The sequence below is a fragment of the Natrinema thermotolerans genome (assembly GCF_031165565.1).
Classification (GTDB): domain Archaea; phylum Halobacteriota; class Halobacteria; order Halobacteriales; family Natrialbaceae; genus Natrinema; species Natrinema thermotolerans.
This window is the reverse complement of record NZ_CP101873.1, coordinates 391,538-500,367: the sequence shown is the minus strand read 5'-3', so window position 1 is coordinate 500,367 and position 108,830 is coordinate 391,538. Positions and strand designations below refer to the sequence as shown.

General features: G+C 65.4%; 124 protein-coding genes (2 of these 124 running past the window's edge). 48 read left to right on the top strand and 76 right to left on the bottom strand.

Annotated elements, in window-relative coordinates:
- A protein-coding gene (locus NP511_RS02670) for a BtpA/SgcQ family protein (protein ID WP_049964296.1) crosses the window boundary here: on the bottom strand, nt 1-783 show its 5' portion. The gene continues 69 nt to the left of window position 1, outside the view; only the first 783 of its 852 coding nucleotides appear in the window; the start codon lies at nt 781-783; its stop codon lies off the left edge, out of view.
- Nucleotides 784-899: 116 nt separating this feature from the next.
- On the opposite strand from NP511_RS02670, the gene NP511_RS02665 reads away from it, so the two are divergent.
- Nucleotides 900-2,018: an NADH:flavin oxidoreductase/NADH oxidase gene (locus tag NP511_RS02665; RefSeq protein ID WP_049964295.1), complete on the top strand. Its 1,119-nt coding sequence runs from the start codon at nt 900-902 to the stop codon at nt 2,016-2,018.
- Nucleotides 2,019-2,045: 27 nt separating this feature from the next.
- Here NP511_RS02665 and NP511_RS02660 read toward each other — a convergent pair whose 3' ends face one another.
- The 3 genes from NP511_RS02660 to NP511_RS02650 all read right to left on the bottom strand — a co-directional run bounded on the left by NP511_RS02660 (nt 2,046) and on the right by NP511_RS02650 (nt 3,788).
- On the bottom strand, nt 2,046-2,834 hold the full coding sequence (locus NP511_RS02660) for an HpcH/HpaI aldolase family protein (RefSeq protein ID WP_049964294.1): 789 nt from the start codon (nt 2,832-2,834) through the stop codon (nt 2,046-2,048).
- Nucleotides 2,835-2,913: 79 nt separating this feature from the next.
- A complete protein-coding gene (locus NP511_RS02655) occupies nt 2,914-3,477 on the bottom strand; it encodes a thioredoxin family protein (RefSeq protein WP_049964293.1) in 564 nt (187 codons plus the stop codon).
- Between the two features lie 86 nt (nt 3,478-3,563).
- A complete protein-coding gene (locus tag NP511_RS02650; RefSeq protein ID WP_006648778.1) occupies nt 3,564-3,788 on the bottom strand; it encodes a hypothetical protein in 225 nt (74 codons plus the stop codon).
- 117 nt (nt 3,789-3,905) lie between these two features.
- Between NP511_RS02650 and NP511_RS02645 the strand changes: the two genes are divergently transcribed.
- The 3 genes from NP511_RS02645 to NP511_RS02635 all read left to right on the top strand — a co-directional run bounded on the left by NP511_RS02645 (nt 3,906) and on the right by NP511_RS02635 (nt 6,281).
- Entirely contained in the window at nt 3,906-4,565 is a 660-nt protein-coding gene (locus NP511_RS02645; protein ID WP_049964292.1) for a hypothetical protein, read from the top strand.
- Between the two features lie 70 nt (nt 4,566-4,635).
- Nucleotides 4,636-5,121, top strand: coding sequence for an Lrp/AsnC family transcriptional regulator (locus NP511_RS02640; protein WP_049964291.1), 486 nt, complete (start codon nt 4,636-4,638; stop codon nt 5,119-5,121).
- A gap of 2 nt (nt 5,122-5,123) precedes the next feature.
- Nucleotides 5,124-6,281 (top strand): pyridoxal phosphate-dependent aminotransferase, encoded by a 1,158-nt coding sequence (locus tag NP511_RS02635; protein WP_006648775.1) that lies wholly within the window; start codon nt 5,124-5,126, stop codon nt 6,279-6,281.
- Between the two features lie 83 nt (nt 6,282-6,364).
- On the opposite strand, the gene NP511_RS02630 is transcribed toward NP511_RS02635, so the two are convergent.
- Nucleotides 6,365-6,571 (bottom strand): hypothetical protein, encoded by a 207-nt coding sequence (locus NP511_RS02630; RefSeq protein ID WP_049964290.1) that lies wholly within the window; start codon nt 6,569-6,571, stop codon nt 6,365-6,367.
- Between the two features lie 245 nt (nt 6,572-6,816).
- On the opposite strand from NP511_RS02630, the gene NP511_RS02625 reads away from it, so the two are divergent.
- Complete coding sequence (locus tag NP511_RS02625) at nt 6,817-8,673, top strand: sensor histidine kinase (protein WP_049964557.1); 1,857 nt, start codon at nt 6,817-6,819, stop codon at nt 8,671-8,673.
- Nucleotides 8,674-8,676: 3 nt separating this feature from the next.
- On the opposite strand, the gene NP511_RS02620 is transcribed toward NP511_RS02625, so the two are convergent.
- Together NP511_RS02620 and purL are read right to left on the bottom strand one after the other, a co-directional pair.
- On the bottom strand, nt 8,677-9,261 hold the full coding sequence (locus NP511_RS02620; protein ID WP_049964289.1) for a response regulator: 585 nt from the start codon (nt 9,259-9,261) through the stop codon (nt 8,677-8,679).
- Nucleotides 9,262-9,384: 123 nt separating this feature from the next.
- Complete coding sequence (gene purL, locus NP511_RS02615; RefSeq protein ID WP_049964288.1) at nt 9,385-11,529, bottom strand: phosphoribosylformylglycinamidine synthase subunit PurL; 2,145 nt, start codon at nt 11,527-11,529, stop codon at nt 9,385-9,387.
- A 130-nt stretch (nt 11,530-11,659) separates the two neighbouring features.
- Between purL and NP511_RS02610 the strand changes: the two genes are divergently transcribed.
- Complete coding sequence (locus NP511_RS02610) at nt 11,660-12,343, top strand: PHP domain-containing protein (protein ID WP_006648771.1); 684 nt, start codon at nt 11,660-11,662, stop codon at nt 12,341-12,343.
- On the top strand, nt 12,340-13,464 hold the full coding sequence (locus NP511_RS02605) for an asparagine synthase C-terminal domain-containing protein (RefSeq protein WP_049964287.1): 1,125 nt from the start codon (nt 12,340-12,342) through the stop codon (nt 13,462-13,464). Before NP511_RS02610 ends, NP511_RS02605 begins: the two co-directional genes overlap by 4 nt.
- Before the next feature lie 3 nt (nt 13,465-13,467).
- Here the strand turns inward: NP511_RS02605 and NP511_RS02600 are convergent, their stop codons facing one another.
- From NP511_RS02600 to NP511_RS02570, 7 genes are all read right to left on the bottom strand, one after another.
- Nucleotides 13,468-13,794 (bottom strand): cupin domain-containing protein, encoded by a 327-nt coding sequence (locus tag NP511_RS02600; protein ID WP_049964286.1) that lies wholly within the window; start codon nt 13,792-13,794, stop codon nt 13,468-13,470.
- A 96-nt stretch (nt 13,795-13,890) separates the two neighbouring features.
- A complete protein-coding gene (locus NP511_RS02595) occupies nt 13,891-15,846 on the bottom strand; it encodes a COG1361 family protein (RefSeq protein ID WP_136396847.1) in 1,956 nt (651 codons plus the stop codon).
- A 60-nt stretch (nt 15,847-15,906) separates the two neighbouring features.
- The gene (locus NP511_RS02590; RefSeq protein WP_006648768.1) at nt 15,907-16,998 is read right to left on the bottom strand and encodes an Mrp/NBP35 family ATP-binding protein; all 1,092 of its coding nucleotides are present in this window, start codon (nt 16,996-16,998) and stop codon (nt 15,907-15,909) included.
- A 137-nt stretch (nt 16,999-17,135) separates the two neighbouring features.
- Nucleotides 17,136-17,444: a hypothetical protein gene (locus NP511_RS02585; RefSeq protein ID WP_006648767.1), complete on the bottom strand. Its 309-nt coding sequence runs from the start codon at nt 17,442-17,444 to the stop codon at nt 17,136-17,138.
- Complete coding sequence (gene nrfD, locus NP511_RS02580; protein ID WP_006648766.1) at nt 17,441-18,793, bottom strand: NrfD/PsrC family molybdoenzyme membrane anchor subunit; 1,353 nt, start codon at nt 18,791-18,793, stop codon at nt 17,441-17,443. Before nrfD ends, NP511_RS02585 begins: the two co-directional genes overlap by 4 nt.
- Entirely contained in the window at nt 18,790-20,454 is a 1,665-nt protein-coding gene (locus tag NP511_RS02575; RefSeq protein ID WP_049964284.1) for a 4Fe-4S ferredoxin N-terminal domain-containing protein, read from the bottom strand. The genes nrfD and NP511_RS02575 overlap by 4 nt, the downstream gene beginning before the upstream one ends.
- 259 nt (nt 20,455-20,713) lie before the next feature.
- Nucleotides 20,714-21,388, bottom strand: a complete 675-nt coding sequence (locus tag NP511_RS02570; RefSeq protein WP_006181575.1) for a helix-turn-helix domain-containing protein — start codon at nt 21,386-21,388, stop codon at nt 20,714-20,716.
- Nucleotides 21,389-21,523: 135 nt separating this feature from the next.
- Here NP511_RS02570 and NP511_RS02565 point away from each other — a divergent pair, with 135 nt between their 5' ends.
- From NP511_RS02565 to NP511_RS02515, 11 genes are all read left to right on the top strand, one after another.
- A complete protein-coding gene (locus NP511_RS02565; protein WP_006648764.1) occupies nt 21,524-21,751 on the top strand; it encodes a DUF2249 domain-containing protein in 228 nt (75 codons plus the stop codon).
- An 81-nt stretch (nt 21,752-21,832) separates the two neighbouring features.
- Nucleotides 21,833-22,066: a DUF2249 domain-containing protein gene (locus tag NP511_RS02560; RefSeq protein ID WP_006181573.1), complete on the top strand. Its 234-nt coding sequence runs from the start codon at nt 21,833-21,835 to the stop codon at nt 22,064-22,066.
- Between the two features lie 67 nt (nt 22,067-22,133).
- Nucleotides 22,134-22,397, top strand: coding sequence for a DUF2249 domain-containing protein (locus NP511_RS02555; RefSeq protein WP_006648763.1), 264 nt, complete (start codon nt 22,134-22,136; stop codon nt 22,395-22,397).
- Between the two features lie 87 nt (nt 22,398-22,484).
- A complete protein-coding gene (gene cyoE, locus NP511_RS02550; protein ID WP_049964283.1) occupies nt 22,485-23,915 on the top strand; it encodes a heme o synthase in 1,431 nt (476 codons plus the stop codon).
- A gap of 224 nt (nt 23,916-24,139) precedes the next feature.
- Complete coding sequence (locus NP511_RS02545; RefSeq protein WP_049964282.1) at nt 24,140-24,718, top strand: plastocyanin/azurin family copper-binding protein; 579 nt, start codon at nt 24,140-24,142, stop codon at nt 24,716-24,718.
- A 148-nt stretch (nt 24,719-24,866) separates the two neighbouring features.
- Nucleotides 24,867-25,616 carry an SCO family protein gene (locus NP511_RS02540; protein WP_049964281.1) on the top strand — a complete coding sequence of 250 codons (750 nt, stop codon included), beginning with the start codon at nt 24,867-24,869 and terminating at the stop codon, nt 25,614-25,616.
- Nucleotides 25,617-25,619: 3 nt separating this feature from the next.
- Complete coding sequence (locus tag NP511_RS02535; protein WP_006648759.1) at nt 25,620-26,150, top strand: TlpA family protein disulfide reductase; 531 nt, start codon at nt 25,620-25,622, stop codon at nt 26,148-26,150.
- A 1-nt stretch (nt 26,151) separates the two neighbouring features.
- Nucleotides 26,152-26,814 carry a cytochrome c biogenesis protein CcdA gene (locus tag NP511_RS02530; RefSeq protein WP_049964280.1) on the top strand — a complete coding sequence of 221 codons (663 nt, stop codon included), beginning with the start codon at nt 26,152-26,154 and terminating at the stop codon, nt 26,812-26,814.
- 298 nt (nt 26,815-27,112) lie between these two features.
- The gene (locus tag NP511_RS02525) at nt 27,113-27,655 is read left to right on the top strand and encodes a cupredoxin domain-containing protein (protein ID WP_006181565.1); all 543 of its coding nucleotides are present in this window, start codon (nt 27,113-27,115) and stop codon (nt 27,653-27,655) included.
- A 2-nt stretch (nt 27,656-27,657) separates the two neighbouring features.
- A complete protein-coding gene (locus NP511_RS02520) occupies nt 27,658-29,400 on the top strand; it encodes a cytochrome c oxidase subunit I (RefSeq protein ID WP_049964278.1) in 1,743 nt (580 codons plus the stop codon).
- 80 nt (nt 29,401-29,480) lie between these two features.
- Nucleotides 29,481-30,200 (top strand): hypothetical protein, encoded by a 720-nt coding sequence (locus NP511_RS02515; protein WP_049964277.1) that lies wholly within the window; start codon nt 29,481-29,483, stop codon nt 30,198-30,200.
- Between the two features lie 24 nt (nt 30,201-30,224).
- Here NP511_RS02515 and NP511_RS02510 read toward each other — a convergent pair whose 3' ends face one another.
- The 4 genes from NP511_RS02510 to NP511_RS02495 all read right to left on the bottom strand — a co-directional run bounded on the left by NP511_RS02510 (nt 30,225) and on the right by NP511_RS02495 (nt 35,148).
- Nucleotides 30,225-30,917 carry a hypothetical protein gene (locus NP511_RS02510; RefSeq protein ID WP_233274292.1) on the bottom strand — a complete coding sequence of 231 codons (693 nt, stop codon included), beginning with the start codon at nt 30,915-30,917 and terminating at the stop codon, nt 30,225-30,227.
- 128 nt (nt 30,918-31,045) lie between these two features.
- Nucleotides 31,046-33,556, bottom strand: coding sequence for a heavy metal translocating P-type ATPase (locus NP511_RS02505; protein ID WP_049964275.1), 2,511 nt, complete (start codon nt 33,554-33,556; stop codon nt 31,046-31,048).
- 82 nt (nt 33,557-33,638) lie between these two features.
- Nucleotides 33,639-34,082: a DUF3054 domain-containing protein gene (locus tag NP511_RS02500; RefSeq protein ID WP_006648753.1), complete on the bottom strand. Its 444-nt coding sequence runs from the start codon at nt 34,080-34,082 to the stop codon at nt 33,639-33,641.
- A gap of 157 nt (nt 34,083-34,239) precedes the next feature.
- Nucleotides 34,240-35,148 carry an alpha/beta fold hydrolase gene (locus NP511_RS02495; protein WP_049964274.1) on the bottom strand — a complete coding sequence of 303 codons (909 nt, stop codon included), beginning with the start codon at nt 35,146-35,148 and terminating at the stop codon, nt 34,240-34,242.
- A gap of 266 nt (nt 35,149-35,414) precedes the next feature.
- On the opposite strand from NP511_RS02495, the gene nirK reads away from it, so the two are divergent.
- A complete protein-coding gene (nirK, locus tag NP511_RS02490; protein WP_211249082.1) occupies nt 35,415-36,473 on the top strand; it encodes a copper-containing nitrite reductase in 1,059 nt (352 codons plus the stop codon).
- 94 nt (nt 36,474-36,567) lie between these two features.
- Here nirK and NP511_RS02485 read toward each other — a convergent pair whose 3' ends face one another.
- Together NP511_RS02485 and NP511_RS02480 are read right to left on the bottom strand one after the other, a co-directional pair.
- Nucleotides 36,568-36,693, bottom strand: a complete 126-nt coding sequence (locus NP511_RS02485) for a hypothetical protein (RefSeq protein ID WP_006180829.1) — start codon at nt 36,691-36,693, stop codon at nt 36,568-36,570.
- Between the two features lie 126 nt (nt 36,694-36,819).
- Nucleotides 36,820-37,797: a transcription initiation factor IIB gene (locus tag NP511_RS02480; protein WP_049964556.1), complete on the bottom strand. Its 978-nt coding sequence runs from the start codon at nt 37,795-37,797 to the stop codon at nt 36,820-36,822.
- A gap of 172 nt (nt 37,798-37,969) precedes the next feature.
- Here NP511_RS02480 and gatC point away from each other — a divergent pair, with 172 nt between their 5' ends.
- From gatC to NP511_RS02460, 4 genes are all read left to right on the top strand, one after another.
- Complete coding sequence (gene gatC, locus NP511_RS02475; protein ID WP_006180831.1) at nt 37,970-38,248, top strand: Asp-tRNA(Asn)/Glu-tRNA(Gln) amidotransferase subunit GatC; 279 nt, start codon at nt 37,970-37,972, stop codon at nt 38,246-38,248.
- A 2-nt stretch (nt 38,249-38,250) separates the two neighbouring features.
- The gene (gene gatA / locus NP511_RS02470) at nt 38,251-39,525 is read left to right on the top strand and encodes an Asp-tRNA(Asn)/Glu-tRNA(Gln) amidotransferase subunit GatA (RefSeq protein ID WP_049964272.1); all 1,275 of its coding nucleotides are present in this window, start codon (nt 38,251-38,253) and stop codon (nt 39,523-39,525) included.
- A 151-nt stretch (nt 39,526-39,676) separates the two neighbouring features.
- Nucleotides 39,677-40,090: a DUF8048 family protein gene (locus NP511_RS02465; RefSeq protein WP_049964271.1), complete on the top strand. Its 414-nt coding sequence runs from the start codon at nt 39,677-39,679 to the stop codon at nt 40,088-40,090.
- Between the two features lie 107 nt (nt 40,091-40,197).
- On the top strand, nt 40,198-40,986 hold the full coding sequence (locus tag NP511_RS02460; protein ID WP_049964270.1) for a formate/nitrite transporter family protein: 789 nt from the start codon (nt 40,198-40,200) through the stop codon (nt 40,984-40,986).
- Nucleotides 40,987-41,073: 87 nt separating this feature from the next.
- Here NP511_RS02460 and NP511_RS02455 read toward each other — a convergent pair whose 3' ends face one another.
- The gene (locus tag NP511_RS02455; protein WP_006180834.1) at nt 41,074-41,424 is read right to left on the bottom strand and encodes a helix-turn-helix transcriptional regulator; all 351 of its coding nucleotides are present in this window, start codon (nt 41,422-41,424) and stop codon (nt 41,074-41,076) included.
- 72 nt (nt 41,425-41,496) lie between these two features.
- Nucleotides 41,497-42,300 carry an NRDE family protein gene (locus NP511_RS02450; RefSeq protein WP_049964269.1) on the bottom strand — a complete coding sequence of 268 codons (804 nt, stop codon included), beginning with the start codon at nt 42,298-42,300 and terminating at the stop codon, nt 41,497-41,499.
- A 236-nt stretch (nt 42,301-42,536) separates the two neighbouring features.
- Between NP511_RS02450 and NP511_RS02445 the strand changes: the two genes are divergently transcribed.
- Nucleotides 42,537-44,126 (top strand): BCCT family transporter, encoded by a 1,590-nt coding sequence (locus tag NP511_RS02445; protein WP_049964268.1) that lies wholly within the window; start codon nt 42,537-42,539, stop codon nt 44,124-44,126.
- A gap of 16 nt (nt 44,127-44,142) precedes the next feature.
- Here the strand turns inward: NP511_RS02445 and menE are convergent, their stop codons facing one another.
- The 6 genes from menE to NP511_RS02415 form a co-directional block, all read right to left on the bottom strand.
- Complete coding sequence (gene menE, locus NP511_RS02440; protein WP_049964267.1) at nt 44,143-45,669, bottom strand: o-succinylbenzoate--CoA ligase; 1,527 nt, start codon at nt 45,667-45,669, stop codon at nt 44,143-44,145.
- Nucleotides 45,666-46,763 (bottom strand): mandelate racemase/muconate lactonizing enzyme family protein, encoded by a 1,098-nt coding sequence (locus NP511_RS02435; protein ID WP_049964266.1) that lies wholly within the window; start codon nt 46,761-46,763, stop codon nt 45,666-45,668. The genes menE and NP511_RS02435 overlap by 4 nt, the downstream gene beginning before the upstream one ends.
- Entirely contained in the window at nt 46,760-47,704 is a 945-nt protein-coding gene (locus NP511_RS02430; RefSeq protein ID WP_049964265.1) for a 1,4-dihydroxy-2-naphthoate polyprenyltransferase, read from the bottom strand. The genes NP511_RS02435 and NP511_RS02430 overlap by 4 nt, the downstream gene beginning before the upstream one ends.
- Nucleotides 47,705-47,804: 100 nt before the next feature.
- A complete protein-coding gene (locus NP511_RS02425; RefSeq protein WP_049964264.1) occupies nt 47,805-49,076 on the bottom strand; it encodes a DUF7350 domain-containing protein in 1,272 nt (423 codons plus the stop codon).
- 23 nt (nt 49,077-49,099) lie between these two features.
- Nucleotides 49,100-50,041, bottom strand: a complete 942-nt coding sequence (locus tag NP511_RS02420) for a 1,4-dihydroxy-2-naphthoyl-CoA synthase (RefSeq protein ID WP_049964263.1) — start codon at nt 50,039-50,041, stop codon at nt 49,100-49,102.
- A 91-nt stretch (nt 50,042-50,132) separates the two neighbouring features.
- Nucleotides 50,133-52,727, bottom strand: a complete 2,595-nt coding sequence (locus tag NP511_RS02415; RefSeq protein ID WP_049964262.1) for an efflux RND transporter permease subunit — start codon at nt 52,725-52,727, stop codon at nt 50,133-50,135.
- 124 nt (nt 52,728-52,851) lie between these two features.
- On the opposite strand from NP511_RS02415, the gene NP511_RS02410 reads away from it, so the two are divergent.
- Together NP511_RS02410 and NP511_RS02405 are read left to right on the top strand one after the other, a co-directional pair.
- Nucleotides 52,852-53,610, top strand: a complete 759-nt coding sequence (locus NP511_RS02410) for a TrmB family transcriptional regulator (protein ID WP_049964261.1) — start codon at nt 52,852-52,854, stop codon at nt 53,608-53,610.
- Between the two features lie 275 nt (nt 53,611-53,885).
- Nucleotides 53,886-54,863, top strand: coding sequence for a DnaJ domain-containing protein (locus NP511_RS02405; protein WP_049964260.1), 978 nt, complete (start codon nt 53,886-53,888; stop codon nt 54,861-54,863).
- Between the two features lie 27 nt (nt 54,864-54,890).
- On the opposite strand, the gene menD is transcribed toward NP511_RS02405, so the two are convergent.
- Genes menD through NP511_RS02390 form a run of 3 tightly spaced genes read right to left on the bottom strand, consistent with a single transcriptional unit; the run spans nt 54,891 to nt 58,704 of the window.
- A complete protein-coding gene (gene menD, locus NP511_RS02400; protein WP_049964259.1) occupies nt 54,891-56,708 on the bottom strand; it encodes a 2-succinyl-5-enolpyruvyl-6-hydroxy-3-cyclohexene-1-carboxylic-acid synthase in 1,818 nt (605 codons plus the stop codon).
- A 4-nt stretch (nt 56,709-56,712) separates the two neighbouring features.
- On the bottom strand, nt 56,713-58,056 hold the full coding sequence (locus NP511_RS02395) for an isochorismate synthase (protein WP_049964258.1): 1,344 nt from the start codon (nt 58,054-58,056) through the stop codon (nt 56,713-56,715).
- 51 nt (nt 58,057-58,107) lie between these two features.
- The gene (locus NP511_RS02390) at nt 58,108-58,704 is read right to left on the bottom strand and encodes a sulfite oxidase-like oxidoreductase (RefSeq protein WP_049964555.1); all 597 of its coding nucleotides are present in this window, start codon (nt 58,702-58,704) and stop codon (nt 58,108-58,110) included.
- 299 nt (nt 58,705-59,003) lie between these two features.
- Here NP511_RS02390 and NP511_RS02385 point away from each other — a divergent pair, with 299 nt between their 5' ends.
- On the top strand, nt 59,004-59,303 hold the full coding sequence (locus NP511_RS02385; protein ID WP_049905537.1) for a hypothetical protein: 300 nt from the start codon (nt 59,004-59,006) through the stop codon (nt 59,301-59,303).
- Nucleotides 59,304-59,566: 263 nt separating this feature from the next.
- Nucleotides 59,567-59,797 (top strand): ribbon-helix-helix domain-containing protein, encoded by a 231-nt coding sequence (locus NP511_RS02380; RefSeq protein ID WP_006180851.1) that lies wholly within the window; start codon nt 59,567-59,569, stop codon nt 59,795-59,797.
- A gap of 1 nt (nt 59,798) precedes the next feature.
- Here NP511_RS02380 and NP511_RS02375 read toward each other — a convergent pair whose 3' ends face one another.
- A complete protein-coding gene (locus tag NP511_RS02375) occupies nt 59,799-59,987 on the bottom strand; it encodes a DUF7550 family protein (RefSeq protein WP_006648732.1) in 189 nt (62 codons plus the stop codon).
- A gap of 143 nt (nt 59,988-60,130) precedes the next feature.
- Here NP511_RS02375 and hisF point away from each other — a divergent pair, with 143 nt between their 5' ends.
- From hisF to NP511_RS02360, 3 genes are all read left to right on the top strand, one after another.
- The gene (hisF, locus tag NP511_RS02370; RefSeq protein WP_049964257.1) at nt 60,131-60,946 is read left to right on the top strand and encodes an imidazole glycerol phosphate synthase subunit HisF; all 816 of its coding nucleotides are present in this window, start codon (nt 60,131-60,133) and stop codon (nt 60,944-60,946) included.
- Nucleotides 60,947-61,030: 84 nt separating this feature from the next.
- On the top strand, nt 61,031-61,855 hold the full coding sequence (locus tag NP511_RS02365) for a hypothetical protein (protein WP_049964256.1): 825 nt from the start codon (nt 61,031-61,033) through the stop codon (nt 61,853-61,855).
- A 156-nt stretch (nt 61,856-62,011) separates the two neighbouring features.
- Nucleotides 62,012-62,884: a hypothetical protein gene (locus tag NP511_RS02360; protein WP_049964255.1), complete on the top strand. Its 873-nt coding sequence runs from the start codon at nt 62,012-62,014 to the stop codon at nt 62,882-62,884.
- Nucleotides 62,885-62,965: 81 nt separating this feature from the next.
- Here NP511_RS02360 and NP511_RS02355 read toward each other — a convergent pair whose 3' ends face one another.
- A complete protein-coding gene (locus NP511_RS02355; RefSeq protein WP_006648728.1) occupies nt 62,966-63,250 on the bottom strand; it encodes a DNA-directed RNA polymerase subunit L in 285 nt (94 codons plus the stop codon).
- Nucleotides 63,251-63,411: 161 nt separating this feature from the next.
- Here NP511_RS02355 and NP511_RS02350 point away from each other — a divergent pair, with 161 nt between their 5' ends.
- Nucleotides 63,412-65,265, top strand: coding sequence for a rhomboid family intramembrane serine protease (locus tag NP511_RS02350; protein ID WP_049964554.1), 1,854 nt, complete (start codon nt 63,412-63,414; stop codon nt 65,263-65,265).
- 235 nt (nt 65,266-65,500) lie between these two features.
- Here the strand turns inward: NP511_RS02350 and NP511_RS02345 are convergent, their stop codons facing one another.
- Nucleotides 65,501-66,157, bottom strand: a complete 657-nt coding sequence (locus NP511_RS02345) for an METTL5 family protein (protein ID WP_049964254.1) — start codon at nt 66,155-66,157, stop codon at nt 65,501-65,503.
- Nucleotides 66,158-66,550: a DUF7961 family protein gene (locus tag NP511_RS02340; protein WP_049964253.1), complete on the bottom strand. Its 393-nt coding sequence runs from the start codon at nt 66,548-66,550 to the stop codon at nt 66,158-66,160.
- Between the two features lie 189 nt (nt 66,551-66,739).
- Between NP511_RS02340 and NP511_RS02335 the strand changes: the two genes are divergently transcribed.
- Nucleotides 66,740-66,910, top strand: a complete 171-nt coding sequence (locus NP511_RS02335) for a zinc finger domain-containing protein (protein WP_006180859.1) — start codon at nt 66,740-66,742, stop codon at nt 66,908-66,910.
- Nucleotides 66,911-66,967: 57 nt separating this feature from the next.
- Here NP511_RS02335 and NP511_RS02330 read toward each other — a convergent pair whose 3' ends face one another.
- Nucleotides 66,968-68,002 carry a disk-shape morphogenesis protein volactin gene (locus tag NP511_RS02330; RefSeq protein ID WP_049964252.1) on the bottom strand — a complete coding sequence of 345 codons (1,035 nt, stop codon included), beginning with the start codon at nt 68,000-68,002 and terminating at the stop codon, nt 66,968-66,970.
- 97 nt (nt 68,003-68,099) lie between these two features.
- On the bottom strand, nt 68,100-69,023 hold the full coding sequence (locus tag NP511_RS02325) for a cell division protein CdpA domain-containing protein (RefSeq protein WP_049964251.1): 924 nt from the start codon (nt 69,021-69,023) through the stop codon (nt 68,100-68,102).
- Between the two features lie 562 nt (nt 69,024-69,585).
- Here NP511_RS02325 and NP511_RS02320 point away from each other — a divergent pair.
- The 6 genes from NP511_RS02320 (at nt 69,586) to NP511_RS02295 (ending at nt 76,079) form a co-directional block, all read left to right on the top strand.
- Complete coding sequence (locus NP511_RS02320; protein ID WP_233274291.1) at nt 69,586-69,792, top strand: hypothetical protein; 207 nt, start codon at nt 69,586-69,588, stop codon at nt 69,790-69,792.
- Nucleotides 69,793-69,845: 53 nt separating this feature from the next.
- Nucleotides 69,846-70,895 (top strand): diphthamide biosynthesis enzyme Dph2, encoded by a 1,050-nt coding sequence (gene dph2 / locus NP511_RS02315; protein WP_006648721.1) that lies wholly within the window; start codon nt 69,846-69,848, stop codon nt 70,893-70,895.
- A 219-nt stretch (nt 70,896-71,114) separates the two neighbouring features.
- Nucleotides 71,115-71,864 carry a DUF7344 domain-containing protein gene (locus NP511_RS02310; protein ID WP_084158213.1) on the top strand — a complete coding sequence of 250 codons (750 nt, stop codon included), beginning with the start codon at nt 71,115-71,117 and terminating at the stop codon, nt 71,862-71,864.
- Between the two features lie 140 nt (nt 71,865-72,004).
- The gene (locus tag NP511_RS02305) at nt 72,005-72,838 is read left to right on the top strand and encodes an MBL fold metallo-hydrolase (RefSeq protein ID WP_049964250.1); all 834 of its coding nucleotides are present in this window, start codon (nt 72,005-72,007) and stop codon (nt 72,836-72,838) included.
- 67 nt (nt 72,839-72,905) lie between these two features.
- A complete protein-coding gene (locus tag NP511_RS02300; protein ID WP_049964249.1) occupies nt 72,906-75,095 on the top strand; it encodes a midas domain-containing protein in 2,190 nt (729 codons plus the stop codon).
- Nucleotides 75,096-75,152: 57 nt separating this feature from the next.
- A complete protein-coding gene (locus NP511_RS02295; RefSeq protein WP_006648718.1) occupies nt 75,153-76,079 on the top strand; it encodes a phosphoribosyltransferase HisG-related protein in 927 nt (308 codons plus the stop codon).
- Nucleotides 76,080-76,372: 293 nt separating this feature from the next.
- Here the strand turns inward: NP511_RS02295 and NP511_RS02290 are convergent, their stop codons facing one another.
- The 4 genes from NP511_RS02290 to NP511_RS02275 all read right to left on the bottom strand — a co-directional run bounded on the left by NP511_RS02290 (nt 76,373) and on the right by NP511_RS02275 (nt 78,812).
- Complete coding sequence (locus NP511_RS02290; protein ID WP_049964553.1) at nt 76,373-77,419, bottom strand: tyrosine-type recombinase/integrase; 1,047 nt, start codon at nt 77,417-77,419, stop codon at nt 76,373-76,375.
- Entirely contained in the window at nt 77,409-77,813 is a 405-nt protein-coding gene (locus NP511_RS02285; protein WP_049964248.1) for a DUF5805 domain-containing protein, read from the bottom strand. Before NP511_RS02285 ends, NP511_RS02290 begins: the two co-directional genes overlap by 11 nt.
- 223 nt (nt 77,814-78,036) lie before the next feature.
- On the bottom strand, nt 78,037-78,204 hold the full coding sequence (locus NP511_RS02280) for a hypothetical protein (protein WP_158413744.1): 168 nt from the start codon (nt 78,202-78,204) through the stop codon (nt 78,037-78,039).
- A complete protein-coding gene (locus NP511_RS02275) occupies nt 78,201-78,812 on the bottom strand; it encodes a zinc ribbon domain-containing protein (protein WP_049964247.1) in 612 nt (203 codons plus the stop codon). The genes NP511_RS02280 and NP511_RS02275 overlap by 4 nt, the downstream gene beginning before the upstream one ends.
- 45 nt (nt 78,813-78,857) lie before the next feature.
- Here NP511_RS02275 and NP511_RS02270 point away from each other — a divergent pair, with 45 nt between their 5' ends.
- Entirely contained in the window at nt 78,858-79,076 is a 219-nt protein-coding gene (locus NP511_RS02270; protein ID WP_049964246.1) for a hypothetical protein, read from the top strand.
- A gap of 34 nt (nt 79,077-79,110) precedes the next feature.
- Here the strand turns inward: NP511_RS02270 and NP511_RS02265 are convergent, their stop codons facing one another.
- The 8 genes from NP511_RS02265 to NP511_RS02230 are packed head-to-tail and all read right to left on the bottom strand — an operon-like array spanning nt 79,111 to nt 83,112.
- Nucleotides 79,111-79,428 carry a hypothetical protein gene (locus NP511_RS02265; RefSeq protein ID WP_049964245.1) on the bottom strand — a complete coding sequence of 106 codons (318 nt, stop codon included), beginning with the start codon at nt 79,426-79,428 and terminating at the stop codon, nt 79,111-79,113.
- Entirely contained in the window at nt 79,425-80,258 is an 834-nt protein-coding gene (locus NP511_RS02260) for a C2H2-type zinc finger protein (protein ID WP_049964244.1), read from the bottom strand. The genes NP511_RS02265 and NP511_RS02260 overlap by 4 nt, the downstream gene beginning before the upstream one ends.
- Nucleotides 80,251-80,703 carry a zinc ribbon domain-containing protein gene (locus NP511_RS02255; RefSeq protein ID WP_049964243.1) on the bottom strand — a complete coding sequence of 151 codons (453 nt, stop codon included), beginning with the start codon at nt 80,701-80,703 and terminating at the stop codon, nt 80,251-80,253. The genes NP511_RS02260 and NP511_RS02255 overlap by 8 nt, the downstream gene beginning before the upstream one ends.
- Entirely contained in the window at nt 80,700-81,422 is a 723-nt protein-coding gene (locus NP511_RS02250; RefSeq protein ID WP_136396926.1) for a hypothetical protein, read from the bottom strand. Before NP511_RS02250 ends, NP511_RS02255 begins: the two co-directional genes overlap by 4 nt.
- The gene (locus tag NP511_RS02245) at nt 81,415-81,555 is read right to left on the bottom strand and encodes a hypothetical protein (RefSeq protein WP_158413743.1); all 141 of its coding nucleotides are present in this window, start codon (nt 81,553-81,555) and stop codon (nt 81,415-81,417) included. Before NP511_RS02245 ends, NP511_RS02250 begins: the two co-directional genes overlap by 8 nt.
- Nucleotides 81,552-82,295 carry a hypothetical protein gene (locus NP511_RS02240; RefSeq protein ID WP_049964241.1) on the bottom strand — a complete coding sequence of 248 codons (744 nt, stop codon included), beginning with the start codon at nt 82,293-82,295 and terminating at the stop codon, nt 81,552-81,554. Before NP511_RS02240 ends, NP511_RS02245 begins: the two co-directional genes overlap by 4 nt.
- Complete coding sequence (locus tag NP511_RS02235) at nt 82,292-82,804, bottom strand: hypothetical protein (protein WP_049964240.1); 513 nt, start codon at nt 82,802-82,804, stop codon at nt 82,292-82,294. Before NP511_RS02235 ends, NP511_RS02240 begins: the two co-directional genes overlap by 4 nt.
- Nucleotides 82,801-83,112, bottom strand: a complete 312-nt coding sequence (locus NP511_RS02230) for a hypothetical protein (protein ID WP_049964239.1) — start codon at nt 83,110-83,112, stop codon at nt 82,801-82,803. The genes NP511_RS02235 and NP511_RS02230 overlap by 4 nt, the downstream gene beginning before the upstream one ends.
- Nucleotides 83,113-83,716: 604 nt before the next feature.
- Between NP511_RS02230 and NP511_RS02225 the strand changes: the two genes are divergently transcribed.
- Nucleotides 83,717-83,911 carry a hypothetical protein gene (locus NP511_RS02225; protein ID WP_049964238.1) on the top strand — a complete coding sequence of 65 codons (195 nt, stop codon included), beginning with the start codon at nt 83,717-83,719 and terminating at the stop codon, nt 83,909-83,911.
- Here the strand turns inward: NP511_RS02225 and NP511_RS02220 are convergent.
- A complete protein-coding gene (locus NP511_RS02220) occupies nt 83,908-84,984 on the bottom strand; it encodes a Cdc6/Cdc18 family protein (RefSeq protein ID WP_049964237.1) in 1,077 nt (358 codons plus the stop codon). The two genes, NP511_RS02225 and NP511_RS02220, sit on opposite strands and share 4 nt — an antisense overlap.
- Before the next feature lie 99 nt (nt 84,985-85,083).
- Here NP511_RS02220 and NP511_RS02215 point away from each other — a divergent pair, with 99 nt between their 5' ends.
- Nucleotides 85,084-85,767 carry a hypothetical protein gene (locus NP511_RS02215; protein ID WP_049964236.1) on the top strand — a complete coding sequence of 228 codons (684 nt, stop codon included), beginning with the start codon at nt 85,084-85,086 and terminating at the stop codon, nt 85,765-85,767.
- Between the two features lie 20 nt (nt 85,768-85,787).
- Here NP511_RS02215 and NP511_RS02210 read toward each other — a convergent pair whose 3' ends face one another.
- The 4 genes from NP511_RS02210 to NP511_RS02195 are packed head-to-tail and all read right to left on the bottom strand — an operon-like array spanning nt 85,788 to nt 87,817.
- On the bottom strand, nt 85,788-86,027 hold the full coding sequence (locus NP511_RS02210) for a hypothetical protein (protein WP_049964235.1): 240 nt from the start codon (nt 86,025-86,027) through the stop codon (nt 85,788-85,790).
- Nucleotides 86,024-86,635: a hypothetical protein gene (locus NP511_RS02205; protein ID WP_049964234.1), complete on the bottom strand. Its 612-nt coding sequence runs from the start codon at nt 86,633-86,635 to the stop codon at nt 86,024-86,026. The genes NP511_RS02210 and NP511_RS02205 overlap by 4 nt, the downstream gene beginning before the upstream one ends.
- Nucleotides 86,635-87,417 carry a hypothetical protein gene (locus tag NP511_RS02200; RefSeq protein WP_308986950.1) on the bottom strand — a complete coding sequence of 261 codons (783 nt, stop codon included), beginning with the start codon at nt 87,415-87,417 and terminating at the stop codon, nt 86,635-86,637. The genes NP511_RS02205 and NP511_RS02200 overlap by 1 nt, the downstream gene beginning before the upstream one ends.
- A gap of 1 nt (nt 87,418) precedes the next feature.
- Nucleotides 87,419-87,817 (bottom strand): hypothetical protein, encoded by a 399-nt coding sequence (locus NP511_RS02195; protein WP_049964233.1) that lies wholly within the window; start codon nt 87,815-87,817, stop codon nt 87,419-87,421.
- A 199-nt stretch (nt 87,818-88,016) separates the two neighbouring features.
- Between NP511_RS02195 and NP511_RS02190 the strand changes: the two genes are divergently transcribed.
- Nucleotides 88,017-88,298, top strand: coding sequence for a MarR family transcriptional regulator (locus NP511_RS02190; RefSeq protein WP_049964232.1), 282 nt, complete (start codon nt 88,017-88,019; stop codon nt 88,296-88,298).
- Between the two features lie 238 nt (nt 88,299-88,536).
- Here the strand turns inward: NP511_RS02190 and NP511_RS02185 are convergent, their stop codons facing one another.
- The gene (locus tag NP511_RS02185) at nt 88,537-89,115 is read right to left on the bottom strand and encodes a type II toxin-antitoxin system RelE family toxin (protein WP_049964231.1); all 579 of its coding nucleotides are present in this window, start codon (nt 89,113-89,115) and stop codon (nt 88,537-88,539) included.
- The gene (locus NP511_RS02180; protein ID WP_084158212.1) at nt 89,115-89,684 is read right to left on the bottom strand and encodes a Panacea domain-containing protein; all 570 of its coding nucleotides are present in this window, start codon (nt 89,682-89,684) and stop codon (nt 89,115-89,117) included. The genes NP511_RS02185 and NP511_RS02180 overlap by 1 nt, the downstream gene beginning before the upstream one ends.
- Nucleotides 89,685-90,451: 767 nt before the next feature.
- Between NP511_RS02180 and NP511_RS02175 the strand changes: the two genes are divergently transcribed.
- Nucleotides 90,452-90,634, top strand: coding sequence for a hypothetical protein (locus tag NP511_RS02175; RefSeq protein ID WP_049964229.1), 183 nt, complete (start codon nt 90,452-90,454; stop codon nt 90,632-90,634).
- 40 nt (nt 90,635-90,674) lie between these two features.
- On the top strand, nt 90,675-91,337 hold the full coding sequence (locus NP511_RS02170) for a hypothetical protein (RefSeq protein WP_136396925.1): 663 nt from the start codon (nt 90,675-90,677) through the stop codon (nt 91,335-91,337).
- Between the two features lie 49 nt (nt 91,338-91,386).
- Here the strand turns inward: NP511_RS02170 and NP511_RS02165 are convergent, their stop codons facing one another.
- From NP511_RS02165 to NP511_RS02135, 7 genes are all read right to left on the bottom strand, one after another.
- Nucleotides 91,387-94,956, bottom strand: a complete 3,570-nt coding sequence (locus NP511_RS02165) for a fibronectin type III domain-containing protein (protein WP_049964227.1) — start codon at nt 94,954-94,956, stop codon at nt 91,387-91,389.
- Nucleotides 94,953-95,813, bottom strand: a complete 861-nt coding sequence (locus NP511_RS02160; RefSeq protein WP_049964226.1) for a carboxypeptidase-like regulatory domain-containing protein — start codon at nt 95,811-95,813, stop codon at nt 94,953-94,955. Before NP511_RS02160 ends, NP511_RS02165 begins: the two co-directional genes overlap by 4 nt.
- The gene (locus tag NP511_RS02155; RefSeq protein WP_049964225.1) at nt 95,814-96,938 is read right to left on the bottom strand and encodes a hypothetical protein; all 1,125 of its coding nucleotides are present in this window, start codon (nt 96,936-96,938) and stop codon (nt 95,814-95,816) included.
- Nucleotides 96,939-96,940: 2 nt separating this feature from the next.
- Nucleotides 96,941-99,292, bottom strand: coding sequence for a phage tail tape measure protein (locus NP511_RS02150; protein WP_084158211.1), 2,352 nt, complete (start codon nt 99,290-99,292; stop codon nt 96,941-96,943).
- A 38-nt stretch (nt 99,293-99,330) separates the two neighbouring features.
- Nucleotides 99,331-99,600 carry a hypothetical protein gene (locus NP511_RS02145; protein ID WP_136396924.1) on the bottom strand — a complete coding sequence of 90 codons (270 nt, stop codon included), beginning with the start codon at nt 99,598-99,600 and terminating at the stop codon, nt 99,331-99,333.
- A 74-nt stretch (nt 99,601-99,674) separates the two neighbouring features.
- Entirely contained in the window at nt 99,675-100,139 is a 465-nt protein-coding gene (locus NP511_RS02140) for an HNH endonuclease (RefSeq protein WP_158413742.1), read from the bottom strand.
- An 895-nt stretch (nt 100,140-101,034) separates the two neighbouring features.
- A complete protein-coding gene (locus NP511_RS02135; protein WP_371827944.1) occupies nt 101,035-101,262 on the bottom strand; it encodes a hypothetical protein in 228 nt (75 codons plus the stop codon).
- A gap of 182 nt (nt 101,263-101,444) precedes the next feature.
- Here NP511_RS02135 and NP511_RS02130 point away from each other — a divergent pair, with 182 nt between their 5' ends.
- The 3 genes from NP511_RS02130 to NP511_RS02120 are packed head-to-tail and all read left to right on the top strand — an operon-like array spanning nt 101,445 to nt 102,190.
- Nucleotides 101,445-101,633, top strand: a complete 189-nt coding sequence (locus NP511_RS02130; RefSeq protein ID WP_049964220.1) for a DUF8118 domain-containing protein — start codon at nt 101,445-101,447, stop codon at nt 101,631-101,633.
- The gene (locus NP511_RS02125; protein ID WP_049964219.1) at nt 101,630-101,824 is read left to right on the top strand and encodes a hypothetical protein; all 195 of its coding nucleotides are present in this window, start codon (nt 101,630-101,632) and stop codon (nt 101,822-101,824) included. The genes NP511_RS02130 and NP511_RS02125 overlap by 4 nt, the downstream gene beginning before the upstream one ends.
- Nucleotides 101,825-102,190, top strand: a complete 366-nt coding sequence (locus tag NP511_RS02120; protein WP_049964218.1) for a hypothetical protein — start codon at nt 101,825-101,827, stop codon at nt 102,188-102,190.
- Between the two features lie 153 nt (nt 102,191-102,343).
- On the opposite strand, the gene NP511_RS02115 is transcribed toward NP511_RS02120, so the two are convergent.
- The 13 genes from NP511_RS02115 to NP511_RS02055 all read right to left on the bottom strand — a co-directional run.
- Nucleotides 102,344-102,841 carry a hypothetical protein gene (locus NP511_RS02115; RefSeq protein WP_049964217.1) on the bottom strand — a complete coding sequence of 166 codons (498 nt, stop codon included), beginning with the start codon at nt 102,839-102,841 and terminating at the stop codon, nt 102,344-102,346.
- Nucleotides 102,842-102,855: 14 nt separating this feature from the next.
- Nucleotides 102,856-103,383: a hypothetical protein gene (locus NP511_RS02110; RefSeq protein WP_049964216.1), complete on the bottom strand. Its 528-nt coding sequence runs from the start codon at nt 103,381-103,383 to the stop codon at nt 102,856-102,858.
- Between the two features lie 3 nt (nt 103,384-103,386).
- Nucleotides 103,387-103,698 (bottom strand): flagellar hook assembly protein FlgD, encoded by a 312-nt coding sequence (locus NP511_RS02105; RefSeq protein WP_049964215.1) that lies wholly within the window; start codon nt 103,696-103,698, stop codon nt 103,387-103,389.
- Nucleotides 103,699-103,846: 148 nt separating this feature from the next.
- Nucleotides 103,847-104,278, bottom strand: a complete 432-nt coding sequence (locus NP511_RS02100) for a hypothetical protein (RefSeq protein WP_049964214.1) — start codon at nt 104,276-104,278, stop codon at nt 103,847-103,849.
- The gene (locus NP511_RS02095) at nt 104,275-104,403 is read right to left on the bottom strand and encodes a hypothetical protein (protein ID WP_257720300.1); all 129 of its coding nucleotides are present in this window, start codon (nt 104,401-104,403) and stop codon (nt 104,275-104,277) included. The genes NP511_RS02100 and NP511_RS02095 overlap by 4 nt, the downstream gene beginning before the upstream one ends.
- Nucleotides 104,400-104,786 (bottom strand): HK97-gp10 family putative phage morphogenesis protein, encoded by a 387-nt coding sequence (locus tag NP511_RS02090; RefSeq protein ID WP_049964213.1) that lies wholly within the window; start codon nt 104,784-104,786, stop codon nt 104,400-104,402. The genes NP511_RS02095 and NP511_RS02090 overlap by 4 nt, the downstream gene beginning before the upstream one ends.
- A gap of 2 nt (nt 104,787-104,788) precedes the next feature.
- A complete protein-coding gene (locus NP511_RS02085) occupies nt 104,789-105,235 on the bottom strand; it encodes a hypothetical protein (RefSeq protein WP_049964212.1) in 447 nt (148 codons plus the stop codon).
- 8 nt (nt 105,236-105,243) lie between these two features.
- Nucleotides 105,244-105,603, bottom strand: a complete 360-nt coding sequence (locus NP511_RS02080; RefSeq protein WP_049964211.1) for a hypothetical protein — start codon at nt 105,601-105,603, stop codon at nt 105,244-105,246.
- A gap of 3 nt (nt 105,604-105,606) precedes the next feature.
- Nucleotides 105,607-105,978: a hypothetical protein gene (locus NP511_RS02075; protein WP_049964210.1), complete on the bottom strand. Its 372-nt coding sequence runs from the start codon at nt 105,976-105,978 to the stop codon at nt 105,607-105,609.
- Nucleotides 105,978-106,166 (bottom strand): hypothetical protein, encoded by a 189-nt coding sequence (locus NP511_RS02070; RefSeq protein WP_049964209.1) that lies wholly within the window; start codon nt 106,164-106,166, stop codon nt 105,978-105,980. Before NP511_RS02070 ends, NP511_RS02075 begins: the two co-directional genes overlap by 1 nt.
- Nucleotides 106,167-106,200: 34 nt before the next feature.
- Nucleotides 106,201-107,151, bottom strand: coding sequence for a helix-turn-helix domain-containing protein (locus NP511_RS02065; RefSeq protein ID WP_049964208.1), 951 nt, complete (start codon nt 107,149-107,151; stop codon nt 106,201-106,203).
- 56 nt (nt 107,152-107,207) lie between these two features.
- On the bottom strand, nt 107,208-108,359 hold the full coding sequence (locus NP511_RS02060; RefSeq protein ID WP_233274290.1) for a DUF2184 domain-containing protein: 1,152 nt from the start codon (nt 108,357-108,359) through the stop codon (nt 107,208-107,210).
- An 11-nt stretch (nt 108,360-108,370) separates the two neighbouring features.
- On the bottom strand, nt 108,371-108,830 hold the 3' portion of the coding sequence (locus NP511_RS02055; RefSeq protein WP_049964206.1) for a hypothetical protein. It continues 32 nt past the right edge of the window; only the last 460 of its 492 coding nucleotides appear in the window; the start codon falls outside the window, past its right edge; its stop codon occupies nt 108,371-108,373.

Below are 108,830 nucleotides of genomic sequence, written 5' to 3'. Positions count from 1 at the left end.
ATTCGTCGTCTCGCCGCCGCGTTTGAGCGCGGTGCCGACGATGACGCCGTCGGCACCCGACTCGAGACAGTCGTCGACCGTGTCGCTCGTGACGCCGCTGCCGACGAACACCGGGGTCTCGCCCGCGGCATCGCCGAGTGCGTCGGCGACGCGCTCGAGATCCGCGAGCGACGTTTCGGCTCCGGTTCCGGGTCCGGAGACGATCACACCGTCGGCCCGCCCGCGCTCGACGGTCTCGATCGCGGCACGTTCGATGTCCCGGTCGCCGATCGGGCTCGCGTGCTTGACGTGGACGTCGGCGAGGATCGACACGTCGGTCGCGAGCCGGTCGCGCAGCCGGAGCGTCTCGTGGGCCCGGCCCTCGAGGACGCCCTGGTCGGTCGCGGCGCTACCGATATGAACGTTGATGCGAACGAACGCGGCGTCGGCGGCCGCGGCGACCGACAGCGCGGCCGCGGCATCGTTTCGGAGGACGTTGATCCCGACCGGAACGTCGACGGCGTCGGTGACGGCCGTCGCGATCGCGGTCAGTTCCGCGACGACGTGTTTCGGTACGTCGTCGGGATAGAACGGGGCGTCCCCGAAGTTCTCGACGATGATTCCGTCGACCCCGCCGGCCTCGAGCCGGCGGGCGTCCGCGAGCGCGCGGCGACGGATAGCCTCACGGTCGTTCTCGTCTCCGTCGCCGAACCCCGGCGCGCCGGGCAGCGGCGGGAGATGGACCATGCCGATCACCGGGTGGGACGCGTCGAATCGGTCCATGATGGCGGATACCGTTTCCATATCGGCGTTGGAACCGCGACGACCATACCGGTACCGCGTTCGGTCGGGCCGACGCGAGCCGGCAAGCCCCGCTCCCTCCGCGGCCGTTTTCCTCCTGCCGCGGATACGAGCGGTCGATGACTGACTTGCTTGCCGGACTGTCGTTGCGGGACCTCGAGACGCGGAACCGAATCGCCGTCTCGCCGATGTGTCAGTACTCCTGTGACCCGGACGGGCTCGCGACCGAGTGGCATCGCGTCCACCTCGGGAGCCGAGCCGTCGGCGGGGCCGGCATCGTCATGACCGAGGCGACCGCGGTCTCCCCCGAGGGCCGGATCACGCCCCACGATCTGGGCATCTGGAGCGACGACCATGCCGAGGCCCTCGAGCCGATCACGGAGTTCATCCGGGATCAGGGCGGCGTGCCGGCGATCCAGCTCGCCCACGCGGGCCACAAAGCGAGCAAGGAACGTCCGTGGGAGGGCCACGTCCCGATCCAGCCCGACGAAACGGGGCCCTCGGGGGCGGCCGGCTGGGAGGTACTCTCGCCGTCGCCCGACGCCTATCCGCCCTTCGACGGCGATCGGCCGGCGATGCGGAAGGCCGACGCCGAGGACATCGAGGGCGTAATCGACGCCTACCGCGCGGCGGCCGAACGATCGCTCGAGGCCGGGTTCGAGATCGCCGAGGTCCACGCGGCCCACGGCTACCTGCTCCACGAGTTCCTCTCGCCGGTCACGAACCGTCGCGAGGACGACTACGGCGGGAACTTCGAGAACCGAACCCGACTGGTCCGCGAAGTGGTCGGCGCCGTCCGCGAGGTCTGGCCCGACGACAAGCCGGTCTTCGTCAGGATTTCGGGGACCGACTGGCTCGACGATCGGGAGTCGTGGGACATCGAGCAGTCGGTGCGGCTGGCCGACGACCTCGCCGATCTCGGTGTCGATCTGGTCGACGTGAGTTCCGGCGGGCTCCACCCCGACCAGTCGATTTCGGGCGGTCCGAACTTTCAGGTGCCGCTGGCCGAGCAGGTCCGGGAGGGCGCGGACGTCGCCGTCGGCACCGTCGGTGGCGTCACCGAGCCCGAACAGGCCGACGCCCTGATCCGAAACGAGCGAGCCGACCTCGTCCTCGTCGGTCGGGAGTTCCTGCGGGACCCGTACTTCGGGCTCCGCGCGACCGGCGACCTCGAGCGCGACCCCGACGCGGTTGCCGAGGCGTGGCCGGTCCAGTACCGACGCGCAACCCAGCGATAACGGGTCCGCAAGCAGGTACCCCGACGGTCACTCTCCGTCGTAGCCGTCGAGCCAGCCCGTGACCGCCGACTGCAACGCGCCGGTCGTCGTCCCGACGTTCAGCAGTTGATAGCCGTTCTCCGCCTTTTCGTTGACGTCGTCCATCCCGAAGCCGAGGCCACCGACCGGGACGTCCGCCTCGATGGCGGCCGATCGGATCCGTTCGACGGCCTCCTCGACCTCCGGATGGTCGAATTCGCCCGGATGACCCAGCGAGACCGAGAGATCGAGCGGGCCGATGAAGACGAAGCCGAGTTCGGGGACGGCGAGGATGTCCTCGAGTTCGTCGAGCGCGGACTGCGTCTCGATCGTGACCCCGACGACGACCGACTCGTCCTCGCTGGTCACGTAGTCGTCGGTCAGCCCCCAGCGGCTCGCTCGAGGGTTGGCCATGCCCCGGCGACCGGGTTCGCCGTCGTACTCGAACCGACCGGCCCGGACCGCCGCCTCGAGTTCCTCGCTGCTTCCGACTCTGGGGAGGAAGACGTTCCGCACGCCGGCGTCGAGGGCCTTCCGCACGAGCGCGGGATCGGTATCGGGGAGCCGAACGAGCAGCTCGGTATCCGTGCCGTCGGCCGCCCGGAGCAGTTCCTCCAGCCGGCCGCCGTCGACGGGACTGGGGCCGCCGTGTTCGAGGTCGATCCAGACGAAGTCGACGCCGAGGGCGGCGTAGAGTTCGACGACCGTCGGGCTGTACGTGTTCTCGAGGACGCCCAGCGCCACGTCGCCGGACTCGAGCGTCTCCCGAAGCGCGTTGGTTCGCGGATGCTGACTCACACGTCCGACTATACCGGCCACGGACTAAAGACCGGGGACGAACGGGCGGCGGCGGGCGGCGTTCGGGGGTCGAACCGACTCAGTCCTCTTTCCACTTGATCGAACAGCCCCGGGAGGGCTGCCACTCGAGATCGACGTCCGCGCCGGCCAGCACGGCGTCGATCGCCTCGCGGATCTGATACCGGCTCGGTTCGTCGTCGGGGTTGGGCGCGTCGTCGAGTCGGCCGTGGTAGGCCAGCCGGAACTCCCCGTTCTCGCGTTCGAACAGGAACGGGTCGGGGGTACAGACCGCGCCGTAGGCTCGCGCAACCGCCTGACTCTCGTCGCGGAGATAGGCATCGTAGTCGATCCGTCCCTCCTCGACGAACGCTTGCATCGTCTCGAACGAATCGTCGGGATACTCCGCGGCGTCGTTGGGGTTGATCCCGACGACCGAGACGTCGTCGTACTCGGCGGCCAGTTCGTTCAGCAGGTCGAACTTCGCTTGCGCGTACGGGCAGTGGTTGCACGTGAACACGACCAGCAGCGCCTCGTCGTCGGCGAAGGAGTCGAGCGAATACGTCTCGCCGTCGACGCCCTCGAGGTCGAACTCAGGGGCGGGGTCGCCGGCCTCGAGTTCCGACTCGGACTCTGTGAGAACCATGGTCGTCGATTCGGCTCGTTCGGCCTTAGGTCTCACGTTCGGGGCGGTCGGTTCGCGTCCCGTCGACTCGCGACTGCCACAGCGGCCTAGCCGAACAGCTCCGCGAACTCGAGGAGCAAGCCGGGGACGACCAGCAGGGCGATTCCGCCGGCGATCAGGGCGAGCGGAACGATCAGGCCGATGTCGGTCAGCAGCCAGAGCCCGAGCCCGCCCAGGATCGCCAGCAGGCCGACCAGTCGGAGCAGCCAGACGACAGCACCCTCGAGTTCCGAATCGGCGACGACGTCGGCGAGTTCGAGTACCTCGTCCATAGCCGTTCGGGGCTGGCTCCCGGAGCCACTTAATTCCGGCGCCGTTCCGGCCGATCCGATTCCTCGAGTTCCACGCAACGACTTACATATTTGTACCCCGGGCCGCATCGACTGGGTATGAAGACGCTCGAGGTCACCGACGAACAGTACGCGTTCATCCAGCACCTCCGGGAGGAGATCTCCGAATCGGTCGTCGGCAAGTACGGCTTCGTCCGCGAGCAGGACGCGGTGCAGTTCCTGATCGACAACTTGGACGAGGAGATCGAACTCGAGGCCGACGGCGAGTTCGACTCCTCGGCGACCGACGACGTCGCGGCCTCGGTCGGGGCCGCCATCGACGGCGAGGCCGATCCCCACGACCTCGAGGAAGTCTCTTATATCGAGGGCGAGGCGCCGGGAACCGACGGGGTCGTGGACGACGCGGACGGGGACGAGGACCTCGAGTCCGAGTCGGACGATCCCGCGGAACCGGTCGACGACGATGCGAGCGACGCGGACGAAGGAGCCGATGACGACGGCGAGGACGGGGGAGGTGACGAGAGCGACGCGGACGACGAGAGCGACACCGACGGCGACGACGGATCCGACGATGACGGCTCCGCTGACGACGACGACATGTTAGACGAGATGATGAGCCTGCTCGAGACCCACGACGACAAGTGGGAGGAGGCGGCTTCGGCGGACTACCGGTATAGCGTCGATCTGCCGGACGGCTCGACCGAGCAGGTCCAGACGAAAGACGACGTGCGGGCGCTGTTGTTCAAGAACTACCGGTAGTCGGATCCCGAACGATCGTTCACGAACGAACAACGTTAGACCTTTACTCGCGCTCGCGCTTGCAGGCAGTATGAGCGAACGCGAGGTGCTCGAGTTGCTTCGTGAGAACGCGCGATACTCCGCGGCCGATATCGCGCGAATGACCGACCTCGACGAGAACGAGGTCGCAGCCACCATCGAGGAACTCGAGGCAGCAGGCGTCGTCCGCGGGTACCAAGCGGTCGTCGACTGGGACAAGCTCGCCGACGAGCGCGTCCGAGCCGAGGTCGAGTTGAACGTCACGCTCGACCGCGAGACCGGCTACGACGACATCGCCCAGCGCCTCGCACAGTTCCCGGAGGTCAAAGCCCTCCGACTGATCAGCGGCGACTACGACTTCGATATGGAGGTCGAAGGCGACTCCATCCGCGAGGTCTCACAGTTCATCAGCGAGAAGGTCGCGCCCGTCCCCGAGATCACCCAGACGGTCACCCACTACGTGATGACCTCCTACAAGGAGAACGGGATCGAACTCGGCGACGGCGAGGACGACGACCGGCTTTCCTTCTCGCCCTGACCATGAGCTTCGAACTGTCAGACCGGGTGCAGACGGTGCCGCCGTCGGGCATCCGCCGGTTCTTCGAGATCGCCGACGAGCGCGACGATGTCATCTCGCTGGGCGTGGGCGAACCCGACTTCGCGACGCCGTGGGCGGCCCGCGACGCCGCCATCGCCTCGCTCGAGCAGGGCAAGACCTCCTACACCGCCAACCGCGGCAAGAGCGACCTCCGCGAGGCGATCGCCGACTACGTCGCCGATCGGTTCGATCTGGGCTACGACCCCGACGAGGAGATCATCGTCACCGCCGGGGCCAGCGAGGCCGTCGATCTCGCCTTCCGGGCGTTCGTCGATCCCGGCGACACGGTCGCGATCGCCCAGCCCTCCTACATCTCCTACGAGCCCGGTGTGATCTTCGCCGGCGGCGAAGTGCTGCCGGTCCCCACGAAAGAGGAAGACGACTTCCGGCTCACCGTCGAGGGCCTCGAGAAAGCGGGTGCCGACGAGGCCGACGTCCTCGTCCTCTGTTATCCGAACAACCCGACCGGCGCGATCATGCCCGCCGAGGACCTCGAGCCGATCGCCGAGTTCGCCCGCGAACACGACCTGATGGTCCTCTCGGACGAGATCTACGCAGAGCTGACCTACGACGGGGATCACACCTCGATCGCGAGCTTCGAGGGGATGCGCGAGCGGACGATCGTCTTCAACGGCTTCTCGAAGGCCCACGCGATGACCGGCCTCCGACTGGGCTATGCGCTCGGCCCGGCCGACGCCATCGGTGCGATGAACAAGATCCACCAGTACACGATGCTGTCGGCCCCGACGACCGCCCAGTACGCCGCCCTCGAGGCGCTCGATTCCTGCGAGGACGACGTCCGGGAGATGGTCGATCAGTACGACCGCCGCCGACAGTTCGTCCTCTCGCGGTTCCGGGAAATCGGGATGGACGTCTTCGAGGCCAAGGGGGCGTTCTACTGCTTCCCCGAGGTCCCAGAGGGCTTTACCGCCGAGGAGTTCGCCGAGGAAGTGCTGCGCGAACAGGGCGTAGCCGTCGTTCCCGGCGACGTCTTCGGCACCGGCGGCGAGGGCCACCTGCGGATCTCCTACGCGACCGGCCTCGAGGACCTTCGGGAGGCGCTGAACCGGATCGAGGCGTTCGTCGCCGACAACGCCTGAGCCGGCATCGCCGACCCGTATCGTTTTGTCGGCCGAGTCGCCGAGACGAACAGTCCCGCCGCGAGCCCCCGGCTCGAGGGACCTCAGGGGTCGTCGACATCGCCATTCGACGCGTCCCAGACCGCGAGCGTGGCGGCGGAGACGAGCAGACCGAGGCTCGGCACCAGGCCGGATCGCAGCCGTCGGTCCAGCCCGAGTTCGAGGAGGCCGCTCGCGAGCAGGACGAGACAGACCGCGAGGACGGTCGCGCTGCCGAGGAGGATCGAGAGTCGTTCGAAGAAGTCGACCATGGCGTCGTTCCTATCCGATCGATCGGGATAACTCGCCTGCCTGGACCGGACGACCCGACTCCGCTCGGCGCCGACCCATGTCACTCAGACACACACCGGCGCTCGGCCACGACACTGAAATAGGGGGTTTACTAACTATCCAGTAACTATCCGTCGATGATTCCAACGGTTGCGAGCGGTTATCTATTCGGGTGTGGGGGCGGGACTACGCCGCCGAGACGGGTGTGGGGTGGCGAGTCGTGACGATGCGTTCCGTACCGATCGTCGATCGCGTCACCGACGCCTTCTTCGCTCTCGATACGAGCTTTCGGTTCACCTATCTCAACGAGCGGGCGGAGACGTTGCTGAAACGCTCCCGAGAGGAGCTGATCGGGCGGGTCATGTGGGACGAGTTCCCCCAGACCGTCGAGACGCAGTTCCCCGAGGGCTTTCACCGCGCGATGGACGAACAGGTGCCGGTTTCCTTCGAAATCTATCACGCCCCCCTCGAGACGTGGTTCGAGGCACGGGCCTACCCCTCCGAAACGGGCCTCTCCGTGTTCATGCGCGACGTCAGCGAGCGGAAGGCCCAGGAGACGACGCTCGCCCAACACGCCGCGGTCGTCGAGGCGATCCGCGACGCCGTCGTCACGCTCGATCGCAACCGCGAGATCATCACCGTCAACGGCGCGACCGAGTCGGTGCTGGGCGCGGGCCGCTCGACGCTCGTCGGCGAACACGTCGAGACCCTGACCGAAGTAGCGGGGATCGACGACGATGACGCCGTCGAGATCGGACGGGCGATCACCGACGTCGACGTCGGCAACGCCGCCCATCGCCAGCTCGAGTTGCCCTACGTCGGCCCCGACGGCGACGACCGGATGGGCGAGTTCCGGTTCGTCCCCGTCGAGGACAACGCCGCGACGGTCGCCGCGATCGTCCGGGACATCACCGATCAACACGAGTACGACCGCGTCGTCACGTCGTTACACGAGGTCACCCGGTGGCTGCTCGAGTCCGACGATCCCGAGGAGATCTGTGCGATCGCCGTCCACGCCGGCAGCGACCTGCTCGATCTCCCCATCAGCGGCGTCTGGCTGCTCGAGGAGGAACAGGGCTACCTCGAACCGGTCGCCGGCACCGCGGGGGCCCACGACGAGTTCGGCGGCCTCCCGCGGTTCAACCCCGGCGAGGGGTTGGTCTGGGAGGTCTTCGAGGGCGGCGAGGTCCAACTGTTCGACGATCTCGGCGATACCGACGGGCTCTACAACCCCGAGACGCCGCTTCGATCGGAGATCATCGCCCCGATCGGGACCCACGGGGTCCTCATGACGGGCTCGTACGACCCCCACTGGTTCGACGAAACCGACGTCGACCTCATCTCGACGCTCGTCGAGAACACTCGCGCCGCCCTCGATCGGGCGGACCGGGAACGAGTCCTGCGGGATCGGACGGCCGAACTCGAGCGCCAGACCGAACGCCTCGAGGCCGTCGCCGAGATCCTCTCGAGCGACCTGCAACGGCAACTCGAGGCCGTCGCCGACGCCCTCGCGGACGACGGAGCCGACGAGTGGGAGTTCCCGCTGGCGGAAGACACCGTCGAGACGACGCTCGACCGGGCCGAACGGCTCGTCGACGACGTCCGGGAGTTCGCCCGCAACGCCTCCGCGGTCGGCCCGCGCAGCCGGCTCCGGCTCGAGTCGGCGATCGACGACGCGCTCGCCGACTCCCGGCTGGACCCCAATAACGTCGTCGTGGACGCGCCGGCCGCGCTCCGGGCCGATCCCGACCGGTTCGTCCACCTCCTCCAGACGGCGTTCGACAGCGCGGTCGCTCGGGCGAACGACGACGTAACGATCCAGATCGGACTGGTCGGGTTCGAAGACGACGGCAGCCGCGGGTTCTTCCTCCTCGATGATGCCGCGGAAATCCCGCCGAACGCACACGATCGCGTCCTCGATCCGACTGCCGACGACGACACCGCGATCGACGGCCTCGGGCTCGCGCTCGTCCGGGCGATCGCCGAGGCCCACGACTGGACGTGTACGGTCACCAACGGCGACAACGGCGGCACCCGGATCGAAATCAGGGAAATAACGACCCTCGAGCGGGACCCCGCGTAAACGTTATTCCGTTTCGAACGACTCACCCGCGATGTCCCGCCAGAGCTGTCGGTAGCCGTCCTGCGCTAAGAGTTCCTGCATCGTGTCGTCGACCCGGACCCGGAGGACGGCCAGTCGGTCCTCGAGTTCGGCGTACTCCTGACTCGACTGGCGTTCGGCCGCGGTCTTCTGGTCGTCCAACAGCGCCTTCTTCGCGGCGAGTGCGAAGAACTCACGGAGCTGGTCGTCGTAGGTCGAACGAAGCAGTAACTGGTCGATCACGTCGACGAGTTCGTCGCCCGAAACCGGCTTGACCAGGTAATCGTCGAACCCCATCTCGACGATGTCGAAGTCGGGCTCGACCGCTGTCACCATCGCGACCCGGCAATCGAGGTTCCGTTCCCGCATGGTGTCGAGGACGGTATCGCCCGAGAGCCCCGGCATCCGCCGATCGAGCAATACGACGTCGATCGTCTCATCGATCGCATCGAGCGCCTCGGCGCCGTCGTAAGCCGTGCGGACGCGACACTCCTCCTCGAGCCAGGCGGCATAGAGATCCGCGAGGTCGGGCTCGTCTTCGACGATCAGGACGGATGGGGTATCGGACATCGATGTTCCTCCGGCTGTGCCGTTCGCGGAGAATCCGTGCCGAACGAATATCAATATACCGGAGAGTAGCGGTAGTAAGGTGGACGTCGATCGCGGTCCCCGCCGATCATCACGCCGCGACCGTCACTCGAGGCCGCGTTCGATCGTTGCGCGCCGTTCCCGAATCTCGGCGGCGTCGGTTTCGATCGTCCGGTCGCCGAGGTCGACGGACAGCGTCCCGTCGTCGGTCGCCGTGCCGAGGTCGACGACGGGGGCGACGCCGTCGAACGCCTCGCGGACCACCGCGACGGATTCGGTCTGGATCAGCGCGCGACCCGGCTGCTCGTGGAACAGTTCGCCGGCGGGGTCGTCGCCCGGCAGCGACACCTCGAGGCCGGCCTCCTCGGTGACCATCTCGGCGAGGGAGACGGCGAGCCCACCGTGGCTGACGTCGTGAACCGCGAGCGTCGCGTCGTCGTCGGCCACCGCGGCGAGGGTCTCGATCAGGGCCGCGGGGTCGTCGGGCAGTTCGGGGAACCGATCGCTGCCGCCGAACTGTGCGAGGTACTCGGAGCCGCCCAGCCGGGCGTCGTCGGCGAGACCCAGATCGCCGACCAGCACCAGGTCGCCCTCCGGTGCGGCCGACAGCGGTGGGGCGTCGTAGCCCTCTTTCGCTCCGACAAGCGCCAGCGTCGGCGTCGGCGGGATCGGCCCGGCGACGGAGTCGTTGTACAGCGAGACGTTGCCCCCGACGACCGGCGTCGACAGCGTTTCGCACATCTCGGCGAGGCCGTCGACGATGCCCTCGAAGCCGCCGTAGACGTCCGGCTTCTCGGGGTTGCCGCCGTTGAGACAGTCGACGGCGGCAAGCGGTGTCGCACCCTTGGCCGCGACGTTGGTCGCGTTCTCGAGCGCGACCGCGCGAGCGCCCTCGTAGGGCGCGGCGGCGGTCCAGTTCGGTGCGGCACCGGACGAGAGCGCCAGTCCCTGCTCGGCTTCCCGAACCGCAACGATTGCTGCGTCGTCGCCGGGGCCGACGCTCGTTCGCACGCCGACCTCGTGGTCGTACTGGCGGTAGACCCACCGTTTCGAGGCCGTGTTCGGGCTCGAAACGACGGCGTCGAAGGCGGCCGCGAGGTCGGCGTCGGGCAGGTCGGTCTCCGGTTCGACGGGGTCCTCGCTCGCAAGGTCGTTCATCGGCGCGCCCTCGCCGAGGAAGTAGGCGTCGACGTCGACGACTGTCTCCCCGTCGAACGTGCAGGTGTAGTTACCGTCGGTGACCTCGCCGATGACCGAACAGCCCAGATCGAACCGCTCGGCGATCTCGCGCACCCGGTCGACGTTCTCGGGCTCGACCTCGTAACACATCCGCTCCTGCGATTCGGCGAGCAGGATCTCCAGGGCGTTCATGTTCGGCTCGCGCTGGTGAACTCGCTCGAGTTCGATCCGCGCGCCGAGGTCGGCCTTGGCGACCATCTCGCTCGAGGCCCCGCCGAGACCGGCGGCACCGAGGTCGCGAGCGGACTCGATCAGGCCCTCGTCGACGAGCGCCTCGTTGGCCTCGATCAGCAGCTTCTCCGCGTAGGGGTCGCCGACCTGAACCGCGGGCCGGTCTTCGGTTTCGGCGTCCTCCGCCAGGTCCTCGCTGGCGAAGCTCGCGCCGCCGAGGCCGTCGCGGCCGGTGGCGTTGCCGACGAGGACGAGCTTGTTGCCCGGTTCCTGTGCTTCGGCAGTGACCAGCCGGTCCTCGTTCGTCAGGCCGACGCAGGCGACGTTGACCAGCGGATTTCCCTCGTAATCGGGATGGAAGTCGACGCTGCCGGCGACGGTGGGGACGCCGATACAGTTCCCGTAGTGGCTGATCCCCTCGACGACGCCCTCGAAGAGGTACTTCGAGTGGTCGTCGCCGAACTCGCCGAAGTACAGCGAGTCAGCGAGCGCGATGGGGTAGGCCCCCATCGAGAGCGTATCCCGGACGATGCCGCCGACGCCGGTCGCCGCGCCGTCGAACGGGTCCACGTAGGAGGGGTGGTTGTGGCTCTCGATCCCCATCGTGATGTACGTCGCGTCCTCGCCCTCCTCGCCGGGGAGCGCGACGACCGCCGCGTCGTCGCCCGGCCCGACGACGACCTGCGCACCCTCGCTGTCGAAGGCCGACAGCAGCGGTCGCGAGGAGCGGTACGCACAGTGTTCGCTCCAGAGGTTCTCGAACAGCGCCGCCTCCGCTCGAGTCGGTTCCCGCCCCAGCTCGGAAACGACGAGTTCGCGGTCCGAATCGGCAAGACTCATTCACCTAGGTGGTGAAAGTCGGCCGGTAAATGGGTTTCTATATGCACGTTCATGGATATCGGCGATCGGATTTGACGATCGCAGCCGACGGACCGAGTCGTTTTTGATCAGGCCGCCTAAACGTACGCTCGTGCTGTCGGTCGAACTCCACACGCACTCGTCGCTGTCCTACGACGGTCGCGACCCGGTCGAACTCATCTTGGAGCAGGCCGAGGCCGTCGGGCTAGACGCGATCGCCGTGACGGACCACGACGAGATCGACGCGAGCCTCGAGGCCGCCGAACTGGCCCCCGAGTACGGACTGGTCGGGGTTCCGGGCATGGAAATCTCGAGCAAGGCCGGCCACGTACTGGGGCTGGGACTCGAGGAGGCGGTCCCGCCGGGACTCTCCTTCGAGTCGACGCTCGAGGCGATCCACGACCAGGGTGGGCTCGCGGTGATCCCGCATCCGTTTCAGGAGGCCCGCCACGGCGTTATGGCCCGTATTTCCCGGGACCAGCTCGCGCTGGGCGACGCGATCGAGGTCTACAACTCGCGGCTGTTTACCGGCCGCGCGAACCGACAGGCCGAGCGCTACGCCCGGTCGCGGGAGCTACCGATGACCGCCGGCAGCGACGCCCACATCAGCGAGATGGTCGGGCAGGCGGTCACCCGGGTCGACGCCGACGAGCGCTCGGCCGATGCGATCCTCGCGGCCATCGCCGACGGCCGGACGACCGTCGAGGGGAAGCGAACGCCGTGGCGGATCAGCGTCCAGCAGTTCGCCGGCGGGGTCACGCGACGACTGAGCCGCGTTCTGAGTATCCTCCGATGACCGACGAATTGCGCGGCGACCCGGCGACCGTCCGCGACGCCATCGAGCGGGCCGATCCGCTGCCCGGTAGCACCGGGTTCGCCGGGCATGTCGACGGCCGCCTCGTCCGCGATATCCTCGGCCGGGAGCCGCTGTTCGTCGACGCCGACGACTCCGCGGACGAGGGGCGGGCGTGGGCGTTCGAGCCGGCCCCGCTCGAGGACCCCGTCCTCTTCCCGGCCGGCGCGGCCGCAGCCGCTGACGAGCCGCTTCCTCAGCCGGAATCGCACTGGTCCCTTCCCGATCCCGAGCCACGCGCCCCCGAGCGCGCCCTCACGTCCCTCGAGCAGGCGATCGAGACGGCGGCCGACGCCGCGCTGGGGACCGACCGCGATATCGCGGTCGCCTTCTCCGGCGGTGTCGACTCGGCGCTGGTCGCCGAACTGCTGGACGCGCCGCTGTACGTCGTCGGCTTCCCCGACAGCCACGACGTCGAAGCCGCGCAGACGGCCGCCGACGCGATGGGCCGCGAGCTGACGGTCGTCGACCTCGAGCCCGCGGACCTCGAGCGGGCGGTGCCGGAGGTCGTGCGAGCGACCGGCCGGACGAACGCGATGGACGTCCAGATCGCCCTGCCGCTGTACCTGGTCGGCGAACGCGTCGCCGCCGACGGGTTCGACGCGCTCGCGGTCGGGCAGGGCGCGGACGAACTGTTCGGCGGCTACGAGAAGGTCGTCCGACTCGACCACCGGGTCGCGGCCGAGACGGTTCGGGGGGCCGTCCGGGAGGGGATCCGGAGCCTCCCCGACCAGCTCCCGCGGGACGTGTTGACGATCGAAGCGACGGGGCTCGAGCCCGTCGCGCCGCTTCTCCACGACGCCGTGATCGAGGCCGCGCTTCGGCTCCCCGACGAGCTACTGGCCGACGCCGAGGAACGGAAGCGCGGCTTCCGCCGCGTCGCGGCCGACTATCTCCCAGCCGAAGTCGCCCAGCGGGACAAGAAAGCGGTCCAGTACGGCAGCCTCGTCGCCCGCGAACTCGACCGCCTCGCCCGACAGGCCGGCTACAAGCGCCGGATCGACGACCACGTCGACAAGTACGTCGCCGCGCTGTGTTCGGACGGGCCGACCGAACGCGACTGAGATTTAAGACGGCAGCGGACAGAGGCTCGCGGTGAAGATCACCGTCTCGTCGGTCTCGTTGCTCGCACCGTGGTCGACACCGCGCTCGTGGTGGACGACGCCGGGCGCATCGATCGCCTCGCTTTCGTCGTCCTGCACGACGGTTACCGTCCCCTTGAGGACGTGAAAGACGTTCGTGCTGTCGGGGTGGTCGTGGGCCTCGAGTTCTGCCCCCGGGCCGAGGGCAAAGGCCTTCACGAGGACGTCGTCGCTGACGGCCAGTTCCGCGGTCTCGACCTCGCCGTCGGCCGGCTCGAGGTCGGCGATCGATTCGGCGTAGCTATCGAGCATGTGGGACGGTTCGTTGGCTCGCAATATAATACCGGGGCGCCGGGAAGGCGAACGCGTCCGTTTCCCGATCGAAGTCGTTCCGTCTCGCAGCCACACTCAGGCGACGGTGAGAGAGCCGCCGTCGTTCATCGCCTCGAGAATGCGGTCGACGTAGGTACAGGCCGGGTTCCCGTGGCGCTCCTCGTCGTGGAAGTCGGTCAGGCCGATCTCCCAGACGGTCGTTTCACCGGGCTTGGGAAGGGGACCTCTCACGGTCGCACCGCCCAGGTACGTTCCCTCTCGGTCGACGAACGCGAGTTCGAGTTCGGTCTCCGGTCGGCGGGTGTAGTCTGTGTCGCCGACGGTGGTGACGGTTATCGCCCACGTGAATTCACTGACATAATTGTAACTATCGTTACAGTCGTATCGAACGGGATCGCGCGAGGTGGTGACACGGACGACGTCTGCCGGCTCGGAGAGCGTGATGCGCTCTTCGGCTCTTCGGTCGTCCGTGACGTCGATCGAACCATCCCCGTCGGCGGCATCGAGGATGCGATCGACGTGAGTGCAGGCGACGTTGCCGTGACGTTCTTCGTTGTGAAAGTCGGTCTCGCTGATTTCCCAAATCGTCGTCTCGCCAGCCCTCGGGAGCGGACCGTTAACGATTGCCCCACCGAGATATCGGCCCCGCCCGTCGAAGAATTCGACTTCCGCTTCGGTGGCCGGCCGATCGGTGTGGCTCGTCTCGTCGGTCCCCGTCACCTCGAGTTCCCAGGTGAATTCACCGACGTAATTGTAACTGTCATTACAGTCGTGTCGAACCGGATCGAATGAATCAGTGACACGGATCGCGTCGGTCGGAGTCGACAGTTCGACGGTTTCCGTCGTTCCGGGTTCGTCAGTGACGACGATCGATCCGTTACCGTCGACGGCGTCGAGGATGCGATCGACGTAGGTACAGGCGGGGTATCCGTGGCGCTCTTTATCGACGAAATCGGTTGCACCGAGTTCCCAGATCGCCGTGCTATCGCTTCGCGGAGCGGGGCCACTGACGGTCGCACCGCCCAGATATCGGCCCCGCCCGTCGAAGAAAGCGAGTCCGACTTCGAGTTCCTCCCGGTCGGTGAAATCGACATCGTCGACGGTCGTGACCTCGAGTTCCCAGGTGAATTCGCTCGCGTAATTATAGCTGGAGTTACAATCGTATCGGATCGGCTCGCCGCGAGTACTGACTCGAAGCATATCGGAGAAGCCGATCAGTTCGATGTCCGCTGTCCGAACCGTTCCGTCGATCGATCCGGTTATCTCGGCGGTCGTGGTGCCGCGGCCGTCGGGAACCGTATACGAGAACTCGACCGTTTCCTGCCCGTTAGCATCGAGACCGACCGACTCGGTTCGTGATATTGCACCCAACTCGAACGAGATATCCGTCTCGATATCGACCGCTGTCTGGTTTTCGACGGTGATCGAAACCCGTTCGTCCTCGCCGACGACCTGCGTCGACTCCAGATCGTATCGAATCGATAGCTCTGGCTCGACGATCTCGAGGTCAGCCGTTCGAGGGTCGGTGCCGTCGCTGCCAGTCGCTTCGACCGTTACTGTTCGCGCAGCAGCGAACGCATCGAACTCCATCTCGACCGTCGTGGTCTCGCCCGAGTCGGCGGCGACCGATTCCGACCGCTGTCGATCACCGGCGGTCACGTCGAGTTCCGTTTCGCCGGCGCGGTCACCAGTATTTCTGACGACGACTCGAACGGGAACGGGCGTGTCTATCGCCAATCGCTCCGGGGCCTCGAGGTCGACGACCTCCAACCGTGGTGTACCGGACCCATCGTCTGTTCCGTCCGCACTGCCGGTCTGATCGCTCTCGGTTTCAGGATCACCGCCCCCCTCACCCGTGTCGTCACTGCATCCTGCGAGCGCTGCTGCCCCGACAGCAGCGAGATATCGCCGCCGATTCATACGGTCAAATTCCCCTCTCCTTACTAAAAAGTATGTAATTCTTGAGGGGTTTCCGCGAGCGGACTCGCTTTCGCAGACGCTAGTGGGAATTCGGTCGCGATCGGGCGCCATGTGACGGTTTGGTGCGGGCGAGAAAGAAGGAACCGAAACCACCCGACAGATGAGGTCCGCTCAGTCTTCCGTCTCGGTCGGCAGCTTGTTCGTCGGTTCGTGGGAGACGTTCTCCGAGACTTTGCGGCGGTTCTGCTCGCCGATCCGGTCGGCGATCTCGCCGACGACGTCCTCGAGGGAGTCCTGGACCTCGCTGTCGTCGTCCTTGACGAGGGCCCCTTCGCTGCCGTCGGCCCCGAAGTCGGGGTGGATCGGGATCCGACCCAGCAACGGCACGTCGTACTTGTCGACGATGGTGTCGGCCCCGCCGGTCCCGAACAGCCCGTGCTGGTCGCCACAGGACGGACAGACGAACGAACTCATGTTCTCGACGACGCCCAGTACCGGCGTGTCGTGTTTGTTGAACATCTGGATCCCCTTGCGGGTGTCGTCCAGGGCCATCTCCTGGGGCGTCGTGACGACGACCGACCCGGTCACTGGCATCGACTGCAGGAGGTTCAGCGTCGCGTCGCCGGTCCCCGGCGGCAGGTCGACGATGAGGTAGTCGAGTCGGCCCCACTCGACGCCCTCGAGGAACTTCATCATGAACTTGTTGACCATCGGGCCGCGCAAGATTGCGGGGTCGTCCTCGTCTTCCATCATCATCCCCATGCTGATGACGCGGACGCCGTCGGACCGCGGCGGCACGATCTCCTCGTTGGGCGTGACGCCGGGGTCGCTCTCGACCGGCAGGATCTGGGGGACGTTCGGGCCGTGGATGTCGGCGTCGAGTAGCCCGACCATCGCGCCGCGTTTCTGGAGGCCGGCAGCGAGGTTGGCCGCGACCGTCGTCTTGCCGACGCCGCCTTTCCCCGAGGAGACGGCGATGACGTTGCGAACCCGCGGGAGGACCTCCTGATCGAAGCCGTGTTCCTCGTCGACGTGTGCCCGCAGGTCGGGCTCGAGGCCGGCGTCTTCGATGACGTCACGGACTCGGTTGCCAAGTTCCAGTTCCGAGGGCGCATACGGCGCGTTGAGGGCCAGCGAGATCCGGGCGGTCTCGTCGTCGATCCGGACGTCGTTGACCAGCCCCAGCGAAACGATGTCCTCGCCGATGTCGGGGTCCTCGACCCCCTCGAGTTTGATTTCGAGTTCGTGTTCGGTGATGCTCATAGTGGCTGTGTGATACGAATGAAGGGGATCGAACGGGATACGTGTGATGGTTCGGCCATCGAAGCCGTTGCTATCGGGATGCGGACACGAGAAAAATGCGAAAAGCGGAACGGACGTTCGAACGCGATACGACTCGGTTACGGCGGGCCGACGCTGCTGATCGGCTCCGGCGGGCCACCGTAGAACACGACGCCGATCAGCACGGTCAGGATGAACATCCCGACCCACATCGACGTCGTCAGACCGACGAGATAGCCAACGCCCATCAGCCCGGACTTCGTGTCGCGGGGTTCACCGAGGAACCACGCTGCGAGCATGATGTAGACCGGAACCAGGATGATCGCGAAGATCACCCATGTCCCTTCGTTGGCGAAGCCGGTGAAGCCGCTGGTCCCGTCGTAGCCGTGGTACAGCAGCGTCGACGAGAGTGCCAGTGCTGAACTCATGCTTCCACCTCCGGTTCGGTCGCGTCGTCACTGTGTTCGTGGTCGCCGCGCATGTGTTCGACCGCGTGGAGTTCGACCACGGGAACGAGCTTCGAGAGGTTGAGGAATAAAAGTGCAACCAATCCGGCCGTTCCGACGAGCGAGAGCCATTCGATCGCGCTCGGGAAGTAGGTCCCGGGCGTGTTGGCGTAGATGTCGAACGTGGGGTGCAGGAACCCCTCGACGACGAACAGGATCTTTTCGGTCAGCGTCGCAGTGAGGATCGCACAGCTGGCGACCAGCGCCCGTTTCTTACTGAACAGCGACGGGCGAATCGCCTGCAGGAAGATATAGACCAGCGTGAGGAAGGCCATCGCCATCGCCATCTGATACAGCGGGTGGGCCATCTTCGCTTCGGCCGCGACCGCGCTGTTGGTCGGCCCGAGGAAGACGCCGTTGATGTTGGCCTGCAGCTGGAACCAGAGGAACAGCAGGGTGAAGAAGCCGAGCCACAGGAGCAGCCCGCGGAAGATGTCGTCGGTGATGATGTGGTCCCAGTCGTAGGCACGACGGAACGCATAGGAGATGATCATCACGCCGCTGATCGCCGACATCAGTGCGATGGCGAGGAACATCGGCCCCTGAATCCCACCGCTCCAGGCGGGCATCGCCGGGAGCAGTGCGAACAGCCACGGGATGACGCCGCCGTGGAGCAGGAGCGGGGCCATGATGATGACCGCCGCCGCGAGCCACCAGACCATCCGGTCGATGACTTCGTCTTCCTTCTCGGAGTAGCCGATCGTCATGATCTTGTAGACCGGCTCGAACATGTCCGGCAGATCATCGCGCAGTCGGCTGATGTCGTAGCGAAGCGTCAGTCCGAGGTAGGTCGCCGACAGCACGAAGTAGGCCGTAATGACCGTCACGTCCCACACTAGCGGCGAGTTGTTGACCGTGATGTGGTAGTGACCGATGACGCTCGTGACCATCCGGTCCGGACGACCCATGTGGACCAGAATGTAGAAGCCGGCGGCCGAGAGGCCCCCGATCGTCGTCATCTCCGCGAGTCGGGCGATCGGCATATAGCGGTCCATACCGAGCAGTCGGACGGCAGCTGAGAGGATAATACCGCCGTGTGCGACACCGACCCACCAGATGAACGCGCCGATGTACAGGCCCCACGTCGAGCCACCGCCGCTCCCCCAGTCGCCGAGGCCGGTAACGATCAGCCCCTTCTGGAGCTGGTAGGCCCACGCGATCAGGAAGGCGACGAGGCCCAGTGCAGCGGCCCCGTACAGGATGATGTACTTCTTCGTGAACGTGTTGATCGGGCGGAGAATGTCCGCTTCGGTCGGCTCCTTCGTACTCATAGGGACACCCCGTCGACGTGTCCGACCGTCTCCTTGTCAAGGTACTCCTGGCGCTTGTCGAGCAGGTCGACGTCCTCGTACTTGGTCGGCCCCTCGACCTGGTGGGCCTCCGGTCCGGGCTGGGTCCCGAGGTAGGTGACGTTCGGGTTCGTCCCGACGTCCTCGAGCAGCTGGAACGAACTCGGGTCGCCGGCGTACTGCTCGAGTCGGATCTGGGCGGCGTTCTCGAGATTGTCTACCTGGTCCAGATCCAGCGTCTCGCGGGCGCTCTCGCTTTCGAGGTCGACGTACTCCTCGAGCGCGGTGACGAACTCGAGGACCGTCTGTTGCTTCTCGAGGATGCTGTTGTTCTCCCCGTCACCGGGCTCGGTCTCGCTCTCCCGGCTGCGGATTTCGATCGCCTTCGCGATCGCGACCATGTCCGCGTCGAGGTCCGCGTCTTCGGTGCTGTCGATCGCCTCGATGGCGGCCTCGAGGCTGTCGCCGTCGCTGACGTTGCTGTCGACCACGTCGGCCGACGGGATGTCGGTGTTGAGGTTGATCACCGCGCGGCTCTTGGTCGGGTACTCGCGGTGCTGGGAGGGATCGCTGGCCTCGTCCTTGACGTTCCCGAACTGGATCGCGTTCGGCGGACAGGCCGTTTCGCAGGCGGTCGTTCCGACCTTCTCCTCTCCCTGTTTGCCGTCCTGCATGGACGGACACATCGTACACTTGCTCATCACGCCACGGGGCGCTCGGCTGTCGACCCAGCGCTCGCCGTGTTCGTACTTGGCGTGGGTGATCTCGTCGGGATCCTCGGGGTCCTCGAACCCGTCAATGTCCTCGTAGGCGACGTCGGGGTCGTCCCACTGGAAGTAGTTGACGCCGTAGGGACAGGCGACCTGACAGTACCGACAGCCGATACAGACGTCGTAGTCGGTCAGGACGAGGCCGTCCTTGTCGCGGGTGTGACGGGCCGTGGTCGGACAGACCTTTTCACAGGGAGCGTCCGTACAGTGCTGGCACGGCCGCACGAGCATGTTGAAGTCGCTGAGTCGGTTGAAGTCGCTATTGACGTCGGTATTGCCGCTCTCGCTGGCACCGTGATGGTTATGGTCCTCCCAGGCCATCACGTACATCCAGTTGACCCCCTGGTCGAGGTCGTTCTCCTGGGAACAGGCGGTCATACAGGAGAGACAGCCGTCACAGCGCTCGAGGTCGATCGTCATCCCCCACTGGGTGTCGCTCTCCTCGGTGGTCTCCTGTCGGGGCCCCTTCTCCGCCGCGAGGCTCTGTTCGGGGCCGTCCGCGACGGTACCGAACGCGCCCATCCCGACGGCCGCAGCGCCGACCCCCATCTTCTTCATGGTTTCACGACGGGTCTCGTCGCCGTCGCCGTCGAACTTGTCGAGCATTCTGGAGGCGGTTCCTTTCGCCTCCTCCTGGGCCGCCTCGTAGGCTTCCTTGGTCGGGCGCTCGTCCTCGCCGAACTCCTCCATGACCTCCTCGTGGTAGCGGTCGTGGAATTCGGCCTCGGAGAGTTCGCCCTCGGTGACCCGCATCGCGTCCTGGGCCATCTTCATACCGAGTTCGCTGTCGTACTCGGTATCGTCGAGCATCGACTCGAGTTCGTCTTCCCACTCCTCACCGAGTGGGTGGAATGATTCGTCGTCCGTACTCATTAGATCAGAACACCTCTGTATATGACACTGGTGTCATGCCGGGGCTACTCGACGGCATGCACTTCAAATCGTTCATTTGTGGATCCTCACTCCGGGACTCACAACCCTACTCGGATGAAGCATCGAGCCGATTTCCAACGGCTGAGAATCAATGCGACTATGTTCGTGATTATAAGTGAGGGGTGCTATACTGACGGCTGGCCCGAGCATCGGAGACTCGGATCGCGCGCACAGACATATAACGAATAGACGATCCGACTTAGCTGGTCGCGAGTTGCTCTTCGAGTTCCTCCTCGTCGTCGAGTCCCGGGAGGTCCTCGACGAACCGCTTGACGATCGCCTCCTCGGCCCGGTGGAGCGTCTCGCTGCAGGTCGACTTGGCGATGTCCAAGTGATCCGCCAGATCGGTCAGCGAGCAGCGCCGCGGGGTGTCGTAGTAGCCCTCGTCGACCGCGGCGACGACGACCTCGAGTTGGCGCTCGGAGAGCAGTTGGCTCTCGTGGAGTCGTTCGCGGACGTGTTCGATCCGGTACTGGAGCCCGAAGTGTTCGAGCTGTTCGGCGAGTTCGGCGAGGCGTTCGCGGGAACCGGTCACTTCGATTTTCGCCTCGCCGTCCTGGATCTCCACCGGTAGCTCGATGGGCATCCCCGACTCTCGAGAGGAAAACAGCAGCAACGGGGCCGTCGTCTCGAAGTGGACCGTCGCCTCGTTGTCGCTCCACTGGGCCAGCGTGAGTTCGGTGAGCTGGGGGTGATCGTTCATGTCCTCGATCACCTCCGGCACCGACGAGCCGGCGATCCGGACGAGAGCGAACCCGGACTCGGAGCCGGGGACGGCGGCCAGCACCCGGAAGGTCGATTCGGGGTAATCCGTCGATATCTGTTGGATCCAGACCTCCTCGGGCATCGTGAGACTGAGTGTTGCTTGGGCCATACGAACGTGTTCCGTTCGAATCTATATCCCGGTAGTTACGAATATGTTCGCCCATTTCCTACCGACTGGGAAGTTCGTCCTGCTCGAACACGTTCGGACGAACGACCATCGGTCCGCGGCCGGAACGTGTAACCGATGGCGACCGAATCCACCGAACGAACGCTCGACGTCCGCGAGATCGATGGACCGCCGTTCGACGACATCATGGCCGCCCTCGAGGAACTGGAGACCGACCAACGGCTCCGGCTGATCGCCCCGTTCGAGCCGAAGCCGCTCTACGAGGTACTCGACGATCGCGGGTTCACCCACGAGAGTCGGGAACGGGAGGGCGGTGTCTGGCACGTCCTCATCGAGCATGCGTAGGCCCCGCGGGTCCGCCTCCGAACCGGTACCGAACATATTCGTGCAAATGCCGATGCGGGACTCGATCCGAGTACGGATTGCATGACGCGACTCGACGTCAGGGACATCCCGCCGGTGAACCGCCATCCGACCATCCACGACGAGTTCGAGGCCCTCGAGCCGGGCGAGGCGCTGACGATCGTCAACGATCACGAACCCAAGCCGTTGTTCTACGAGTTCGAGGCCGAGGTCGAGAGCTTCGACGCCGACGGCTACGAGGTCGAACAGGTCGCACCCGACGAGTTCGTCGCGACGTTCCCGAAAGTAGAGGCCTGATCGAGCCGGCCGGTGACCGAACACGTACGGGAGCAGAGATAGCCGATACCGGCTCGAACCGACACCTATGCAATCGCCAGCCTCGATCGTCGACCGAACCGACGCACCGGACGACCGACAAACGGAGACGATCGATGTCCGATCGGCCGGGCCGCCGGAGCCGCTCCAGCGGACGCTCGAGACGCTCGTCGAACTGCCCGACGAGACGGTTCTCGTCCAGCGAAACGACCGCGTTCCCCAGTTCCTCTTCCCGAAACTGGACGACCGCGGCTACAGCTACGAGACGGTCGAACGCGACGACGACGTCGTGACGGTCATCTGGCGTGTCTAAGGCCGCCGGGCGACCGACGGATCGGGCGACTGACCGGTCGCGGGATCGCGGAAACGGGGACGATAACGGCTGGGAGTGTACCCACGGATGACAACGGAACACAGTCAACGACGGTTCGCGGACCTACTGACAGCGACGGTGATCGCGGCGTACGTCCTCGTGGCGCTCGGGACCGCCGTCTCGACGACCGATAGTGCGGCCGCCTGCAGCGCGTGGCCGACCTGTTCGACCGATCCGATCATCGGCTCGGCCACCGGCGACACTCTCCTCTACTGGGGCCATCGCGTGGCGGCGCTCGTGGCCGGCTGCCTCGTCCTCGCGTCCGGGCTCGCCGCCCGCCGGGTCGAGGTCAACCGCCGTGTGGCCGCCCTCATCGGTTGTGCGCTCGTTCTCTTTCCCGTTCAGGTCCTCCTCGGTGCGACCATCGCCGTCGGTGGGCCGTCGGTTGCCGGCCCCGTCCACCTCGCGCTCGCGATGGCCATCTTCGCCTGTCTCCTCGTCGCGCTCGTGTTCACCCTCGATGACGGCACGCTCGAGGAGGAGACGGACCGGTTGACGCCGACGCCCGAGTCGCCGACCAGCGGCGATGACGCGGGCGGATACCCGGCGACGGCCCCGCAGCCGACCGGCCGGAGCGCCCGGCTCAAACGGACGATCGGCGCGTATCTGACCCTGACCAAACCGCGACTGATGTGGCTGCTCTGTCTGGTCGCGCTGGCGGGGATGGGACTGGCGACGCTTTCCGGCGCGGCGCTCGAGCCGTCGACGGCGCTTGCGACGCTTGCCGGCGGCGTCCTCGCGATCGGAGCGAGCGGAACCTTCAATCACGTCTACGAGCGCGACCGGGATCGGCGGATGAATCGAACGTCGGATCGGCCGCTCGTCCACGACCTCGTGCCGGCGCGCAACGCCGTGGCGTTCGGGGTCGGGCTCACGGCCGTGTCGATGGCCGTTCTCCTGACGTGGGTCAACGCGCTCGCAGCGGTGTTTACCCTCGCTGCGATCGGGTACTACGCCGTCCTCTATACCGTCGTGCTGAAGCCGAACACGGCCTGGAACACGGTGTTGGGCGGCGGTGCAGGGGCGTTGCCCGCAGTCATCGGCTGGGTCGCCGTCACCGGGCGCGTCGGGCTCCCCGCCGTCGCCCTCGCGGCGGTGATCTTCCTGTGGACGCCCGCCCACTTCTACAGTCTCGCCATCGCGTACCGCGACGACTACGCGCGTGGGGGCTTTCCCATGTACCCGGTCGCGGAAGGCGTCGCGGCGGCGCGTCGCCACATCGCGTTCTACCTCGGCGCAACGTTGCTGGCCGCCAGCGGCCTGGGCTGGGTGGCTGGCTTAGGCTGGGTCTACGGCATCACATCAGTCGCCCTCGGCGCCGTCTTCCTGCGGTCGGTGGTCCGCCAGTTCCGGCAGCCGACCGACGAGGTCGCGTTGCGGTCGTTTTACGTCTCGAACTACTACCTCGGGGCGATCCTGCTGGCGATCGTCCTCGAGACGCTCGTCGTCGCGGGCTGACCGGCGTCGCCCTCGACGGGGCGTCGCCGACGGTCGAACGAACGCCCGATGCCGAGTCCCGCCGCGACGAACGGCCTCTTTTTATTGACCGTCTGAACATGTACGCCCCTCCTCTTACCGCCCGAGAACTGTCGTACCGGTTGAACCGGCTAGCCCTGCTAGACGAGCGTGAGGGCAACGACTCGAGACCTGTTCGATCGATCGCCACACCGCATCATAGACCCATGACACACCTCTCACGCCGTACCGTCCTTCGATCGACCGCCTGTACAGTCGGCCTCGCGTTGGCGGGCTGTCTCGCCGAAGGCGACGAGCAGTCTGATGACGAGCAGCCGCCCGAAAACGCCGGGGAACTCGGCACCCCTGCCGAGGCAGTCACGATCACGGCGAACTCCCGGCCGTATCCTGAGTTCGACCCGCAGATCATCCACGTCGTTCCCGGCGGGACCGTCGAGTGGCTCGTCGAGACCGGTCGCCACGACGTCACCGGCTACCACGAGGATAGCCATGGGCCTCACCGAACTCCCGGCAGCGTCGAACCGTGGGGGAGCGACCGACTGACCGGGGTCGGCTCCGAGTACGAACACACCTTCGATACCGAGGGCGTCTACGATTACGTCGACACGCAGCAGGTCTGTACCTCACACGAAGTCGCCGGGAACGTGGGCCGCATCGTCGTCGGCTGGCCCGACCCCGCCGACGAGCCTGCGATGGCCGACCCCCAGCCGGAACTCCCGTTACAGGTCGTCAACGCGATCGAACTGTTCAACGAGAAAACCCGTCCCGTACTCGAGGAGGCATGAACGACGGTGTCTCGGGTCGGCCGGCACGCCTCGAGCCGTCCGTCGGACGCGCCGCTCGGTGGGCCCCTGTCGAACATGTTCGCGCATTTCTATCGGGTCGGGAATCCGAACAGCGCTTTACCACCGACAGCCGCAAGGAGCAACTATCATGAACCGCCCAGATCCGACTCTCGATCGACGAACGGTACTGCAGACAGTGGGCGCGACGGCCGTCGGCGCGTCCGTCGCGGGGTGTTTGTCCCTGAACGGCGCCGACAGCGACGGCGACAGGCCCGTCCTGTCAGCGCCCGAAAACCACGAGCGGATCAAGGAAGCGGGGCTTCCGCACCCGATTTACGGGGAGGAGATTCCCGAAGCCACGGTCCCGGCACCGCTCCACGAGCGCTCGATCACGACCACGGCGTTCACCGGCGACCGTCACCTGATGCTGACGTTCATATACACCAGCTGTACGACTGTCTGTACGGGACTGACCGCCGCCCTGCGGCGAGTGCAGGCCGATGCGACCGATCGCGACTACGCGGACGAGATCGCGTTCCTCCCGACGACGTTCGATCCGGAATACGACACGGCGGACGTCCTCGAGGCCTACGGCAAGGACTACGGCGTCGACTTCGACGCTGGGAACTGGTATTTCCTCCGGCCGGACACGCCCGACGACGCGAAGGCCGTCGTTCAGGACACGTTCGGCGTCGCGTTCGAGCAGGGCGACGAGTCGTCCGACGGCGGGGACGACGAGACGGATCACGATGACATGAATCACGACCGACAGTTCGTCCACACGTCCCTGATCCTGCTCGTGAACAAGGACGGCGTCGTCGAGCGGGCCTACACGGGCGGCTCGCCCGACGGTAACGATATCGTCGAGGACGCACGGACCGTCGTGGAGGGGTGGTGACCGATGCGCCGTCGCGAGGTCCTCGTGGGAGTCACCGGACTCGCCGCCCTCGGCGGCGGCGCGCTCGCGGTCGGCGGATGGAACCCCCTCGAGAGCGGCGACGCCGTCGAGCCGATCGAACTCGAGACGATCGACGCGCCCGGAAGTACCGCGGGCACCGCCAGCGTTCCCGAACGCGGCCGCGTGACGTTCGTCGAACTGTTCGCCACCTGGTGTGGCGTCTGTGAGAGCCAGATGGAGCCGCTCGCGGCGGTCCACGGGACGGTCGACGACGAGGTCCAGTTCGTCTCCGCGACGAGCGAACCCGTCGGGAACACCGTCACTCGAGACGACATCGCGACCTGGTGGCGCGATCACGACGGCGATTGGCCCGTCGCACTCGATACCGATCTCGAACTGACGGAGGCCCTCGACGCCTCGGGCGTTCCGTACGCGTTCGTGCTGGACGAATCGAACACGGTCACGTGGTCCGGTCGCGGGCGCAAATCGGCCGACGAGATCCGATCGGCGATCGACGCTGCCGGAGGTGGGTGACATGGCGAGTGGCGAACTCCTCGGCACCGTGGTGTTCGCCCTCGGTGCCGGCATGGCCACGTTCTTTTCACCGTGTGCGTACGCGCTCTTGCCCGGGTACGTCGGCTACTACGTCGCCGCGACCGGTGACGAGACCGCGCCGCCGCTGTCGGGGACGCTCGCCCGCGGGCTCGCTGCCGCCGCCGGCGCGGTGGGGGTCCTCGGTGCGCTCTCGGTCGCCGCGGTCGTCGCGGGCGAGACGGTTGGCCAGGCGTTGCCGCTACTGGAGTACGGCGTCGGCGTCGGATTGATCGCACTCGGGATCTGGGTGGCGTACGGCGGCAGTGGTGCCGTCCACGTCCTCCTGCCCGAGCGCCGGTCGACCGTTCTCGGGTTCGGCCTCTTCGGCGCGATGTACGCGCTGGCGGCGGTCGCCTGTGTCCTCCCGCTGTTCCTCGGGCTCGCGTTTCGGTCGCTGACGATGCCGCCGCTCGAGACGGCACTGGTACTCGGGACGTACGCCGTCGGGTTCGGGTCACTGACGGTCGCGATCACGGTCGCGACGGCCTTCGGCTACGCATTGGGTGCCGGCCGCATCGCCGGCTACGTCGACCGCGTGGTCCGACTGGCGGGGGTCGTGCTGGTCGTGGCCGGCCTCGGCCAGCTGTACGTCGCCGCAGTCTGACACCACCTCGGCCGCGATCCTTTCGCCGTCCTGTCACCATTAGCACCTGCCATCAGTTTATTCGGCTCTTCAGCGGCTCTGATGGGAATATGTGCGGGGGAATCGATATGCAAGTTCCACAAGGAGATCGGGTCGAACGGAGCTATGGCACCATCACAACGAACCGAATCAGAACCGACGATGCAACGATTGTACGACCGCATCTGGCTACTCGCAGCGGCAGCGCTCCTGTTTTTCGCGCTGTCGTACGTTGTATGGGGCTGGATAGACGTCTTCTCGGTTCCCATGGGGTGATTCGATGACGTCACCGATCAAACCCCCGGACGGAAACTGGTGGGACCAACCCGTCAACAGGCGCGAATCGATCTGGCTCGGGCTCGGCGTCGGCTGGTCGCTGATCCTCTTCGGCTGGATGAGCGCCTGGACCCGGGTCGGCGACCAGAACCCCATCGGCGAGACGTTCCGCGTCGAGGACGAGGAGTTCCGCGAGAAACTGACCGACTACAAAGAGCGCGCCGAGGAGACCGACGACGGCCTCGTTCCGCCGGAACAGGACGTCTATCTCCAGGCGATGCGGTTCCAGTGGGACGGCGCACCAGTCGTCCTCGAGACGGGAACGGAGTACGACTTCCACCTCAACTCGATGGACGTCCAACACGGCTTCTCGCTTCGTCCCGAGGACGCACTGAGCAAACAGATCAACCTGCAGGTGCTGCCCGGCTACGAGTGGGTCGTGCCGATGACCTTCGACGAACCCGGTACCTACCACATCATCTGTAACGAGTTCTGCGGGCAGGGCCACCGGAGCATGCACGGCACCATCGTCGTGGAGGAGGGATAACGATGGCACACAAACTAGACGTTCTCGGGCTGTTCGACAACGAGTACCGTGAGGACGGCTTCCGGACCTGCTCCGTGACGGGCCTCGAGGTCCACCGCTCCGCCGAGAACCATATCAAACTGTTCGGGCTCACGGCGGTCGTCGCCCTGTTGTACGGTGGGATCTTCGCCTTCACCGTCGCGATGACCCGCTGGGAAGTGATCGGGCTGCTCGAGCCCGGGGCCTTCTATACCCACCTGAGCCTGCACGCCTGGAACCTGCTGATCTTCTGGATGGTGTTCATGGAAATCGCCATCCTCTATGTCGGCGGGCCGATGGTGCTTGACAGACGGCTGCCGTTCACGAAGATCGCGAAGGCCGGCTGGCTCGTCATGGCCGCCGGGGCGGTCCTGGTCAACTACGCCATCTGGACCACGGAAGCACCCAACGAGGCACCGCTGTTGACGGCTTACGTTCCGATGCCGATCTCGCCGCTGTTCTACGCGGGTGCGATCGTCTTCATTTTGGGCACGGTCGTCGCAGCGCTGCCGTTCTTCGCAACGATGTGGTTCGAGAAGCGCGAAAACCCCGGCAAGACGCTGCCGCTGGTCAGTTTCGCCGCCTTCGTCACGTCGATCATCGCCGTCGAGGCGCTGGTCGGCGGCCTGCTCGCGTTCGGTCCCGCCCTGCTGTGGCGTCTCGAGATCATCGAGTGGTGGGACGCGGCCTGGTACCGCCAGATGTACTGGATCATCGGCCACGGCACCCAGCAGATCAACCTCGTGGCGATGATCGCGGTCTGGTACTTCGTGACACACGTCGTCGCGGGCGCGGAGGTCGCCAGCGAGAAGATCTCGCGGACGGCCTTCATCCTCTACCTGTTCTTCATCAACCTCGGGGCGGCACACCACCTGCTGTCCGACCCCGCCGTCTCGACCGGCTGGCGGATCTGGAACACGTCCTACGCGTTCTACGGGGCGACGTTCGCGAGCCTGATCCACGCGTTCACCATCCCTGCCGGGCTCGAGGCAGGCCGGCGTAAACGCGGGAAAGGCGGCGGTCTGTTCGGCTGGCTGACGTCCGCGCCGTGGTCGAATCCCGTGTTCTCCTCGACGATCTTCTCGATCATCCTCTTTGGCTTCCTCGGGGGGATTACGGGTGTCATGATGGGCCAACTCCAACTCAACATGACCTGGCACAACACGTTCGCGACGGTCGGGCACTTCCACGGCACCGTCGTCCTCGGGACCACGGTCGCGTTCATGGGCCTGGTCTTCTTCGTGATCCGGACGATGTTCATGCGCCAGTATATCTCCGAGCGGCTGGCCGCGATCCAGCCGTATTTCTACTCGGCCGCGATGGGCGTGGCCGTCCTGATGATGATGTACGTGGGTATCCTCTACGGGATCCCGCGCCGAACCGCCGAGGTCGTCGAGAACATCCCCGGCACCGAGTTCAGCCTCTCGGCCGCCGCACCGCTGTTTGCGGTCTTCGGGATCTTCGCCCTGCTCGCGATCGCCGGCGGCGTGTTGTTCGTCCTCGTGGCGGTCGGCTCGCTGGTCTTTGGCGACCGCGTCGAGAACGGCGACAACGCCGACCTCGTCGCCGACGGCGGCCTCGGGATGGCACAGGATCCCGATGACCCCGTCCACGCCTACGAGATGCGCGGCACGTTCGTCCTCTGTCTGGTCTTCCTCGCGGCGTTCGTGATCACGTACCTGCTGAACTGGTATCTGCTCACGCAACTCTGGTCGATCGGGGCCTAACCGATCGGCCCCGACCCCTGACGAACCGACCGCCCCTCGCGGGCGAACCGACGCTCGACCCACCGATTACCGACGCACGAATGACAGCATCCGACACCGACGCGACCGCATCGCCGCTCGAGTACGTCAGGCACGTCGTCCAACAGGCCTGGCGTGACATCTTGAGCGTGTACTACGCGAACACGCCGATCTGGCGGCTGTTCAAGAGCGTCGGCCTGCTCTTTTTCGGCTTCTTCTGCTGGACGGCGTCGAACCTCCTGTTTTCCTACGGGGTCGAGTGGACGATCCTCGAGTACGTGCGGGCCTACGGCTTCGCCCTCATCCTGTGGGGGCCGTTGACTCACGCCGTAGTCGTCCCGCTGGTGATCCGGCTCCGGCGGACCGCAAACCGGCCCATCGTCCGGACGATCGCCCGTAACGGGTCCAAGATCAACCTCTCGATCTTCCTCGCGATCGTCCTGATTCTGGGGACGGCCCCGATCTCGCCGATGATACTAGACTTCCAGCCAGCCTCCGACGACGGCTCGAGTGCGGACGTAAACCCCGATCTCACCTGTACGCAGGCGGACGGGGAGATCACCTGCGCACTCTCCGACTCCGAGGGGATCGACAGCGTCGTGGTGACCAGCGGTGGAAGCGAGGTGACACGGACCGAGCAACCGCCGTACAACGTCACGTTCCGGGAGGCCGACCTCGAGGAGACGGTCGGTCAGAAGGAGTTCATCGTCGAACTCCGCGACGAGGACGGCGAGACGCTGCGGCGGTACCGGCGGTCCGTGGCGTCGGTGTCCGAAGCCTAACTCGTCACCGATCGCCGGAACGGCTCAATCGAAGACCGTGACGAGATCACCCGCCGCGAGCGGGTCCGGGGCGTTGGCTTCCCGCTCGTTCGGCTCCACCGTCGTCGCGTCGCCGTATTCGACCCTGGCTGCGCCGGTTTCGTCGACTGCGTAGACGACGCCGCTGGGCGCAGCGTCGGCGACCGAAACTGCACCGTCCTCGTGGAGTACTGACCCGACGGCACCGACTCGATAGAGGAATACGATGTGCGGGTTCTTGGCCCACAGTTCGCTGTCTTGGACGCCGTAGTAGACGTTGAGGACGCGGCCGGGCCCCGAGCGGTCACAGAGTTCCTCGTGGGTCACGTACGCGTTCTCGAACTCGTGGACGAAGTCGACGACCGCGTCCGTCCCGAACTCGGTCTGTGGCTCCGGATACGGAAGCGTCGCCGCCGTCTCGTACTCGCGAGTGTCGCCGCCTTCGTCGACCGTGATCCGTTCCGACTCCCGCTTGCACTCGGGACGTACTGGCCCGTCCTCGAATCGACTCCGAACGGTCGCCTTCTCACCCCATCTTTCGGCTCGGTCCGAACCGTCGTCATCGGACCGGTCCGCGTCATCGTCGTCAGATCGATCCGTTTCGCTCCCGGTTCGACCCTCGTCGGCACCGTCGTCGAGACAGCCGGCGACCGCCCCCGTTACCGCGCCGGCCGTCGACAGCATCGCTCGTCGGTTCATATACGAACGTGTTGGAGATCCGACTGCATAAACCCGGCTCGAGCTAAAACGGCCGTTTCAGTTATCCGGAACGGGTATCGAGGCGGTGAGACCCCGGCGTTGGCCCTCGAGGCGTCGCGGGCCCCGGGTCACCGATCGTCCGACAGCACCGGCCGCGAGGAGTTGACGACGACGATTGCGCTGCTGGTCGCCATCGCGACGGCGGCGAACAGCGGGTTGAGCAACCCCGCTGCGGCCAGTGGGATCGCGACCGCGTTGTACAGCAGTGCCCAGCAGACGTTCTCACGGATGCGCCGTCGCGTGCCCGCTGCGAGATCGAACACGGCGGGGACGGCGCGGAGATCGCTCCCGGTCACGACGGCGTCGGCGGCGTCGGTCGCGCGAGCGGTCCCGCTGTCGAGGGCGATCCCGACGTCCGCGGCCGCCAGTGCGGGCGCGTCGTTGGTTCCGTCGCCGACCATCGCGGTGGTCCCCTCGTCGGCGAGCCGCCGGACGGTCTCGACTTTGCCGTCCGGCGGGACGCCCGCGAAGACCCGATCGACCGCCGGATGGTCACGGAACGTCGCCGTCGCGGCTTCGTCGTCACCTGTCAGGACGATCACCTCGCGGTCGGCGACCGACTCGAGGACCTCGCGCCACTCCGCCCGCCGGCGGTCCCCAACGACCGCGACGGCCCGCGCCCGCCCGTCGTAGCCGACGACCGTGGGAAGGTCGCCGTCGGCTCGCGCCTCGTCGATCGCCGTCTCGAGTGGCGCCGGGATCGGACCGACCAGCCGTTCGACGAGGTCGGGCGTCCCCACCACGACTCGGCGAGGGGACGTGCCCGACGGCTCGGGCGCCCGCTCCTCGGGCGCGGGCCGATCGGACGCCTCGAGACCGACCGTCGCACTCACGCCCTCGCCGGGGTGTCGTTCGAAGTCGGTCACCGCGAGGTCGTGATCGCGAGGTGGCAAGTCGCCGGCCGCCGCGGCGTCGACGGTGCCGCCGTCGGACGCGACCGGGCCGCCGGTTTCCGCGCCCCCGTTTTCGGCCCTCTCGGCCGCAGCGTGGGCGACGATAGCGTCCGCCACCGGATGTTCGGAGCGGCGTTCGACGGCCGCGGCGAACGCGATCGCCGAGTCCTCGCCGTGGACCTCACGGACCGACATCTCGCCAGCGGTCAGCGTGCCGGTTTTGTCGAAGACGACCGTCTCGGCGGCCGACGCCGACTCGAACAGGGCCGCGTTCGCGACCACGATCCCGCGCTCTAAGGCGTCGCGCAGTCCGGACGCGACCGCCAGCGGCGTCGCCAGCCCCATGGCACAGGGACAGGAGACGACGAGTACCGTCAGCCCCGTCAACACGGCGTCGCCGACGGGCGTCCCCGTCGCGAGCCGCCAGGCCGTGACGAGGACTGCGACGGTCACGACGAGGGGGACGAAGACCGTCGCGAGCCGGTCGGCCAGCCGCTGGACGCCCGGGGTCGCGCTCTGGATCTCCCACATGAGCGTCGCGATCCGGTCGAGCGTACTCTCGGCGTCCTCGCCGACCTCGAGGACGAGCGCGCTGTCGGTCACGATCGCGCCGCCGACGACCCGGTCGCCAGGTTCCTTGGTGACCGGCAGGGACTCCCCCGTGAGGACAGACTCGTCGACCGCCGCCGTCCCCTCACGGACGATCCCGTCGACCGGAATCCGCTCGCCCGGTTTGACGAGCAGTTCGTCGCCGGCCGCGAGCCGATCGACGGGGACCGTTTCGGTCCCCTCCGGTATGCGGCGGGTCGCTTCCCGGACCTGCGCGGCAGTCACGTCCGCAAGCAGATCGGTGGCCCGGCGTTTGATCCGGCGTTCGTAGTAGGTGCCAAGCGAGACGATCATGATCACGGCGACGGTCACGTCGTAGTAGAGGTGGGTACTGCCCGTCGCCAGCGCGACCGTACTGTAGGCGTAGGCCGAGACGGCGGCGACGGCGATCAGCAGATCCATGTTCGGCTGGCCCACCCGCAGGCTGACGTACGCGCCCCGCAGGACGGGGTAGCCGGTATAGCACAGGACGCCGGTCGTCAACAGCCCGATTATCGCCATCGGCAGGTAGATTCCGACCGGTGAGGTCGCGTCGACCGAGAGGATCCCCGTCTCGATGCCGACGTAACTCGGATAGAGATAGAACAGGTACCACGGCATGATCAACATCGCGAGAAAGCCGCCGACCAGCAGCCGCTGGACCAGTTCCGTCTCGTCTCGCCGGCCGCCGTCGCCGTCGCGGAACCGCGCCTCGTAGCCGTAGCCCGAGAGCCGCTCGGGGAGATCGGCCCGCTCGAGCCGGTCGGGATCGTAGACGACCCGGGCGGTGTCGGTCGCGTAGCTCGCCTCGACGGTCAGGATACCCGGCTCGTCCTCGCCCAGCAGCGAGACGAACCCCTCGCAGGTCGAGCAGTGCATCCCGTCGACCGCCAGAAACGTCTCCTCGGCCCCCGCCGGCACCTCGCGGTCGGTCGACTCCCGCGCGCGATCGACTACTGCCTCGCGCTCGAGCCCGTCGACGTCGTCGAGGGTCGCACTCACCTCGAGACAGCCGCGACAGCAGAACGTCCCCTCGAGGTCGGCCGCGGTCACCGGTTCGTCGGGGATCGGCAGCCCGCAGAGCGAGCAGGAACTCATCTCACGGTCGAACGTCGTCGACGAGTCGGGGAAGCCGTAGTCCCGAACGAGTTCGGGTTAGCGGCCGATGATCGAAGCGGGATCACTCGCGGCCCGCCCGCCAGCGGTGGCCGGCCGTCACCGCCAGCCGCCACGGGAGAATAAAACCGAGCCCGAGGACGGCGTTGACCAGCAGGAACTCGGGCGGTGCGCCGCCGAGGAACAGCGACGACGAGCGAATGAGACCGCCGATCAGGGTCGCGGCGATCCACGCGACGGCGACGACTGCGAGGGTGCGCCGAACCGACTCGAGGACTCGTCCCCGATAGGCCCCGAGAAGCGGCGCAGCGATCGCCCAGCCGATCACGAACGGGGTCGCCGTTCGAAGGGTGTAGGCCGGGAACGTCCATGGTTCCATCGCGTGCATGAACAGGCCGACGCCGATGAACGCCACGACGACGAGCGCGTCGACGACGGCTACCGACAGGACGAACGGTTCGGTGACGATTCGACCGACCGACTGTGGCTGTATGCGGGATTCGATCATACTAGTCCTCGAGCGCCGCACGGACCGACGAGACGGGCCGTGATCGCCGGTGGCCCGGTACGGAGCGACTCGTTTGGGCCGACGCTCCCGTCGGATGCGGTTCCTCTCCCGAACGTGTTCTGCCGATCCGATCGGTCCCCGGTATCACCGGAGCCGGTCAAGCAGCCAGATGTGCGAGGATTTCGTCGGTGAGCCGCGCCGGCGCTTCGTGTGGCACCCAGTGGCTCGTCTCCGGGAGCAACTCGAGCCGCCCGTCGGCACACAGCATCGCGCTGTCGACCGCCAGCGAGGGGACGAGCGCGACGTCGTCCTCGCCCCATACGACGAGCGTCGGCGGCTCGATCGGCTCGGTCGGGGACCGAGGCGGATACCGGGCGGCCGCTCGATACCAGTTCAACATCGCCGTCAGCGCCCCCGTTCGGTCCCAGGCCCGGCGGTAGCGGGCCAGCTCGTCGTCGCGAACCGTTCCCGGGGCGGCCGTCCCACGAAGGGCCCGCTCGAGAACGCGGTAGTCGTCGTAGCGGGCGACGCGTTCGGGAAGCCACGGCACCTGGAACCAGAGGGCGTACCAGCTCCGGCGCAGTTGCGCCGGGTTCGATACGAGCTGGCGTTGGTAGGCGGTCGGATGCGGAGCGTTCACGATAGTCAGCCGATCGACGACCTCGGGGTGGTGGGCCGCGACCGACCAGGCGACCATGCCGCCCCAGTCGTGGCCGACGACGGCCGCGCGTTCGCGATCCTCGGTCCCGATCAGTTCGACCACGTCCCGCGTCAGTTCGGTGAGACGGTACGAACCGACGCCGTCGGGTTTCTCGCTTCGGTTGTAACCGCGCTGATCGGGCACGACGACCCGATAGCCGGCATCGACGAGCGGCCCGATGACCCGCCGCCAGCCGTACCAGAACTCGGGGAACCCGTGGAGCAAGACCACCAGCGGCGCCGACTCGTCACCGGCGGCGACGACGTGCAGGTCAATCCCGTTGACCGTTCGGCGACTCGAGTCCAGTTCGACCGACGAAACGGTCGCCTCGAGTACCGCGTCCGAAGCGCGTCCGTGTGGCTCCATGCCACCGACTTGACCGAGATCCAACATATCCGTTTGGGTCGGCCACGCTCGAGAGTCGCTTCCCGCTGGGAGTGGGACCGATGAAGGGGCTGAATTCGTGCCGGTCGACGAAATCAAACGGAAGAGGGTATTTAATGGACCCTCATATCCGGGGAACCGACGATCGGATTACTATCCGACGGGAAGCATCGTGATGGTTGATCATACGTCCACCACTATGTGTAGATAGGACAATGACCCAATCCAATCTCACCCGACGACGGGCGATGCAGGCGATCGGAGCGACCGGCGCGTTGGCAGTCGCCGGCTGCCTCGGTGGCGACACGCAGACCGACAGCGGGAACGGCGACCAGTCGGCGGCTGAGGACGAGGGGCTGCCGGCAGCCAAAGCCGTCGATGTCGACCGCATCGCGCGGGATCCGACGGACATTCCGGACCCGGTCGACTGGAACGAGCCCCGCGAACACGACGTCACGATCCGGACCGAGCGGGTCACGGCCGAGATCGAGCCCGGGGTCACCTTCGACTACATGACCTTCGAGGGGCAGGTTCCCGGGCCGATGCTTCGAGTGCGCCGCGGCGACCGGGTGAACCTCACCTTCGACGTCCCCGACGACCTGAACGTGGCCGCTCACAACATGGACTTCCACGCGGTCTACGGCCCCGGCGGCGGTGCCGACGCGACCACGATCGCGCCCGGCGACGACCCCACCCAGATCAGCTTCACCGCCGACTACGCGGGCGTGTTCATCTACCACTGTGCGATCCCGAACATGGACCAGCACATCAGTAGCGGTATGTTCGGCTCGATCCTCGTCGAACCCGAGGACGGCCTCCCCGAGGTCGACAACGAGTTCTACCTCGGCCAGCACGAGATCTACACGGACGGCGACCTCGGCGAGGAAGGCCACCACGGCTTCGACTTCGATGCGATGCTCAAGGAAGAGCCCACCTACGTCGTGTTCAACGGCCAGGCCTACGGCTTCACCCCCGACGGCGGCGTCCCCATGGAGGCCAACACCGGCGAAACTGCGCGGGTGTACTTCGCCAACGGTGGCCCGAACCTGCTGAGTTCGTGGCACGCGATCGGCAACGTCTGGAGTCGCTTCTACCGCGACGGCGACCTCCTGACCGACCCCGATCTGAACGTCGAGACCGCTCCCGTCGCACCCGGCACCACCGCTGCGGCCGAGATGGAGTTCCCGGTGCCGGGACCGGTCAAGATCGTCGACCACGCCCTGACTCGCGCCGCCCGCCGCGGCGCCCTCGGCGTCGTCGACGTCAGCGGCGAGCCCACCCGCGACATCTACGACGAGGACCCGTGAGCGGGATCGGATCCGGACGACTTTTTTGCGCGTGATGCCACCCGTCGCCGAGCCGAGACCTCGAAACCGACGCGTCGCGTCCACGGGAGCGTCGTCAGGTCCAGACGTGGAGACAATCGGTCGAACAGAAGTGGAGGTCGACCGACTCCCGTCCGTCCGGTTCGACGTAGGTCGTCAACGTGTACGCGACCGCGTCGGAATCGCAGTTGTCACAGTGCATACGGCCACGGTCACGACGACCACCCTTGAGTATCGACCTGTTAAAATATCGTTCTCGTGATTGTTCGGCGAGTAAGACAGTATTGGAACGCGACAATCACGGGTTGATCGTCGGTCGCGATGCCGCTCAGGCCGGCGCGCCGCCGTCGGCCTCGAGCAGTTCCTTGTAGCGGTTGCGGATGGTGACCTCGGAGATGCTGGCGACGTCGCTGACGTCGTTTTGGGTGACCTTCTCGTTGGTCAGGAGGGCGGCGGCGTAGACGGCGGCCGCGGCGAGGCCGACCGGGGACTTGCCGCTGTGGACGCCGCGTTCCTTGGCCGTCGACAGGAGGTCGCGAGCGCGGCGTTCGGTCTCATCGGCGAGATCGAGATCGCTGGCGAACCGGGGGACGTAGCTCTCGGGATCGGCCGGCTGGACCTCGAGGCCGAGTTCCCGGACGACGTACCGGTAGGTGCGGGCGATCTCGGCTTTCGCGACGCGGGAGACGGCGGCGATTTCGTCGAGACTGCGGGGGGTGCCGGCCTGTCGGGCGGCGGCGTACAGCGACGCCGTGGCGACACCTTCGATCGACCGACCCGGCAACAGGTCCTCCTCGAGGGCACGCCGATAGATCACGCTTGCAGTCTCGCGGACGTTCTCGGGGAGACCGAGGGCAGAGGCCATCCGGTCGATCTCGCCCAGCGCCTGCTTGAGGTTGCGCTCCTTGGAGTTACGGGTGCGAAAGCGCTCGTTCCAGGTACGCAGGCGCTGCATCTTCTCGCGTTGGCGACTCGAGAGCGAGCGGCCGTAGGCGTCCTTGTCCTGCCAGCCGATGTTGGTCGAGAGCCCCTGGTCGTGCATCATGTTGGTCGTCGGCGCGCCGACGCGGGACTTCTCGTCTTTCTCGGCGGCGTCGAACGCGCGCCATTCGGGGCCGCGGTCGATCTCGTCTTCCTCGACGACGAGGCCACAGTCCGTACAGACCGTCTCGGCACGTCCGTCGTCGGAAACCAGTCGGCCACCACACTCGGGACACTCGGTTCGCTCGTCGGCGGTCTCGGTCGATGTCTCGGACTCGGTTTGGCGGGGCTCGTCGCTTCGCGTTCGGATGGGTGAGTCTGTCATTGTCAGCGAGACGGGTACCAGTGGCTGGAAAACGTTCTCGTGACCCATATAACGGAATCATGTCAGTTAAACGCTGGGATCGAGACAGTCCGCGGCGGGCAGCGGTCGGCGGACGGTTCGACGGCCCCGCGGTATCGAAACCCTTACTCTCCGGAGGCCGGTCTGACCACGTATGAGCGACGACGCCGTCAGTCCCGAGGAGGTCCGCCACGTCGCGGAGCTGGCCCGCGTCGACCTCGACGACGAAGAGGTCGACCGGTTCACCGGGCAGTTCGCGGACATCCTCGAGTACTTCGAGACCCTAGACGAGGTGCCGGCAGTCGATCGGGACGCCGATCTCGCGAACGTGATGCGGCCCGACGAAGAACGCGAATCGCTCTCGAGCGAGGACGCGCTCCGGAACGCGTCGGAAACCGAGGACGGCTACTTCAAGGGGCCCAACGTCTCGTAACCATGTCCGAGGACATTTTCATCACCGAAGAGCGGATCGAGGGAGCCGACGACGGCCCGCTCGCCGGTCGGACGGTCGCGGTCAAGGACAACATCTCGACCGAGGGGGTCCGGACGACCTGCGGCTCGCGGATGCTCGAGGACTACGTCCCGCCCTACGACGCAACGGTCGTCTCGCGGCTGAAGGAGGCCGGCGCGACCATCGTCGGCAAGGCCAACATGGACGAGTTCGGCATGGGGACGACCACCGAGACCTCCTACTTCGGCGCGACGGACAACCCCGCCGCGCCGGGCCACGTTCCTGGGGGCTCCTCGGGGGGTTCCGCGGCCGCCGTCGCCGCCGGCGAGGCCGACCTCGCGCTGGGTTCCGACACCGGCGGCTCGGTCCGCTGTCCCGCCGCCTTCTGCGGCGTCGTCGGCATCAAGCCGACCTACGGCCTCGTCTCGCGGTACGGCCTCGTCGCCTACGGCAACAGCTTAGAGCAGATCGGCCCCTTCGGCGAGACCGTCGAGGACGCCGCCGAACTGCTGGACGTGATCGCCGGCAGCGACGAGCGCGATGCGACGACACGCGAGGCGCCCCTCGAGGCCGATGAAACCTACGCCGACGCCGCGACCGGCGACGTCGATGGGCTCTCGATCGGCGTTCCGACGGAGCTGCTCGAGGGAGCCGACGAGGGGGTCGTCGAGACGTTCTGGGACGCCATCGCCGACCTGGAGGATCGGGGCGCGGAGTACCACGAGGTCTCGCTTCCCTCGGTCGAACACGCCGTCGAGGCTTACTACGTGATCGCGATGTCGGAGGCTTCGTCGAACCTCGCGCGGTTCGACGGCGTCCGCTACGGGCAGTCGGGCGGCTACGACGGCAACTGGAACGAGACCTTCGCGAAAGCGCGCGAGGAGGGGTTCGGCGACGAGGTCAAACGGCGGATTCTGCTGGGGACCTACGCACTCTCCGCCGGCTACCACGACAAGTACTACAAGAAGGCCCAGGACGCCCGCGCGTGGGTCAAACAGGACTTCGACGATGCCCTCGCGGAGGCGGACGTCCTCGCCAGCCCGACGATGCCGGTTCCGCCGTTCGAACTCGGCGAGAGCCTCGAGGATCCGCTGCAGTTGTATCTCGCCGACGCGAACACCGTGCCGGTGAACCTCGCGGACCTGCCCGCGATTTCGGTGCCGGCCGGCGAAACGGACGGGCTCCCCGTCGGCCTCCAACTGATCGGCCCCGCATTCGGCGAACGGCGGCTGATCCGAGCGGCGAGCGCGCTCGCCTGAGACGGGTTGCTGTCCCGATTTCCCGGCGCAACCGCTGCCCGGGTCGCGGTTGCGCCGGCAATGACTGACAGGAAACCGTCTGAACGACGGATAGATTTTTGTGTACGTCTGTCAATCCTCTGCGTACCGAACGGTTCACTCGAGGGGACTTATGAAAATCGCACAGGATCAGGAGGTCGAATTCGACGAATTCTCGCGGGCGTGTGATCTCGTCGAGAGCTATTTCGGGGAAACGATCGATGACGTCGCATTGCACGCGCCGGTTTCCCGCCGGCAACTCACCGCGGTCCTCGCGCGCGCACAGTTGTCGGGCCGACAGCTCGCCATCGACGGCCTGACCGAGGAGGGCGAGGTCGTCTATCAGTCCGACGACGAAACGCTGCTGTGGCTCGACGGCGGATTCTGGACGGATATGCGCGGCCAGCACCACCTAGAGCCCGACGAGGGCCGGGCCGCACGAGAGGTCCATCGGCGACTCATCGAAGCGTTGGACGGCGACGTCCCCTACTACAACCGCGAACGCGACCCCTTCGTTCTCATCGAGCGGTTCGATCCCTACGAGTGATCGATTCCGCCGGGCCGCCGGGGTCGGCTCCCGACCCGACGCACAGTGTCTCGACGTCCGGCGTATTCATGTCCCGCTCTTATTTATCAACGAACCGTAACTAGCCCGTGTCCGTCGCGCCGGATCCCGCCGAGATATTCGATCGGGCCGTCGACGAGGGCCAGCGACGACTCGAGCAGTCGCTGCTCGAACTCGCGGCGACCAGCTTCATCGCGGGGTTTACGATCGTCTTCGGTATCGTCGCACTCGGCGTCGTCGACGGACTCGTCGAACCGCAGTTCGGCGAGGCCGCACACGTGGCTGGCGCGCTCACCTTCGGCGTCGGCATGGTGTTTCTGGTCGTCGGTCGCACGGAACTGTTCAACGAGAACTTCTTCGATCCGGTCGCGGCGGCGGCCGCTCGGGACGGCACGTGGCTGCTGGTCCCGATCGGTCGCCTGTGGGCGGTCACGCTCGTCTTCAACCTCGTCGGCGGGTTCCTCTTCGCGGTCGTCTTCGCCGTCGACGGGGTGCTGCCGCCGGAGTCGGCACACGCGCTGTCCGGCACCGCCGAGGGGATCGTCAACCGACCGGCGAGGGGAATTTTCGCGAGCGCGATCGTCGGCGGGGCGCTCGTGAGCCTCCTGTCGTTCCTCCTGGCGGCGGCCGACAGCGTCGGAAGCCGGCTCGCGCTGGCCTATCTCGTCGGCTTCCTGTTGGCGCTTGGCCCCTTCGACCACGTGGTCGTCACTGCGATCCACGTCTTCTTCGGGTACCTCTTCGACGCGGCGATCGGTTCCGGCGCGCTCGGGGAGACGATCGCCGTCTCGGCCGCCGGCAACGTCGTCGGCGGTATCGGGCTGGTCACGTTCGCTCACGTCGCGCAGGTGCGGGGCGCGGACGGACGCGACGACTGACCGGGGCGAGACCCAGCGCTCGAGCGGCTCTCGATCGAGAACCGGCAACCGATGAAAGAGCGGTGGTCCGTCGACGCGGTCGACGGGTTACTCCTCGTAAGCGAGGTTCATGATCCACTGGGAGAAGGCGTCGCTGTTGGGGTCGACCTCCTCCTCGCCGATAAACGGTGAGAGCATGTCGCCGGCCATCAGCAGGGTGAAATCGAGGTCACGGGCGGTCGGCGAGATGTAGTAGGTGTTGTGTCCCTCGTAGACGGTCTCCTCCCGGTCGACCAGTTCCTTCTCGACGAGCGACTCGACGATTCGACTGCCCTTCCGCGAGGAGACGTCCAGTTCCTTCCAGAAGTCGCTCTGGTGGATACCGCCGGACTCGCGGACGAGTTCGAGGCCCGCGCGCTCGGCCTCGGTGAGTTCGGCTTCGGCCGCGGACACGCTCACGGCCACCACCTCGCCGTGTGCGTCGCTACAGGCAGGAGTGCGTCCATACCCATACCAGATAGTGCGAGCCGCTTAAATGTGCCCTTCGCCGTCGATCGCCGGATCCGCTCCGTCGGCGTCGACGGCCCCCGACACGCGTTCGGGGAGAGAGACCGACTCGTAGCTCGTCCGACAGGGCGGCCCCGGCGCGAACTCGTATCGTGTCGTCTCGGGACCGAGCGCGAGCAGCGACGACGAACGGGTCCCGAACCCGTCCCGGTGAATGCAGACGCCGTAGTCGTGGTCTCCCAGCACCGATCCCCCGCGCTCGAGCCAGTCGCCGACGGTCTCGCCCGATGCCGGCGCGAGCGCATCCCGGACCGCTCGAGCGTTGTCCGCCTGCGCTCGGCCGACCGCCGCTCGATCCGCCGGGATGTCGACATCGTCGTCGACCGCGACGTTGACGACGACGTGGACGCCGGGCTCGAACTCGGTCAGCGTGAGGTCTCCGTCCCACTGGTAGCAAAACGCCTCGTCGGCGTCGGCGACAACCAGATAGAACCCGCTGTACTCGTCGGCAGCGGTCGCGTCCGCCACGATCGAGCGGGCTTCGGCGGCCGAACGCGCCTCGAGGACGTCGGCGACGAGCAGCCCCCGAGAGCGGTCGCCGGCGAGATCGGCGGTGGCCCACTTGTTCGTGAGGCCGACGAAGACGCCGTGTTCGTTGTAGCCGATCCAGGTGCCGCCGGCCTCGGCGTCACGCGGCGCGACGATCAGCGGGTCCTCGCGGTAGACGCCCGGCGGGTCCGACGCCCGGCCGATGGCTTCGTCACGGTTCGCGGCGACGGCGACCGGTGCCTCCTCGAAGACCTGCCAAGCGAGCGTGAGCGTACACACGGCTCCGGGTAGGGCGGCAAGCGGCTTAACTCCGGGTCCGGCGGCAATCCCGTGGGTTCCGCCCAGCTATCCTGTAGTGTGGTACCGATCCTGTAGCGGCGTTCGATACAAAGGGTTCTTCAACGATTAGGAGTGGGATCCGAGACACATCTGATGCTGGCTCACACAATCGTGAGTAGCGACGATACGCAGACGACCGCCGAACGGAACGGCGACGAGCGCAGTGGGGTCGAACGATGAACGTCGGTCGACTCCTCGGCCTCGAGGACGCCTCGCGGGGAGAGATGGCCCTGTTTTTCGTGACGATGGGCGTGATGCTCTCGCTTGGGATCGTTGGATTCCTGCGGCCGTCGGCATTGAGTAGTGCGCTCATTGGGGCGAAAAGCTGGGTCCTCGTCTACTTCGGCTGGTGGTTCATCCTGCTTGGGTTCGTCCTGCTGGTCGCCGCGACCGCGTTCACGGCCTCGCGGTACGGCCGGATCCGGATCGGCGGCCCCGACGCCGAGCCCGAATTCGATCGCTTCTCGTGGCTATCGATGGTCTTTACCGTCGGGTTCGGCGCGTCAGTCCTCATCTGGGGCGTGGCGGAACCGGTTTCGATCGTCCAGTATCCCCCGCCGGATCCCGCGCCGGTCCAGAACGCATCCACCGAGTCGATGGCGCTCGCGTTCATGTTCATCCACGAGGTGTTCCCGGGGCTGGCGATGTGGTATCTCCCCGTCGCGATCGCCTTCGGGATCGCGGTCTACACGGACGGCATCGGCGAGTACAAGATCAGTTCGATGCTTGCCGGCGTCGTCGACAAGGGCCGAATCCCGGGCCTCTACTGGCTGGTCGATCTGGCGGCGCTGATCGCCACGATCGGCGGCATCGCGACGACGCTCGGGTTCAGCGCACAGACGATGTCCTCGATCCTCAGCGGCGTCTTCGGCCTCGAGGCGCGGATACTCACCTACGCGGTGTTCGCGCTGATCGGGCTGGTCTTCCTCGGTGACGTCTGGCTCGGCCTCCGGAAGGGGATCCGTAACGCGGCCCGGGCGACGGTGATCCTCATCGGCGCCGCGATGGCCCTACTCGTGGTGATCGGGCCGACGCTGTACATGCTCGAACTCCACCTCGACGCGACCGGCGTCTGGCTCAGCAACCTGTTCCGGCTGTCGCTGTACACCGCGCCGGGGGCCGAGGGCAACTGGGCGGCCGACTGGACCGGCTTCTGGTGGGCCTGGTGGGCCGCCTGGAGCATCTTCGTCGGGAGCTTCGTCGCCCGCGTCTCGAAGGGCCGCACGATCAGGGAACTGTTCGCCGTCCTCGTGCTGGTCCCGACGCTGTTTACCTGGATCCAGCACGGTCTCATCGGCGGCTGGGCGCTCGCACCGGGGTATCAAGCCCCAATCGCGGAGGCACTGGCCGCGTCGGGCAATCCCGCAGCCATCGCGAAAGCCCTCGAGATCACGCCGTATGGAACGATTCTCGCCGTACTCTTCGTCTTCATCATCGCCGGCTACATCATTACCTCGCTCGACTCGGCGGTGTTTATGATTTCGGCGATCACGCTCGGCGACGAGAACCCGAACCCGCGAAACCGCGCGTGGTGGGGTGCCTTGCTCGCCGTCTTCGGGATGATGTCGCTCGAACTCGAGGAGTTCAGCGCCATCGAGTCGCTGTCGGTGACGATGGCGCTGCCGTTCTCGCTGTTCCTGTTGCTCGTCCTGTACGGCAGCTACGTCGTCGCCAGAAACTACGTTCGCGACAACGAGACGCCGGTCTCGGAGCCGCCGACCCGCCGTCAGCGGCCAGTCTCCGAGAGCGTCTCCGACGACGACTGACCAGCGACGCGGGAGACTACCCGCTCAGGTCGGTCCCGTCCGTAAGCAGGCGCTCGCGGACCGCCTCGCGGTCGACGGTCCCCGATGCCGTCCGGGGAAGTGAGTCGGCGACCCCGACCGTCTTCGGCCGCTTGAACCCCGCGAGACGCTCGTCGCAGTGAGCGAGCAGGGACGCTGGCTCGAGCGATGCGGCTGCCCCCGCTTCGGGGACGACGAGCGCCGCGACCCGTTCGCCCCACTCCGGATCGGAGAGACCCACGACCGCGGCGTCCTCGACAGCTGGGTGGGACCGCAGCGCCGCGACGACCTCGCCGGGGTCGACGTTCTCGCCGCCGGTGACAATGCGGTCGCTGCGGCGGTTGAGGACCCACAGCCGGCCGTCTGCATCGCGGTAGCCGACGTCGCCGGTGTGGAGGCCGTGGTCGTCGAACGCCGCCGCGGTCTCGGCGGCGTCGAGATAGCCCGGCGTCACCGTCGGCCCCGAGACGACGAGTTCGCCCTGTTCGCCCGGTCCGAGAACCGTGCCGTCCTCGTCGACAACAGTCACGTCGGTTCCGGAAAGCGGCTTGCCGACCGTCCCCTCGTGGGCCGCGGTCTCGGCCGGCGTCGCCGTCGCGATCTGGGAGGCGGTCTCGGTCATGCCGTAGGTCGGGTGGGCCGGCACGCCCCGCTCCCGACAGCGCTCGAGCAGTTCCCGCGAGGCCGGGGCACCGCCCAACAGGACGAACCGCAGCGATTCCGGCGGTTCCCAGCCGGCCTCGAGCAGGCGCTTGCATATCGTCGGCACGAGCGAGACGCCCGTGATATCGTACTCGTCGACGACGCGGGCGGTGTCGCGGGGGTCGAACTCGCGCTGGATCACGGCGGTCGTTCCGTACAGCGTCGACCGGACGATCGGTGCCAGCCCGCCCATGTGATACATCGGCAGACAGCAGAGCCACCGGTCGGCCGGCAGGACGCCGAGCCGGAACGCCGAGGCGGTCGCGCTGGCGACGAGGTTGCCGACCGTCAGTCGGACGGCCTTCGGCTCGCCCGACGTGCCCGACGTGAACATGAGCAGATGCGTGTCGTCGCGCTCGAGCGCGACCGGCGTCACGGACGCCCCGTCGATCGGCTCGAGCGGGTCGACGCCGTCGCGATCGGGGGCGTCGACCGAGCGGATCGGGGCGTCCGTGACCTCGAGGGCGAGTTCTTCGGTCGCCGCCTCGCAGACGACCGCGTCGACGGCGGTACGGTCGGCCTTCGAGGCGAGTTCCGCTGCCGTTTCCCGGACGTTCAACGGGACGATCGTGACGCCGAGTCGCATCGCCGCGAAGTAGACCTCGGCGAACGCGACCCGCGTCCCCATGAGGACGCCGAGGCGATCGTCGGGGCCGGAGACGACGGTCTCGAGTCGCGCCGCGACGGCGTCGACCCGCCGGTCGAACGCCCTGTACGTCCACGATCGGTCACCGTCGGCGTCGACGAGTGCCGTCGCGTCCGGCGTCGTCGAGGCACGACCGGCGAGCAGGTCCCGCGTCGGCCACTCGAGGCCGCCGGTCATCGGTCACCCCAGACGTCCGAGACGCCCAGTCCCTTCGCCTGCGGGACGACGGCCGACCCCTTCTCGATCAGGACGGGATCCCGGCCCAGATCCGTCGCGAGCAGATCGCCGGTTGCCAGTCCGCAGGCCGGCACGTCGGGGATCGCGGCCGCCAGATGTACCGCGCCGGTGCGCGCGACGACCCCGTCGATGGTGGTCGTCACCAGCGGCGCGACCTCGAGTTCGGACAGCCACGCGGCGACCTGTCGAGCGACGTCGATCCCGCCCAGCGCCATCGGCTTCAGGACGACGACGTCGGCCGCCCCGGCGTCACAGATCGCGTCGACGCCGTGTTCCAACAGCCCCTCGTCAAGCGCGATCGAGACGCCCGGGCTCTCCTCGCGGAGGTCGGCGTGACCCTCGAGCGCGCCCGCCGGGAGGGGCTGCTCGAGGATCGAGACGCCGCAGTCGGCAAAGCCCTCGAGCGCCGACTGGGCCTCCTCGAAGGTCCAGGCCTCGTTGGCGTCGGCCCGCAGTTCGATCCGGTCGCCGACGGCCTCGCGGACTCGGCGGACGCGTTCGATGTCGTCCTCGACGCTCCGGAGGCCGACCTTCAGCTTGCAGGTGGTAAAGCCCCGATCTACGGCCGCGCGGGCCGCGGCGACCGTCTCGTCCGGTGAGCCGTCGCCGATCGTCGCGTTGACCGGCACCCGCCCGACCATCGGCCCCTGTCCGAGGTAGCGATACAGCGGCGTCGACTCGCGGGTCGCCTGCAGATCGGCCAGTGCCAGCGAGAGGGCGTGACGGGCCGCGACCTGCCGGTCGACGGCCTCGAGGGCCTCGCTCGGGCCGTCGGTTCGAAGCGCCTCCTGTGCGCGCTCGAGGGCGCGCTCACAGTCCTCCCGGGACTCGGTCCAGCCCGGCAGCGGCGTCGCTTCTCCGTAGCCGACGGCCGGCTCGTCGCCGGCTCCGTCGCTGCCGTCGTCGGCCTCGTCGACCAGTCGGACGAGAAAGCCGTCCCGGGACGCGATCGTCCCGTCGGCCGTCTCGAGCGGCTCAACGAGGTCGAGCGAGAAGGGACGATACGCAAGCGAGAGGTCCTCGGCGGCGCTCATAGCAGCACCAGCCCCCCGGCGAAACAGACGGCATAGATCGCGAGCAGCTTGCCGGTCGCCTCGAGCGCGGGGTTGAGCGCCTCGCCATCGGTTCGGGTCAGGACGGTTCGCGCGATCGTCGCGGCGTAGGGCAGCGTCACCAGCGGGAGCAACACACCGGGTCCGACGTCGGTCGCGAGCCAGAACCAGCCCGGAACGACGTAGGCGATCGCGAGCATGGCCACGTACTCCACGCGACTCCAGCGGTAGCCCAGCCGGACCGCGAGGGTCCGTTTGCCCGCCTCGGTGTCGGTCTCCTTGTCCCGGACGTTGTTCACGACGAGAATCGCCGTCGAGAGCCCGGCGATCGGCAGGCTCGCGATCACGGCCTCGAGCGGGACGGTGCCGTCGGGGATCGTCGTCGCGAGCGGCTCCGCGAGGACGGCCGCGGCCTGTACGTAGTAGGTCCCGGTCACGGCGACGAGGCCGAAGAAGACGAAGACGAAGAGATCGCCCAACCCGTGATAGCCCAGCGGATAGGGGCCGCCGGTGTAGGCCCATCCGCAGAAGACGCTGACGAGTCCGACGACGAGGATCGGAACGCCCCCCACGTAGACGAGATAGGTCCCCGAGCAGATCGCCAGTCCGAAGGTGACGATCGTCGCGAGCTTGACCTGTGCGGGCGAGATGAGCCCCGACTGGGTGACCCGGGTAAAGCCCTCGCGGTCCTCGGTGTCGGCCCCCTTGACGGCGTCGTAGTAGTCGTTCGCGAAGTTCGTCCCGATCTGGATCAGCGCCGCGCCGACGAAGGCCACGATCGCCGGCAGCGGCGCGAACACGCCCTCGGCGGCCGCCAGCCCCGACCCGACGATCACCGGGGCCGCGGCCGCGGGCAAGGTCTGCGGGCGGGCCGCCATCAGCCACGCCTTCGTCCGTGATGTCTCGACCTCGGCCGAACTCATGGTTCGAGTGTCCCACTCGAGAGAGTGTCAACGTTGGCATTGCGAGTGACCGCCGGCGGTCACGGCCGCGGGCGATCGGGGAAGCGACCGGAGGAACCGGCTACGCCGACGGGACCACGAGTTCGACCGGGTCCATCCCGAAAAACGCCGTTTCGTAGCCCTGATGGCGGGCCGTTTGCGGGGGCGACTCGACCGCGATCCGGACCGTGTCACTCTCCCGAACGTCCGAGACGGACCGCCCGTAGTGGTGCCCGTACTCACCGTCGATCACCGGCTCGAGGCGCTCGTCGAGGACCTGCCGGGCGTCGCGCTCGAGGACGACCCGCAGCGACGCGTTCGAGAGCGGCACCCGGTTGTACGGCGTCCGCGGCGAGACGAGCAGATAGGGGTCGTCGCCGTCGGCGAGTCGCGATTCGGGCTCGAGCAACGCGACGACGAACGCCGCGTCGCCGCTCGTGGGGAGGCCGTCGCCGGCCGTGGCGTCCGTCTCGCCGCCGACAGACTCGACCAGCCGCGTTCCCGGATAGGCGTCCGCCGGCGGCACCCTCGAGTAGGGGATCATTGGCTCCGTTCCGCCGTCCCCGTCGCCGGCCGCGTCACGGCCGTCGTCGGCATCGCTTCCGTCGTCGTCGGAGCCGTCGCGACTCCCGTCGTCGGTTCCGGCGCGGTCCACCATCGGCTCGAGCGCGCCCCGCTGGCCCCACCGCTCCCGATCGAGCAGTTCGATCCCCTCGACGACGGCCTCGCGGAACGCCCGATCGTAGGTGAACTCGAAGGTGGCGGTCGCCCCCTCGGCGAACCGGCCCGCCAGCGAGCCGGTCCGGCGGATCGAGAGCGGCGGGAACTCGACGTCGACAGCGTAGGTCCCGTCCGCCGGGAGGTCGACGTTGTCGCCGACGTGGAGGCCCATCTCCTGGGAGAGCATCGGCCACAGCGCCCGCGAATCGATCTCGCGCCCGTCGCGGGAGACCGTCGCCCTCGGCTCGGCACCGGGCAAGACCCGTCCCGTCTCCCGGTCCCAGACGACGACCATCAGGTGGACCCCACGGCCGGCCGCGGGCTCGACGAACTCGCGGTAGTTCGCCGTGACGATCCAGAACGGATGGGGGTACGACAGCATCGGGGTCAGCGCGTACTCGCCGGCATCGACCGGCTCGAGAACGCGCATCGACTTCCGGTGGCCGGGTAGATAGACCGCCTCCGGCGGGTCCTCAAGCATCGGGATCGGCGGGGTTCCCGAGACGCCCTCGGAGCCGTCGCTTCCGCCCCCGGCGTCGGCCTCTCCGTCGGGCTCGCCGCTGGGCGCGGTACAGCCCGCGAGCGCGAGCGCGGCCGGCAGCGTCGTCCGCCGGAGGATCGTTCGTCGGTGCATCGGTTCGATATACGGGCCTTCGGTTAGTAGTGCCACGGGAAGTCATCGAAGTCCGGATCGCGACCCTCGACGAACGCGTCCCGACCCTCCTTCGCTTCGTCGGTCATGTAGCCCAGCCGCGTCGCCTCGCCGGCGAAGACCTGCTGGCCGACCATCCCGTCGTCGGTCATGTTGAAGGCGTACTTGAGCATCCGCATCGCCGTCGGGCTCTTGGAGTTGATGCGCTCGCCCCACTCGAGGGCGGTCTCCTCGAGTTCCCCGTGGGGGACTGCCTCGTTGACCATGCCCATGTCGGCGGCCTCCTCGGCGTCGTAGGTCTTCCCGAGGAAGAAGACCTCGCGGGCTTTCTTCTGGCCGATCTGTTTGGCCAAGTACGCGGAGCCGAAGCCGGCGTCGTAGCTGGCCACGTCCGGGTCGGTCTGGAGGAACTTCGCGTGGTCCTCGCTCGCGAGGGTCAGGTCACAGACGACGTGCAGCGAGTGGCCCCCGCCGACGGCCCAGCCCGGCACCACCGCGACGACCACCTTCGGGATGTGCCGAATGAGGCGCTGGACCTCGAGGATGTGGAGCCGTCCCTGCTCAGAGGCTTGCGCTCGCGGACCCTGTCCGCTCGCGTCTTCCGAGGCGCGTTGCGCCTCGCTCTCCTCGTCCCCTTCGTACTGATACCCGTCCTCGCCGCGAACCGTCTGATCGCCGCCGGAACAGAACGCCCAGCCGCCGTCCTTCGAAGACGGCCCGTTCCCGGTCAGCAGGATACAGCCCACGTCGGTCTGGCGCTTGGCGTGGTCGAGGGCGTCGTAGAGTTCGTCGACGGTCCCCGGCCGGAAGGCGTTGCGGACGTCGGGCCGGTCGAACGCGATCCGGACCGTCCCGGCGTCGACCGCGCGGTGGTAGGTGATGTCCCTGAACTCGTCGTTCAGTGCCGCAGGCTCCCACTGCTCGGGATCGAAGAGTTCCGAAACCATTGCTCGAGTGTGGCGGGCGACGGCTGAAATAGATTCGCGTCTCGGCCGGGTCGTCGTCGACTCCCCGCGCGAGGTCGACTGCCGGCCGGGGTCAGCCGGTCGTGTCAGCGAGGTCGTCAGTGGCGTCGTCGTCGGTCCCGTCGTAGTCGGTGTACCGCGCCCAGACCGCGAGCAGGCTCGGCAGGACCACGATGCTCGCGAGGAACGCGTACGCGATCGCGACGCTCGTGACGAAGCCAAAGCGCCGCAGCGACGGCACGAGCGCGAACACGAGGACGCCAAAGCCCGCGGCGGTCGTGACGGCGCTGGCGAGTAACGCGCCGCCGGTCCCCCGGACCGCTCGCCGGAGCGACGCGATGGGGTCACCCCGCGCTCGCTCCTCCTCGAGGAACCGCTCGCCGACGTGGATCGCGTAGTCGACGCCGATCCCGATGCCGATCGCCGCGATGATGGCCGTCTCGGAGGTAAAGGGAATCCCCGCGAGGTACATCGTCCCGAACAGCCACGCCTGTGCGAACAGGACCGGCGCGATGACGACCGCACCGAGCGAGAGCGTCCGGTAGCGGAGCCAGAACGTCGCCGTCAGGAACGCGAGGATGACGGCGAACGTGATCGCGAAGCCCTGCACGAGCGTCTCGAGCAGCCCCTGCTGGACGAGTTCCTCGACGATCGGCTGGCCGGTCGCCGTCACCGTCAGCCCGGAGTCGCTCTCGATGGTCGTCGCGACCGCTCGCATCTCCTCGGTGATCGTCGCCGTGTTCGCCCCGCCGGAGAGGCCCACGGAGAGCCGGAGGGACCGGTACTCGCCGTCCGCTCGATTGATCGTCTCGGCGGCCGCCGACGGATCGGCGGCGTAGACCGCGTCGTAGACCGCCGCGAGGTTTTCCTCCGGCACGCCGTCGCCGTCGGTGTCGGCGTCGTCGACCACGGCGGCGACCGTCTCGTTGTCCGCGGCGACCGACTCGATGGTCTCGAGCGGTCCGGTCGCTTGCAGGCGGCCGTTCGCCAACGTCTGTGCGGACGAGGCGTTCGCCGCCCGATCCCTGCCGGCCGCGACCCGCTCGAGCGTGTCGGGGTCGGTGACTGGCCCCTCAATCAGTACCTCCGCCCTCGACTGATCGCGCGACTGGGCGAACCGGTCGTTCAGATACAGCGCCTGCTCGCGCAGTTGGTAGTCGCTGGGCTGCAACGAACCGGGCAGCGAGTCCATCCAGGCCGGCGAGTCCCGGGGCAGGAAGTCCGTCTGCTCGATCGACGTGTCGATGTCCGTCGCGGCCGCGCCCCCGGCCGCGCTCAGGACGAGTGCAATGGCGATGACGACGTACGGCCCCCGGTCGGCGATTTCGGCACCGACGCTGAGGACCCGGCTGGCGACGCCGCCGCGACCGAATGCCGGCCGGCGACGCGACAGGCCGAGTCGCTCGAGCCCCCCGTCGAGCTCGAGTTTCAGCGCGGGCAAGAGCAAGCCGAAGACGAGAAACGCCGACACGATGCCGACGGCGCTGACGATGCCGAACTCCCTGATCGAGGCCAGCGGGCTGACGACGTTCGAGAGGAACCCGACGGCGGTCGTGAACGTGGCGGCACCGATGGCGACGACGACGCCGGCCAACCCCCGACGCATCGCCGTCCGGGGCGTCGCGTCGGGATCGTCGTCGCTGGCCTCCCGGTAGCGCATCACGACGTGTAACGCGTAGTCGATCGAGAGCCCGATCAGCAGGAACGGAACGGCGATCAGGATCTGCGTCACGCCGATCCCGGCCCAGCCCATGAAGCCGGCCATCCACGCGAGGACGAGCGCGATCCCGGCGAGCCCGAGCCCGATGTCGAAGACGTCGCGGTAGGCGATCCCCAGCGCGAGGACGATGATCAGCAACGCGATCGGCGAGATGATCGCGAAGCTCTCGCCGGTCGCCTGCGTACTCTCGGCGTCGACGACGGCGCTCCCGAAGACGAAGCTCTCCCCGGACGTCAACGTCGCCGCGGACAGCTCCCGGATCTCGAGCTGGGCGTCGGCCACGTCCGCGGGGAGATCGTCACCGGTCGCGCCGCTCGTGTCCTGAAAGACGTAGAGGACGCGCCCGTCGGTCGTCGTCGCGCCCGGCTCGTAGTCGGTCGGCAACAGCGAGTAGGGATCGACTGTGCCCGCGGCCGCCGACTCCGGGGCCAGCACCCGTTCGACGGTCGCTTCGACCTCGCTTTCCGACATCGACTCCAGTTGCGCGATCTGGGCCTCGAGCGACGGCGGTGCCGAACCGTTGACCCCGCCGTCGGACCCGTTGGGAGTCCCGTTGCCGGCCTCGGCTTCTCGAATCGCCGCGGTCGCGACGACGTTCGAAAGCCCGACCATCGGCTGCCGGTCCCGCAGCGTCGCGTTCACGTCGCCGTCGTCGGCGATGGCCTGTTGGAGTGTCAGCCCCTCGAGCAGCGACGCTTTCGACAGGGCGTTCTCGTCGCGGACGACGACCTGGACGACGGTCGTGTTCTCCCCTTCGGTCGCGAAGTCGGACCGGAGTTGGTCGTACTTCGCGGCCTCCGTCGAGTCGCTCTCGAAGTTCGCGATCGTCAGCTCCGAGTCGACGCTACCCGCCCCGCTGGCGACGAGCAACGTCGCTATCAGCACGACCGCGATGATCGCCTTGCTGTGTGCGGTCACGAACGCCGCGTACCGATCGGCCGGATCCATTACCAGCCGTTCCCCACCCGGGGACATAAGTATTGTAGGATACTACAAAATATATCCAATCGGGGAACCCCGCTACTGATAGGCCCGACGCGCGAACCCTCGAGCGACCGACCCGCAGGTATTCATGAGTACACGAGATGCAGTCGCGGCGCTGAAACGGCTCGGCCTGCCGAACTATCAGGCCCGCGTCTTCGTCGCCCTCCAGGAACTGGGGACGGGGACCGCACAGGAGATCAGCGAAATCTCGGAGGTCCCCCGGTCGCAGGTCTACGGCGCGGCCGACGATCTCCTCGAGCGCGGACTCGTCGAACTGACCGAGTCGTCACCGAAACGGTACCGGCCGGTGAGTCTCGCCGCCGCCCGCGAGCAGTTGACGAACCGGCTCGAGCGCGAGCGCGAGCGGGCGTTCGCAAACCTCGCGGAACTCCGGACCGCGACGCCGGACCGCCCGGACGACGGCTCGGTGTCGACCCTCCGGGGCCGCCAACCGATCGACGATCGGATCGCCGAGTTGATCGGCGAGGCGGCGGCAGCCGTCGTCTTCACTGCGCCCTCGAGCCGGTCGTTGACCGAGGCGATCGAAACGGCACTGCGCGAGCGGGCGACGCAGGGGACCGACGTCACCGTCGTCACGGCCGAGGAGGCGATCCGCGAACGCTTCGCGGCGAGTCCGATCCGGGTGATCGTGATGGGCGAGGACAACCCCGCCGACTTCGCCGGCCGGGCCCTGATGATCGATGAGGGAACGGTGTTGCTGTCGGTCGCGACCGACGACGAGGCCGTCGACGAGGAGGCGATGTGGACGGCCGGCAGCAGCATCGGTCGCATTCTGGCACAGTTCATGCAGTCCGGCATCGAGTCCGGAACGGACCGCAACGCCTGACTCGAGCGGGGCGGTCGGCCGGTTACATCTCGAGACCGCGAGACGGGTGCGTCGTCTCCGCGCCGAACAGTACGCGAGGAGCCGACGGGCCGCTTCGACCGATCGGTTCGCGGTGACTCGAAATCGCCCTCGCCGATCCGATATCGACGGTGTATTTCGTATATCGGTATACGATTCATTTGTTCGAGACGCGGCGTTCTGCTCGAATCCGACGACCCGGCACGGAGCCGTTCGGGCCGATTTATTTTTCAGCCGGCCGACCGATCGGCTACCCGATGGGGGAGACCTACTACGAGGTCCTTGGGGTCGACCCGGACGCCACTCCCGACGAGATCGAGTCGGCCTACCGCGATCGCGTCCTCGAGACTCACCCGGACCACTCCGACGCCCCCGACGCGACCGAGCGGTTCCAGCGGGTCCAGACTGCCAGATCGGTATTGACCGACGGGGACGAACGGGCCCGCTACGACCGACTCGGTCACGAGGCCTACGTCGGACTCGCCGACGGCACCGCACGCGACGACGCGACCGGCGAGGCTGCCGACGACGGTTCGAACCGGACCACCGAGCGAACCGGCTCGCACCCGACGGGCGGCCGCACGAACGCGACGGCGGGAACGGAAACCGGCGGCGCGACGACCGGACGGCGAACGGGCCGCCGGACCGGCCGCGCTCGAGGGGCCGCTAACACGACGGCCACGGACGGAACGACGGGTCGAACCTCGAGCCACCACGCCCGCCAGCGATCGCGACGCCGCCAGCAACGGGCCACGCGGCAGGCGACCGGCGACTGGCCCTTCGGCGCGGACGATGAAGCGGAGTCGAACGAGTCGGCAGGTTCGACCGAGAGCGACGACGCGACGGCGGATGACGGCTTCAGTTACTCCGTCCACGGCTGGGACGACGAGATCGACCTCGAGTGGGAAGGCCGGCGGATCGATCGGTCGACGGCGACGTCGGTCGGGGCCGTCGCCGTGTTGTACCCGCTGCTCGTCTGGGCGAGTCTCACCCCGTTCTTTTCGCTGCCCGTCAACGTCGTCCTCGCCGGCTGTACGCTCGCGCTGGTGGGGTATCTGTTGACGATGCCGCGGCTGGCGATCGGCGTCTTCGGCGGGTGGAGCATCCTGTTCCCGCTCGGGATCGCGGTGCTGTCGCCGGTCGGGCTCGGATCGCTGTTCGGCCTGTTCGCGCTCGGGTTCGTCTGGATTCCGCTGGGCTACGCCGTCGTGCTGTGGTGGGTCTTGCAACCGTAGCGAACGGAATCGGGCGGAAAGCGGGAGTTACACGTCGTGCTCGAGGTCGGTCGCGACCGCGTCGGTAACGCGGTCCGCGAGGGCGTCACGTCGCCGATGACTCGCCTCGGAGTCGAACGCGACCGAGAGAACCTGGGTGCCCGGCGTCTCGAGCGACCGGCGATAGGCCGCGGCAAAGTCCGCCGGCGCGACGCGTTCGAACGCGAGGTCGTATAGCTCCTCGAGCGCCGAAAAGTCGAGGCCGTGGGGCGTCTTGAACTGGTCGGTGAAGGGCGGCTCGAACGCCTCGATCGGCAGTTCGTGAAAGATGCCGCCGCCGTCGTTGTCCAGCAGGACGATCGTGGCGTCGACGCCGCAGCGCTCGAGCGCGAGCAGGCCGTTCGAATCGTGATAGAACGCCAGATCGCCGGTGACCAGCACCAGCGGCTCGTCGGCCGTGCTGCCGGCGCCGAGTGCCGTGCTGGTGATCCCGTCGATTCCACTCGCCCCGCGGTTGGCCAGTACCGTCAGCTCGGCCGCCCGCGGCCGGGCGAACCGGTCGGCGTCCCGGATCGGCATGCTGTTCGAGACGAACACCGTCGCCGGATCCGGCGCGGCCGCGAACACGTCGGCGAGGATCGCCCCCTCGAAGGGGTCGGTCTCGAGTGCGTCCGGGGCGAGCGCCTCGTCGCGGATCGCCCAGTGGCGACGTTCCGCCGCCGCGAGGCGCTTGCGCCAGTCGCGGTCGATCTCGGAACGGCCGTCCCGGTCGGGGAGCGCCTCGAGCAGTCCGTCGACGACGGCCGTGGGATCGGCCGCTAGCAGATCGGTCGCGGTAAAGGTGGCCTCGCGCCACTTTCCGGGGGGATCGACGAGGAACTGGCGGGCGTCGGCGTCGCGCAGCCAGTGACGGAGCGGCTTCGAGGTGGGGGAGGCACCGAACCGAAGGACGACGTCCGGCGGCGGCAGTTGTCCGACGTAGGTGTCGTAGCCGCCGTAGATCGTTCGCGGTAGCGAGTTCGCGTTTTCGCGGTCGACGTGCGGGCCAAAGCGCAGCCCCGAGAGGGGGTCCGCCAGAATCGGGGCACCGAGCCGCTCCGCGAGTCGCGTGACGGCAGCGGGCTCGAGGACGGGAAGCGTCGTCGGATCGGCCGGCCCCGCCACGAGCAGCGGGCGGTCAGCGTCTGCAAGTGCCGCAGCCAGCCGGTCGCGGTCCGCGTCGTCCGGGAGCTGCCGGCCGCTCGCGGTTTCCACGAACGGCCCGTCACGCCCCCGGCCGGCCGTCGTCTCGGGGAAGGCGTCGGGCACGTCGCCGGGTACCTCGATCGGCTCGAGGGGCTTGCGGAACGGACAGTTGACGTGGACTGGTCCGGGCGGAACGCCGTCGGTCTCGGCGAGCGCACGGGCCGCAGTGGTCCGTAGACTTCTCACTTTCCGCTCGTCGGCCTCCGGTTCGGGGAGTTCGGTATACCATCGGACCGCGTCGCCGTAGAGTTTGACCTGATCGACGGTCTGGTTCGCGCCGCTGTCGCGCAGTTCCGGGGGCCGGTCGGCCGTCAGCACGAGCAGCGGAACGCGGGCCCGATCGGCCTCCATGACGGCGGGGTGGAAGTTCGCCGCGGCCGTGCCCGAGGTACAGACCAGTGCCGTCGGATCGCCGGTGCGTCGCGCACGTCCGAGCGCGAAAAACGCCGCCGAGCGTTCGTCGAGATGCGAGTAGACGTCGATCCCGTCGTGTTCCGCGAAGGCAACCGTCAGCGGCGTCGAGCGGCTCCCGGGCGCGAGACAGACGGCCTCGAGGCCGCTTTTGGCGAGTTCGTCGGCCAGCACGCGGCCCCACAGGGTCGCGCGGTTCGGTGCCGTCATCGGTCTATCTGAGTTCGTCGAGGACCGGTCGGAACTTCAACTGTACCTCGTCCCACTCCTCGTCGGGATCGCTGTCGGCGACGATGCCGCTGCCCGCAAAGAGGGTGACCTGCTCGTCGGTCGCGACGCCCGAGCGGAGTCCGACCGCGAACTCGCCGTCGCCGTCGGCGTCGAACCAGCCCACCGGGGCAGCGTACCAGCCCCGGTCGAACGACTCCGTCTCGCGGATCGTCTCCCAGGCCGCGTCCGGCGGGACGCCGCCGACCGCGGGGGTCGGATGGAGCGCCTCGACGATTTCGAGGACGTGTCGATCGCTCGAGAGCGTCGCCTCGATCGGCGTTTGTAGGTGCTGAATCGTCGCCAGCCGGCGGATCGTCTGCTCGCTGACCGTCAGGTCGCGGGCAAACGGCGCGAGCTGTTCGCGGATCGCGTCGACGACGAGCCCGTGTTCGTGCTGGAACTTCTCGTCACCGCGCATGCGCTCGACGTGATCCTCGTCCTCGGCCGGCGTCTCGCCGCGGGGTACCGAGCCGGCGAGCGCCTCGGTCTCGACGCGCTGGCCGCGTTTCGAGACCAGCCGCTCCGGCGGCGCGCCAAAGAAGGTGCCGCCGGTGCCGTGACCGATCGAAAAGCGATAGCAGTTCGGGTACTGTCGGCCCAACCGCTCGAGGGTCGCCGCGACGTCGATCGGCCCCTCGAGTTCAACCGACAGCGCCTGTGCGAGAACGACCTTCCGCAGCCTGCCGTCAGCGATCCGCTCGAGGGCGGTGTCGACCTGCGTCGTCCACTCGGCTGGCGAGGTCGTCCGCCGGGTCGCGGCGACGCCGGGCGTCGAGCCGCTCGGCCCCGACCCCGGCGAGACCGTCAGGCGGTCGTGCCAGCGCTCGAGTCGGTCGTCGGCCTCGCCGGCCCGATCGCCGACGGCCGTGAGCCAGGTGCCGTCGTCGGTCCGCACGACCTGCACTCGCGGCACGATAAACGACGCTGCCGGGAACCCGGTCCAGGGCGGCGTCGGCTCGTGGCCGTCATGGAAGGCGACACCGCCGACGGCCCGCGGACGGGCCGGCTCCGGTCCGTCGTGAACGAGCCCGGAAAACACCCGGTTCGCCCGGTCGCGGAGTCGGTCGAAGCGGCCGGTTCCGCCGGCGGTGAACTCGGCTGCGATCCCTCGCCCGACCAGTTCCAGCCCGTCGGGCGTGGCCCACTGGACGCGGGCGGCGGCGCTGCCGTCGAGGATCGTGTCCGCAGCGACCCCCTCGAGTTCGCGGCTCCGACTGACGAGATCGGCAGCGCCGTCGGCCCCGTTCGTCCCGCCCGCCAGTCGACTGTCGCCCGACGATCGATCCATCGATCGCACGTCAGGACCGGCCGGACTTCAGCCTGACTATTGGCGAATCGATCAGCTGTATCGCTGCTCCTCCCACGGGTTCGCAGTCTGGGAGTAGCCACGCCGCTCCCAGTAACCCCGCTGGGGCTCGGTGAGGAACTCGACGCCATCGACCCACTTGGCACCCTTGTAGGCGTACTTGTGGGGCGTGACCACCCGGAGTGGACCGCCGTGGTCATCGGGCAGGGGCTCGCCGTCGAACGCCCACGCGAACAGGACCTCCTCGCGCAGACAGTCCTCGAGGGGCAGATCCGTAGTGTAGCCGTCCAGCCCGGAGAACATCACGTGGACGGCTTCCGGGTCGACGCCGGCCCGCTCGGCGAGTTCGGGGAAGGAAACGCCGGTGAACGAACAGTCGAACTTGCTCCAGCCGGTCACGCAGTGGAAGTCCTGACGCTGTGTGACCGACGGCAGTTCGCGAAACTCCTCCCACGAGAAGGTCAGTTCCTCCTCGACTGCGCCGGTGACGGTGAACTCCCAGGTCTCCGGGTCCCAGTCGGGCGTCCCGCTCTTCGAGAGGACCGGGAAGGCGGTCGTTTCGCGCTGTCCCGGCGGCAGCCGTTCGTCGCCGAATTCCTGATAGAGATCCGTGACGTCGGTCGCGTCCATATCCGTCCGTACGGTCGAACGGACGTAGATGTGACGCCATCGATCGCCGTCCCCGTGGATGGCCGTCGCGGCTGCGGCCGGACAGCGTCGGCCGGTCACCGATCCGTCGTCGACCGGTGACTCGAGCCGAGACTCGAGAGCGGGTCGGTCCCGACAGGCTGTCGCTCGAAAAAGGCAATATTCACGAGACGGGAGCGGGGTCGAAACTGATCGAAACGGTCGCGGCGTGACTGCAACTCGATAGTTTCCGTCGAAACCCTCGCCATCCCTTAGTACGGTCTCGCCGAGGGTACGATCGCATGGCGAGTAGACAACAGTTAACGGAACGAGAAATGACAGACACAGAACCGGAAGAGATGGGCGAGCAGGCGATGGGGCCGGCGTTCGTCGCGTCAGCCGCCTCGGTCGGACTCTCGCTGTATTACTTCTTCATCCGCGGCGAGCGCGACCTCGGGACGTTCGTCGGCCTCTGGCCCCCGACGATCCTCGCGTTCGCGAGTTACTTCAACCAGCGCAAGATGCGCCAACAGTTGGAGACGCTGACCCAACCCGGTACGACCCTGAAGAACGCGTTCGACTCGATGATGGGCAACCGCTGAGTCGGTCGTCTCGATCCCCGAACTGAGACGGTCTACTGTCCGCCATTGCCGGAGGGGCCGCGACCGCCCGGTCCCACCGGGAACTCGGTACAGCAAACCGTATGAGACAGTGCCATCCGACTGCCGTCGCTTACCGATCCCACACGCGTCCTCGGTTTTGTGGGACTGAAACGCGGTCTCGTTTCGGCTGCCTGACCGATCGGTTTCGACTGGTGTAGAGTCCCCGTCAAACCTAAATACCCCCTCGCCGAAAGCCGAATCAGATGCCGAAAGTAGAGATCACCATACCGGAACACCTCGAGATGCAGATCGCCCAGATGGTCGAGCGCGGCGAGTTCGTCAACCGCGAGGAGGCGATCGAGGACCTCCTATCGACGGGCATCAAGGCGTACAAGACCAGCGGCCCATCGGACGAAGAGGAGGGGGCTGGAACCGGCGGTACCGGCTTCGAAGACGACGGGATGATGGGCCACGACGACGAGTACGTCTTCTAACCTAGACGCCGACCGTAAGGAGCGGGATTCCGAACGCGATCGCAATGCCGACCAGTGCGACGAGCGCACCGGTCAGCGCTTCCCCCGCCGAGAAGTCGCTCATCGGTGCGGTCGTCCGGTCGGCCGCGGGGTCGTGGCCGACGTCGGCTCCCGTGTCGTCCTCCGTTGCGGTGTCGCTGTCGTCCGTCATACTCGCGTGTTCTCGGCTCGACCGCTTAAGATCACCGACACGGGTCTCGAGCGGCCGCGCTGCCGACGGCGACCCATCGAGTGGAATTCGCCCGATCCAGACCCCTTTACTATCCCGGGCGCGAACGGTCGGGTAACGACCACATGGTACTGACAAAACGCGTCATCCCGTGTATCGACGTGGATCTCGACGAGGACGGGAACCCGGCGGTCTACACCGGCGTCAACTTCGAGGACCTGCAATACACCGGCGACCCGGTCGAGATGGCCCGCGCCTACAACCGTGCGGGGGCAGACGAGTTCGTCTTCCTCGACATCACCGCCTCCGCGGACGGCCGGGAGACGATGCTGAACGTCGTCGAACGCGTCGCCGACGAGGTCTTTATCCCGCTCACCGTCGGCGGGGGGATCCGAACGACCGACGACATCAAGGAGACCCTGCGGGCCGGCGCGGACAAGGTCTCGATCACCACTGGCGCGCTCGAACGCCCCGAACTGATCAACGAGGGGGCACGCGCCTTCGGCAGCCAGTGTATCGTCATCAGCGTCGACGCCAGACGGCGCTTCGACGAGCAGGGGGAACACTACGTCGAGGTCGACGGCGAGTCCTGCTGGTTCGAGTGTACCAAGAAGGGGGGCCGCGAGGGGACCGGAATCGACGTCCTCGAGTGGGCCGCCGAAGCCGAATCCCGTGGTGCGGGCGAACTCTTCGTCAACTCCATCGACAAGGACGGCACCAAGGACGGCTACGACCTCCCGCTGACGGAGGCGGTCTGTGACGCCGTCGATACGCCCGTGATCGCGTCCTCGGGCTGTGGCGGCCCCGAGGACATGTACGACGTCTTCACCGAGGCCGGTGCCGACGCCGGGCTCGCGGCGTCGATCTTCCACTTCGACGAGTATTCCATCGAGGAGACGAAGGCCTATCTCGATGAGCGCGGCGTTCCCGTCCGGCGCTGATCGGGACCGAGCGACTCCCGTTCGATCTGTCCGCTCCGTCCCCTATCGGCATATTTATATTATTTTATTATACATATAGGGTTGATGAAATGGCGGTGTGCGTGGTGTGGCAAACCGCACGCGGAAAACGATCCGCCCTGTGACGAGTGCGGTCACAACGCCTTCGAGAAGGCGGTCGTCCGAGAGGGGAGCGACGAGGCGAGGGAGTCGCCGACCGAGGGGATCGACACGGGGCCGACATACGTCTGGACCTGTACGGACTGCGGTCGTGAACACGTCAAACACAATCCGCCCTGCTCGCGCTGTGGCAATCCGACCCTCGAGAAGACCGAGCAGACGTACGATGCCGTGGAAAACGATCTCGATGTCCCGGGCTGGCTGGGAGTCGCGAAACCGTACCTACCCGTGGTCGCCGTCGTCGTCCTGATCGCGGCGCTGTTTGCGACGGGAATCGTCTCGCCATCGATGCTTCCCGGAATCGGTCAGCCGTCGCCACCCGATGCCCCTGGAAGCGGCGGCGAAGCGGCCGGTATCGACCTCGAAGCGACCGAAGAACTGGTCCACGAACGCCTCGAGGCGGACCGAGAATACGCGCGGGCGTACGACGACGGCCTCGCGGCGTACGCGGAGTACCACAACCGAGCGTTCGTGGCCCACGAGTACGAGGGCAGGGACGCGGACCCAGTCGACTCGAGTGACTTCGGTGTCGACTGCCGTGGCGAACCGACCGCCGGCAGGGTACCGGTCCGCTTCTCGGTGACCGACTACGACGACGCGGAATCGCTCGCGGCGGACCTCGCGGTGGTTATGGCCCCGAGCGATCAGGTTACCGGCACCGGATACGACGGCGAGGGGCTCGACATCCACGTCGTCGACGGATCGATCTACGTCTTCTACGCGGCGTGCTAACGTCCGGTTCGCTCGCCGATTCCGACCGGAGAATGTCAACGGATCCGGTATCGGTGCGTCGGGTGAGGGTCGAATCGGCGAACTCGAACGGGGATCAGCAGTCGCTCGCTCGACTCCCCAGTACGCTTATGCCTTCGCAGTCCTGCCGTTCGAACAGTGAAATGGCGGTGTACGCGGTGTGGCAAACCGCACGCGGAAAACGACCCGCCCTGTGACAACTGTGGCCACAACGCCTTCGAGAAGGCGATCGTCCGGGTCGACGACACCGACGACCACAGCGGCGGCGACCGCGGCGGCAGCGAACCGATCCCGTCGGGGACCGTCGAGACCGGCCCGGACTACGTCTGGGCCTGCACGAACTGCGGTCGGGAACACGTCCGGAACACCCCGCCGTGTTCGCGCTGTGGCAACCCCGACCTCGAGCGGGTCGAGCAGACCTACGCGGGGGTCGAGCGGGACCTCGAGACGCCGAGCTGGCTCGAGGTCGCCACGCCCTATCTGCCGATCTTCGCCGTCATCGGCGTCGTCGTCGCGCTGTTCGCGACGGGGATCGTTTCGCCGTCGATCCTGCCCGGGATCGGCCCGCCCTCGCCGCCCGACGCGCCGGGCCAGGCCGACGAAGCGGCCGGGCTGGATTTCGAGACGACCGAGACCGAGGTTCACGACCGACTCGAGGACGAGCGCGGCGGATCGGACGGGCGGCGATACGACGACGGGCTGGCGGCCTTCGCGGAACACCGGAACCGCAGACTCGTCGCCGCCGAGTTCGGAGACAGAGAGCCCGGCGCGGCAGATCCCGACGAGTTCGGGCACGACTGTGGCAACGCTCGGGTCGTCGGCGCACCGCTTGTCGTGTCGGACCTCTCGCTCGCGGAGTACGGAAACGAGTCGGCCCTGGCCGCCGACATCGCCGACGGACTGCTCACCTCGCAGTTCGGCGACAACGTCCGTACCGGGTACGACGCCGAAGGAATGGACATCCACGTCGCACCAAACGACGACGTGTACGTCTTCTACGTGGCGTGTTGAGTTCGGACTCGGCTCTCGGTCCGTCGCAAACGATACGAAAACGCAGCCGTGACGACTGTTCGATCGAGTCCTCGACCCGCTTCAGGCCGCCGCTTCGAACGCGTCGCGAAACGCCGTCGACTTCTCGCGGACGGTGACCGCCGCCTCCTCGAGGCACTCGAGCGGGTCGGCCCCGCCCTCGGTCTTGATCGTCAGGATCGGCTCGGTCTGGCCGCCCGACTGTTCGGGGTTGACGTCGTAGGTCGCCGCGCTCACGTCGTCGTGTTCGAGCAAGGCGCCCTTGAGTACGTTCATGAAGGTGTGATCCTCGCCGGCGATCTCGATCGAGAGTTCGTCGTCGGTACTCTCGGTGACCCGCAGTTCCATGCTGTATGGGTCCGACCGTCGGCCGCTTGTACCTTTCGAAGCGGCCGTTGTACGGTCGGCCGCGGCCGTCCCACCGCCGCCTCGAGATCGGGGGCGGACGACGCAACGCCGACGGTTCGCCGAAGGCAAATCACTATACGCCCCCGTTCGAACCACGCGATATGGTTTCGGTTGCGGCCCTGTTGACGGTCCTCGTCGCCGCGACGCTGCTCGGGTCGGTCGCGGTCGTCAGGCGACTCCACCGGCCGGCGCGACGCTGGCGCGACCGCCTCCGGTCGCGGTTCGTCCTCGGCGTGCCGTGGGGCTCGCTGCTCGTGATCGCCGTCGTTCTCGCGGTCTATCTGTTCGTCCAGGGCGGGATCACGGACTTCGACGACCCGGTGACGATCCCCTTCCGGACGTGGTCGTATTTCTACCCGCTGGGGATGATCACGGCGTCGTTCTCCCACGCGGGGCCGAGTCACCTGCTCGGAAATCTGGCCGGGACGATCGTCGTCGCACCGCTCGCCGAGTACGCCTGGGGTCACTATCCGACCGACGGCAACGCGGCAGCCGATGCCGCCGCGGGACGGGCCGGCTCGCTGTACCGGAACCCGCGAGTCCGGGCCTTCGTCTGCTTTCCCCTGGCCGTCATCGCGGTCGGATTGGCGACGAGCCTGTTCGCGCTCGGCCCCGTGATCGGCTTCTCGGGCGTGGTCTTTGCCTTCGCCGGCTTCGCTATCGTTCACTACCCGATCGTGACGATCGTCGCCACGCTCGGCATTCAGGGTGCAATTTTGCGCCTGTACTCCGCGCTGCAGAACCCGATCTACGTCTACACCGCACAACCCAGTCCGCCGTCGGCACCGTCGTGGGCCGGCATCGCGATTCAGGGCCACGCACTGGGGCTTTTCGTCGGGTTCGTCCTCGGGATCGTTCTGCTCGAGCGACGGGGACGACGCCCGGACCCGCTGCGGCTCTGGCTGGCCGTCCTCCTGTTCGGCTTCGCGAAGGGACTGTGGGCGATCTACTGGTTCGGGGGTGAGAACACGTATCTCCTCTATCAGGGACCGGGCGTGGTCGTCGTGGCCGTCCTCGCACTGGTCGTCACCCTCGCGGTCACTGCCTCCGAGCGGCCGGCGGTCCCGCGACGGCTCGCGAAGGCGGTCCCCGGATCAGCGCCGGACGCTTTCGAGACGGACGGCGACCGTGCGATCGACCGGCCCCTCGAGTTGGCCCGCGCCGACGACGGCGACGACCGGCCCGGTAACGACCGCCTCGAGCGGGTTCGCGAACTCGCCGGCGGTACCCGGGACCGAGCGGCTGACGGCGGCTCGCTGGCGGCGCTGTCCCGAAAGCAGGTGGCCGTCCTCGCGGTGATCGGCGTCCTCGCGCTGTTGGCCGGCGTCGCCGTCCCCGCCAACTTCCTCGTCGTCGAGGACGCGAGCGCGACCACGGAGACCGCGGTACAGATCGAGGACTACACGGTCGAGTACGTCGAGGGTGTTCCCAACGGGCTCGTCTCGGGGGTCGGTATTGAGGCCATCGAGAGCGACGAGGGCCTCGAGTCGAGCGGGGTGATCGTCGCCAGCGAGCGCCGCCAGGTGTGGCTCGAGGCGGTCAGCGCCCAGCGGCTCTCGGCTACCGGCGAGGAGACCGTCTACGTCGGCGGAGCCGGCTGGCGGGAAGCCGTCCACGTCGAGCGGGCCGGCTGGGAACCGGTCGGTAACGACACCGTCTATCAGGTCTGGCTTCGACCCGATGGCGGGGAGCGGCGACTCGCCCACGAGTCCAACGAGTCGCGGGCCGAGGCCCGGATCGCCGGCCGAAACGTGACCGTCGGCTCGGACGGCGGCGAGTTCGTCCTCTCAGTGACCGCGGACGGAACGGAGCCCGCCACGACGGCGATTCCGGCCGCGAACGAAACGGCGACGGCGGGCGGGCTGACGTTCGAACGCGAGAACGAGACGATCTACGCGGCCGCCGACGGAACGCGGGTCGCCATCGCCAGCGAGGAGACGTACAACGGCTACTGATCTCTCCCTCTGCGGTGGCGCGCGCTGGGCCGCGGTGAACCACCGGTGAACCGCGGGTCGACACTGCGCGAGGGATGAACGAGCGACGAACGGAGCGAGTGAATCGGCTGGGGAGGGCGTGGAAATTCCGTGTTGCCAGTATGAGAGCGGTGCCCGTTCCGGGGTCGGTATCCGACGACCAAACGACAGTTCGTTTCCCGTTCGCGGCAGCGATGACTGCAGCCGCGGCGACCGATTACGCTCGAGACGACCACTCGATCCGGAAGACCTCGGCCTCGAGCGTCGCCTCGGCCTCGGTGTGGAACTCGAACTGATTCGAAATCGGAAACTCGGCCCGGAACGCGTGGGTCACCTCGCCGCCGGCGTCCGCGGCGTAGGACTCGACGAACTCCTGACTCCCCTCGTTGTGGATCGTATACGAGACCGCGGCGATCTCGCTGGCCGTCTCGAGGAACTCCCGGTCGGCGTGACGGTTCCCCCGCTGGGCACCGAAGGGCGGATTCGAGAGGACGGTCTCCCCGGTCGTCGCGAACGGATGCCGGCTCACGTCCCCCCGGAGCCACTCGATGGCTCGATCGCTGCCGTCGGCGGCTCCCTCGCCCTCGAGCGCGGTCCGTTCGTTCTCCCGGGCCAGCGCGAGCGCGTCCGGATCGACGTCGATCCCCGCGACCCGGTCGGCACCGGCCAGCGACGCCGCGATCGCGAGCATCCCAGTGCCGGTCCCCAGATCGATCACCGGCCGCTCGAGGTCGTTCTGGAGCCCGGCGAGATGGCAGAGGTGGGCAGCCAACTCCGCCGGGGTGAGATACTGCTCGAGGGCGGGCGAAGGGTCGGCGAAGTCCGCGAGCGACTCGAGCCGACGGGCGAGGGTCCGCCGTGACGGGCCGGCCATTTATTCCGCGAGCGAGAGCGAGCCCTCGAGATCGAAGGCGAGCCCCTCTCGATCGGCGCGTTCGGCACAGGCCGCGAGCGCGGGCCGGACCTTCTCCGGGTCGGCGACATCGCCGACGCTGACGGTCACCGTGCCGACGCCGAGGAAGGACCCGGCCCGGACGTAGCCCCGGATCCGATCCACCTCCTCCTGGGTCGCCAGCGAGCAGTCCGCGTCGAAACACGCCTCAACGATCAGTTCGGCCGGCACCATCCCCTCGGCGGTCAGGGTGGCCTTGAGATCGCGGAGGTACTCGGGGGCGGTCGACTCGAGGGTCGCGGCCTTGAGGGAGACGGGAGTCGCATCGGCGGGTTGACAGCGTTCGACTGCGGGGTTGGGGGACGTCGTACTCATTACACACTAATACATAGACTGCATACAAAAAGCTTTCTGGATGCGTAGTAGTAATACATGGTCGCAGACTGGCCCGGTATCGTCACAGTGTGACGGCGGCCGCGGCCGCTTTGTCCAGCGGGCACCTCGACGTCTCCGTTTCGCGAGAGGTTCGAATAGAGTTAAGACAGGCCCGTGAAAGTATCAGGTATGGACGACTGTCCACGGTGTGGGGGAGCGATCGAGGAACTCTCACTCGGCGACGCGTCTACGGTCACGTGTCCCCACTGTGGGTTCGCCGACGTTCCCGTCGAACACCAACCGGTCGGCGAGGACCCCGAATCCTGGCGGGACGCGTTCAACCGCTTCTACGAGGAGTAGCGACTCGAGTCGGGACTGCTCGACCGCGTCGCCGAAAAAATCGACTGTGGGGTGTCGCTATTCGTTCGCAGCCGCCGCTTCCGCTTCCTCGTCGCCACCGTCGTCGTGATCGACGTCCTCGTCGGAACGGGCCGCGACCAGACCACCGCGAGCGACGCTGTACAGCGGTTCGTTCGCGTGCGTGACGCCGCTGATCGAGAACGGAATGTTCGCCTCCTGGAGGTGGTCCTTGAACAGGGCCTCGAAGCCGCTCGGGCTGGAGGTCCCGCCGGTGACGACGACGGGAACGTCGAGGCCTTCCTCGACGTCTTCCTCGTCGACTTCCTTGACGATGTTCTCGATGACGTAGTCGAGCAGGTTCTCGTAGTAAATCGAGAGCGCCCCCTCGACGCCACCGACGTCGGTCGTGAAGTCGAGTTCGAAGTCGTCTTCCTTGATCGAGGTGACCTTGTCCACGGGCGTGCCCGTTGCGCGAGCGGCCTGCTCGTCGACCCAGTCGCCACCGCGGGCCACCGAGAACTTCATGACCGGCACCGCGTAGTAGGCCAGACAGACGTTCGTCATCCCGGCACCGAACGAGATCCCGAGACCGGTGAAGTTGTTGTCCGCGAGTTCGGAGTAGATGACGGACATCCCCTCGTTGATGGGCTCGGCGTCGTAGCCCATGTCGTCGAGGAAGGATTCGATCGTCTTCTGGTGGTACAGCGTCGAGAGGTCCGAGTCGATCGGGTCCGCGGGCGTCGAGAAGTAGAGCTTCTCGTCCGGATACGCGGGCTCGCCGACGACCTGCTCGATGATGAGTTTCATCATCGGGATCGCGCTCTGCTCGTCGTTCGAGAGGATCCCGTGTTTCATCGGCCGACGGGTCTCCTTGTTGAAGATGTTCGCGAAGTTCAGGGCGTCGTCGCCGACGACGTAGACCTTGTCGTCCTTGCGAATGTGGAGGACTTCGCTTCGCGAGAGCATCTGCTCGGCCATGTCCGAGTACTCGATCTCGACGAAGGAGTTACGCTGTTGCACGAAAACCGTGTCGTTCCCATCCTGTTGTGCTGACAGGATGTTCATCGTACCGACGTCCAGGCCTTTGGCCATGTGTGGGGAAGGCCACCGACGGATTATAAATCTATGTGCATTAATTCCTCTCTTTACCGGCACCGAAGTAAGAATTAATTACTGCCGCACGGTCGCGTTAATCCCGTTTTACCAGCGAACGAACCCGATTCAGCAACCCTTCGAAGGGCTTTGTGACGCGTTCGGTGGCGCTTTCCTCGTCGGCCGTCGCGAGTTCCTCCGCGCGTTGCTGTTCGCGCAGTTCCTTGAGTTTCGCCGTCTGGTCGTCGACCGTCGAACTCGAGGTGGTCTGTTTCGTTTCGCCGCCTTTCAGCCCTTTGAGACCGGCGACCTGCTGGTCGACGCCCGAGGAACGGGTCGTCGTGGTCCCGGCGTCGGTGTCGATCTCGACATCGCCGAGATCGTCGCTCGAGAAGTTCAGTCGCTTGTGTTCGGTCTTCTCGACACCGCCCCACGAGAGTTCGACGCCCTCCATCGCGTCGTCGATGTCCTGCTGGATCTCGTCGTCGGTCAGTTCCGGTTCATCGTCGTCGTCGTCGGCCTCGACCGCGACGGCGTCGGCCTGCTGTGCCATATCGAGGTAGTGGGCGATCAGGGCCGCCCCGGTCGAGGCGGTGATCGCAGCCAGCCCGACGGCGTAGGTGGCGATGATCGGGACGGTGTAGTCGTTGCCGTACCCGTTCCAGTCGCCGGGGTAGGCCACGAAGAAGCCGATTATCGCTGCGATGGTCACGGCGACGCCGGCGATAGAGGCGTACTGCATCCGCCGCTCCGAGGGTAACAGGACGACGATACCGAGCATCGTCACGGGAAGGGCCGTCATCGCGAGCGCGTACGCGGGGCCGACCCACGCGACGTAACCCGCGGTGCGGGCGTCGTAGGTGTTCCCCCACAGGAAAAGCAGCAGTCCGACGAGTGCGAGTCCGATCCCACCGAGGAACAATCCGAACCCAACGTAAACGTCGGTCCGGTCCTCCGGTTCACCGATGTATCGACGATAGAGGTCGAAGAGATAGCCGTCTGTGGCCTGTTCCGCTGCCATTAACCCCCTGTTTACGCTCCAGTACTATGACTGTTGGGACGGAAAACGAAGTCGGCAGGACCGTCATCCCGGCCGATCGGCCGACGCGATCGCTTTCGAGGGCGTTCCGGTTGGATACACGCCGACACATGTAAATAGTATTGGTTGTATCCATAGTTTGATATCCAAGCCGGCAGCAGAGAACGAGAATAATGATTGACGCACAGCGAACCGTTCTCATCGCGGCCACCGACCCCGACGCGGTCGCCGAGTACCGCTCGTGGCTCACGGGGGCGTACCGAGTCGAGACGACGACCGATGGGTCCGACGCGCTCGCGCGACTCGAGGCCGTCGACGTAGCCCTGATCGGACGGGATCTGCGAACGGCCGACGGAACTGTCGTCGCGCGAGCCGTCGAACGCAGGGGCGCGGGATACGCGATGGCGATACTTCGCGGGGACGACGAGCCCGACCGTGACCGCACGGCGGCCGTCGAACTCACCGAACCGGTTTCGAACGCCACACTGTGTGAGACCGTCGATCGACTGCTGTGTCGGGTCCGCTATGACGAGCTGATCGACGAATGCGCGGCTCTCGCGGCCGGCGACGCTCCCGAGAATGCGGGACCGACACCGACCGCGACACATCGGACGGGAACCGTCTCGAGGAACTGCTCGGGACGGTGGACGCGTTGCTCGATGGCTTCGACGGCGAGGACTTCCGGGCCGCGTTCGGGACCTGCACGTACGGCGAGCCCGCTCGAGCCGAGGGGGTCCGCAAGCGGTCGTAAGCCGGTCCACCAGAAGCGTCGGCGTTATACGTTCGTGGGCGCAAGCAGTGCTAATGAGTCAGGAGTCGGAGTACACTGAAGGGGACCTCCGGAACACCGGAATGCAGCTCAAGCACGACCGGGAGTGGGACTACGAACTCGAGACGATCGTCGACGCGATCGAGGAGCGAGACGCCACGAAGGTCGGCCTGCAGTTCCCCGAGGGACTGAAACGACGAGGGCCGTCCGTCGCCGACGACCTCCGGGAGCTGGCCGACGACGACGTGACGTTCATGCTCTCGGGCCAGCCCTGTTACGGTGCCTGCGACCTCGACACCTATCTGATGAAACGCACCGACGTGTTCGTTCACTTCGGCCACTCGCCGATGAAGGACACGGACAAGGTGATCTACGTGCCGCTGTTCTCGAACGTCGAGGTCACGCCGATCATGGAGGACGCGCTCGACACCCTCGAGCCGCCGGAAGAGACCGAAGACGTCGGTCTCGTGACGACCGCCCAGCACATGAATCGCTACGAGGAGATGGCTGCCTTCCTCGAGGAGCGGGGTTACGAGGTCCACAGCCGCCGCGGCGACGACCGGCTAACCCACGAGGGACAGGTCCTGGGCTGTAACTACGCGAGCGCGGACGTCCCTGCGGATCAGGTCCTCTACGTCGGCGGCGGCAAGTTCCACCCGCTCGGATTGGCGATGGAGTATCCCGACAAGCACGTTGTCATCGCCGACCCCGTCAACAACGTCGTCACCGTCGCCGACACGGAGAAGTTCATGAAACAGCGCTACGGTGCCGTCCACCGCGCGATGGACGCCGAGAAGTGGGGCGTCATCTTCTGTACCAAGATCGGGCAGGGCCGCTGGGAGCAGGCCCAGGAGATCCTCGAGGATAACGACGACGCCTACCTCATCACGATGGACGAGGTGACGCCGGACCGCCTGCGGAACTTCGACATGGACGCGTTCGTCAACACCGGCTGTCCGCGGATCACGACCGACGACGGCCCGCAGTTCCACAAGCCGATGCTCACGCCCGGCGAGTACGAGATCGCGGTCGGCAACAAGCCCCTGGACGAACTCTCCTTCGACACGTTCCACGGCACCTGGTAACGCTTTTTCCTCTGTCTCCGTACAGCGTCGGCGTGTTTCAGGCTCGTCTGACAATACTGTGTGATAGACATTCGTTTTGCTACCTTCGAAAAAGCTCGCTACGTACAGCACTAAATAGCAATATATGGTGTAATGTAAAGCAAAGTGGCCATAATGAGGGACTGATTCCAAATCTGTTTGGAAGCACCCTTTTGCCCGTTAGTCCCCGACCAGTAGTCGATGAGTAACTCAGCCTCGAGCGGATCCGCGGCCGCCGGTCACACCGATCGCTTCGCCGCCCTCGCCGACGCTCGTCGACGAACGCTCCTCCGGCTCGTTCACGAGCGATCGCCGGACGGGATCGGGAAAGACGATCTTGCGGCCGAGTTCGCGGCAGTAACAGCGGATACACGCCGCCACAACGTCTCGGCGGACGACCAGCAGCGGGCGCTCGTCGAACTCCACCACAAGCTGCTCCCGCGGCTGACGGACGCGGGACTGCTCGAGACGGACGACGACGACGTCGTTCGGGTCCCCGACGAGCAACTGCTGGACGACACCGTGTTCGCGGAAGCGCTCTCGGGCTCGAACCGCGACCTCGAGGCGACCACCCTCGATGCCCTCTTCGAGGCCCTCGCCGACGAACGCAGGCGACGGACCCTCGCGATACTCGGCGATCGGTACCAGCCCGTCACGACGGCGGCGCTCGCTCGGGCCGTGGCGGCCGCGGAGGCCGACGCAGTCGGGCACGAGGTACCACAGGACCGCGTCGACGAGGTCCGTACCGCCCTCGTTCACGTCCACCTGCCGCTGTTGCACGAGGCCACGCTGATCGGCTACGACGACGAATCGGGTCGGGTCTCCTATGAGGGCCATCCGCGCGTTCGCACCGAGTGGGTTCGATCCACCGACGGGACGCCGGCGATCGAGACCGCCAGTACCGACGCCGATGCGGCGCCGGACGCCCGCCGCTCGCCGTTCCCGCTCTAACCGTGTCCGATCACGTCCGCCGATACCCCGCCCGTCCGTCTCTCTGACTGTCTCTCGCGGTCGTCGAACCCGATCCGATAGCGGACGCTCCATCGGCCGAGACGACAACACTTACCGGGTCGCTGTCCGCATCCTCGAGTATGATCGAAAGCGACTGGGACGACTGGCTCGTTCGCGACGTCGCGGACGCGACCCCCGACGGCGTGGCGATCTGGTATCTCGGCTGTAACGGCTTCGTTCTGAAAGGCAGCGAGGGAACGACGGTCTTCATCGACCCCTATCTCGGCCTGGGGGATCCGCCACGGACGATCCGGATGATTCCGGTCCCGTTCGATCCCGCGGACGTCGCGGCCGCCGACGCCGTCCTCGCGACCCACGAACACACCGACCACGTTCACGGGGCGAGTCAGGCCCCGATCCTCGAGGCGACGGGTGCGACCTTCTACGGCCCGGATGACAGCGTCGCCGTCGCCCGCGAGGAGGAGGCCTGGACGGACGACTGGGACGTTTCGGACGAGCAACTGACCGAAGTCGCCGAGGGCGACACGCTCGAGATCGGCGAGTTCACTGTCCACGTCGAGGTGGCAAACGACCCCGACGCGACCCACCCCGTGAGCTACGTGATCGACCACGACGCGGGCACCTTCTTCCACGGCGGCGATACGAAACCGACCGACGAGTTCGAACGCCTCGGCGACGAGTACGATATCGACCTCGCGGCGCTCGCTTTCGGCACCATCGGCCGAATTCCGGACAAGCAGACCCGCGAGCCGAAACGGACCCGCTGGTACAACGACGAGAACCAGCTCATCGAGTGCGCCGCCGCCATCGACGCCGACCGGCTGCTCCCGAGCCACTGGGACATGTGGAAGGGGCTGACCGCCGACCCGACGACGCTGCACCACCACGCCCGAAGCTTCGACTCCCCGCGGGACCTCGAGATCGTCGAGATCGGCGATCGCGTCGACCTCTGAGCTGGGGAAACCAGGCGTCGGACCGTCCGCACGTTTTATAATAATGGTATGGTAACGTTGGTCTCATATGAGTAGCACCGCCGATACGGACGACGTGATCGAGGTCAGTGCCGATGGGGTAACCGTCCGGAAGACGTTCGCAGCGGACGAGTTCCCCGTCCCCGCGATCCGGTTCGAGATCGAATCGGACCGCGACGAGCCGGTCACGTTCCAACTCTCCGAGGACATCCCCGAATCGTTCCCGATGGACAAGGTCGGGTTCCATCCCGACTATCACAGCGACGAGTGGACTGCCTATCAGGACCACCACGTCGAGTTCACGGCCACCCTCGAGCCCGACGAGACGCTCCTGACTGTCTACGGTATCCAACTCGAGGACGAGAGCCTCGCGACGGCGTTTCTCGGGGAGCCCGCGATCGCCGATCTCAGCGCCCGCGACGACGCCGCCGACACGGCCGACGAGGTCGACGACGAAGTCATCGGCAACATCGTCTCGGAGGACCGCAATCAGGCCGTCAAGGACATGATCTCCGGCGATTCCGACTCGGTACCGGGACTCGAGGACGAAGCGGAGAACGTGGCCGACGAGACGACCACAACGGCCGCCGAAACCGACGCCGAATCCACCGACGCCGAGGCGGAGGACGACGAGTCGGCGGGGCTAGACCTCGACCTCGAGAACGTCGATCCCGAGCCGGAGACGGCCGATACGGACGATGACGAGGAGACGGAGGAAACGCCGGATATCGATCTCGGCTTCGACGACGAGGAGATCCCCGAGCCCGACGAGGACACGGCTGCTGACGACGATGCCGGCCTTTCGATCGGGGCCGACGAGGGCGGGATCGAGATAGGGACCGACGAGGACCTCGAGATCGATAGCGAGGCGGACGAAGACGATACGGCGGACGGATCGGACGAGCCCAGCGTCGATCTCGATCTCGGCGACGAGGCCGACGACTCGAGCCCTGCGGCCGACACCGCGACCGAAGCGGCTGCCGAAGCCGACGACGAGACGGCAGCCGACGACGACGCCGCGATCGAACTCGACATCGACGACGATGCCGACGAAGGCGACGCTGACGATGTGGCCGAGGAAGACGATGCCGGCGACGCGCCCGAAATCGATCTGGCGGCGGACGATGCTGACCCGTCCGAGCCCGACGTTGCGACCGAAGCCGACGAGACGGCGAGTGACGACGGCGACGAAGCCACGGCCGCCGAGGAATCCGACGACGCGCTCGAGGCGTCTGCGGAAGCCGACGCGGAACCGGACTCCGAAGCGGCCGACGACGAATCCCTTGCTGAGTCCGACACTGAAACCACTGCCGACAGTGACCTCGAGGCGGACACGGATGAGGAACCCGACGGCGAAGCGACCGACGACACCGATCTCGAGGCGGAGTCCCAGCCGGAGCCCGATACGCAGCCGGCCACCGAATCCGAGCCCGAGGTCGACGCCGACTCGACAGCCGATGAGGCCGGTGTGACGGCCGGGATCGAAGACGAGCCACCGGTCGAGGACGCCGCCGCGACGGCCGACGCCGCCCCGAATCCGGCACCGGAGTTCACCGGCTCCGTCGCCACACGGCTCGCGACCGAGATCCGCGAAGGCAACGTCGACGACGACGATCTCGAGGCGATCCGTGCCGAACTCGACGTCGAGCCCACGGGTGCCGAGATCGCGAAAGTCGATCACCTCCAGTCCCGTGTCGAGGAAGTGGCCGCCTACACCGACGCCCTCGAGACGTTCCTCGAGGAGAACGGGACGGGGGCACAGCTCATCGAGGATCTCCAGTCCGATCTCGAAGCACTGGAAGCCGAGATCGAGTCCGTCGACGACCGACTCGAGGGGACCACCTCGCGAGTCGACGAGGTCGCCGCGGACGTCGACGATCTCAGCGACTGGAACGGCGATCTCCAGTCGGAGGTAAACGCCGTCGACGACGACGTCGAGGGCCTCGAGGCCGACCTCGCGGACGTGGAAGCCGACGTCGAGTCCGTCGACGACGAGGTCGAGACGGTTGCGGACGATCTCGAAACCGTGGAGGACGACGTGGAATCAATCGAGGACGATGTCGAGGAGCTTGAAGACGATGTCGACGGGGTCGAGGATGACGTGGAGTCAGTCGAAGACGACGTCGAGGATCTCGAGGACGATATCGAGGACCTCGCGGACGACGTCGAGACGGTGCGTGCGGACGTGACCGACATTCAGGAGTGGCGCGACCAGCTCGGGTCGATGTTCTCGGACTGACGGCGTCTCGCCTCGGAAACACAACTCGTTTATCCGTCGCCGGTCGACAGTCGCTCGATGGGCGAGACGATACCGATCGCTGTGCCGCGAAAGGGACGACCGCTCGAGTCGGTACTGGACCGGCTGGCCGACCGGCTCGACGTTCCCGACCTCGCGGACGATATCACGTCGACGCTTCGCCACGAAAAGGCGCTCACGAAGGGGACGATCGACCCCGACGAGGAGGACGTTTACCATCGTCTCGCCGCCTACAGCACCGTCGACGATCCGACCGCGCCCGAATACACGCTCTTGCGTGACGACCGCGCCGGCAAGCCCCGTCGGATCGTCTTCGATAGCGTCACGATCCCGCTTTCCCACGTCGAGAGCGCACCCGACGGCGCGGCGATCCAACTCGTGGGTCGCGAGGAACCGTTCCGGTCGCTCCGGACTCACGAGTTCGCCCTCGGGTTCGACAGCGCCGATCTGGTCCTCGAGGAGGTCGTCGAACTCCGAGCGGAGCCGCTGAACCGGATCGCCGACATCAACGCCCGGATCAACCCCTCGGATACCGACGTGCAGGTCGTCACCGGAATGGGCGATACCGTCTATCATACGCTGCTGGCGACGCCCGAAGTCGCACCGTCCGAGGGCTCGCTCGATCGGGACTTCCTCGAGGCGTACCAAGGACCGCTCTGTATCGAACCGCGATACGAACGGCTCGTCCAGGCAGTGCTTGGAACCCGAGCGCTCGAGGGCATCGAGTTTCGCTACCCGGAAGAGGGTCGCGAAGAGGAGGCGGCGATCGCGGAGACGGGCCTCGGCGTCTACCTGACCGTGACCGGCTCGACCGCACGCGATCACGGCCTCCTGCTCGGCGAGCAGCTATTCCCCAGTGAAACCGTGTTGCTGGAAAACACCGCGGAGACGACCGAAACGGTCGCGTTCGTCCGCTCGTTGTTGAACGGCGGCGACCTCGAGACCGAACTCGCCGTCGGTCACTAAATCGGAGCCGGCCACGTTACTCGGCGCCGATCTGAGAGCGCTCGAGCCGTCGCTACACGGAAGCCGACGGCTCGATGGCGGCGACTAGCTGTTCGATTGGTGAGTGGGTCGTCGTTTCGAACGGACGGGGACAATTAGTATAGCGATATAGGATTCATGAGTCGGCTATGCAACACAGATCTTGAGTCAGCCCGGAGTAAACGGAGCCGGAACGAGTGGAGACGCGAGTGAAACGGTGTATCGCCATCCGCCGCGAGCGTCGATGTGACCCGTCAAACGCGTCGCACTGACAGTCACTGCGTCACCGTGTAGATACTGTCGAGGTACGTCTCGCGGACCCGATCGCCCCAGTTGTGGGTGTAGGTGTCGATCACGTCGCCGGCGACGTCGCCCCGGAGATACTGGACGATCCCCCGGTCGCCGGTCCGGTCCCGCAGGTGGGTCGTGAAGAAATGCCGGAAGTAGTGTGGCGTCACGTTCTCCTCGGTACCGCCGCCGGTTCGGTACCAGCCTCGTTCTCGAGCGTGTTTCTCGACGAGATAGCGGACGTCCGACGGCGTGAGCCGCTGGCCCCAGGAATCGCGAGTGTCGAGAAAGAGCGGTCGCGCCGGCGAGACCGCGTCCGGTCGGATCGCCAGCCACTCACACAGGACCCGGCGAAGTTCCTCGTCGACGGGGACGACCGTCTCGCGCTTTCGCTTGTTCGAGGCCGTCCGCTCCTCGCCGTTGACCGTGGTGGCGCGGGCCGGCTCCGACGACACGAACAGCGACGCCGGCCGCTGCTCGAGGCCGACCCGCGGGGTCCACTCGAGGTCGACTGGGGGCGTCTCGAGGTGGAGATCCCGCAGATCGAGGTTGCACAGCTCGCCGACCCGCATCCCGGTCTTCAAGAGGGTGACGACGACGGCCCGCTCGAGCGGGTGGGCGATCCCGTCGACGAACGACCGCATTTCGGCGATCGAGATGTCCCGCCGCGTGGGGTTCGTCTCGATCGATTCGGACAGCTCCTCCATGACCAGTGCCATCGGGTTGTCGTCGAAGACACCGACGCGGGTCATGTACTCGTAAAACCGGTTGAGATAGGAGGCGTAGGTCGCGATCGTACTGGATTCGAACTCGCCGCGCAGCGAGTGAATCCAGGCCATACACTCCCGACGCCCCGCCGCGCCGGTCGCCTCGGTATCGAACCGCTCGACGAGAAAGGACTCGAACCGGCGCAACACCCGGTCGTAGGCCTCGAGAGTACGCTCGCTCTTGCCGTGATACCGTTGGTCGTCGAGGAAGTACGCGATGGGGTCGGTCACGTCCTCGGGGGCCTCGGCGGTCGGCTCAGTCGCCATCGCCATCACCGTCGACGACCGTGTATCCGCCGTGGCGACCGCTGTATCGAATCCGGTTGTCCGCCTGTAACTCCTCGAGGGTCTCGTCCAGTCGCGACTCGATGTCGTCGGCGACTGCCTCGAGCAGTTCGTCCCAAGAGTACGTGTCGGATTCCAGTAACTCGAGGACCTGTGTTTCGAGGGCGTTACCCCCAGGGTCAGAGCCGGATGAATCGGGTTCCGCTGTGGCGTTCGGCTCGGGGTCGAACCCCTTTCGTCCGGCCTGGACCATGGTCCGGACGAACTCACTCTGGCTCATATCGAGGTCGTCGGCGTGGGATTGCCACTCCGATTTCTGGTAGGCCGGGACGTAGGTCTTGACAGCAGCCCGAGACGTATCCGTCGAATCACCCATACCCCACCCGTCAGACGCCGCGACCTTCAATCTACCCATTATTAGAGCTAAGTGAATTTATCTCTGATTGTAGGCCTACTTTCGGAACCGGCGAAATCGGATCCCGTCTTGCGATTCGGGTGTGTACCATGCACTATATGGAGTCGAATCGGCGCCTGATTGGTACACTGTGCATGGAGGTATTTCGAGGTGTCTCGTCTCCGATTTGTGATAGTGGTCGCGATCATGCTGCGACCTCCTCGCGATCGTTCTCGAGGTCGATCATCTCCTCAGCGTTCTCGAGTTCGGCGAAGAGTTCGAGCGCCTGGTCGATCGTCTCCTCGAGGGAGTCGTTGTTGGACTGTTCGTGAGCTTCCAGCAGAGTGTCGTCGTTGACGTGAATGAGTGTCATCGGGTATCGCCTCCGTTGCGGTCGGGGTTCGTGGGAACGGTTCCGGGCTCGTTACCCGCCTCTCGGGCGGACACAACCCACCCGTTCGATGCGAAGTCGCGCATGTCCGCAGTGTTGTTGGCAAGGTTGTACGGCGCCGAGACGACTTCCCACGGATCGAGATCGGGATCGCCGAGGGCGGTGATGTAGAGCCGCGTCCAGCTGTCCTCTCGTGGCTTCTCGACGAGGTTGATCCGGTGTGCGAACCCAGCCACATCGCGTTCATGCCGGAGGACGTACAGCGGCGCCTCAGCGTGGGCCTCAGCCGCTCCGATATCGATCGCGACGACATCCCCTGGTCCGACCGTAGACAGCGTCTCCGTGATCGCCTCGACGTCTCGATCCGGCTCCGAGATCTCGTCGCGGCCGAAGTCGACACCGTCGATCGGCTCGTAGTCGTTGCCGTGGACTTTGTCCCAGTTCCCTTCGACCAGTTCGGTCGGGACCGTCACCGGCGCGTCGGGGTTGATCGCCGTTCCACACTTGGGGCAAGCGTCGCCGTTCGAGACGATGTCCTCGAGCGGCGTCGCCGCACCACAGTGCTGACAGTCGACGATACCGACCGTCACGCGAGACCACCTCGGTTTATAGTGTACCGTGCATACCCCTCACTCATGACGACGAAATTCGGGGTCTCGATGGACGATGACCTCGCTGAACGCGTCGAGGAACCGCTCGAATACGGCGACAATCGGTCGGAACGGGTCCAAGACCTCGTCCAGTTGGGGTTGGCCATCGAAGACGCTGCTGACGCCGTACATGTCGATCTGCCGGAATCACAGCGTGAACGTGAGGCGTTCCTTCGGCAGGTCTTCATCGACGCGGATATCTGAGTGTCCATAAACTTCTTCTCGCTATATGCAACCGTCATAGGTCAGTCACCTGCGAACGGATGTACTGCTGTTCGTCGTGCGGGCGATCCTCCAGCGGGATGCAGGTCACGAGCCGGCCGTTGGGCTCGGCCAGCAGGAGCATCTCCGTAACCTCGTGATAACGGGTACACTCCGCCGGCGGTGACGCCGACGGGTAGTCGACCGGGATCGCCTCGAGCCACGCGACCTTCGGGTTCAGCTGTTGCCGCGGCGATCGCTCGGTCCAGCGCTCCGGGAAGTGCGGATCGACCTCGAGGTCCTCGTAGCGCGGCGTCGGCGTCACGTCGATCTCGTCAGTCTCGACGATGCTCATTGCAGCGTCACCCCGACTGCGAGCAGGCCGATCGTGACGAGCCCGAGGGCGACGACGAGGAGCCCACCGAGGCGAGGGTCGAGTTGGGCACGCTCGCGATCACGCCACACCTCGCGGACGCGCTTGTAGAAACCGAGCTGGTGGGCGATCAACCGAGCCTCGTTACGGTGGACGTCGAGTTCCTCGGCGAGGTCGCCGATCTCGATCCCGCCGCTGGTCAGTTCGTCGACGTCGTCTTCGGTGACACCATCCGGTAGCGCAACACTCTCGTCGTCGCCACCCTCGCAGCTGTTCGGGCCGTGGCCTTGCAGCGCCTGCTGGCTCTCGAACGTCTGGCCGCAGTCACACTCGAACGTCTCTTCATCGCCGACGGCGTCGACGGTGACCTCTTCGGCGTCGATCTCGTCCTGGACGTCGTCGCCGGCGTCGGCCGGCGCGTCGTCCGCGGCGTCCTCCTCGAGGACATCGGTCTCTGCCTCTGACTCAGAGTCGATATCACTGGTGGGTGTGTCCTCGGTGGAGGTGCCGGTATCTTCGTCGACGAGGTTGGCGTTGACGAGACGACCGTAGCCGGGCCCGACATTCGGGGCCGGTGCAGCGGGGTAGACGTCGAACTCCCGGTCGGAGCCTCGTTTGGCCGTCGACGCGAGCGTGACGCGGCGGGCTTTCCAGACACCGCCGTTCGGCGCTTCGAACAGTACCTCGTCGACCTCGGTGACCTCGAACGGCGATGCCCACTCGTACCCTTCGGCCTCGAGTACAAGCTGGTTGCCTTTGTGGACCGACAGCAGCGTGTCGACGACGTCGTTGGCGGTGGCCGCCTCAGACATCCTCCCCACCTCCGTCGCGTGTGAAACCGGTTGGCACAGACCCGCGGACGGGCGTCGCCTCGGGTCCTGTATCAGCGGCCATCCGGATATCGTCGTTCTCCGCGACTCGCTGGAGGACCGACGCCCGCCAGACGGCGCCGACTGCGGTCTGCAGCTCCTCCTTGACTCGGGGATCGTCGGCCCCCTCGCGGAGCGCCTCGAGTTCGGAGCAGACGTCGTCGACGCGATCGACGAACTCGCGCTCACCGACCAGGAGGCCGCCGTCGCCGGCCTCGGTGATCGTCTCGCGGCGGAAGACTTCCTCGAGGTTGCCCTCGGTGTCATCCTCGTTCTCGTCGTCGGAGAACCACGACTGGCGCTCGCCGCAGTTGGGACAGTACTCCGCCGACGCGCGGATCTCGGCCCCGCAGTCGTCGCAGCCGATCCGGTACGAGCCGCCCGTCACGCCGCTTCACCACCGTTGGTCGCGGCCGCGGACTCGGTGCCGTCGGCCTTCTTTTTCTTCGCGATCAGCTTGTTGCACTTCCCGACGAGGATCCCCCGCGTGATGTCGTGGTCCTCATGTTCGGCACGAGTAATCTCTCGAAGTCGGTCGACCTCGGCGCGGGCCAGCAGCCCGTGCCACGAGATGAGGTCCTCGTTGTCGACCGCGCGGGCGATCGCCTTCTGGACGTCCTCTTTGCTGACGCCGTCGAGCTTCCGTCCCTCGTAGACGAGGTTGCCTCGAGAGCCCCAGCGGGGATCGGTCCCGGCGGGATACTCGTGGACGTTCTCGAGGACCCACTGGTAGACGTCGACCTCGCCGCCGTCGGCCAGCAGCTTGCTTGCACGCTCGAACTCGCCGCCGTCGGGGACGGTCTCCTCGTCGTCGGCCTCGAGGGCGGCCTCGCAGTCGTCGCAGGTGTGGACCTCGGCGAGTCGGCGCGGATCCTCGCGAACGTCCGCGACCGGCGTCTCGAGGATCTCACCACAGGCCGCGACGTGACGCGTGTCCTCGAAGTACATCGAGGCGTGCCAGGTTTCGTCGACGTCCTGAACCCAGCAGACGATCCCGGCGTCAGCGTCGAAGTGATCCGACGGGAGGCCGAGACGGTTCTCAAGTTCGTCCATCTTGCACTGCTGGCAGAGGTAGTCCCGGCCGCCGCAGGTCGAGCAGCTACTCATCGTCATCACTCGCCGGTTCGGCGATCAGGAGTTCCTCGTCGCCGTCGTCGACGAGGATCAGGTCGGGATCGGCCGTGAACGATCCTGCGACTGAGCGGTCGACCTTCCCGATGACCTCGTAGCGCGCGGTCATGCTTCCGCCCCGCTGTCCTCGAGCGTCTGCTGTTCGGCCTCTTCGTCCTCTTCGACTTCGACGTCGTCGGCAAACGTCGCGATCGGGACGATCTCCTCGTGGATGAACCGGCCGAGCAGCTCGGGCTTCATCTCGGCGGGCTCCCAGATGGCGAGGTACCCGCTCGAGTAGATGACCAGCCGGACGTGGACGTCGTTCCAGAACGTCGTCAGTGCGACGCCGACGTCGGAGTTGACCGCTTTCGACTTGAGCGCGCCGTTGCCCCACTCGATCGTGGTATCGTCGAGGTTGGATTCGTGGGTGGTCATCTCGACCGTCCACGTCCGTCCCTCGTCGCGCTGCCGGCGGACGAACTCCCACGGCTTGAGCCGGACCGGCGCGATCTCCGGGCCGGCCAGCTTCGAGAACTCGTTGAACGGCCAGTCGGGTTCGTGTTCGAGGTCACTCGTGTGCGTGCGTTCGGCGAGGATCCAGCCCTCGCCGTCGACGTCGGCGACCCACTCGCTGGCGACGCGGCGGGTGACCGTCCACGTCTCGGTCTCGATCTCGTGGCCGTCCAGGAGGACGCGTTCGTCCTCTTTCGGAACCTCGCCGGCGACCAGCCCCGACTGGATCGTGAGGTCCTCGTCGAGGTAGGTCTGGGTCTCCTCGACCTGCAGAGCGCGCCCAGTCTGGTCGTGGTGGTTCTCGAGGGGCTCGGCGGCGGGCTCCTGGAGGAGCGCCAGCTGGCCGGCGATCATGCCGAATCGCCTCCGTTGTCCTCGAACCGGCGCTCGAACTCCCTCACCGGGTTCGTGTACCCCGCTCCAGGGGGACTCCACTGACCACCAGAGGCGATGATCGCCCCGTGTTTGAACTCGTATGGGTAGTGTTCACCGAGACACCGCGCCGTCATGTGCGCGACATACCGACGCAGCACGTTATCCTCGGAATCAGGGCCGTAGAGTCGCGTATGAAGTTGCGGGTTCGGATCGGTGAGATCGTCGACTGCGACTAGGGCGGCCCCGTCCGGAGCGGCTTCGAGGATCTCGATCATGTCCTCGTGATCCGTCAACTCACCGTCCGCCGTGTCGTCTTCGAGTTCGTCGGCGAGCATCCGGAGCGCTTCGGCCGGCGAATCGGCGGCGACCTTCGCTTCCTCGTCGTCGGTGTCGGCCGTCGCAGTCCATCGGACGACTTCCTCATCGCCGCTCCGCATCAACGACTGCTCGAGCGTGACGTCGATCTCCTCGAGGTCGCGGAGCGTCATCGGCCGTCACCTCCGTCGAACCCGATGGGGACAGTATAGTTGCTCGCGAGCCACGCCTCCTCGCTGTCGCCCTCGATGCAGTAGCGGTGTGCGCCCTGCATCGGACCACCCTCGAGCAGCTCGGGCGTGTCGGCCTTGGCCTCGGCGTCGTCGAAGCGCTGGGCGACCTCGAGGCGACGAACGAGTGCGGCCGTCTCGTCGATCTCGCCGCCCTCGATGCGCTCGAGGGAACCGCGGACGACTCCGGGAAGGGTGTTGGTACTGTTCGATCCGTTAGCGTTTTCGTCGTGGTCTTCGTTCGTGTTCATGGTCACGTCTGATGCCGGGAGCGATCGACCTCCCGGCGTGGTCTTCGTTCGTGACCCGCGGACAGCCGGGGCGCGAAAGTTGGTACCTTGGCGCGCTCCGGCGGTGGCCGCGAGTGGTTGATTCTGCTGTTGGTCTCGATACGCACTAAAAGTATCCTGCCTCATTTCCGAAAGGCCACGACGCGGTAATCGCGTGCTACCAGCAGCGCTGGCCGCTGTAGCCGCCGCATTACGATATCCGAACGTCGTGTTGTGGATCATGCGTACCTCTGACCTTTCGTCGAGTCGGGCGCTGGTGACACCCGGCTCACTGCAATTTAGTTGACGAGCTATGCGTCCGCCTACTGGTTCTCATCGGAATCGAACTGCTCAGCCATCCGCTCGAGCAGTTCTGTATACGACTCTTGACCTCGCTTCATGGACCGGAGCCGATTTCGGAACTCCTTCGTGACCGTAATTGTGGTCCACTTAGAGCCGTCCGGCGCTTCAGTCTCTGTCGTCACGAGTGATTCTATAACGCTACACCTACATAACTCTAATGCAAAGGTGCTAGGCACCTCTATATCAATAACACTAATGTATCATGCATTCGTACACCTCCGGTATGAGCAGCGATAAGAAGCAAGCCGCGGCACGGGTTGAAGAGGAGAAGTACAACAAACTCCGTGCCCACGCGGCTGGCCAGGGGATGTCGTTGGCTGACTGGATCCGGGAAGCGATGGAAGAAAAGGCGGAGCGAGAAGGGGTTGACCTCGAGGGAAATCCGAAGGCGGTAGCGAAAGCGGCGACAGCTGATTAAGCCGCCAGAAACACGAAGTCGAGATCGACCGTGGCCTCGAGGTCGGGATCGGTGACCACACATCGGCGGTTCTGCGTTCTCCCCTTGCGCACGAGCAGATCGTATTTCTCGAGCTTCTCCAGATAGTTACGCGCGTGCCGCCACGTCACGGGCTCCCGGTGGCGATCGGCGTAGATCTCCTCGCGGTGGGCCCGCCAGATACTCTTCAACTTCGAGTTGTAGACGGTCGGCCCGAGCCGGCGGACCAGCTCGTAGAGCGCCCGGTGAGTATAGGAGAGACTCGCCAGATTCGACTCGCGCATCTTCGCCATCGCGCGGTCGAAACAGTCGTCGACGTCGGCGTCGGTGACCGTGTCGTGGCCGCGCTCCTTGGCGATCTCCGCGGCGGCCCACACCGCCTTGATCCCGTAGCGGGCGACCCCCTCGGTTTCCTTCGCGATCCGCTTGAGTTGGTCGCGGCTGAACGCATCGTAGTCCAGCCCCAATCGGATCCGCGGCTCGAGGATCTCCACGAGTTCGTCTGTGCTGTAGGGGTTGAACCGTATCGTTGAGTCGATTCCGAAGGATCCGATGACGGCGTTGTTGAGATGGCCGAGCCACTCGGTCCGGTCGTGGGCGATGACGATCACGGAGACCCCCTCGACATCCGCCAGGTCGGCAAGGATCTCGTGGTCGGCGATCGAGTCGGCCTCGTCGAGGACCAGGATGTACGGCTCGCCGTCGACGACGCGCTCGAGGGCCGCCTTCAGTCGGGACGGCCGCCAGTTCAGTTGGACGGTGACGTCGTCGGGGTGTTCTGCCGCCGCTTCTTTGAGGAGGATATTTCGCGTCTTGTCGCCGCAGCTGATCTGGGCCCAGGCGACGTCGGCGTAGTCCGGCAGCTTCCGGCTGAGGAAGTGCCGCGTCGTGGCGGTTTTCCCGACACCGCTCCCGCCGTAGATCAGGACGTCGTCGCCTTCTAACCCACGCGTCGTGGGGCCGAGCCGACGGGAGAGATGCTCGAGTTCGTCGTTTCGGTTCGGGAGTTCGGTGGGGGGCCACGAATCCTCGAACACGTCCGTTCTCGAAATCATAACAGTGTGGTTCACCGACGGGTGTAAAAGGACTACTGGGCATCATTTCCGAAAGCGCTCGCCGAAACACATATCACCAAACCATCCAATTAGGGTGATATGAACCGACGGAAGCTCCTTCTCGGAAGCGGTGTGGCGCTCACAACGACGATCGCTGGTTGCTCGAGCGATACGAGCGACGACGGGGAAAATGGCAACGGGAACGGTACCAGTACAGGGCCGAGCGCGGACGAACCCGATGTCGAGGAACCGGATCCGATATCGGTGTCGGGATCGGGGAATCAGGTCTACTCCAACGTCGGTATCATCGGCGGGCTGACGGTCATCGAAGCACAACACACCGGTAGCCGGAACTTCATCGTCAAACTCGTCCCCGAGACGGGGATGGAGAACATCATGGTCAACCAGATCGGTGCGTTCGACGGCTCACGGGCCGCACTCGTCGGGCGAGGCACCTACCAGATGTCGATCGAGGCTGACGGCGACTGGGAACTCGAGCTGACACAGCCACGACCGAGCAGCGGTGACTCGCTTCCCTTCGAGCAGCAGGGTACTTCGGCAACGGTCCTCGGCCCTCTCGAGTTTGACGGAACGCACACGATCGGAGCAGCACACAACGGCCGCCGGAACTTCATCGTCCAAGTCCTCCCGCCGCAGGGGCAGTTCCCGACGATCGCAGTCAACGAGATCGGGAGCTACGAGGGGACGACGTCGTTCCGGCATTCGGGGCTCGGGTACGTGGCGATCCAAGCCGACGGCGGCTGGGGGATCCGAATCGAATAGCGGCGAAAAGAGGGCTGCTTCTACTCGGCGATCGCGACGAGGAACGTGCCCTGGGACTGGACGGTGTCGAGCCCGCAGTCGGCCTCGGCCAGCGCCCGCAGCACGCCCGGCGGAACGCGATCGACCTGCGGCCCGAGCACGACCTCGAGGACGCGCCGGCCGTCCTGGTCGCGCCGATCAACGAGGCGGGCGTCGTAGACCGTCGGGTGTTCGGGGACGGCCTCGGCAGCCGCCTCGAGATTCGCGGTCTGGATGCTCATCGGTTGATCTCCTCGAGCAGCGCCTCGGTGTGCCCCTCGAGGTCCTCGCGATTAGCGTGTCGAACGACCAGCTCGGCGAGCCGTGCGCCCGGGCCCCAGAGCGGCGATGTCTTGAGGTCCCCCGCGAAATCGAGCGTCATCTCGTCGACGTCCCGATCAGCAGGGTTGTCGACGTAGGCGAGGAAGTGCTGGCTCGGTGCCTCGAAGTCGTCAGATACCTCGTCGTCGACGATCGTCTCGGCGACGCCGGTGAACGCTTGCGCCCGCCCGTCGGCCTGGACGTCCCACTGTTCGAGTTGCTCGTCGCTGATCACGTAGCGGGTGATGTCGTCCTCGTGATCCTCGAGGACCTCGCGGATCGCGTTGCGCTTCCAGTTCTTGAGATCGCGGAAGTTCCAGAACGTCGCGAAGCCCTCGAGCGTCTCGAGCCGACGCGAGATCGTCACCTCGCCCTCGGTACGCTCGACGACATCGCCTTGGTCGCGAACGACGGTGACCGGACCGCTCCCCTCGACGAGGAACGATCGCGGCAGCACAGTCCCGTCGACGGTCTCGCCCTCGAGGGCGCCGGCGGCGTCGGCGTCGTCGGCACCGGCGGCTTCGGACATCACGCCTCACCTCCGAGCTGGGCAGCCTCGGCAAGTTCACGCGCTTCGTCGACGACGTCGGCGTCGATCCCGGCATCGGTCGCGTACTGCTCGAGGACGGCGACCGCCTGTTCGTCGTCGCGACCTGCGCGTTGGAACAGCTGGTCGAGGACGTCGACGACGATCCGGTCGTAGACCTGGCGACCGTTGTCGGCCTTCTCGGTCTCGACGCGATCGAGACGCGACTCCGGCATCGCGTAGGTCTTCGACGGCTCGGACTGGATGCTGCTGCAGTAGACGACTTCGAAGACACGGTCCTCGGCAGTCGCCCCGCAACGACTGTTCCCGTAGTTGTCGAGCAGGTCGTAGCCGTTCTCGTTGGACCACTGAAGGACCGTCTGGCCGGTATCCTCGAGGACGTGAACGGGTCGGCCTTGCGTTCGATCGAGCGCTACGTCGCCGGGTTTGATGTCGGTGTCGTCGGTCATGTCGGAGTCGGCTGCCTGTGTCTGATCGCCCGATTCGCCACTCCCGTCGGCCCGGAGTTCGGGGCCAGCGACCGCCGCGGCCTCGTGCTGGCGCTGCAGTTCGATCTCGCCCTTGCGGTCCAGCTGCTCCGAGCGAGCGCTCTGGGCCTTGTCACGTTCGACCGTCATCTCAGATCGCCCGTTGAACTCGAGAACGGTCCACCCGCATCGCCCGAAGCCGTCCGAGTCGACCTCTTCGATCAGGACCATCTCTCCGTCGTCGGTCGTTGCGTCGACGAACTGCTCGCCGGCGCTGGTCGCGACCGTCACCGCCATCTTACAGCACCTCCTCGAGGACGTCCTGTGCTTCGTCGGCCGCCGAGACCGGACGCTCGGCCCAGCCACTCTCGTCGTCCTCGTCGCCGATCTCCTGATCGACGAAGGCGATCCAGCGCCGAAGGTCGTCGCCGCCGGCACCGTTCGACGCCAGGACGATCCCCTCGGAGTGGAGGATCGGGCCCTCGAGGGAGAACACCGGCACCGCACCGGAGTCGTCGCGGTCCGCGCGGGTCTTCGTGACGACGATGCGGTCACGCTTGCGATCCACGTGGTGATGCCGTCCGTCAGCGTCCTCGCCGATGTAGCCGTAGTTCCACGAGCGGCGCTCGAGGACGACGTCGTCGATCTGTGCTTCGTCAGTCGTAACGGTTTCATCCGTTGGGTCTTGTACGCTCATATGCTTCTGTAAGCCCAGAAGCGCAGGTCGGGTGCTCTAACACCCGGCCGAGATCAGGTTTCTGACCCCGACATCCCCGCGCTTCCTACTCTATAGTCTATTCGCCAACCTATTAAGCGTTACTTTGTAACGGACTATAGATTGGACACCCGAAGATACAATAGCGTGGTCACTGATAGGTACATTTGTAGGGATCGCTATGCAAGGATACAGACGATTCAACGTGGCGAACAAGAAGTTCGACCCGTCGAAGCAGCAACGACAGGTCCTCGACGTTTTTCGCGACGAGTTTCAGGTCAATCCACGCCGGATCCGGGACATCACCGGTCTCGAGCGCCAGCGCGTGAATGACGCCCTGAACGCGCTCGAGAACGCTGGATGGATCGAGAAGCAGGCGCGTGGCCTCTACCGGCTCGTGTACGACGGCGAGTGCTACGTCGAACAGACCATCCAGTGTAAGGGCGGTGGTGGGAGTGAGTAGCGCCCAGGGGACCGACGACGGCCGCGAGCAGCGAGGACGAACTCGACCAGGAGCCTTACGAGATCCTCGAGGTCGCACCGCACGCTCCCGACGAGATCGTCACGGCAGCGTTCAAGGCGCAACTCAAAAACCTCGAGGGCCACCCCGATACGGGCGGGTCCTCTGGCCGATTCCAGAAACTCAAGGCAGCCCGCGACGAACTACTCGAAGATGACTGATGCCTGGAGAACGGGCGATATTATATAAAGTCCGAGAATCCTTCTCGGTCGTACTCGATAATCGCGTCCTCTGGCAGTATGACCTCCAAAATTTCTCGGTTCCGCCCGCGAGAATCGTCTACTAATTCACCCGTGACAGAGATCCCATCGGAATCGTATGTAGAGTCCTTAAATCTGAATTCGTCGGTTTCGTGAAGTTGTGAAACCCGTCTCTGAACATTTGGAATGGGGTCGTACTCGAGCCGAATAGACACGTAAGTTGTTCTATCTGCTCGGTTGACGTTCTTTACTGCAGTTTGCTGATCATCATGGTGTACAACCCGGTGAAAATAGACTTCATCGACATTTGATGGATCGGAATTGGGAGCTAGGTGAGGATCAAGTTCGTATAGAAGTACAAAAGGGTCAACGTGGAGTCCATAGAGGCCATCCATAGCATACTGCTTCATCTCGCCTTTAAACGGTTTCTTCCGGATTTCCTCACAGTAATCTGCAATCCGCTCGGCAAGGGTCGGATCATCTTCCTGGATTTTCTTTAAGTCTGACTCAAAATCCTGATCATACCCCATCGGCAACGGATCCTCAAGCAGCCCTGCCATCAATTAAGGAGATCGGCTACAGAATCCTCCGGGTCGTCGGCCGGATTCCTTTCCTTCATACTCTCTACGACTTCTCTCCACTGTGTCGCTGTACCTACCTTCTCTCGGTAGGCTTCCCAGTCCATACTCTCATCATAGGGGGTGTTTTCATAGAGCCATGTCCCCTTTGAAAACTGCCCCAGATCGTCGTCGCTTAGGGATTTGAGCTCTTGCCAGACTTCGTCGACAATCTCTTGCTTCTCCCTACTGAGCTTTGGCGAGCGCGTGTTGTGATACTGTTTACCCCGTCCACTGGGGGATTCCGTCGTCTGGACTTCACCGGACCTCTCCAACTCATCCAACAGCTCTTGGATGTCTTCGGAGAAGGCTCCGTAATCGTAGGCTTTGAAGTCTGCGTCAGTGAGTCTTCCTCCGTACCAGTGGAGGCTGTAGAGGTCGCCGAAAAAGACGAATTTGTGTAGTCGCAGTTTTCCAGGGGCTGCATGTTGCCCGCGATATTTGTCCATGAACGCGAGCAAGACCTCTCGAAGTTCCCCTCGATCGGTCCGTGTATCTGCATCCCTGGGCATGTTTAGTTACAAGTGCTACAACGTCAAGTGTTTGCTGGTTCGCTATCTGGGCCTGCGTTCTCTGCCGATTAACATAAACCCATTGGCAGATGGTCATGGTGAGCAACTGTTCGTGATGGTGGACGGCACTGCTACATACACACGACCGACAGGAGCCCTACTCGTGTGGCCAGTAGCTTGATGCGATACTGCTCCGAAGATCCGGCCGGCGAGAGACCCACCGGATTCCGCCGTACCGACCGAATCCGATTCCGAGACATCCAGGCCCTCTCGCCACAGCTGGGATCGGTCTACGTCAATCGCCATATTGTCACCCCGATCGCAGACCCACCCCTTGACACACCACTAAGGGGGGAGGGGGACTCCGACGCTGGCCTCTGGCCGGCGTTTTCTCGAGACTGAGGACTGACAGCCCCATCTTCGCCTTGCCTCGGTGGTTCAGATATTGTTAACTGCCATTTCTACTGATATAAAAATACCAACAGGTTCATATCATATCAGTTGGAACCCATGATTGGCGAGGAATGAGAGTCAACCGTTGCAGGACTGACTCTATCCGACTCTGAAACACGGTCCTCGCCTCTCGAGATCGGTGACTGCCCCAACGTCAATAGCCGCACCCCGACTGACATCCCGATCTCGAGCCCTCTCGATTGACACACCAAGTGGGTACGACGCTCCACCGCCAACTCCCCCGTTGGCGGATTCCTGCGTTGGCTCACGGTGGGTGCTGACCTTTATCCGGGAAGCCGCGGCCAGCGGCAGTGATGCCTCTGGACGATCGTCGCGATGACCTCCTCGTCGCAGTCGCACTGACCGAGTTCTCAGTCAACTACGAGAGCGCCGATCCCGAACTCTCGCGAAGAGCGTGGCAGCTCGCAGCGGACCGCCTCGTCGATCACGACGTCGGGCCCGCCGAAGCCGTCGACGCGCTCGAAATTGGCGAATAGTGGCAACAATATTATCACCGAACCATCCAATTGAGGAGATATGAACCGTCGGAGACTTCTTCTTGGAAGCGGCGCTGCATTTTCAACCGTACTTGCAGGCTGTTCAGGCACCCAAACGGACGACGGGAACGGAAATGGGGGAAGCCAACCTGACAGGACCTCCGCAAAGAAGCCGCTTGAGTCGTGGAAATGGCTGGGGTCCGGCTCTATTATGGAGGACCCTATCTCAATCGGGAGTGGTCTGGCAGTGTTTGACGTGGGGTACGAGGGCGATGATTTCAGTCTTCGAGTGTCCCCGCTTGAGGAAGGAGACCCCTACGAACTCAAGATAGACCGCGAGTATGACGGCGCGTCTGCCACGCTATTTGAGGGTGGGGATTATGTCCTTCATGCCGACGGCAACGGCGCGCAGTGGAGTGTCGAAATCCGACACCCTCGAGCGGATAGTGGCAGCATACCGGAGACCATCTCCGATGATGGGCCCGTCGTTGCTGGCCCGTTTGAGTTCGATTCGATAGATGTTGCGCATCTCTTACCCCGCCCTGGAACGGAGTTTGAAGTGACTATCTATCCCGCAGAGGGGGACTCCGGCGAACGCTTAACCACTGGAGAGGGAGGGAAGGGTGAAGTCCCAGTCGACTTTGACGGTGTCGGATGGGTTGATGTCCAGACGTGGTTGCCTTGGCAGATCACATTCGACTGATTTTCCCTTCTGCGCAGTCCCCCAGCTCGCCCCGGCGGTTCCACAGCTGTCACACCCGCTCGCTGTTGCGCTGCAGCCGATCGCTGAGCCCCTGGAGAAAATCGTCCGCCGACGGCCCGTTGCCCAACTCGATCGAAACCTCGCCGTCGCCGTAGCTGATATCGTCGACCTCCCACGGGACGTCACCGGGCAGCCGGTCGATATCGATCGCGTCGACGAGCAACGCACCGACCTCTTCGCTGGAGATCGTTACGCTCGCGTCGACGATCGCGTCGCCGGTCCGCTCGACTGCGTAGAGGGCGTACTGGTCGCACATCTGCTTCGAGGCGAGTCCGGGGATATCCTCGATGACCGTCTTCGGGTTCTCGCCGGCGTCGCCCTCGGTATAGGAGCCCCGAGGCTTGACCTCGGCATCGACCGACACCGTCTGCCCATCGGACAGCGCGCCACCCGACAGCGCCTTGATCCGCGGCTGGCCGTCTTCAGTCGCGTAGCGGATCTGGTAGTCCTCGCCTCGAGTGAACTCGGTATCGCCGTCGTAGATCGTCTCCTTTCGCTCGACGATCTTCGCGTCGGGGAAGGGGAGATCAACCCACGTCCCGATCGCGACGTCGACGGTCTGGCGGGTGATCTGGGCAGCACTGCCGTAGACCACGGCCTTCTCGACGACGTCCTCGGTCTGGCGATCGACGCTGTAGTCTGCGATCTCGGGGTCGATACTGACCTCGCGCTGGCCGAGCTGGGTCCACTCGATTACGGTCTCGTCGCCGTCGGCCCGAACCTCGAACACGAAGTTGCCGATGTCAGCGACCTCGCGGAGGACATCGATCAGCGGCCGATCGAAGCTTCGGTCCGTGAGGACCGGCGTATCGTCGAGGAGAGCGCTGATCTCAAGGATGTCGAGTCTCTGGGACTCGTACCCCAGCCGTGGCGTCTCATCGCGAGGGTCGAGATCCTGCCGGCGGCCGAGACCGATCCGAGCCTGGGCCGTCGCAGCGAGGTCATTGTACTGGATGGTGTGGCTCGTCGTCTGGCTGGCAGTGACGTAGTCACCGGTGCCGTCCTGGCGGATCCCGAGTTCGGCGACGCTGCCGGCGGTCGGCTGCGCGTCGACCGAGACCTCGGTCATCGCCAGCGGCGTCGTGTACTCGACCGTCTCGATGCGCGTCAGATCCGGATACGGTGACGGCCCGTCCGTGTGCCCGCCCGGCTCGTTGAGCGTGCCACTGTCGTCGTACGAGAACTGTGCATCGCGAACACCGAAGCGATCGAGCCGGAAATCCCCAGAGTCAGAGGTCCCATCCGGCTGAACATCGAACTCGATCGTGTGGGACCCGGGCTCGAGTGGCCCGGCAAACGAGATCGGCGCGTACCCGGGTTCTGCCGTCTGGAGGTTCGACGTGGCGAGGACGCCGTCGACGTAAATGTCCATCCGCATATATGCCTCCCGGATGCCCCGGTGGAAGAACTCCGGCTCCTCGATGCGGTAGTCGGTCTCGAACGTGACGCTGAACGAATCTTGGAAGTCAGTGATCTGCGCCGCCTCACCCCCAGTGAAACTGTCGCTCTGGACCGTAGCAGTCGTATTTCCGACGGCGTCGAACGACCAACACGTCTGTTTACACTCAAAGAACCCATCGTCTGTGATCTTCAGCGGGGTTGTATCCGAGATGGCCTGTAGTGTCTGCCCGTACTCGAACGCAGACTCGGCGCGGTCAAGCGCCCGCTCCTCTTGGTTGGTCTGGGGGTCGTCGACGGTCGCAGTGTAGTCCGTGTATTCCTCGATGAGACGCTTGGCAAACTCGTGGGTCGGCTCGATGTCGACGTCCTCGATCACCCGCCGGTCGAGCTGCGTCCCGCCCCGCCCCTCGAGGACGGTCCGCTTCGAGCCTGCACCCTCCTCGAGGCGGCGATGCTCGAGGGTCTCGATCGGCTCTCTCGAGCCGCTGTGCCAGACTCGCAGCGGGGCGTCATCCCGATCGGCCGAGTGCCAGCGATCGCGGTAGGGCACCGGGATCTCGACGCGGGGGAAGCCGTTGATCGTCGGTCGACGCGTGGCGCCGTCGAGCGGATCCGGGGTCAGGGTCGTCCCAGACGGATGGTCGACCTCGAGGTGCCAGCCCCGCGGGGAGACGGCCCGATCGGAGAGGCTGATCGAGTCGGTCGAGACCGTCCCAATACTGGTGTCGGCGTGGACCCACGACGTTCGAGCGCGAACGACGTATTCGTACTCTCGGCCCGGTTGAACCTCCGAATCGGCATGGGACTCGGCAGACTGAGCTTCGGTTGCCCGGAGGTTTCGGTCGTCGGTCACGTTGCCGTCGTAGTCGACGCGCTTGCGGAAGACCTGATAGCTGCCCTCGAACGTCGCGTTGTCGGTCCACTGGACCTCCAGCGAAGTCGTCCCGACGTTCACGAACCCGATCCCGCTCGGCGCGGGGAGGTTCGTGATCTCCTCGCCCTCGAGCCACGACCCGTCGACGTACTGGGTCTGCGTTCGAATCCGTACATCGAACTTCTCGCCGTCGAGGATGCCGGTGAACGTATGCTCGAGCGTGCTGTCGTAGGCGACGGTTGCTGCCCCCGAGTCACCCCAGTTTTCGTTGGCGTCGCTCTCGCGGACCTCGATGCGGTACTCGCCGTTGTTCAGTACTTGCGTCCACTGGGCGGTGATCTGATCGGGCTCACTGCCGTCGAGATCGAGCGTGTCAGCACCCGGTAGGTCAGTGGTGAACGTGGTCGTCCCTGTCCTCGCGGTGGCGTGATCGGTGTAGATTTCCACGATCGCATCGTACTGTTGGCCGTCGAGGAGTTCGGTCGTCGTGGCGGTCTTTGTCTCGCCCTCAGCGACCGGGGCGTAGTCGCCCCCATCTTGACTGTATGACCCGTCAGACGGCTTCTGCAGGAGGAGACGATACCCGCTCGAGTTGTTACTTGACTCGGTCCACGATAGCGTGACGTAGCGTCCGTCGATCGTGTCGACGGTTAAGTTCTCGACCGCCGGGAGGATCGTGACCGCACTTTTCGGGCCCGCCGACGCCGTCGCATCGCCGGTATCGCGCTCGATCGAGTAGCTGTACTGCTCGCCGTCGAGAAGCGAGCCGTGAGTGTAAGCCCCGTCGCGGCTCGTGGTCGTCGTGATCGTCCCGCTGCTCGACTCAGTGACGGTGAGGTCGCCGTCCGGGTTGTCGTCGTTGAAAGTCCAGTCGATCGTGATCTGCCGCTGTACGCTGGCGTCGATGCTGAACGACGGCGCTGGGAGATCGGTCGTCCCGGTCGCCTCGCCAGAGAGGTCGGAGACTCCTGCCTGATTGACCGCCCGAACGCGGTAGTGATACTGGCGGCCGTTGGTGAGGCTGCCGTCCGTGTGGGGCGTACTCGAGACGGTCGCAGCCAGTGTGTAATCACCGGTGCTGCTTCCGCTCGAGGTCGCTCGATAGATCTCGTACTCGTCAGCCAGTCCGTCGCCGTCCCAGTCGAGACTGACGCTGTTGGCATCCGTCGCGGTGACCGAGAGGTTCGTCGGAGCAGGCGGCTCTTCGTTGATGAATAGCTCGAGGCCGACCGACGACTGGGCCTGATCCTCTGTTTGCTCGAGGCCGAAGTCTGCAGTACTCATCGCCCGAGTTCCTCCACTGTACCAAGTTTCCGGAAGGTGTCGATCGTTCCATCTTTCTGATATCCGCCGATGTCAAGCCCAACCCCATCACCCCCGATGAAAACAGATGAGGTTCCTGTGATGGAGGTTACCTGTCCGTTCCGCTCGAGATTACTATCGAGCGAGTAGATGTTCAGTACAGTCGTATCATCCGATTGTGACCCGTTACCATCATGCCACTCTACCTCGTACTCGAGCGTGGCCAAATCGGACAAAGTGACATCTTTTGTTTTATAGGTGTTATAATTACCACCGCTGTAGTACCCCAATATAAGGTCATCCTGATATGGGGATGGGCGGGCGAAATAGCAATTGTCGCTGTCCTCTACATTATATAGTATGAATAAGTTCCCAGTTATTTCTCCGATTAGTGAAAAGACATCCCCTTTCGACGGATAGAACCCCAATCCATCTCCGGGGTAGCTGAAAATCTGTCCATCACCATCGGTCCCGTAGAGCGAGTAGTTGCCCGTGATCGCATCTGATCCAGAGACAAGCTGCCACGAACCCGGCGACCCCGAATACGGATTGAGATTCCCTCGTTCGAAGTTATCGATCATCCCGTAGGGGTTCGCCGCTGCGTCGGTCACGTTCGCGACCAGCGCCTCGACGTACCACCGGCCCGTCCCGGGTTCGTAGAGCCATGCAAACGGCGCGTAGTTGTGGCTGTCCGGGGACACGTCGATCGAGTAGTTGCCGCTCGAGTCGGTCCGTGCCGTCCCGGCGATCGTCCCGTCGGTGAGGTCGTAGATCGCGACGACTGCGTGTTCGGCTGCCGATCCATCCTGCGTGACCGTGCCGCTGATCGTTTGGACCATCTATTTGCGCACCTCGTTTCGGGCGACCAGTGCTTTCGACGCGTTCGGATCGACCACGCTCGAGCTCGCGATCGGCGCGAGCCAGTCCTCGAGGTCGGTCGGGATCGGCCCCGACTCGTTGGTCGGGATCGAAAACAGGACGTCCTCGGCACCGCGGTTGACGATCGCGTTCAGCGAAAAGAGCGAGCCATCGACATCGAAGGTCAGCTGGGCCTGATCACGAGCCATCGCGACGTCGACGAGATCGACATCGAACAGCGTGACCGTCGACGGTTGCGAGCCCTCGAGGCCGACCGTCGTCCAGGTCTCGTTGGTCGCATCCCACTGCTGGGCCTCGAGGGTTCCGGCGGGCTCGTCGAGGCGCAGGCGGGCGAGGCCGTTATCCAGGACGACCGGGTCGTCGACGCTGGCCTTGGGCGAGACGATCCGGGCCCAGTCGGCCCTGTCCTCCGACCCCTGCGTATCGAAAACGCCGACGTCAACGTCACCGTCGGCCTCGAGGTCGAGGTCGTAGACGATCGCCGGCGACCCAGTCCCGACCGCGGCCTCGCCGTCAGCGAGATCGTAGATCTCGATGTCGCCGCCCTCGGCGCTGCGGGTCTCGATCGGCGACGCGAGTTGGCGCGTTTTGTCCTCGAGGTCGAACCACTGGACCCGATCCGCGGCCGCCGGGAGGCCGACCAGGAGCGTCGTGTCGTTGCCGTACTCATGGTCGATGTCCTCGGTCGGGTCCGTCTCGAGGACGCGGTCATGCGACTGCTGGGTCCCGGAACGGGACAGCGTCAGCGGCACTACGTGATGATCGTCGCCCCCGTCCTGCGAGAGGACGACGTCGCGATCGACGCTCGAGCCCACGTAGTAGCCCTCGAGGTCGGGCTGATTCGGGATCGAGACCGCGACTGGCGCGACCGTCGGCTGCGAGAGCAGATGCTCGAGTTCCGATGCACGGCGCCGGCCGTCCGGGCCGTCGACGACGACGTCGAACGAGATCTCCGGGGTCGGCCCCGCGAGCATCTCCGCTGAGCCGCGATCGTCGAGCGGCGTCTGTTCGGTAGTGTCGGGGCTGGCCCCGACGCTGATCTGTCCGACTTCGTCCTCGTTGAACTCGAGTGTGTACAGTTGCATCGCTATGGACCAGTGTTGTTGATGACTTCCTTCGCCTTCGCCTCCGCTCGGTTGTCGATGATCTTGTTGAATTCGCGACTGTTGAGGTCCATCTCGACGATAAGCTGGAGGGTTTTGACCGTCTCTCGGAGTTGGTCGTGTTTCTCGATAATCTTATCGAGTTTCGTCGCGAGGTCGGTATTCTGGCTGCTGCCCTCGGACTCGGCGAGCATCGCTTCGACCGACTGCTCGTCGACGTCTTCGGACGACATCGAGGGCCCGGACGCCGCCTCAGGGGCCTCTTTCCCGTCGATTTGGCTGTAAACCTCATCGAGGTAAGCGGCCCGCTCCTCTTCGGCCTGGAGGTCAGATCGCACGGCCTCGGCGGCGATGTCGGAGTCGACGTCGGTGATATCGTCGGCTTCTCTGACCTCTTCGCGTTGCTCTTTGAGCTCACGAAGGCGGCGCTGCAACTCCGCTGCCTCTTCTTGATCCTCGAGGGCAACTCCGCCTTCATGGAGATCCGAGAGCTCCTCCTCGACGCTGGCAATTTCGTCGTCCAGATGGCTGGTGACATCGCTTAGCTCGAGGCCGTTCTGGAAGCCCGTCCCGAAGTCCTGGCCTGCCTGTTGGCCCTGTTCTCCGTAATCGATGTCCTCGTAGGGGTTTTCCTCAGCGCCCATGACATCGCTGGCACTCTTATCGCCAGGCTTCGCAGACGACGTGTCGAAATCGCCGAGGTCGCCGCTATCGAGGTTGATTTTGGGTATGCTATTTATCTTTTCAACCACCCAATCTATGAAATCACCGAACGCGCCTGCGACCTTTTCCGAGGCGGAACTGATCCCGAATAGCTTCTCGACAAACCAGTCGATACCGTCGGTGATCGGGTCGATCGCCCACTCGGTGTAGTCGCGGATTCCCTTCCAATTTTTGGAGTACGCTGCCGCAAAAATCGCAGTAGCGCTGAGGAGTAGGCCGATCGCGCTGATAACTGCCCAGACAGGGGCTGTCAAACCCATGATGCTTACTTGTGCGGCGAGGGCACTGGCAGCCATTCCTGAGAGTCCGCCAGACGCGGCTACCGAGGAAGGGAGCAACGCACCGGATAGAGCCCCGGACGCCATAGCCGCGCCTGTTGCCATCGTGGGGAGCATAGTCAACAGCGTCCCCACCCCAATCAACAACGGGCCGAGTGCCGCCGCCAATCCACCGACGACGACGATCGCCTTTTGTTGCCCTTCATTCAAATTCTGGAACCATTCGGCCGCCCCCGAGACGTAGCTCGTGGCTGTACTGAGCATGGGGAGTAACACAGACCCAATCGTCAGCCCCACATCTTCGAGGTTCGACCGCATTTGCTGTATCTCCCCTTGCGTCGTGCTGCGCATCTCTTCGGCCATATCGCTAGTCGCATCCTCAGATTCGCGAACGCGATCTGCATTTTCTTCGAGTGCGTCACTCCCCTGTTGGATCAACGCGGCTGCCGCTGGCCCCGCTTCCCGACCAAAGATTTGCGAGGCGTCACTGGCCTCGAGACTCGATTCTTCGATTTGTTCAAGGACCTCAGCCAACGGCAGCATATTCCCTTCCGCGTCTTGGGTTTGTACACCGGCCTCCTGCAACTGCTTGGCTGCTGTGCTTGAACTGTCTGAGAGTTGCGACAGGATATTCCGGAGAGCCGTCCCTGACTTTTCCGCACTGATGCCTTGGTCTCCTAACATTCCGATAGCAGTGCTGGCTTCCTCTAAGGGGACGCCGAGGGACGACGCAACCGGGGCGACTTGGGACATGGCCGACGCCATATCGTTGACAGTTTGGTTATGGTTTTGCGTGACGGCAGTGAGGGTATCAGTCACCTCACCCATTTCGTTCGCCTCGTACCCGTAGGCCGACATCACGTTCGTCGCGATATCAGTCGCCTCGGCCATGTTGAGTGCACCCCCTGCCGCTTCTGAGAATTGGGTGACTGTCGGCATCGCCTCCATCGCCTGAGCGGCAGATAAGCCCGCACTACTCAAATAATAATACGCATCCGCCGCCTCAGACGCTGAGACGGTGGTTTCTCGAGCTACGCGCCGTGCCGCCCCCTCGAGGTCTTCCTCCATCGACTCAGACACATCTCCCATGACGGCTAGCGAATTTGCCATGCTCTGCTCGAAGGTTTTCGACGTGTCCACTGCCAGCGCCCCCATCGCTGTGAGGGGGGCAGTGATCCCGGCAGTCATCACTCCCCCGGCCCGCTGGAGTGATTTGCCAGTGCTTGCTGCCCGTTCGGTGAATGAATCGAGATCCCTCTTGGCAGAGTCAATTTCCGATTCGAAGCGCCCTTTGTCAAGTTCAAGTACCGCTGTTAGTGTTGATATTGTTGGCATTGGATGGACCGCGAAAACGAACTGCGTTATTCGAATGTCTATTCGGATTCCTCAACGGGCGAAGGGGTGGGCGAATACCACACCCACACCAGCCAACCGACACCGAGCAAAGTCATCGGAATTCCGGCGATCGCGGTGACGACGAAAATCGTCAGCACACCACCGAGCATGATTAGCAGGAGAGGGCCAGCGTATGCTTGTTGGGATGGGTTGTAATCGCAGTGAGGGCACTTGCTCGCTTCAACGCTAATCGGCTCGGCGCATTCTTCGCACGGCCCCCGTTCAACTGACACAGTTTCGCTACCCATACCCAAGAGCGCTCAACGGATTTAGTTAAGTGTTCGTGACTGTTTGCCTCGCCTCTCGGGTCATCGGCAGCAAGTCAGTCGGCAGCGGCGTTGCCCGTATCGGGTCGGAGAGGGGACATCTGTTCCCATTGCTGGTGACAAGAAGAACAAAGAGACACCAGATTCTTGAGGCGGTTCGCTTCCTCGTAGTCTGCCTCATCGCCAACAACGAACGTGCGGAATGGCGCGATGTGGTGAACATCTAACTCACGATCCATTTCGTCCTCAGAGACTCCGCAAGATTCACATTGGAAGTTGTCTCTCCTCCGTGCCTTTTTTCGTTGGGCTTCCCAGTTTGGGCCATAATATGATTCGTAGCCCCCCTTCCAATGTGGGTTTTTCTCCCCACCGAGCAACATGTAGAACGACTCGTGGCGACAACTCGGACTGCAAAACATACGGCGGTCGGCGCGGTATGGGTACGCCCCATAGACTTCGCCACAATTCTCGCAAACCTTCTCGATCTTTCCCTTGTAGTTGTAGTGGTCTTCGCCACTCATCGTCTCACTCACCCATTCTCCCATACATTCGGTGCTGCAGAATCTACGCCGATCTGCATGAGATTTAGGCACAGTGAAAGAGTTGCCACATCGCCCACACTCCAACTCAACACCATCACCGTGGTGGTATTTGATATGGTTTTCCAAGCTTTCTCCATCTTCGAAACCACGATTACACGACTCTCTTGGGCACTTATGCCGCCCCTGCTCTGCCTCGCGCTCTCGGATAGATTGGCCATGCTGCGCGGCGTGGTGTTGCCCGAGTCCTTGACGACTCCCAAACTCCTCGCCGCATGTCGGGCACTGATGGATGTCCCCTGAGTTGCCAAACTCTCCACCACGACACTCTTTGCACCTCGGTTTGAAAGCACCTCGGTGTTTGTGGAAATGTTCCATGTCTCCGGGGAGGGAACGCCCACAGCCAGTGCAAGTGATCAGCCCTTCGGCATCTGGTTGGGCCATCGTCATTCCTCCTCGCAGACGACGTCTTGCAGTTCCTCGAGCGGCGTCACCACTCGAGTTTTTGAGGCAGGAGTGAGAAGGTCACCTCGCCCGACGTTAGGGCGTCGGGCGATCTGCATGATTGCAAGCTTGTTAGCTCTCGTCTGCGGCCTCTTCGCAGGAGCGATAGTCCTCCTGCGAGCTACACCGAGGCGTTGGTCACGACTCGACTTAAGCATTAGGGTGCTTGGGTTGTTCTCGTTCGACGCCACGGCCGAAGCCGAACCCGACGACTCGACAAAGGGCGAGTAGCCCGATAAAGAGTCGGCGGCGGACGCTTCGTACAACTTCGACATTTTCTTCGCCCCGAACGCAGACCCACTGACGGCCGTAGCTGAGTTGATCGACAACGCAGTTGATGGGGCTGCGTTTAGTTGCTCCTTGCCCCCCATACCTATTCCTCGCAGACGACTTCCTGCAGTTCCTCGAGCAGATCGGGCCGGTGTTCCCGGAGGATTTCGATGTCCCTCGGCAGTTCGTCGTTGATCCGACTGCGGACTCGAGTCACCGACTGTTGGACTTGGTGGTCGGTCGCATCGCCTTCGCCGGAGATGTACTCCCGATCCGTTTCCGTCATGACCGCGCGGTAGCGTCCCATAGCGGCCGTTGCGTTCGGACTCATTACGTATATTCCTACGCACTCCTGCATAGTAAAGGTACGCACTAATGCGTAGTTGTCCGGGACCCATACCTTTACTATGCATTGGTGCGTAGTGGTTAGTGTGAACACCGGCCTCTCGGGGCGTTGCGATTCGCCCGCGTGCGCCAACACGCGGGCCGGGTTCACAGAAGGTCTCGAAACCCATGTCGACAAACGCTTCCGCCGGTCTTGAATCCACCGGCACGACGGATGAATCGTTCACGCACCACGTCGAACCGCTCGAGCAGGGCGGCGAACCGTACGTGCGCTGTGAAGGCTGTGGCCGCGAACTGCTCGAGAAACTCGGCGGTGCCGACCAGTTGACGCACGCCAACGGGTGTTCGAACGCATGACTCGACAGGCGTTCGATGTCCGCTGGCGCGGTGTCGATGGCACTGCCCGGAAGATCACGTTCGAGCCCACCTGCGGCGGCTACCTGCGAATCGAGCGCGAATGGACGGGGGCGAAGTGGCGCGAAGTCGGCCGCGAGCCGGTTGAAGATGTCGCGCTTGAGGTGGGCAGCGATGCCGTGGAGGTGGCGTAGATGTCCGACGATGCACCCGACGTTGTGGTCGACGTGCCGCTCGAGCGCCCGTTCTACGACCTGCTGCGGCTCGAGGTCGAACGCGATGACACTGGCTACGAGACGGTCGAAGACCTCCTGAAGAACGGCGCGTGGCGGTTGTTGAGCGATCTCCATAGTGAGTTCGAAACGCAGGCCGAGGCCCCGGTCGGCGTCTCCGACGAAGCCGCGCGCCGGATGTTGTTGCGCGCCGAGTTCAAGCGGCAGACGAGAGAGGGCGACGGCGACCTCGCGTGGTGGGATGTCGTCAACAACTTCGTCCAAGTCGACCCCGTGATTCTTGACGAAAGTGACGAAGAGGTTCGGCCCGACTGGATGGAAGAGTAGGCCGCAGTCCAGGTGAAGCCTTATTTTATGGGAGAAATTGGTCTCCGAGCTTCCGGCGCTCCTCCTGGTACTCTTTATACCGCGTCATCCAGAACGTCTTCTCCGACTCGTCCATCGCGAAGAACTCCTCAGGGCGGTAGCGCTGCTCGTGGTTCAGCCACTCGAGGAACCGTCCGATAGAAGACTCTGCAACATCTCGAGCCTCCTGCTTTCTTCCTCGCCTTCGCCAAGCGCCAAAAAATCTTGGTAGAGGGTTGAGATCTCATCCTCTGTGAACCCGATCGTTTCACGCCAGACCGACGGGTCGTTGAACGACGGGTCGACGGCGTGTTCGGAGAGGGTCTCTTCCATCTGCTCGATGCCGACCTCTGCCTCCTCGAGGAGGTCGAAGAGATCAGCATCGTCCTGTGCCTTCTCGAGGACAGCCTGCTGACGGTCCTCGAACTCCTGCTGTGTTTCGGGATCGGGGTAGAGAAACTCGATCTCCACGCCATGGCGTTCGACGGTGAACGTGTCTCGCGAACGGGCGTCGAAGAGGTCCTGAGCCTTGCCGTACAGTTCGGCCGTCTCGCGCTGCTGTTCGCGTTCTTTCTCGCGCTGTGCCTCGAGTGCTTGATTCGCTGCGTCTGCGTTCGAGATAGTGCTACTCATCGTGTCACCTCAGATCAGGCGCTCGAGAAGTCCAGGTAAAATCCTCCTTCCACCCACCATGTCCACGACGCAGTCGGGGGCGTCGCGCTTGGATCGACTTCAGGGCTCGTCAACTCGCAGTCCTCGAAGCGGTGGAGGAGTTCGGAGTCGGCTTCGATGTCGACCGACGAATAGTCGGGTTCGTGATCGAAGTACGCGATTTCGATGTACTCGTCGTCCGACGCCAGTGTCTTCCGGTCGGCGCTGTCGAACGTGATCTTGCCGTCGCTGTCGACGATGCCGACCTTCTCGAGGGCGGCCAGATCCGGCGCGATCGCCGAGGCGACCTCGACGTCGATCGTGTTGTTCGTCCGGTAGCGCTTCGTCCGGCGTTGCGAGCCGGGGTTGAAGTCTTCGCTGGATTCGTCAGTACTGATGGACAAATCGTCCTTCGTACAGTTCCCGAGAACAGTTCGAACGGGATCGGTGCCACTTTCGTCGACGTGGAGGACGGCGACAACGCTGCCCTCAACCTCTAATTGACTTGTAATTTCTTGTGCCATAGGTTACTCCTTGAGTTGGATCTGCGATCGGTTGATCTTCGTTTCTCCGCCGAACTCGGCGGTGATCTCGACGCGGTACGTTCCGGGACCGTTCGCAGCGCTGGTGTCCCAGACGAACTCGAACTCGCCGGTCGCCGTGTTCGTCATCGACTGCGCCGAGACCACTTCGGTCCCGTCGCTGTTGTCGGTGATCGTGATCTCGGCGTCGGGAGTGCCGTCACTACCCTGGTCGTCCGGGTCGATCGCCCCGTTCGAGTCTGTGTACGAGACCTCGAGCGGGACGTCTTCGCCGGCGTAAGCTGATTTGATGGTCATGTTATGGTTCTCCGGGGCCGTAGATGGCCAGTCGGCCGGTCACTCGGCCAGTGTCGTCTCGACCGAACGCCGCGTCGGGCTGGGCGTTGGTGAGCTGTGCGTCGACGTGCGCGGTTGGACCGCGGGAGATCTCTCCTGATGGCATGGTCTATCGCGTGTAGGTCGTCGTCAGCCAGTCCTGGATGAGCGCGAGGCGGTCGCCGGTGACCTCGGTCCAGCTGCTCGAGTCGGTACCACTGGGCAGCAGTTCCGGCGCGTCGACGGCGACGTCGAGTCGGTCGGCGACCGCCGCCATGATCTCGGCCATCCGGAAGGTCGGGGCGTCCTGCTCGGAGCGCCAGGAGTCCTTCGCGACGACCGAGACCTGCAGCCGGAACTGCCGCTCGATCGTCGAGAACTCACGCTGGGAGTTCGAGGTCTCCGTGACCGGCTGGACGCGGACGACGACCGGGTACTCCTGGGGATCCTTCGGCCAGCCCTCGTCGATCGCGCTGGTGTCCTCGAGGAGCGCGACGAGATCGTCGTAGTTCCGCAGGTCGACGACCGTATCTCTAAGGGCGTCATGAAGTCCATATGTCATAGATCGAACTCCATGATCCGCTCTTCGCCGTTGATCGCGCCGACGACGAGCGCGCGGCCGAGTGACGGCCACGTCCAGACCCGTTTGATCTCGAGCGTGACGGTGAGGTCGGAGACGTCGGTCATGCGTTGCCCTCCTTCGCAGCGACGCGGAAGACGAGCTGCTCGATGTCGCGGATCAGCGCCATCTGCTCGCGGTCCAGCGCCGGCCGGAGCATCGGTTGCGCGGCCATCTTGCTGGTCCCTCGCTCGACGTATTCGGCGTAGTCGGTGGTGTTGCCGACCTCGGTCATGATCGTCCCGCGTCGGGCCTCGGTCAGCCCCGTCCACGAGGCCCGGAGGTTCCCGGTGTCGACGGGGGAGCGCTGCTGGGCCTCTTTCTGGATGTTCTGCTCGGCCTCTTCCATCCGCTCCATGAGCTGGTCGTCAGCGCTCTCGACCATGCTCTCGAAGGCCTCCTGGGCGCCCTCAGGGGCGAAGCCGCTCTCGAAGTCGAGGTTGACGTCCATCGTCAGACCTCCACTCTCGTTACTTCGAGTTCGACGTGCTCTGGAACGGCCGAGTCGAGCCGCTGGACGTTCGGCGGCTGGGCCGCGAACCGACCGTCGGCGCTCGCGAGGTCGACGCGGTCGTCAGCCTCGATCTCGAGTTCGTAGTTACCCCCCGTGATCGAGCCGACGTCCACTGGATCGACGTACAGCCGGTAGACCTCCTGCGGCCATTCCGAGTAGACCTCGCGGATGTACTCGGCGCTGCGCTGCTCGGACCGTATCTCGGCGGCCTCGACATCGGCCTCGTCGTAGACGACCTCGCCGTCGACGTAGTCCCACTGGTCGTCCTCAAGCGACAGCGGTACCCACTCGTAGACCGGCTCGGTCTCGCCGTACGGACCCTCTTCGGATCCGACCTGGCGCTCGACGAAGAACACCGCCTCGTCGTTTTCGAAGCCAGAAAGCATGGGTCAAGTCAGCCCCTCGTGTCGGGGACGCCGATCGACGCGGTCTTGTTCATCGCACCGATTCCCAGCAGTTCGTCCGTCGCCCCGAGCCGGCGAGCGTCAGCTCGGAGTTCGTCGACGGACGATTCTTCGTAGGACTTCTGTGCGTTCCCGACCTGTTGGCTGCTGGCCGCCCGGTCGAGTTTCGTCGCGATGTGCAGCGCTGCCAGCACGGCCTCGAGGTCGCACCGGTCTGGCTCATCGAGGCCGCCGACGTTGTCATCGCGATCTATATCGCGAGCCTTGCGCTCGATGACCTTCTGGATCTTCTCGTCGCCCAGGTTCGTGTCGATCTCGAGGCGGACGTCCGTCGGCGTTGCGGTGGCCATCCGTTACCCCTCGAGTTCGTTCAGTCGCGAGTCGATCGCGTTCTTCGCGGTCGTACGATCGTCGTTCTGCTTCTCGGCCTCCTTGATCGTCTCGAGGAGGCTGACATCGTCGACATCCGCAATGCGATCTTCCAGCCCTGGGACGTCGAGATCCTTCGGGTGAGGATCGAGATCGTCGACGGTCAGCTCGTCGGTGCCGTCCCCGGCATCGGCGGCCTCCTCGTCGCCGTTGACGTCATCAACGATCTCGAGCGTGCGCGGGTGGCGACCGACGATCCGTTCGGGGACCTCAAGCTCGTCGCCACGAGTGTACTGCTCACGGTCGAACCGGAACTGTGCGCCGGCGACCCGGACAGTGACTGTAGTTTCTGGCATTAGTCCTCGACCTCCTCACCGTCGATGTAGATGTCGACAGCTTCGTCCTCGGGGATGTGGAACTCTTCACCGTCTGTCGTTTCGACGGTTACAGCCCGCGTACCGTCGCCGTGGTTGTGGAAGAGGTCGGCGAGGACTTCATGCTCGTCATCCCACGGCTGGCCTTTGTAGATGGTTGTTCTTGTCATGGTCTATTCCTCCGTGTGTTGTGTGTGTGTGTAGTCATGATTCTGGTTTCAGCGGTATCCCCTCCCACTTCGCGTGGCAGGAGCGGCAGAGCGTGATGAGATTGTCGAGCCTGTTCGCCGCTTCATGATCGAGACCATCATCGTCGACGAACTCTCGACGAGGTCGGATGTGGTGGACGTCGAGATCGCGCCCCGTCCGGTCACGGTACTCCGATTCCGAGACGCCACAGACCACACACTGGTGATCGTCACGCTCGAGGCGCTTTTCCCGTTGCTCGGGCCAGTTCGGCCCGTAGTAATGGACCTGGCCACCCTCCCACATCGGATGGTCCTCGCCGCTTAGTTGGCCGTTAGTGATCCCGTAGCGACGAGTGTAGTCCGACACCGTCGACGAACCGACGTTGAGTAGATCGGCGATTTGGTAGGTGTCGAGCCCCTCCTTTTCGTAGAGGTGTCGGAGTTCGTCCTCATCGGTTAGGACCTCGTACGCCGGTCCAGGTAGCAGCGATAGTTGGACAGATTCGCCGTTCTCCCGCCCTGTAATGCCGTGGCGGTTCATCCACGTCTCGATGGTGGAGACACCACAGTCCAGGCGGTCAGCGATTTCAGCCTGCGACAGTTGCTCCTCAGCATACAACTCCCTCATCCGGTCTTCGTCTTGCCACGGACGCTTGATACCATGACGGCGAATCCAGTTCGACACAGTACTATCACTGCATCCGAGCCGTTCGGCGATCTCCGGCTGACTCAACCGCTCCTCCACGTAGAGTTTGCGGAGGGTATCTTCGTCTGTCCACGGGGCATCTGATTCGACCGCGTTCTGGGTTGCTTCAGTGCGGTCACGGGATTTGATCCCGTGCCGTTGCATCCAGTCGTTGATAACCGACGGGTCAGTGTCCAACCGGTTAGCGATCTCACGTTGGGAGAGTCCTTCATCGTGGTAGAGTTTGCAGAGCGTATCGGCGTCTCGCCACGGGTACTTCATACACGTCATTCGTGCTACTGTCATATAATTACCACCGATCTCCCAACAGGTGTTGTTTACGCGTTGATTCCCGTGATTCGGGCAATACCCCGGACTCCGTCAGGAGAACGGCGAACGAAGGGGGTCCTACTTGACAGAGTTTTGTTACGCAACCCAAATCCACCGTCGACCTCCCAGTTCGTGTTCGTGACGCCCTGGGCGACGACCATCTGGAAGTACCGCGGATCGTTCAGCAGCAGGATCGCGCTGTCGGCGTCCAGGCGCGGCGCCGGGACGATGTTGAGGTACGGGTACTTCCGCTCGAGGCGCTCCATGATCGGCTCGTCGGTCGCGGAGGTCTCGTAGTCCTCGCGGTCGACCTCGCCCCACAGGGCGCGGGGGACGAAGATCCAGCCGCCGACCTCGGAGACCAGCGGGACGTCGTCCTGATCCTGAACATCGGTCTGATCCTCGACGGTGTCGTGGAGTTCCTTGAAGTCGGCGAGGATCTCTTCCGGGCTGTTGACCCAGCCGTTCGAGCCGCTGGCCTGCAGGATGAGATCGGCGTCGGAGTCGAGGCCCGTTGCCGCGAGGGTGCCGCGGTCGGTCGGAATCTCGCGACCTTCGCCGTTCCAGAGGAGGCCGTGCTCCGAGCGGTTGAGCGCTCGGCGAGCCTCCTGGCCGACGCTGGTGTCGAGATCGTCGCCGAACTGCATCGCGTTCTGGACCTCGCGGCTGTCGAACTCGTAGTCGACGTGGTGGATCCAGAGCGGGACGCCGTGGAGTGCGTTCGCGGGCATCTCCTGGACGCTTCGGGCCCGCGCGTTCATGCTCCGGTTGGCCTCGAGGCGGGTGGCGCGGAGGCGGTCGAAGTACGCGTAGCGGAAGAGGCTCGCGCTGACGCCGAAGCCGGCACCGATCAGCTGGTCGATGACCGTCGACTGGACGAACTGGTCGTCGAGGATGGTCTCCGCGTACTCCTGCCAGGAGTCGACTTGCATCGCGGAGTCGGCAGTCAGTTCCGCCGACGGCTGCTTGATCCCGATCGCCTGATCGAGCTCATCCCACATGTCGGGACCGAGCGGGGACTGGGCGCGAATCTGCTTCCACGCCTGTTCACGCTGTTTTCTGACCGGGTTGAACAGCGCTGTTTCGTGGAGGCGCGACGCCCCCTCGAACTCTTCGGCCATCTGCGGGTCGTGCTGCGTAACGCTATCAGTAGTTGCCATGAGTTCTCACCTCAGTAGAACTCCACGAGAACGTGGGTCGGGTCGTCGCCGCTGCTCATCGTCACGCCGTCCTCGTCCGCGATCGTCGCGACCGCCTCGGTCGGCGAGCCGCCACTGATGACCTCGAGGTAGCCGTTGGCGTTCCAGCCGAGTTCGGCGCCCTCGGTGTAGGTGTCGTCGGTGCCGTCGCCGTCGACGTCGGCGTAGGCGACGAGGGCCCGGGCCTCGTCGTGGCTCTGGAAGCCGATCGTCTCGACGTTCGATCCCGCCGGGTAGGTGATCTCCAGCGGGCTCTGGTTCGTTCCGACCCCGCGGCTGCCAGGGTTGCGCTGTTCGCGAACGACGCGCTTGGTCTTCGAGTCGGCGCCGGCAGCCGTGTAGCCGCCAGCTCCACGAACGACGCCCTGGCCGGGCTCGAGTTCCTCAAGGGCCTCGTCGTCGTCGTAGTCTTCGGCGTCGTTCGTCTGTGCG

Coding starts and splice junctions, on each gene's coding strand:
- NP511_RS02535 (WP_006648759.1), top strand. CDS start 25,620: ATGCGCCGTCGCGAGGTCCTCGTGGGAGTCACCGGACTCGCCGCCCTC.
- NP511_RS02510 (WP_233274292.1), bottom strand. CDS start 30,917: ATGAACCGACGAGCGATGCTGTCGACGGCCGGCGCGGTAACGGGGGCG.
- NP511_RS02220 (WP_049964237.1), bottom strand. CDS start 84,984: ATGATTTCGAGAACGGACGTGTTCGAGGATTCGTGGCCCCCCACCGAA.
- NP511_RS02090 (WP_049964213.1), bottom strand. CDS start 104,786: ATGGACGTCAACCTCGACTTCGAGAGCGGCTTCGCCCCTGAGGGCGCC.
- NP511_RS02205 (WP_049964234.1), bottom strand. CDS start 86,635: ATGTCCGAAGCCGCCGGTGCCGACGACGCCGACGCCGCCGGCGCCCTC.
- NP511_RS02230 (WP_049964239.1), bottom strand. CDS start 83,112: ATGAACACGAACGAAGACCACGACGAAAACGCTAACGGATCGAACAGT.
- gatC (WP_006180831.1), top strand. CDS start 37,970: ATGAGCGACGACGCCGTCAGTCCCGAGGAGGTCCGCCACGTCGCGGAG.
- NP511_RS02250 (WP_136396926.1), bottom strand. CDS start 81,422: ATGAGTAGCTGCTCGACCTGCGGCGGCCGGGACTACCTCTGCCAGCAG.
- menD (WP_049964259.1), bottom strand. CDS start 56,708: ATGACGGCACCGAACCGCGCGACCCTGTGGGGCCGCGTGCTGGCCGAC.
- NP511_RS02525 (WP_006181565.1), top strand. CDS start 27,113: ATGACGTCACCGATCAAACCCCCGGACGGAAACTGGTGGGACCAACCC.
- NP511_RS02305 (WP_049964250.1), top strand. CDS start 72,005: ATGATCGAAAGCGACTGGGACGACTGGCTCGTTCGCGACGTCGCGGAC.
- NP511_RS02650 (WP_006648778.1), bottom strand. CDS start 3,788: ATGGACGAGGTACTCGAACTCGCCGACGTCGTCGCCGATTCGGAACTC.
- NP511_RS02590 (WP_006648768.1), bottom strand. CDS start 16,998: ATGAGCATCACCGAACACGAACTCGAAATCAAACTCGAGGGGGTCGAG.
- NP511_RS02295 (WP_006648718.1), top strand. CDS start 75,153: ATGGGCGAGACGATACCGATCGCTGTGCCGCGAAAGGGACGACCGCTC.
- NP511_RS02245 (WP_158413743.1), bottom strand. CDS start 81,555: ATGACCGCGCGCTACGAGGTCATCGGGAAGGTCGACCGCTCAGTCGCA.
- NP511_RS02280 (WP_158413744.1), bottom strand. CDS start 78,204: ATGACACTCATTCACGTCAACGACGACACTCTGCTGGAAGCTCACGAA.
- NP511_RS02310 (WP_084158213.1), top strand. CDS start 71,115: ATGAGTAACTCAGCCTCGAGCGGATCCGCGGCCGCCGGTCACACCGAT.
- NP511_RS02160 (WP_049964226.1), bottom strand. CDS start 95,813: ATGGTCCAAACGATCAGCGGCACGGTCACGCAGGATGGATCGGCAGCC.
- NP511_RS02635 (WP_006648775.1), top strand. CDS start 5,124: ATGAGCTTCGAACTGTCAGACCGGGTGCAGACGGTGCCGCCGTCGGGC.
- NP511_RS02290 (WP_049964553.1), bottom strand. CDS start 77,419: ATGGCGACTGAGCCGACCGCCGAGGCCCCCGAGGACGTGACCGACCCC.
- NP511_RS02180 (WP_084158212.1), bottom strand. CDS start 89,684: ATGCCCAGGGATGCAGATACACGGACCGATCGAGGGGAACTTCGAGAG.
- NP511_RS02185 (WP_049964231.1), bottom strand. CDS start 89,115: ATGGCAGGGCTGCTTGAGGATCCGTTGCCGATGGGGTATGATCAGGAT.
- NP511_RS02095 (WP_257720300.1), bottom strand. CDS start 104,403: ATGACCGACGTCTCCGACCTCACCGTCACGCTCGAGATCAAACGGGTC.
- NP511_RS02235 (WP_049964240.1), bottom strand. CDS start 82,804: ATGACGCTCCGCGACCTCGAGGAGATCGACGTCACGCTCGAGCAGTCG.
- NP511_RS02420 (WP_049964263.1), bottom strand. CDS start 50,041: ATGGTTTCGGAACTCTTCGATCCCGAGCAGTGGGAGCCTGCGGCACTG.
- NP511_RS02300 (WP_049964249.1), top strand. CDS start 72,906: ATGAGTAGCACCGCCGATACGGACGACGTGATCGAGGTCAGTGCCGAT.
- nirK (WP_211249082.1), top strand. CDS start 35,415: ATGCAGGCGATCGGAGCGACCGGCGCGTTGGCAGTCGCCGGCTGCCTC.
- NP511_RS02105 (WP_049964215.1), bottom strand. CDS start 103,698: ATGACCATCAAATCAGCTTACGCCGGCGAAGACGTCCCGCTCGAGGTC.
- NP511_RS02415 (WP_049964262.1), bottom strand. CDS start 52,727: ATGGATCCGGCCGATCGGTACGCGGCGTTCGTGACCGCACACAGCAAG.
- NP511_RS02240 (WP_049964241.1), bottom strand. CDS start 82,295: ATGATCGCCGGCCAGCTGGCGCTCCTCCAGGAGCCCGCCGCCGAGCCC.
- NP511_RS02520 (WP_049964278.1), top strand. CDS start 27,658: ATGGCACACAAACTAGACGTTCTCGGGCTGTTCGACAACGAGTACCGT.
- NP511_RS02225 (WP_049964238.1), top strand. CDS start 83,717: ATGAGCAGCGATAAGAAGCAAGCCGCGGCACGGGTTGAAGAGGAGAAG.
- dph2 (WP_006648721.1), top strand. CDS start 69,846: ATGAGTCAGGAGTCGGAGTACACTGAAGGGGACCTCCGGAACACCGGA.
- NP511_RS02390 (WP_049964555.1), bottom strand. CDS start 58,704: ATGGACGCGACCGACGTCACGGATCTCTATCAGGAATTCGGCGACGAA.
- NP511_RS02645 (WP_049964292.1), top strand. CDS start 3,906: ATGAAGACGCTCGAGGTCACCGACGAACAGTACGCGTTCATCCAGCAC.
- NP511_RS02655 (WP_049964293.1), bottom strand. CDS start 3,477: ATGGTTCTCACAGAGTCCGAGTCGGAACTCGAGGCCGGCGACCCCGCC.
- NP511_RS02540 (WP_049964281.1), top strand. CDS start 24,867: ATGAACCGCCCAGATCCGACTCTCGATCGACGAACGGTACTGCAGACA.
- NP511_RS02595 (WP_136396847.1), bottom strand. CDS start 15,846: ATGGCGCCCGATCGCGACCGAATTCCCACTAGCGTCTGCGAAAGCGAG.
- NP511_RS02375 (WP_006648732.1), bottom strand. CDS start 59,987: ATGACGGACGACAGCGACACCGCAACGGAGGACGACACGGGAGCCGAC.
- NP511_RS02575 (WP_049964284.1), bottom strand. CDS start 20,454: ATGAGTACGGACGACGAATCATTCCACCCACTCGGTGAGGAGTGGGAA.
- NP511_RS02665 (WP_049964295.1), top strand. CDS start 900: ATGACTGACTTGCTTGCCGGACTGTCGTTGCGGGACCTCGAGACGCGG.
- NP511_RS02155 (WP_049964225.1), bottom strand. CDS start 96,938: ATGCAACTGTACACACTCGAGTTCAACGAGGACGAAGTCGGACAGATC.
- NP511_RS02200 (WP_308986950.1), bottom strand. CDS start 87,417: ATGGCGGTGACGGTCGCGACCAGCGCCGGCGAGCAGTTCGTCGACGCA.
- gatA (WP_049964272.1), top strand. CDS start 38,251: ATGTCCGAGGACATTTTCATCACCGAAGAGCGGATCGAGGGAGCCGAC.
- NP511_RS02605 (WP_049964287.1), top strand. CDS start 12,340: ATGACCGACGAATTGCGCGGCGACCCGGCGACCGTCCGCGACGCCATC.
- NP511_RS02380 (WP_006180851.1), top strand. CDS start 59,567: ATGCCGAAAGTAGAGATCACCATACCGGAACACCTCGAGATGCAGATC.
- NP511_RS02070 (WP_049964209.1), bottom strand. CDS start 106,166: ATGACAAGAACAACCATCTACAAAGGCCAGCCGTGGGATGACGAGCAT.
- NP511_RS02585 (WP_006648767.1), bottom strand. CDS start 17,444: ATGAGTTCAGCACTGGCACTCTCGTCGACGCTGCTGTACCACGGCTAC.
- NP511_RS02465 (WP_049964271.1), top strand. CDS start 39,677: ATGAAAATCGCACAGGATCAGGAGGTCGAATTCGACGAATTCTCGCGG.
- NP511_RS02125 (WP_049964219.1), top strand. CDS start 101,630: ATGACTCGACAGGCGTTCGATGTCCGCTGGCGCGGTGTCGATGGCACT.
- NP511_RS02385 (WP_049905537.1), top strand. CDS start 59,004: ATGGCGAGTAGACAACAGTTAACGGAACGAGAAATGACAGACACAGAA.
- NP511_RS02135 (WP_371827944.1), bottom strand. CDS start 101,262: ATGAGTCCGAACGCAACGGCCGCTATGGGACGCTACCGCGCGGTCATG.
- purL (WP_049964288.1), bottom strand. CDS start 11,529: ATGAGTCTTGCCGATTCGGACCGCGAACTCGTCGTTTCCGAGCTGGGG.
- NP511_RS02565 (WP_006648764.1), top strand. CDS start 21,524: ATGGCGACCGAATCCACCGAACGAACGCTCGACGTCCGCGAGATCGAT.
- NP511_RS02505 (WP_049964275.1), bottom strand. CDS start 33,556: ATGAGTTCCTGCTCGCTCTGCGGGCTGCCGATCCCCGACGAACCGGTG.
- NP511_RS02080 (WP_049964211.1), bottom strand. CDS start 105,603: ATGGCCACCGCAACGCCGACGGACGTCCGCCTCGAGATCGACACGAAC.
- cyoE (WP_049964283.1), top strand. CDS start 22,485: ATGACAACGGAACACAGTCAACGACGGTTCGCGGACCTACTGACAGCG.
- NP511_RS02270 (WP_049964246.1), top strand. CDS start 78,858: ATGACGACGAAATTCGGGGTCTCGATGGACGATGACCTCGCTGAACGC.
- NP511_RS02600 (WP_049964286.1), bottom strand. CDS start 13,794: ATGCTCGATAGCTACGCCGAATCGATCGCCGACCTCGAGCCGGCCGAC.
- NP511_RS02435 (WP_049964266.1), bottom strand. CDS start 46,763: ATGAGCGCCGCCGAGGACCTCTCGCTTGCGTATCGTCCCTTCTCGCTC.
- NP511_RS02130 (WP_049964220.1), top strand. CDS start 101,445: ATGTCGACAAACGCTTCCGCCGGTCTTGAATCCACCGGCACGACGGAT.
- NP511_RS02630 (WP_049964290.1), bottom strand. CDS start 6,571: ATGGTCGACTTCTTCGAACGACTCTCGATCCTCCTCGGCAGCGCGACC.
- NP511_RS02140 (WP_158413742.1), bottom strand. CDS start 100,139: ATGAGTGGCGAAGACCACTACAACTACAAGGGAAAGATCGAGAAGGTT.
- NP511_RS02100 (WP_049964214.1), bottom strand. CDS start 104,278: ATGACATATGGACTTCATGACGCCCTTAGAGATACGGTCGTCGACCTG.
- NP511_RS02195 (WP_049964233.1), bottom strand. CDS start 87,817: ATGAGCGTACAAGACCCAACGGATGAAACCGTTACGACTGACGAAGCA.
- NP511_RS02145 (WP_136396924.1), bottom strand. CDS start 99,600: ATGGGTAGCGAAACTGTGTCAGTTGAACGGGGGCCGTGCGAAGAATGC.
- NP511_RS02445 (WP_049964268.1), top strand. CDS start 42,537: ATGAACGTCGGTCGACTCCTCGGCCTCGAGGACGCCTCGCGGGGAGAG.
- NP511_RS02515 (WP_049964277.1), top strand. CDS start 29,481: ATGACAGCATCCGACACCGACGCGACCGCATCGCCGCTCGAGTACGTC.
- NP511_RS02570 (WP_006181575.1), bottom strand. CDS start 21,388: ATGGCCCAAGCAACACTCAGTCTCACGATGCCCGAGGAGGTCTGGATC.
- NP511_RS02165 (WP_049964227.1), bottom strand. CDS start 94,956: ATGAGTACTGCAGACTTCGGCCTCGAGCAAACAGAGGATCAGGCCCAG.
- NP511_RS02620 (WP_049964289.1), bottom strand. CDS start 9,261: ATGTCCGATACCCCATCCGTCCTGATCGTCGAAGACGAGCCCGACCTC.
- NP511_RS02170 (WP_136396925.1), top strand. CDS start 90,675: ATGAACCGTCGGAGACTTCTTCTTGGAAGCGGCGCTGCATTTTCAACC.
- NP511_RS02110 (WP_049964216.1), bottom strand. CDS start 103,383: ATGGCACAAGAAATTACAAGTCAATTAGAGGTTGAGGGCAGCGTTGTC.
- NP511_RS02625 (WP_049964557.1), top strand. CDS start 6,817: ATGCGTTCCGTACCGATCGTCGATCGCGTCACCGACGCCTTCTTCGCT.
- nrfD (WP_006648766.1), bottom strand. CDS start 18,793: ATGAGTACGAAGGAGCCGACCGAAGCGGACATTCTCCGCCCGATCAAC.
- NP511_RS02265 (WP_049964245.1), bottom strand. CDS start 79,428: ATGAGCATCGTCGAGACTGACGAGATCGACGTGACGCCGACGCCGCGC.
- NP511_RS02320 (WP_233274291.1), top strand. CDS start 69,586: ATGCGCGGCTCTCGCGGCCGGCGACGCTCCCGAGAATGCGGGACCGAC.
- NP511_RS02115 (WP_049964217.1), bottom strand. CDS start 102,841: ATGAGTAGCACTATCTCGAACGCAGACGCAGCGAATCAAGCACTCGAG.
- NP511_RS02260 (WP_049964244.1), bottom strand. CDS start 80,258: ATGTCTGAGGCGGCCACCGCCAACGACGTCGTCGACACGCTGCTGTCG.
- NP511_RS02425 (WP_049964264.1), bottom strand. CDS start 49,076: ATGCACCGACGAACGATCCTCCGGCGGACGACGCTGCCGGCCGCGCTC.
- NP511_RS02495 (WP_049964274.1), bottom strand. CDS start 35,148: ATGGAGCCACACGGACGCGCTTCGGACGCGGTACTCGAGGCGACCGTT.
- NP511_RS02555 (WP_006648763.1), top strand. CDS start 22,134: ATGCAATCGCCAGCCTCGATCGTCGACCGAACCGACGCACCGGACGAC.
- NP511_RS02410 (WP_049964261.1), top strand. CDS start 52,852: ATGAGTACACGAGATGCAGTCGCGGCGCTGAAACGGCTCGGCCTGCCG.
- NP511_RS02330 (WP_049964252.1), bottom strand. CDS start 68,002: ATGGCCAAAGGCCTGGACGTCGGTACGATGAACATCCTGTCAGCACAA.
- NP511_RS02120 (WP_049964218.1), top strand. CDS start 101,825: ATGTCCGACGATGCACCCGACGTTGTGGTCGACGTGCCGCTCGAGCGC.
- NP511_RS02500 (WP_006648753.1), bottom strand. CDS start 34,082: ATGATCGAATCCCGCATACAGCCACAGTCGGTCGGTCGAATCGTCACC.
- NP511_RS02345 (WP_049964254.1), bottom strand. CDS start 66,157: ATGGCCGGCCCGTCACGGCGGACCCTCGCCCGTCGGCTCGAGTCGCTC.
- NP511_RS02365 (WP_049964256.1), top strand. CDS start 61,031: ATGAAATGGCGGTGTGCGTGGTGTGGCAAACCGCACGCGGAAAACGAT.
- NP511_RS02060 (WP_233274290.1), bottom strand. CDS start 108,359: ATGGCAACTACTGATAGCGTTACGCAGCACGACCCGCAGATGGCCGAA.
- NP511_RS02430 (WP_049964265.1), bottom strand. CDS start 47,704: ATGAGTTCGGCCGAGGTCGAGACATCACGGACGAAGGCGTGGCTGATG.
- NP511_RS02355 (WP_006648728.1), bottom strand. CDS start 63,250: ATGGAACTGCGGGTCACCGAGAGTACCGACGACGAACTCTCGATCGAG.
- NP511_RS02335 (WP_006180859.1), top strand. CDS start 66,740: ATGGACGACTGTCCACGGTGTGGGGGAGCGATCGAGGAACTCTCACTC.
- NP511_RS02190 (WP_049964232.1), top strand. CDS start 88,017: ATGCAAGGATACAGACGATTCAACGTGGCGAACAAGAAGTTCGACCCG.
- menE (WP_049964267.1), bottom strand. CDS start 45,669: ATGACCGGCGGCCTCGAGTGGCCGACGCGGGACCTGCTCGCCGGTCGT.
- NP511_RS02175 (WP_049964229.1), top strand. CDS start 90,452: ATGCCTCTGGACGATCGTCGCGATGACCTCCTCGTCGCAGTCGCACTG.
- NP511_RS02340 (WP_049964253.1), bottom strand. CDS start 66,550: ATGAGTACGACGTCCCCCAACCCCGCAGTCGAACGCTGTCAACCCGCC.
- NP511_RS02350 (WP_049964554.1), top strand. CDS start 63,412: ATGGTTTCGGTTGCGGCCCTGTTGACGGTCCTCGTCGCCGCGACGCTG.
- hisF (WP_049964257.1), top strand. CDS start 60,131: ATGGTACTGACAAAACGCGTCATCCCGTGTATCGACGTGGATCTCGAC.
- NP511_RS02150 (WP_084158211.1), bottom strand. CDS start 99,292: ATGCCAACAATATCAACACTAACAGCGGTACTTGAACTTGACAAAGGG.
- NP511_RS02560 (WP_006181573.1), top strand. CDS start 21,833: ATGACGCGACTCGACGTCAGGGACATCCCGCCGGTGAACCGCCATCCG.
- NP511_RS02085 (WP_049964212.1), bottom strand. CDS start 105,235: ATGCTTTCTGGCTTCGAAAACGACGAGGCGGTGTTCTTCGTCGAGCGC.
- NP511_RS02075 (WP_049964210.1), bottom strand. CDS start 105,978: ATGCCAGAAACTACAGTCACTGTCCGGGTCGCCGGCGCACAGTTCCGG.
- NP511_RS02285 (WP_049964248.1), bottom strand. CDS start 77,813: ATGGGTGATTCGACGGATACGTCTCGGGCTGCTGTCAAGACCTACGTC.
- NP511_RS02325 (WP_049964251.1), bottom strand. CDS start 69,023: ATGGCAGCGGAACAGGCCACAGACGGCTATCTCTTCGACCTCTATCGT.
- NP511_RS02395 (WP_049964258.1), bottom strand. CDS start 58,056: ATGGATCGATCGTCGGGCGACAGTCGACTGGCGGGCGGGACGAACGGG.
- NP511_RS02210 (WP_049964235.1), bottom strand. CDS start 86,027: ATGAGCATCCAGACCGCGAATCTCGAGGCGGCTGCCGAGGCCGTCCCC.
- NP511_RS02480 (WP_049964556.1), bottom strand. CDS start 37,797: ATGACAGACTCACCCATCCGAACGCGAAGCGACGAGCCCCGCCAAACC.
- NP511_RS02640 (WP_049964291.1), top strand. CDS start 4,636: ATGAGCGAACGCGAGGTGCTCGAGTTGCTTCGTGAGAACGCGCGATAC.
- NP511_RS02065 (WP_049964208.1), bottom strand. CDS start 107,151: ATGAAGTACCCGTGGCGAGACGCCGATACGCTCTGCAAACTCTACCAC.
- NP511_RS02405 (WP_049964260.1), top strand. CDS start 53,886: ATGGGGGAGACCTACTACGAGGTCCTTGGGGTCGACCCGGACGCCACT.
- NP511_RS02485 (WP_006180829.1), bottom strand. CDS start 36,693: ATGCACTGTGACAACTGCGATTCCGACGCGGTCGCGTACACGTTGACG.
- NP511_RS02530 (WP_049964280.1), top strand. CDS start 26,152: ATGGCGAGTGGCGAACTCCTCGGCACCGTGGTGTTCGCCCTCGGTGCC.
- NP511_RS02545 (WP_049964282.1), top strand. CDS start 24,140: ATGACACACCTCTCACGCCGTACCGTCCTTCGATCGACCGCCTGTACA.
- NP511_RS02215 (WP_049964236.1), top strand. CDS start 85,084: ATGAACCGACGGAAGCTCCTTCTCGGAAGCGGTGTGGCGCTCACAACG.